This window comes from Pseudomonas sp. LAMO17WK12:I5, assembly GCF_900215165.1.
Lineage (GTDB): Bacteria > Pseudomonadota > Gammaproteobacteria > Pseudomonadales > Pseudomonadaceae > Aquipseudomonas > Aquipseudomonas putida_A.
This window is the reverse complement of the sequence record NZ_OBDS01000009.1, coordinates 56,572-171,914: the sequence shown is the minus strand read 5'-3', so window position 1 is coordinate 171,914 and position 115,343 is coordinate 56,572. Positions and strand designations below refer to the sequence as shown.

Below are 115,343 nucleotides of genomic sequence, written 5' to 3'. Positions count from 1 at the left end.
TGATGTACTGAGGTGGCAGATTTTGGGGCTGCTGCGCAGCCATCGGGGATAAATCCCCTCACTACAAAAGCCTCCACCAGACATGACACTGCCTAGTGTTCGATGTGCTCATCCGGATGTTCATCCGGGCGTTTGACCCGGCGGCCGTCCTCTTTCGACAGTTGCGAGAAGATCGTCGCTGCCAGCATCGCCATGATTCCGACCGTGACAAACGTCAGCTGGAACGCGCCCAGTACGGTCTCGACGCCATCGTTGCCGATCTCCGCCGTGAAGCCACCAAGCAACGCACCGGCACAGGCCACGCCCAGACTCAGCGACAATTGCGCCACCACCGACAGCAAACTGTTGCCGCTGCTGGCGCTGGCGTCGTCGAGGTCGATCAGCGTTACGGTGTTCATCGCGGTGAATTGCAGCGAGTTGATCGCGCCGAGAACCGCCAGCAGGCACAGCAGCAGCCAGTATGGTGTCTGCTCGCTGACCAGGCCCATGCTCGCCAGCATGATCCCCAGCGCCAGGGTGTTGCCGGTGAGCACAATGCGATAGCCAAGGCGTTCGATCAGCGGCCGCGCCATCCACTTGGCAAACATCGCCGCTGCAGCCAGCGGCAGCATGCTCATCCCCGCTTGCGATGGCGAATAACCCAGTGCCACCTGTAGCAGCAATGGCACCAGAAACGGCAGGGCGCCGCTGCCGAGGCGGGCGAACAGGTTGCCGATGATTCCGACCGCGAAGGTTCGCGTCTTGAACAACGACGGGGCGAACAGCGGATTCTCGATACGCCCGGCGCGCAGCCAGTACGCCGCCAGACAGGCCAGACCGCCGAACAGCAGCAACATCACCCGCAGGTGCGGCAAGTGCAATTCGCCCAGACCTTCCATGGCGATGGTGATCAGGATCATCGCCGCGCCAAACAGCAGGAAACCGAGGCTATCGAAGCGCGTGCGTTCAGTACCGCGCAGGTCGGGAATGAATTTCCACACCGCGTAGCAGCCGAGAACACCGACCGGCAGGTTGATCAGAAAGATCCAGTGCCACGTCAGGTATTGCACCATCCAGCCGCCCATGGTCGGGCCGATCAGCGGGCCGAGCAGGCCGGGAATGGTGATGAAGCCCATGATCCGCACCAGTTCCGAACGCGGGTAGGCGCGCAGCACCACCAGCCGTCCGACCGGCAGCATCAATGCGCCGCCCAGACCCTGGATCACCCGCGCGCCGACCAGCATGCTCAGGCTGCTCGATAACGCGCAGAGCAGCGAGCCGAAACTGAACAGCAGGATCGCGCCGAAGAAGATCTTCTTGGTGCCGAAGCGGTCGGCGATCCAGCCCGAGGCCGGAATCAGCAAGGCCACGGTGAGCATGTAGGCGATGACCACGCCTTGCATGCGCAACGGGTCTTCGGCCAGATCCCGGGCCATGGCCGGCAGGGCGGTGTTGAGGATGGTCCCGTCGAGGGACTGCATGAAGAACGCAATGGCGACGACCCACGGCAACCAGCGGGCGGTGATGGCGTCGAGAGGCGGGCGTGTGGGCATGGAACCTCTTGTGGGTGGTTAATCCAAATGGCTTGTTGTGCATGAAACTCTGTGGTGAGGGGATTTATCCCCGATGGACTGCGCAGCAGTCCCCTGCATTTGATTTTAAAAGCGGGGCCGCTACGCGACCCATCGGGGATAAATCCCCTCGCCACAGGGTTCACTCCAGTACTTGATCCCAAGGTGTGCTGGAGGTTTGCGTTTACAGGGTCAAGGTCAGTCGGCTCACCAGCGCCCCCGGCAGCAGTGCCGACGAGGTATTGCGCTGGCTATACGTGCTCGCCGACAGCAGCAACTCACGCTCGGCGGTCAACGCTTCCAGCTGCGAACCCAGCAGGCTGTAGGCGCTGTCGTCGAAGCGCATGGTGCTGACCGGCGCCTGAATCTCGCCGTTCTCGACCCAGAAAGTTGCGAAGCGAGTCATGCCGGTCAGGCGCGCCGCTGGTTGATCCGAGTAGTTCAGGTACCACAGATTGCTGATGTACAGCCCGGTGCCCAACTGCTTGAGGATCTCTGCCTGTGACAGATCACCGGCGGCCATGTTCAGTGCACTTGGCATTTCACCGCCGCCGGCGCCGTTGGCGGTCAGGCCGTATTCGGCGGCACTGCGCGAACCGACCAGTTGATCACCGGCCTTGCCTTCGACGATCAGCCGCAGATCGCTGCGCGGATAACCCTCGCCGGAAAATGCCGGGCTCAACGAACCGCTGACTTGCTCATCCAGTGAGACCAGCGGACTGAACGTCTGATCGCCAACATACAGCTTCTGCAGCGGGCTGCTTTTGCTGGCAATCGACTGTGCCGAGAAACCGCCCCAGCTGAGCATGCCCATGATTTCTTCCAGCGCGGCCGGCGCCAGGTACGCGCGGTATTGCCCCGGTGCGAGGGTGCGTAACGGTCGACCGAGGAACGCCAGTTGCTCGCGGGCCTGCTGGAAGCGGCGGGTGAAGCCTTCGCTGCTCCACTCGTGCCCGGCGTAGCTGGCTTTCACCGCTTCGCCATTGTCGTGGAACAGGCTGAAGTCGAAGTTGAAGCTGTTGGCCTGATGCCAGCCAAACGCCCCTGAGGAACTGGCGAAACCACGGCTGATCGGGCCGGCTGCATAGAAGCCGACCAGATCCAGACCTTCAGCAGCGGTGCAGATTTCCTCGACCACCTGCTCGGTGTCCGGCAGCGGATGTTCCCGCACGTTGTTGCTCTGCCAGCCGTTGTGGTTGAGCAGCAGGTACGGATCCTGTGGCAGCAGCGGCAGGGTTTCGCGCAATTGTTGCAGGCCTTCGGCGAGGCGTTGCAGATCGGCTTCCTGATCACCGGACAGGGTGATGTGCAGATCGGCGTGACGGCCGTCGTTAATCAGCTTCAGCCCGACGTCGGCTTGCTGCACCTGACCGGCCTGACGCACCTTGGCGTGATTGAAACGCACGAACGCCGAGGATTCGGCGGCATAGCTGAGGGTGAATTGTTCCGGCTCGCGCACGCTGTCGCGCAGCCAATTGACCATGACCTTGAAGGCGTCGGACTGACTCTTCGAAATGCTCATCAGGCGTCTCCCCCAAACACATCAACGTTGCTGAATACGCAGGCCGGTGAAGCGTGGCCGACGCGGATCACCTGGTTCGGCTCGCCCTTGCCGCAGTTTGGCGTGCCCAGCACCATTCGGGTGCCGGCATTGCCGACCGCGCGCAGACTCTTCCAGAAGTGCGCGGAAATGCCCCGGTAGTTCGGATTTTTCACCACACCCTTGAGTTCACCGTTCTCGATCAACTGACCCCACTCGCAACCGAACTGGAATTTGTTACGTGCATCGTCAATCGACCACGAACGGTTGGTGCTCATCAGAATGCCGTGCTCGATGCCGCTGATCAGTTGCGGCAGCGACTGATCGCCCGGCTCGATGTTGAGGTTGGCCATGCGGTCGATCGGCGGCCGGTTCCAGCCGCAGGCGCGGCTGTTGGCAACGCCGTCGAGACCGGCGCGGAACTGCGACAGCGCGCCACCCAGTGGCCGCAACAGCAAGCCTTCGCGAATCAGGAATTGTTTGCTGGCTTTGCTGCCGTCGTCATCGTGGCCGTAGCTGGCCAGCTCTTCGGGAATGTCCGGATCGAAGGTCACGTTGAGCAGCTTCGAGCCGTATTGCAGGCTGCCGAAGTCGCTGGTTTTGACGAAGCTGGTGCCGGCGTAATTGCGCTCGTCACCGAGGATGCGGTCGAGCTCCAGCGGGTGACCGATCGACTCGTGAATCTGCAGCATCATCTGGTCAGGCATCAGCAATAGATCGCGCGGGCCTTGCGGGGTGTTCGGCGCGAGCAGCAGTTGCAGGGCCTGATCGGCCACCTTCGGGCCGGCGCCGACCAGGCCGCAACGGCTGATCACGTCCGCGCCACCCTGCTGGCCGAAGTTCTCGCGGCCGAGGGAACGGGTCTGGCTGTCGTTGCCGTCATAGGCGGTGACGTCGAGGCCCGGATAGACGAAGCGCTGGGCCTGGCGCAATTCGGCGCCGGCGCTGCTCAGGTAGATCTGCTCGACGTGGGTGATGCCGATGCTCGCTTCCCAATTCACCAGGCGCTCATCCTTTGGCACCGAGGCGGATTCCGCGCCGAGCAGCTCGAAGCATTCGCTCAGGGACGGGAAGGGTTGCTCAAGATTGGGCGAAAAGTAATCAGCGCGATCGCTCGACACCGGCTGGTTGCGCAGGTCGAGCAAGGCGTGCGGCTTCAGTCGCCGGGCCTGCTGTTCGGCGCGCTCAAGGGCGGCTTGCAGGCCTTGCTGCGACAGGTCGTTGGTCGCCGCGTAAGCCTCGACGCCGTTGACGCGCACAGTGAGCATCGCGCCTTCGTCGCGGCTCAGGCTTGGCGGCTCGGCGACGTTCTTGCGCACCGACAGGTACTGGCCGGACTCGCGTACATATCGCAGGGAAAAAAACTCGGCGCCCGTGCGCAAGGCAGCGAAGCGCTGCTTGAGCTGGGGGTGAAAATCGAACATTCGGGAACCTCCTTGTTATGGAGTTGCGGGGTGAAGCGATTCGGCGGGGAGGGGTGAAACGATTGCGCGAGGTCTAGAGTAGGCCTGCGTGGGGGTAGGATCAAGTGAAGAGGGGGTGTAGGAGGATTTACTGTGCAGCAGGGGAATTTGTGCTGGAGGTGAGGGCCCCTTCGCGAGCAGGCTCGCTCCCACATTTGAAATGCATTCCAATGTGGGAGCGAGCCTGCTCGCGAAGGTAGCGCCTCGGTATTACGCCTTACTGAGCAACAGGCGTGATATCACGCATCGGCTTGCCCTTCACCGGCGCACCGCCAGCCACGTAGTAGGCAGCATTGCTACGCGGCAGCGGCTTGCGGCCACGGATCTTGTCGGCGATTTTCTCGGCGATCATGATCGTCGGCGCGTTGAGGTTACCGGTGGTGATGATCGGCATGATCGAGGCATCGACCACACGCAGGCTCTGCATGCCGTGCACGCGACCTTCGCCATCCACTACGGCCATCTCGTCGGTGCCCATCTTGCACGAGCAGGACGGGTGGAACGCGGTTTCGGCGTGCTCGCGGATGAACTTGTCCAACTGCTCATCGGTTTGCACGTCGATGCCCGGGCTGATTTCGCGGCCACGGAAAGCGTCCAGCGCAGGCTGTTGCATGATTTCGCGGGTCAGGCGGATGCCGTCACGGAATTCCTGCCAGTCCTGCTCGGTGGCCATGTAGTTGAACAGGATGCTCGGGTGCTGACGCGGATCCTTGGACTTCAACTGGATGCGGCCACGGCTCGGCGAACGCATGGAACCCATGTGTGCCTGGAAGCCGTGCTCTTTCACACCGTTGCTGCCGTTGTAGTTAATCGCTACCGGCAGGAAGTGGTACTGGATGTTCGGCCACTCGAATTCCGGACGCGAACGGATGAAACCGCCGGCTTCGAACTGGTTGCTGGCGCCGATGCCGGTGCCGTTGAACAGCCACTCGGCACCGATGGCCGGCTGGTTGTACCAGAGCAGCGACGGGTACAGCGAGACCGGTTGGGTGCAGGCGTATTGCAGGTACAGCTCAAGGTGATCCTGCAGGTTTTCACCGACGCCCGGCAGGTCGTGGACCACCGGGATGTCGAGGCTTTCCAGCAGTTTTGCCGGGCCGACACCCGAGCGCTGCAGAATCTGCGGCGAAGCGATGGCGCCGGAGCACAGCAGGACTTCTTTGCGTGCCTTGGCTTCAACGCGTTCTTCCGCCGAACCGACCAGGTAACGCACGCCGACCGCACGCTTGCCTTCGAACAGAATCTTGTCGGTCAGGGCGTGGGTGACGATGGTCAGGGTCGAGCGCTTTTTGGCGACGTCGAGGTAGCCACGGGCGGTGGAAGCACGACGGCCGTTCGGCGTTACGGTGCGGTCCATCGGGCCGAAGCCTTCCTGCTGGTAGCCGTTCAAGTCTTCGGTGCGCGGGTAACCGGCCTGCACGCCGGCTTCAACCATGGCGTGGAACAGCGGGTTGTTGCCCGCCTTCGGCGTGGTCACGCTGACCGGGCCGTCGCCACCGTGGTAGTCGTTCGGGCCGATGTCGCGGGTTTCCGCTTTACGGAAGTACGGCAGGCAGTCGAGGTACGACCAGTCTTCCAGACCTGGCAGCTTCGCCCAGCCGTCGTAGTCCATCGCGTTGCCACGGATGTAGCACATGCCGTTGATCAGCGAGGAGCCGCCGAGGCCTTTGCCGCGACCGCACTCCATCCGACGACCGTCCATGTGTGGCTCCGGATCGGTTTCGTACGCCCAGTTGTAGCGACGACCTTGCAGCGGGAATGCCAATGCAGCCGGCATTTGCGTGCGGAAGTCGAAACGGTAGTCCGGGCCGCCTGCTTCGAGCAGCAGCACGGTGACGCCTTCGTCTTCAGTCAGACGGGTCGCCAGGGTGTTACCGGCCGAGCCGGCACCGATGATGATGTAATCGAATTCTTGGGACATTGAATGCACCCTCTTTAGATGTGGTCAGGTCGGGCCTCGGCGAGTGCTGCGCACTCGATTCGCGAGCAGGCTCGCTCCCACAGGAGACATATTTCAATGTGGGAGCGAGCCTGCTCGCGAAGACGGCCTCACGAGCAATACAAGACTCGGGTCTTAGAACACCGAGACGTAATCGCCCAGCTCGACCTGTACCGATTTGATGCGTGTGTAGTTGGTCAGCGAGCTGATGCCGTTTTCACGGCCCACGCCCGACTGCTTGTATCCGCCAACCGGCATCTTCGCGTCGGACTCGCCCCAGGCGTTGATCCAGCAGATACCGGCTTCCAGTTGATGAATCACGCGGTGCGCGCGGTTCAGGTCTTTGGTGACGATACCGGCGGCCAGGCCGAAGTCGGTGTCGTTGGCGCGGCGGATCACTTCTTCTTCGGTCTCGTAGGAGAGGATCGCCATCACCGGGCCAAAGATTTCTTCACGGACGATGGTCATCTCGTCGGTGCAGTCGGTGAACACGGTCGGTGCAACGAAGGCGCCTTTGGCGAATTCGCCGTCGGTCAGACGTTCGCCGCCGCACAGCACGCGGGCACCTTCTTCTTTACCCTTGGCGATGTAGCCCAGCACGCTTTCCATGTGGGCGAAGCTGACCAGTGGGCCGAAGTTGGTGTTTTCGTCTTCCGGGTTGCCGATGCGGATGCGCGCTACGCGCTCGACGATCTTGGCTTCGAAAGCGGCTTTCAGGTGGCTCGGTACGAATACGCGAGTGCCGTTGGTGCAGACCTGACCGGAGCTGTAGAAGTTGGCCATCATCGCGGTGTCGGCGGCACGATCCAGGTCGGCGTCGTCGCAGATGATCAGCGGCGACTTGCCGCCCAGTTCCATGGTCACGTCTTTCAGCGACGAAGCCGAAGCGCTGGCCATGACTTTCTTGCCGGTGTCGGTGCCGCCGGTGAAGGAGACTTTTTCGATGCGCGGGTGCTCGGTCAGCCAGGTACCGACTTCACGGCCGCTGCCGGTCAGCACGTTGAACACGCCGTTTGGCAGGCCGGCTTCGGTGTAGATCTCGGCCAGTTTCAGGGTGGTCAGCGAGGTGACTTCGCTTGGCTTGAAGATCATTGCGTTACCGGCGGCCAGGGCCGGTGCGGATTTCCACAGCGCGATCTGGATCGGGTAGTTCCACGCGCCGATACCGGCGACCACGCCCAGTGGCTCGCGACGGGTGTAGACGAAGGAAGTGTCGCGCAGCGGAATCTGCTCGCCTTCGATCGCCGGCACCAGGCCTGCGTAGTATTCCAGCACGTCGGCGCCGGTGACGATGTCGACGTATTTGGTTTCGGAGAAGGCTTTACCGGTGTCCAGGGTTTCCAGAGCAGCCAGCTCATCGTTGCGCTCGCGCAGGATGTCGACGGCGCGACGCAGGATGCGCGAACGCTCCATGGCGGTCATCGCGGCCCAGATTTTCTGGCCCTTTTCAGCGCTGACCACAGCACGCTCGACGTCTTCCTTGGTCGCACGTTGCACTTGGGCGAGGACTTCACCGTTCGCCGGGTTGATGGCTTCGAAAGTGGCATCGCTGCCAGCGTCGGAGTACGCGCCATCGATGTAGAGTTTTTGCAGTTCGAAACGGGCCATAGTGTCCTCGCAAGTGCATTAGTGGTTGGCGTCGACCACCGCGCTGAAACTGCGGTGGCGGTTCAGGTACCGAGCGTTTTCTGTGTGCTCTGGCTCACCTGCTTGGCCAATTGGAAATCCATGTATTCGTACGCGATCTGTTGCGCCTGCGCCGTGTCGAAAGCGTCTCCCGACAGCGCGCCGCGCAACCACAAGCCGTCGATCAACGCTGCCAGTCCACGCGCGGCGCTGCGCGCATCTTCGAGCGGCAACACACGGCGGAACTCGCAGCACAGGTTGGAATACAGACGGTGATCGTTGATCCGCTGCAACCTGTGCAAAGACGGCTGGTGCATGCTGGTGGCCCAGAAGGCCAGCCAGGTTTTCATTGCCGGGCCATTGACCTGGCTGGCGTCGAAGTTGCCTTCGATAATCACCTGCAGATGCGCCCGTGGGCTGCTGTCTGCCAGCGCCTGTCGGCGCGCGGTGACGTTCTCGCTGAGGACATTCATCAGATACCGCATCGTGGCGGCAATCAGGCCGTTCTTGTCCTGAAAATAGTGACTGATGATGCCATTCGAGACACCGGCCAAACGGGCGATCAGCGCAATGCTGGCGTCCCCCATACCGACCTGATCGACCGCCTGCAACGTGGCTTCGATCAGTTGTTGGCGGCGGATGGGTTGCATACCGACCTTGGGCATCTTGCACATCTCCTTAGGCCTTCCGACGGGCGATAAACGCCTATCGGATTGAGGGCCAGTCTATTTTGTTTTGATTGAACGTTCAATCAACAAAGAATAAGATCTGCGACAAATCGTCGCTGCCTACAGATTTTTTCTGCTTGTAAATGGCGATAAAACGACATCCGAAAATGCTTGAAACCTGCGTGGGGCATGGCGCGGTTCGCTGTTCGATGGACGTGTTGAATGGGCAAGACGCTCGGGGCCAGGTTTCGGATGAACGTCCGCACAGCTTTGGCCACGAAAGCGATTCGCAACGCCATTTCGGCAGGTTCGGGCTTTTTTCGGGGTGTCTTTATATCACCCGCCGGTCGGCTGCCAACTAACCGATTGGTCGGGTTCCGTGTTGCCTTGTGTTCTTCTCTCGCACTGCCTGGAGCATTTGTGCCATGAGTTCTGCCTCTCTTATAAAGACCCCGCCCGAGAAGGTGACGGTCAACGGTTGGGTGTTTTACACCTCTACCGCGTTGATTCTGTTGTTGACCGCCATTCTGATCATCGCCCCGCAAGAGGCCGGCAGATTGTTGGGTATCGCTCAGGCCTGGTTGTCGCGCAGCTTCGGCTGGTACTACATGGTGGTGATCGCCGCGTACCTGGTGTTTGTGGTGGGCCTGGCGTTTTCCTCCTACGGCAAACTCAAACTGGGCAGCAAGGACGACACCCCGGATTTTAGTTACGGCGCCTGGGCGGGGATGCTGTTCTCGTCGGGTATCGGTATTTCGCTGCTGTACTTCGGCGCGTCCGAGCCGCTGGACCATTACTTCAATCCGCCGGAAGGCGCAGCGGCCACCAACCTGGCCGCGCGTCAGGCGGTGCAACTGACCTTCCTGCACTGGGGCCTGCACGGCTGGGCGATCTATGCGCTGGTCGGTCTGGCCGTGGCGTACTTCGCTTACCGTCATAACCAGCCATTGGCCCTGCGTTCGGCGCTGTATCCGCTGGTCGGCGAGCGTTGGGTCAAAGGCGCGGCCGGTCACGCGGTGGACGGCTTCGGCATGTTCGTGACCCTGCTGGGGCTGGTGACCAATCTGGGGATCGGCTCGTTGCAGGTGTCCTCGGGTCTGGAAAACCTGTTCGGCATGGAGCATAGCAACACCAACCTTTTGATCGTGATCATCGTGATGAGCACCGTGGCGACCATCGCTGCCGTGTCCGGCGTGGAAAACGGCATCCGTCGTCTGTCCAACCTGAACATCGTGCTGTTCAGCGGTCTGCTGATTTTCGTCCTGTTGTTCGGCCCGACTTTGCACCTGCTCAACGGCTTCGTGCAGAACATCGGCGACTACCTCAACGGCGTGGTGCTGAAGACCTTCGACCTGTACGTCTATGAAGGCGACAGCGCCAAGTCCGACCGCTGGCTGGGCCTGTGGACCCTGTTCTACTGGGCGTGGTGGATTTCCTGGGCACCATTTGTCGGCATGTTCATCGCGCGTATTTCCCGTGGTCGTACCGTGCGTGAGCTGGTCGCTGGTGTACTGCTGATCCCGCTGGGTTTCACCCTGGCGTGGCTGTCGATCTTCGGTAACTCGGCGCTGGATCTGGTGATGAACCAGGGGGCGGTGGAACTCGGCAAGACGGCGCTGGAACAACCGTCGATGGCGATCTACCAGTTGCTGGAACACTACCCGGCGTCGAAAGTCGTCATCGGTGTGTCGATCTTCGTCGGTTTCGTGCTGTTTCTGACCCCGGCCGACTCCGGCGCGGTGATGATGGCGAATCTTTCCTGCAAGGGCGGCAACGTTGATGAAGATGCGCCGCACTGGCTGCGGATCTTCTGGTCGGTGGTGATCACGCTGGTGACCATCGGTCTGCTGTTCGCCGGTAACTTCGAAGCCATGCAAACCATGGTGGTGCTGGCCGGTCTGCCGTTCTCGGTGGTGCTGGTGTTCTTCATGTTCGGGCTGCACAAGGCGATGCGCCAGGACGTGCAAATCGAACAGGAGCAGGCGCAACTGGCTGAGCGCGGTCGTCGTGGTTTCAGCGAGCGTCTGACGCAGCTGGATCTGCAACCGAGCCAATCGGTGGTGCAGCGCTTCATGGACAAACATGTGACGCCGGCGCTGGACGACGCTGCTGCACAACTGCGTGCACAGGGTCTGGAAGTGCAGACGCTGCTGGGCAAATCCAAGCGTTGCATGGGCGTGCGCGTCGAGATGGAAGAGGGCAACCCTTTCGTCTATGAAGTGAGCCTGGACGGCTACCTGGCGACCCCGACCGAATCGGCCCAGTCCGATGAAGCGCGCCAGCGTTACTACCGCGCCGAGGTGTATTTGCACAACGGCAGCCAGGACTACGACCTGATGGGCTTCACGCAGGATCAGATCACACGCGATGTGCTTGATCAGTTTGAAAGCCATCGGCAGCTCCTTGGCCGGGTGTATAGCTAAGTTGTAGGTGGTGCGGTGTTTCTGTCTGTTGCACCGCGCCGCATTCTTCGCGAGCAAGCCCGCTCCCACATTGGAATGCATTTCAAATGTGGGAGCGGGCTTGCTCGCGAAGGGGCCATCAGCTCCAACGCTGAACGCCCTGTATTCCGATAAACAAAAACGCCGCGATCCTCTCGCGGCGTTTTTGTGTCCGGGGTTCTTACCCCAGGTTCTTGCCCAGCAACGCGTGATACAGCTCGCTGTCGCCAAGAATCCCCACCACATGGTTGTTGTCGTGCAGCACCAGTTTGTTGCCGGTCTGGTAGCGAATCTGCAGCGCGTCGCGCATGCCGATGTTCGAGTCCACCAGGGTCGGCTTGCGCTCCAGCGCTTCCACCGCTTGCCCCGGTGCCCAGTTCTGCAGGTTCAGCACCGAACCGTTCTGCCGCGCACCCTTGATTGTGTTGCCTTCGGCCAGGTCCAGCCACGAATCGCCACCCGGGTCGAGGCACACCGAACCGTTGATGCGTTTGCAGTTGTCCAGCGTGCGCATCAGGCTGCGCCCGCACAGGACGTTGAGCGGGTTGGTGTGGGCCACGAAGGTGCGCACATAGTCGTCCGCCGGATTCAGCACGATCTCTTCTGGCACGCTGTACTGGATGATCCGGCCGTCCTTCATGATCGCGATGCGGCTACCCAGTTTCAGTGCTTCGTCGAGATCGTGACTGACAAACACGATGGTCTTGCTCAGCTTGCGTTGCAGTTCCAGCAGTTCGTCCTGCAGGCCCTGGCGGATCAGCGGGTCGAGGGCCGAGAACGGTTCGTCCATCAGCAGAATGTCGGCGTCCATCGCCAGTGCCCGGGCCAGGCCGACCCGCTGCTGCATGCCGCCGGAGAGTTCATCGGGCTTCTTGTTGCGCCATTGGGTCAGGCCCACCAGTTCGAGCTTGTCGTCGACCAGCTTGCGCCGTTCCTTTTCCGGTCGGCCCTGCATTTCCAGACCGAAACTGATGTTCTCGCGCACCGTCAGCCACGGCATCAGGGCGAACTTCTGGAACACCATGGCGATGCGTTTGGTGCGCATCATTTTCAGTTCGGCCGGGGTGCAGGAAGCGATGTCGATCTGCTTGCCTTCGTGCTCGACGAACAGCTTGCCGCGACTCACGGTGTTGAGGCCGTTGATGCAGCGCAGCAGGCTAGACTTGCCGGAGCCGGACAGGCCCATCAGTACGCAGATCTCGCCCTTGTTGATGTCCAGACTGGCCTTTTCCACGCCGACGATCTGCCCGGTCTTTTTCAGGATCTCGCTGCGGGTCAAACCTTGATCGAGAAGTTTCAGTGCTTCGCGCGGATCCTTGGTGAAGATCACGTCAACGTTATCGAAGCGAATTATGCTCATGCGTCACCCCCTACTTTGGCGTCGGGTTGTTTGCAGATACGGTCGAGCATGATCGCCAGCAGTACGATCGCCAGGCCCGCTTCGAAGCCCAGGGCGATATCAGCAGTGTTCAGTGCGTTGACCACCGGTTTGCCGAGTCCGTCGGCGCCTACCAGTGCCGCGATCACCACCATCGACAGCGACAGCATGATGCACTGGGTGATGCCGGCAGCGATGCTCGGCATGGCGTGAGGCAGTTCGATCCGTGAGAGCAATTGGCGACGCGAGCAGCCGAAGGCCTTGCCGGCGTCCATCAGTTCTTGCGGGACATCGCGGATGCCCAGGTAGGTCAGGCGGATCGGCGCAGCGATGGCGAACACCACCGTGGAGATCAGGCCCGGCACCACACCCAGCCCGAAGAGGGTCAGGGTAGGAATGAGGTAAACGAAGGTCGGTACGGTCTGCATCAGATCGAGTACCGGACGCATTAAAGTGTAGAACATCGGCTTGTGCGCAGCGACGATGCCCAGCGGTACGCCGATGACCACGCAGACCAGGGTCGCGAACATGACCTGGGCGAGGGTTTCCATGGTTTCCTGCCAGTACCCCAGGTTGAGGATCAGCAGGAACGAGGCAATCACAAAAACAGTCAGCCCCCATTTGCGCTGGATGAAATGCGCGAGCAGGGCGATGAGGCCGATCAAGACGAAGGGATTGAACCAGGTCAGCGCAAACGTCACGCCGTGGATCATCGTTTCCAGTGTCACGGCGATTGCGTCGAAGGTGCTGGCGCCGTGTTGCGTCAACCATTCAACGAAGCCCGCGATGTACTGGCCTAAAGGGATTTTCTGATCAATCAGCATGGTAGTGAACGTCCGCATGCAAGGAATAAACAGCCCGGGCGAGCGAACTCGCCCGGCGTAAGGCAATTACTGTGCGAGCTTGGCTTTCACGGCCTCCAGGCCTGGTTTACCGTCAATGGTGGTCACGCCAGCGAGCCAGGTATCGAGCACCTGAGGGTTCTTTTTCAGCCAGGCCTTGGCGGCCGCTTCAGGCTTCATCTTGTCGTCGAGGATGTTGCCCATCAGGGTACTTTCCATGTCGACGGTGAACTCCAGGTTCTTCAGCAACTGACCGACGTTGCTGCATTCGGTGGTGTAGCCCTTGCGGGTGTTGGTCGCCACGGTGGCAGCACCGAAATCGGGGCCGAAGAAGTCATCGCCGCCGGTCAGGTACTGAATCTTGAAGCGCTTGTTCATCGGGTGCGGCGCCCAGCCGAGGAAGACCACGGCGGTGTCGCGTTTCTGCGCGCGGTCGACCTGCGAGAGCATGCCCGCTTCGGACGATTCGACGACCTTGAAGCCGGCGGTTTTCAAACCGAAAGCGTCCTTGTCGATCATGCTCTGGATCAGGCGGTTGCCGTCGTTGCCAGGCTCGATGCCGTAAATCTTGCCATCGAGCTCTTTCTTGAATTTGGCGATGTCGGCGAAGTCATGCAGGCCCTTGTCGTACAGGGCTTGCGGTACGGCGAGGGTGTACTTGGCACCTTTGAGGTTGGTGCGCACCACTTCGACGGTGCCGGCATCGCGGTAGGCCTTGATGTCGTTTTCCATGGTCGGCATCCAGTTACCGAGGAACACGTCCATGTTCTTGCCGTCGGCCAGCGACTTGTAGGTCACGGGCACGGAGATCATGGTGGTCTTGGTCTTGTAGCCGAGGGCGTCGAGCACCACCGACGTGGTGGCGGTGGTGGCGGTGATGTCGGTCCAGCCGACATCGGAGAAGTTAACGGTACTGCACTGCGCCGGTTCTGCAGCTTGCGCCAGTAACGGCAGACTCAGCATGGCGGCCAACAACAACGACGGGGAACCTTTCATGGATGGACTCCTTGGTGTTTTTTTTGGCAGTGTTCCGACTGTGGACCACCGCACTTATAGGTTGCGGTTGGATGGCGTTCTGGAGACAGCTCTACCACGGCGCCTTGCAATCGAGTCATAACGATCATGTACCAGTGAAAATCTGACGCCTACAGGGTGGGTCGTATCCAGTACAGGGATGGTCGCATCCAGTGTCAGTGACGTCGTTTACAGCTTTTTTCCGCCCCGTTTGGCCATCTGAACCGCATAAAAACGGCGAAAACACGGGAGGAAACCGGCACGGCGTTGGTGGGCATGAGTGCGTCGGTGTCAGACGCCGAGCGACCTGACAAAAGCCTGATGATGCGGGCATTCCGGCGGATCGCAGCTTGAGCGTAGCAGCTCCGCCAGCGGGCGCTTAACGCCCCGGACCGGCATCCTCAGGAGCTCTGCAGCAATGGCTATCAGCGTTTTCGACCTGTTCAAAATCGGCATCGGCCCGTCCAGTTCCCACACCGTCGGCCCGATGCGCGCCGCCGCCCTGTTTGTCGAAGCGCTGCGCGACCGGCATCTGCTCGAGCAGGTACGGCGTATAGAAGTGCAACTGTTCGGCTCACTGTCGGCTACCGGTATCGGCCACGGCAGCGACAACGCAGTAATCATGGGCCTGATGGGCGAGTGGCCGGACGCAATCGACCCGTCGCAGATCGGCCCGCGCATTCAGGCGCTGCGTGAAACTCACACGCTGTTATTGGATGGTCGCCTGTCGGTGCCGTTTGTCTGGGCCCGCGACATGCGCCTGATCGACGAAAACCTGCCGTTCCACCCCAACGCCATGACCCTGATTGCCGAAGGCGATCATGGGGAGATTCATCGCGACACCTATTATTCGGTCGGTGGCGGCTTTGTCGTGGATCAGGCGCAGGCATCCAGCGGTGTGGTCGATCTGGATCGCACCGAATTGCCTTACGACTTTTCCAGCGCGGTGGAACTGCTGCAGCTGTGCCAAAAGAACAACCTGCGTGTCGCCGAACTGATGATGGCCAACGAAAAGGTCTGGCGCAGCGAAGAGGAAATCCGTGCCGGGCTGATGAAGCTGTGGCGGGCGATGCAGGATTGCGTCGAGCAGGGCCTCAAGCACGAAGGCATCCTTCCCGGCGGTCTCAATGTGCGCCGGCGCGCGGCCAAGTTGCATCGCAGCCTGCAGGAGTTGAACAAGCCCAACGTGATCGGCTCGACCCTCAGTGCCATGGAGTGGGTCAACCTGTATGCCCTCGCGGTCAATGAAGAAAACGCTGCCGGCGGGCGCATGGTCACGGCGCCGACCAATGGCGCGGCGGGGATCATCCCGGCGGTGTTGCACTACTTTATGAAGTTCAGCGAAGCGGTCACCGACGCCAATGTGGTCGATTACTTCCTGGGCGCGGCGGCGGTGGGGATTCTGTGCAAGAAGAACGCCTCGATCTCCGGTGCCGAAGTCGGCTGCCAGGGCGAGGTTGGTTCGGCCTGCGCGATGGCGGCGGCGGGACTGGCGGAGATCCTCGGTGCCACTCCGGAGCAATTGTGCAACGCGGCGGAAATCGGCCTGGAACATAACCTCGGCCTGACCTGCGATCCGGTGGGTGGGCTGGTGCAGGTGCCGTGCATCGAGCGCAATGCGATTGCTGCGGTGAAAGCGATCAACGCGGCGCAGATGGCCCTGCGTGGTGATGGTCAGCACTTCATCTCGCTGGACCGGGTGATCCGCACCATGCGTGATACCGGCGCCGATATGCATGACAAATATAAAGAGACCTCGCGGGGTGGTTTGGCCGTTAGCGCGGTTGAGTGCTGAGTCAGTGACACCAAGGTGAGTTCTTCGCGAGCAGGCTCGCTCCCACAGGAGCATGCATTCCAAATGTGGGAGCGAGCCTGCTCGCGAAGGGGCCAGACCAGTCAAAACTGCTCGCTAACGGAACACACATAACCGCAGGCGCCACCTTTTAGCGCGTCGTAATCAGATAAGAGCTTTTCCCACTCGCAGTGCGCCATTCGCACTCCCTGCCGTCCGTCACCCGTGCTTGCGGTGACACTCTGAAACAACTGCGCGCAAGCCCGTTCCCACAAGTGCTACCGATCTGCTCACGGGCAGCGGGGCAGGGCTCTCGGCGCCGCTGATGGCACTTCGAAACACCGTGTGTCCGACGTCTTGAATAGACACGTCGCGACGTCGTTTTCAGGAGTTATTGAACAGCCATTCAATTTTAGGCATGGCAATTGCTCTGTCATAACAAAGCCCGTCTCCCACGCGAGAACGCCGGCAATAACAAGAGCCTCCGCCTGAGGCCATCACCCGCTTTGTGTGAGGAGATACCGCGATGACGTCGTTCAACTCCGGGGCCCAACCCCAGAACCGTGCGCCTCAATCCATCGGCTTTCTGCTGCTGGACAATTTCACGCTGATTTCTCTGGCCTCCGCAGTCGAGCCCCTGCGCATGGCCAACCAATTGTCCGGTCGTGAGCTGTATCGCTGGAGCACACTGACCGTCGATGGCGGTCAGGTGTGGGCCAGTGACGGTCTGCAAATCACCCCCGATGCCTCCATGCACAAAGCTCCGCCCCTGGACACCGTGATCGTCTGCGGCGGGATCGGCATTCAACGCACCGTGACCCGTGAACACGTGTCATGGCTGCAGAGCCAGGCGCGTCAGTCCAAGCGTCTGGGCGCAGTGTGCACCGGCAGTTGGGCTTTGGCTTGCGCCGGTCTGCTCGACGGTTTCGATTGCAGTGTGCACTGGGAATGTCTGGCGGCGATGCAGGAAGCATTCCCGCGCGTGGCGATGAGCACCCGTCTGTTCACCCTCGACCGTAACCGTTTCACCAGTTCCGGCGGCACCGCGCCACTGGACATGATGTTGCACCTGATCAGCCGCGATCACGGTCGCGAACTGTCCGCCGCGATCTCGGAAATGTTCGTCTACGAACGCATCCGCAACGAGCAGGATCATCAGCGTGTGCCGCTCAAGCATATGCTCGGCACCAACCAGCCGAAGCTGCAGGAAATCGTCGCGCTGATGGAAGCCAATCTGGAAGAGCCGATCGACCTCGACGAACTGGCGGTGTACGTCGCCGTGTCGCGTCGACAGCTGGAGCGGCTGTTCCAGAAATACCTGCACTGCTCGCCGTCGCGCTACTACTTGAAGCTGCGCCTGATCCGCGCGCGGCAATTGCTCAAGCAAACGCCGATGTCGATCATCGAAGTCGCGTCGGTGTGTGGTTTCGTCTCGACGCCGCACTTCTCCAAGTGCTACCGCGAATACTTCGGCATTCCGCCGCGTGACGAACGCGTAGGCTCCAACACCACCCAGCAAGTGGCGATGCTGCCGCTGCCGCAGGCGATCGTGATGTCGCCGCTATCGGGACCGATGTCGGCGTTGAGTCAGGCGCGTAATGAGTCGACGTTTGCCAGCGTAAGGCTGTAGACCGAGTCATCGTTCTTCGCGAGCAGGCTCGCTCCCACCTGGAATGCATTTCAAATGTGGGAGCGAGCCTGCTCGCGAATGGATTTATCAGGCGCTATGGCTTTGCTGGTAATCCGCCAACGCCGGCAACAACTGTTTGTCGATCGCCTGGCGCACCGCAGGCTGGATACTGGCGCCGCTGGTGTACATGTCCTTGACCATCTTGCGCAATTCAAACGCGCGAACATTGTCCAGACCACGCACAGCACACTCACAGGCCTGCTCGGCGGTCGAACCGCTCGGCACTTGAAAACCCAATGCCTTGAGCTGGCCCAACAAGTCTTCCTGATCGATCAAATCGGCATACATCATGGCGCGCTTCCTTCTTCGGCAACGGAGGTCGTGACTCGATTCTGGTGGGCATGTGGAGGCACGGCAAGGGCGATTTGTCGCAGTGGCCGCGACGGCTATGAACAGGTCGTTTTCGGCTAACTCAGTGCCAAGGGGAGTCGGCACACTGACCTCAGCTCGCTACAGACGGTTTGGTCACCCTCGACTGGCAGCTCCTCAACAGTACCCTCTGCCCCGATCCTGTCACGGCTTGTATCGGGGCTTTTTTTGCCTGTGAATCCGGGAGAGGGGTGTGGTTGGCGCTGACGCCTTCGCGAGCAGGCTCGCGAAGAACGATGACGCGGTTTACCGTTGCAACACCAGAATCCGCGACAACAACTCATCCCGATCGATGTAGCAACCCTGGAAATGCCGCGCCCCGGTGGCCGGGTCAAACGCATTGCGCGCATGCAGCGTGCGGCGATTATCGAAGCACCACAGTTCACCCGGATTGAGTCGCTGCATCAGGCGAAAACGTGGCTCACGGGTCATGGCGATCAAGCGCCGATAGGCCCGGTACAGCAGCGGCATTTGCTCCACCGATGTATCGAATGCGCCGCGCAAAAAGTTCGCCATGCGCACCTCCGCGACCCGGCCCAGCGCATCCAGCGCAATGATCGGCGCCAGGCAACGATAGTCGCTGTGGCGGTCCTTATTGCGAAACTCCACGGGGATTTCGCACAGCGCCTGGAACAGCTCCGGTGCTTCCTGACGCAACGCGTCGGCAATCGCAAAACCGTCGACAAAAATACTCTCGCCACCCTCGGCATCATTCACCAGGCAATGCAGAAATTGCAGACCCGGTTGCAGTTCGCGAGTCGGCAAGTCGGTGTGCAACGGCAGGTTGAAAGCGGTGTAGGCGTTGCTGTCGGCATCGGCCTTGGACTGCACGTTGAACAGCACGCCGAAGTTGCTCTCGCGGATGAACGAAATGCGCTGCGCGATCAGCTTCAGTGAACCCGGCTCGGTGGGCACGCCGCGCACTTGGGTCAGGCCGATGTCGCGTATCGCGATCAACCATTGCAGCAGCGCGCCGTTGTCGTTTATCAGCGCTGAATATTCGAATACCGGTAGCTGCAAATCGCTGCGCCACAGGTAAGCCTTGGGTTTGGCGGCCAGACGTTCGGCGCGGGACTCGTCGTCATAGGCGTGCGCACGCAGCCAGCCCGGATCGAAGCGACTGCGATGGCCGTCCTGCCAGTCGATCCGCAGACAGCCGTCGCTGTCGATGTGCGCGTTGGCGGGGACGAGATCCGGCGCAGCATCGACGATCTCGAATACCTGCTCGCGGGTAACGTTGTAGACGCACTGCTCGCACGGGCAGTTATCTCGCAACCAGACGTGATGGAACGGGCTGACGCGGCCGTCGGCCCAGGCAATCGACACGCGATCCGCCAGGTTCTGCACGCCGCTCAGCGCGCTGATCAACGGATAAGTACGGAAATCGGCAACAGCGGCAGCGGTGTGCATGGCGGCTCCTTGCGTGGGAGGGATTAACGGGCGGGTGGCAGAGCGATGACACGGCCGATGTAAGCCGGGGCGGGCAGATCGACTTGCTCGGCGGCGATGGCTTGCAGGCGGCTCAAGGTGTCCGGGGTGAACGGCGCGGAACGTGGGCCGGCGAGATCGACGTGCAACAGCATCTGCTCGTTACCGGCCAGTTCCTTGTCGTCGCCGGCCAGGTGCAGGCTGTGATAGAGGTGCAGGCGTTTGCTGTCGTGGCCGATGATTTGCGTGCGCACCTCGACCTCGGCGCCGAGCTTCACTTCGTGCAGATAATTCAGATGCAGTTCGAGGGTGAACAACGAGTGGCCGCTGGCTTCGCGGTTGTTGCTGTCCATGCCGAGACGGTCCATCAGCGCGTCGGTGGCGTAGCTGAAAATCAGCAGGTAGAAGGCGTCGCGCAGATGGCCGTTGTAGTCGACCCAGTCGGGGATTATGGTGGTTTGGTAGGTGGTGAGAGTGGGCATGGTGTCAGATCCAACATTAATAGTGACTGGGCTGCCGTCTTCGCGAGCAAGCCCGCTCCCACATTGGAATGCGGTCACCTGTGGGAGCGGGCTTGCTCGCGAAGGGGCCGGAACTGCTGAGCAAGGATCACTCGCTGAAACTCATCCCGTGCTTTTCCTTGGTGGTCTTCACCGCCTCCAGCACCGCCAGCAGGCAGTCATCACGATAGCGCTCCAGTGCTGAAATGCTGTGGCGGCCAAGCTGATCGCTGGTGCCATCGACCACATCGTCGATCAGCTTGTCGGTCAGTTCCGGTGCCGGCAGATAAGTCCACGGCAACTGCAACGCGGGGCCGAACTGCGACATGAAGTGACGCATCCCCGCGTCACCGCCGGCCAGCGTATAGGTCAGGAACGTGCCCATGAACGACCAGCGCAGACCGGCGCCAAAACGGATCGCGTCGTCGATCTCGCCAGTGGTCGCCACGCCGTCGTTGACCAGGTGCAGCGCCTCGCGCCACAGCGCTTCGAGCAGACGGTCAGCGATGAATCCCGGCACTTCCTTGCGCACATGCAGCGGGCGCATGCCGAGGGATTCGTAGACTTTCATCGCCGCTTGCACGGCCTCGGGCGCGGTGTTCTTGCCGCCGACCACTTCCACCAGCGGCAGCAGGTAAACCGGGTTAAACGGGTGCCCGACCACGCAGCGTTCAGGGTGGGTCGAGCTCTCGTAGAATTCGCTCGGCAACAGGCCGGAAGTGCTCGATCCGATCAAGGCATCAGGCTTGGCCGCTGCGCTGATTTTGCTGTGCAGATCGAGTTTCAGCTCGAGGCGTTCCGGGGCACTTTCCTGAATGAAATCGGCATCGCGCACGCATTCTTCGATGGTCGCGACAAAGCGCAAACGATCCTGCGAGGCGCCGGGTGCCAGACCGTTTTTCTCCAGCGCACCCCAGGCATTCGCCACGCGTTTGCGCAGCGCAGCTTCAGCGCCGGGCGCCGGGTCCCAGGCCACCACGTCGAGGCCATGGGCGAGGGCACGCGCGACCCAGCCGCTGCCGATGACACCGCTGCCGAGGGCGGCGAAGGTTTTGATGTCGGTGATAAAGCTCATTAGAGACTCCCTGAAAAAGGTGTTTCCTGTAGGAGCTGCCGCAGGCTGCGATCTTTTGATTTTGGTTGTTTGAAGCAAGATCAAAAGATCGCAGCCTGCGGCAGCTCCTACAGGTGAAATTGGGGTGCGGTCAGAGCACCATTTTTGGAGCTGAGATTCAGCCGCGCTGGGTCAGGCCCATCTTCTTGCGCCCCTCGGCTGGGGTCAGCACGCGGGCGCCGAGGCGGCTGAGGATCTCGTTGGCGCGTTCGACCAGTTGACCGTTGGTCGCCAGCACGCCCTTGTCCAGCCACAGGTTGTCTTCCAGACCAACCCGCACGTTGCCGCCGAGCAGCACCGCTTGCGCGGCCATCGGCATCTGCATGCGGCCGATGCCGAACCCTGCCCACACCGCATCGGCAGGCAGGTTGTCGACCATGGCTTTCATGGTGGTGGTGTCGGCCGGCGCGCCCCACGGGATGCCCAGGCACAGCTGGAACAGCGGGTTGTCGAGCAAACCTTCCTTGATCATCTGCTTGGCAAACCACAGGTGGCCGGTGTCGAAAATCTCCAGTTCGGCCTTCACCCCCAGCTCGGTGATGCGCTTGGCGCCGGCGCGCAGTTGCGCCGGGGTCGAGACATAAATGGTGTCGCCGTCGCCGAAGTTCAGCGTGCCGCAATCGAGGGTGCAGATTTCCGGCAGCAACTCTTCAACGTGGGCCAGACGGGTCAGCGGGCCGACCAGGTCGGTGTTCGGGCCGAACTCCATCGGGTGCTCGCCAGCGCCGATTTCGAGGTCGCCGCCCATGCCGGCGGTGAGGTTGACGATGATGTCGACGTCGGCCTCACGGATGCGCTCCATCACTTCGCGATACAGCGCCACGTCACGGCTGAACTTGCCGGTCTGCGGGTCGCGCACATGGCAATGGACGACGGTGGCGCCGGCCTTGGCCGCTTCCACCGCAGCCGCGGCGATCTGTTTCGGGGTGACCGGCACGTGGGGGCTCTTGGCGGTCGTGTCGCCAGCACCGGTAAGTGCGCAGGTGATGATGACGTCGTGGTTCATGGTGCGGTTTCCTTCAGGCGTGTTGAGTCTGTTCGCAGCCCTTTCTCGGGCTGCGAAGCGTCGGTCAGTCCCCTCTCCCTGGGGAGAGGGTTAGGGTGAGGGCTTTTCAAACGGGGGTTATTTACTGGTCAGTTGCAGATTTTCAGCGGCCGGTTTGCCGTCGAAGGTGGTCACACCTTCCAGCCAGCGCTGCTTGTCTTCGGGGTGATCCTTGAGCCATTGCTTGGCCGACTCGAAGGCGTCCTTGTGATCGAGCAGTGGCTGCATCATCCGGCTCTCGTCTTCGGCGGTGAACGTCAGGTTGCTCAGCAGCCGACCGATGTTCGGGCACTGTTCAGCGTATTTCGGCGCGGTGACCGTCCATACCGTGGCCATGCCTTCGTTCGGGCCGAGGGCGTCCTCGCTGCCGGTGAGATAAGTCATCTGCACGTTGACGTTCATCGGGTGCGGCGCCCAGCCGAAGAACACCACGGCTTCCTTGCGGCGCACGGCGCGATCGACGGCGGCGAGCATCCCGGCTTCGCTGGACTCGACCAGCTGGAATTTGCCGAGGCCGAACTGGTTCTTGGCGATCATCGCCTTGATCTGCGTGTTGGCGCCCGAACCCGGCTCGATGCCGTAGATCTTGCCGCCCAGCTCCTTCTCGAATTTGGCGATGTCGGCGAAGGTTTTCAGGCCCTTGTCCGCCAGATAGGTCGGCACCGCGAGGGTGGCGCGGGCGTCCTTCAGGCTTGGTGCCGGCAGGACTTTGACCTGGTTGGCATCGACGAACGGGGTGATGGTCTGGGTCATCAGCGGGTTCCAGTAACCGAGGAACAGGTCCAGCCGCTGATCGCGGATCCCGGCGAAGATGATTTGCTGGGACGCGCTGGTCTGTTTGGTGTTGTAGCCGAGGCCATCGAGCAGCACTTGGGTCATGGCACTGGTGGCGATCACGTCGGTCCAGTTGACGACGCCCATGCGCACGTTCTGGCACGACGCAGGTTCGGCCGCCATGACGCTGGCGCTCAAGAAAGCGGTACCGCTGAGTGCAAGAACACAGCTGCTGATCAGTCGTTTCATGTCGGGTTCCTCGGCAGGTCGTTATTGTGAGTTCCGGCATCTGGCGTGCCGGTGATGCAAAGTTACGCAGCTGTAGGCCTTTGAAAGCGCACTGCGGCGACTGGCTCTTGCACTGTAGCGACCTGTGCGCTTGAACGCTGACGACAATCGGCGTATCAACGATCCACGCTACCCGCTAACCGAGTGCGCCCATGTCCCAGGATTTCTACTTTCTGCTGATGCCGGGGTTTTCCGCCATCGGCTTTATCTCCGCGATCGAACCGCTGCGGGTAGCCAACCGTTTTCGTGGCGAGCTGTACCGCTGGCACGTGCTCAGCGCCGATGGCGGGGCAGTGCTGGCGAGCAATGGCATGTCGGTCAACGCCGACGCGGCGCTGGAGCCGCTGAAGAAAGGTGCGACGCTGTTAGTGGTGGCCGGATTCGAACCGCTGAAGTTCGCCACGCCAACCCTTGAGCACTGGCTGCGCCGCCTGGACAACGAAGGCGTGACCCTTGGCGCTATCGACACCGGCAGCTTCGTCCTCGCGGAGGCCGGCCTGCTTGACGGCCATCGCCTGACCCTGCACTGGGAAGCCATCGATGCGTTCAAGGAATCTTATCCACAGCTCAGCGTGACTCAGGAACTGTTCGAGATTGACCGGCGGCGCATCACCTCGGCGGGCGGCACGGCGTCTATCGATCTGATGCTTGATCTGATCGCCCAGGCCCACGGCCCGCAACTGGCGATTCAGGTCAGCGAACAATTCGTGCTGGGGCGGATTCGTCCGCGCAAGGACCACCAGCGCATGGAAGTCGCCACGCGCTACGGCATCAGCAACAAGAAGTTGGTGCAAGTGATTGGCGAGATGGAGCAACACAGCGAACCACCGCTGACCACGCTGCAACTGGCGGAATCGATCAAGGTCACGCGGCGGCAGCTGGAGCGCTTGTTTCGGCTGCATCTGAACGATACGCCGAGCAATTTTTATCTGCGTCTGCGATTGGAAAAGGCCCGGCAGCTGTTGCGCCAGACCGATATGAGCGTGCTCGAAGTCAGCATCGCCTGCGGCTTTGAATCACCGTCGTATTTCACCCGCAGCTATCGAGCGAGGTTCGCTCGCTGCCCCCGCGAAGACCGGCGTACCGCCCAAGCTTGAATGGATGCACACAAAACCAATGTGGGGGCGGGCTTGCTCGCGAAAGCGGAGTGTCAGTCGAAACATGAGTTGACTGATCCACCGCATTCGCGAGCAAGCCCGCTCCCACATTTTTGATCTTCAGTGTCTGAAGAAAAGGTTACTTCTTCACCAACGCCGAACACGCCGCCTTGTAAGCCTCATGCTGATACTTGTTCAACGTCCCCGGCAGCTCAAAGTTGTGCTTCTTGGCCTGCGCATTGATCGTCTGCGGCGACAATAGCGTTACCTCGCACCCCTCCAGCAACTGAAACACACCTTCGATCTTGAACGTGGTCGGCCCACCGGCAAACTCACCCTTCTTGCTGCGCTTCTTGATCGCAATCCGGTCAATCGAATGCTCGCGCACAAACGAAGCGACCTGCGCCGCGAAGCGTTTGACGTTGGCTGCCTCGTCATCATCGTCGAGGGCGATTTTCTTGGTGTTGAGCGCCACATGGCTCAGCGTTGCCCCGTCAAGGGAGGCCACGGCGATGATCGCTTCGCTGCCTTTGATTTCGATGCCGCAGATGTTCATGGGAATTCCTTTGAATAAAGAGGGCAGCCTACAACTCAAGCTGATTGGCGGTGATGCCGAACGCTGCGGCAATTTTCTCGCGTGTGGCCTTGCGAGGCTTGGCGACTGTTTCCTGCTGAGCAAACGCCGGTTGTGAAATACCCATGCGTTTGGCGACTTCTTCCTGAGTCAAGTTGAGATATTCACGCCAGGCACGGATCGGTGTCGCCCCGTCGACCATCCGACTGACGACTTCATGGGGAATCAGGTCGGGCTGCTTTTTCTGCGCAATGTACTGCGCGTAAGGGATGACGACGAAGGCTGGGTTGCCTTCAGCGTCGTTGATGATTTGGATGTCAGTAGGTGCGTTCATCGCGTTTCTTGACCTCTTGAATATTGATCACTTTGATTGCGCCATCCCAGTCAAACATGACTCGATAATTGCCGACGCGCAGGCGGTAGGCGTAGTCATGGCCAATCAGTGCTTTGACATTGCCCACATCAGGCATGTCGGCGAGCGACGTAACGGCATCTCGAACCTTTACCTGATGAACGGTGTGCAATTTCAAGAGTTGCTTAACGGCCTTTCGCGTCCAGTGGATGCTGTTCATGGAAGAATATAAGTCTTTTATAAGATTCGCGAATCTTTGCTTATGTTTCTTCGGAGGCCAATCAACAATCGTTGACAGCATGTTGCGTGAAAGGCCCGCAGCTTCGGGCGTTCAAGAAATTTGTGTAGGCGAGGTCGGAGTACTTTGTAGGAAGAGGGGATAGTGCGGCTGAAAGCTGGAGGCAGTTCCAGCTTTCAGCGGAACATTCAGGATCACTCCTGCCCAATCGACTCCAAAAACTCCGACCGTTCGTCACTCATCCGCGCCACACAGTCATTCTGCGCAATCTTGAACGCTTTGCTGCCTTCGGTGGCCGGGAAGGCTTCCACGGCGCAATCGGCGTCGCGGGTTTTCAGCCATTGTTGCTGGGCGGTTTTGAGTTTGGCGGTGATGTCGGCCAGTTGCGCGGCGTTTTTGCCGTAGGTGGTCTGCATGCGCTCGTTTAGGCTGGCGTAGTTGTCCTTGAGCAGGTCTTCGGCGGTGCTGCGGCTGTAGGTCGAGCATTCCAGGGTCTGGACGTCGTTTTCCACCGCGTCGCACGGGTTGTTGTCGGTCTCTTCGGCGGCGTGTACGCCGGTCGCCATCAGTGCCAAAGCCAGGAAGATCGATTTCATGGTTGTCGCCGCTCTAATCCAGTGATGTATCCAAGATGCGCCAGATTCTGGCTCAAGCGTGCGGGCTTGAACAGGTAGCTGATCGGAGCGCCTGGCGACCCTTTGTCGCGGATTGACGCTTTCGGCAATTCCCCTGTCGTTTTTGCACCCGGTCGCCCCGGCACCGAGGCATATGCTGGCCCCAAAGCGCCGGCAGACGATTCGGCGCATGAATCGCCAATAAGGGGACGCCTGATGAGCCCAGCCGAATTACACGCCGACAGCATCGTTATCGACGGTCTGATCATTGCCAAATGGAACCGCGAGCTGTTCGAAGACATGCGCAAGGGCGGTCTGACGGCGGCCAACTGCACTGTGTCGGTGTGGGAAGGCTTTCAGGCGACCGTGAACAATATTGCCGCCAGCCAGAAGCTGATCCGCGAAAACAGTGACCTGGTGATGCCGGTGCGCACCACCGCCGACATCCGTCGCGCCAAGGAGCAGGGCAAGACCGGCATCCTTTTCGGCTTCCAGAATGCCCACGCCTTCGAAGACCAGATCGGCTATGTCGAGGTGTTCAAGCAGCTCGGCGTCGGCATCGTGCAGATGTGCTACAACACCCAGAACCTGGTCGGCACCGGCTGCTACGAGCGTGACGGCGGCCTGTCGGGCTTCGGTCGCGAAATCGTCGCCGAGATGAACCGCGTCGGCGTCATGTGCGACCTGTCCCACGTCGGTTCCAAGACGTCCGAAGAAGTCATCCTCGAATCGAAAAAACCGGTCTGCTATTCCCACTGCCTGCCGTCGGGTCTGAAAGAGCACCCACGCAACAAGTCCGATGCTGAACTGAAGTTCATTGCTGACCACGGCGGTTTTGTTGGCGTGACCATGTTCGCGCCATTCCTCGCCAAGGGCATCGATTCGACCATCGACGATTACGCCGAAGCCATCGAATACACCATGAACATCGTCGGCGAAGACGCCATCGGCATCGGCACCGACTTCACCCAGGGGCACGGCCAGGACTTCTTCGAATACCTGACCCACGACAAGGGCTACGCCCGTCGTCTGACCAGCTTCGGCAAGATCATCAATCCGCTGGGCATCCGCACCGTCGGCGAGTTCCCGAACCTGACCGAAACCCTGCTCAAGCGCGGCCACTCCGAGCGTGTGGTGCGCAAGATCATGGGCGAGAACTGGGTGAACGTCCTCAAAGACGTCTGGGGCGAATGAATAACTCTGGAGCCTACTCCGCTCGCCGATAGCTGCGTCAGGTCCTCGCGCCAAACTCGCCGTACGTCCCGTACTGTCTCGCTTGTCGCTCCGGTCCTTCCTTGCTCTCGACGTGCTCGCTACGGCTCCAAAGTCATTCATACGGCTTGTTTATAAGAGCAAAGCAAAAGCTTCGCTCGGCACCAACCACGAATTTTCTGGAGTTAAGTTTCCATGGCCAAGATCGCCCCGCAATTGCCAATCGAAGTCGACAGCGAGACCGGTGTCTGGACCTCCGACGCCCTGCCGATGCTCTACGTGCCGCGTCACTTCTTCGTCAACAACCACATGGGTATCGAGGAAGTGCTGGGCGCCGACGCCTATGCCGAAATCCTCTACAAGGCCGGCTACAAGTCCGCCTGGCACTGGTGTGAGAAAGAAGCCGAGTGCCACGGCCTGGAAGGCGTCGCGGTGTTCGAGCACTACATGAAGCGCCTGTCGCAACGCGGCTGGGGCCTGTTCAAGATTCAGGACATCGACCTCGACAAAGGCACCGCCAGCGTCAAGCTCGAACACTCCGCGTTCGTCTACGTCTACGGCAAGGTCGGGCGCAAGGTTGACTACATGTTCACCGGCTGGTTTGCCGGCGCCATGGACCAGATCCTCGCCGCTCGCGGCAGCAAGATTCGTACGGTTGCCGAGCAAGTCTACGGTGGCTCCGAAGAAGGCCACGACGACGGCCTGTTCACCGTCAAGCCGTTGTAAGTCGAGGAACCCGCCATGGCTTTCGAAGCAATGTTCCAGCCGATCCAGATCGGCAAACTGACCATCCGCAACCGCGTGCTCAGCACCGCGCACGCCGAGGTCTACGCGACCGACGGTGGCATGACCACCGAGCGCTACGTCAAATACTACGAAGAGAAAGCCAAGGGCGGCATTGGCCTGGCGATCTGCGGCGGTTCGTCGGTGGTCGCCATCGACAGTCCGCAGCAATGGTGGAGTTCGGTCAACCTGTCCACCGACCGGATCATTCCGCACTTCCAGAACCTGGCCGACGCCATGCACAAGCATGGCGCCAAGATCATGATCCAGATTACCCACATGGGCCGACGCTCGCGTTGGGATGGTTTCCACTGGCCGACCCTGATGTCGCCGTCGGGTATCCGTGAACCCGTGCACCGTGCGACCTGCAAGACCATCGAGCCGGAAGAGATCTGGCGGGTGATCGGCAACTACGCCCAGGCGGCGCGCCGCGCCAAGGCCGGTGGCCTGGACGGCGTCGAGCTGTCGGCCGTGCACCAGCACATGATCGACCAGTTCTGGAGCCCGCGCGTCAACAAGCGTACCGATGAATGGGGTGGCAGCTTCGAAGGTCGCATGAAATTCGGCCTGGAAGTGCTGAAAGCCGTGCGCGCCGAGGTCGGTGACGACTTCTGCGTGGGCATGCGTATCTGCGGTGACGAGTTCCACCCGGATGGTTTGTCCCACGAGGACATGAAGCAAATCGCCAAGTATTACGACGACACCGGCATGCTCGATTTCATCGGCGTCGTCGGCTCGGGTTGCGACACCCACAACACCCTGGCCAACGTGATTCCGAACATGAGCTATCCGCCGGAGCCGTTCCTGCACCTGGCGGCCGGAATCAAGGAAGTGGTCAAGGTGCCGGTGCTGCACGCGCAGAACATCAAGGACCCGAACCAGGCCACGCGCATCCTTGAAGGCGGTTACGTCGACATGGTCGGCATGACCCGCGCGCACATCGCCGACCCGCACCTGATCGCCAAGATCAAGATGGGCCAGATCGACCAGATCAAACAGTGCGTCGGCGCCAACTACTGCATCGATCGTCAGTATCAAGGTCTGGACGTGCTGTGCATCCAGAACGCCGCGACCTCTCGTGAATACATGGGCGTGCCGCACATCATCGAGAAGTCCACAGGCGTCAAACGCAAAGTGGTGATCGTTGGTGCCGGCCCGGCCGGGATGGAAGCAGCACGCGTCTCTGCCGAGCGTGGCCACGACGTGACCCTGTTCGAGAAGAAAGAATTCATCGGTGGGCAGATCACCACCGCGTCGAAAGCGCCGCAACGTGACCAGATCGCCGGCATCACCCGCTGGTTCCAGCTGGAGCTGGCGCGGCTGAAAGTCGACCTGCGTCTGGGCACTGCGGCCGATGCGGCAACCATCCTCGATCTGCGTCCGGACGTGGTGGTGCTGGCGGTCGGTGGGCATCCGTTCCTTGAGCAGAACGAACACTGGGGCGCCGCCGAAGGCTTGGTGGTCAGCAGCTGGGACGTGCTCGACGGCAAGGTCGCGCCGGGCAAGAACGTGCTGGTCTACGACACCATTTGCGAGTTCACCGGGATGTCGGTCGCCGACTTCCTCGCTGACAAGGGCAGCCAGGTCGAGATCGTCACCGACGACATCAAACCGGGCGTGGCCATCGGCGGTACATCGTTCCCGACTTACTACCGCAGCATGTACCCGAAAGAAGTGATCATGACCGGCGACATGATGCTGGAAAAGGTCTACCGCGAAGGCGACAAACTGGTGGCGGTGCTGGAGAACGAATACACCGGCGCCAAAGAGGAGCGGGTGGTCGATCAGGTGGTGGTGGAAAACGGCGTGCGTCCGGATGAGGAAATCTACTACGCGCTCAAAGAGGGTTCGCGCAACAAGGGCCAGATCGACGTCGAAGCGTTGTTCGCGATCCAGCCGCAACCTTCGCTGAGCGAAACCGGCGACGGCTACTTGCTGTTCCGCATCGGCGACTGCGTGGCGCAGCGTAATACCCATGCTGCGATCTACGACGCGTTGCGCCTTTGCAAAGACTTCTAAGACTTGCACCAAACCCTGTGGGAGCGAGCCTGCTCGCGAATGCAATCTGTCAGTTGACGATGATGTCGACTGACCCAGCGCTTTCGCGAGCAGGCTCGCTCCCACAGTAAAGCGGACCGTGTTTCTCTAGGCTGTACTGGTGGGAGCTTCACCATGTTGAACACCCTTCTTCCAATCCTGTTGTTCGCAGCCCTGGCCCTTGCGGTGCTGGGTGCGTTGCGGCGGGTGGCCATGTGGCGTCGGGGCCGGGCCTCGAAGGTCGATCTGATCGGCGGCCTGTTGGCCATGCCCAAGCGTTACATGGTCGACTTGCACCACGTGGTGGCGCGGGACAAATACATCGCCAACACCCACGTCGCCACGGCCGGTGGTGCGGTAGCGTCGATCGTGCTGGCGATTCTGGTGCACGGTTTCGGCCTGCATAACCGCATCCTCGGCTATGCGCTGCTGTTGATGACGGCGGTGATGTTCGTCGGTGCGCTCTTCGTTTATCGGCGCCGGCTCAATCCGCCGGCACGGTTGTCGAAAGGCCCGTGGATGCGCCTGCCGAAAAGCCTGCTGGCTTTCTCCGCCTCGTTCTTCCTGGTGACCCTGCCGGTGGCCGGAATTCTCCCGGAGAACTTCGGCGGCTGGCTGCTGGCGGCGATTCTCGGGCTCGGCGTTTTGTGGGGCGTGTCGGAGCTGCTCTTCGGCATGACTTGGGGCGGGCCGATGAAGCACGCCTTCGCCGGCGCCCTGCACCTGGCTTGGCACCGCCGCGCCGAGCGCTTTGGCGGCGGTCGTTCCACCGGTTTGAAACCGCTGGATCTGAATGATCCAAGCGCGCCGCTCGGCGTGGAAAAACCCAAGGATTTCACCTGGAACCAGTTGCTCGGTTTTGACGCCTGCGTGCAGTGCGGCAAGTGCGAAGCGGCGTGCCCGGCCTTCGCTGCCGGCCAGCCGCTGAACCCGAAAAAGCTGATTCAGGACATGGTCGTCGGCCTCGCTGGCGGCACTGACGCGAAGTTTGCCGGTAGCCCTTATCCGGGCAAGCCAATCGGTGAGCACAGCGGCAATCCGCATCAACCTATCGTCAATGGTCTGGTCGATGCCGAAACCCTGTGGTCGTGCACCACCTGCCGCGCCTGCGTCGAGGAGTGCCCGATGATGATCGAGCACGTCGACGCCATCGTCGACATGCGCCGCCACCTGACTCTGGAAAAAGGTTCGACCCCGAACAAGGGCGCCGAAGTCCTGGAAAACCTGATCGCTACCGATAACCCCGGCGGTTTCGCCCCGGGCGGGCGGATGAACTGGGCGGCGGATCTGAACCTCAATCTGCTCAGCGAGAAGAAATCCACCGACGTGCTGTTCTGGGTCGGCGACGGTGCCTTCGACATGCGCAACCAGCGCACCTTGCGTGCGTTCGTCAAAGTGCTGAAAGCCGCGAAGGTCGACTTTGCGGTGCTCGGCCTCGAAGAACGTGACAGCGGTGATGTGGCCCGGCGTTTAGGCGACGAAGCGACCTTCCAGCTGCTCGCCAAACGCAATATCCAGACCCTGGCCAAATACAGCTTCAACCGCATCGTCACCTGCGATCCGCATAGCTTCCATGTGCTGAAAAACGAGTACGGCGCGTTCGACGGCAACTACCTGGTGCAGCACCACAGCACCTACATGGCGGAAATCATTCAGGCCGGTGCGCTCAATCTCGGTCAGCACAAAGGCAACAGCGTGACCTACCACGATCCGTGCTACCTCGGTCGCTACAACGGCGAGTACGAGGCACCGCGCGAAGTGCTGCGCGCCCTCGGCATCGAGGTCAAAGAGATGCAACGTTCCGGCTTCCGTTCGCGCTGCTGCGGCGGCGGTGGCGGTGCGCCGATCACCGACATTCCCGGCAAGCAGCGGATCCCCGACATGCGCATGGATGATATCCGCGAGACCGGCGCCGAGCTGGTGGCAGTAGGTTGTCCACAGTGCACTGCGATGCTCGAGGGCGTGGTCGAACCGCGTCCGCTGATCAAGGACATCGCCGAGCTGGTGGCCGACGCGCTGCTCGAAGACGCCGCGCCGAACAAGCCGACTGCACCGGCCAAACGTGAACCTGCGGAGGCCCACTGATGAGCGACATTATCCGCCGCGACCCGCGCGCCGAATGGATTGCGCGTAACCGCCTGCACCCGTTGCACGCGGCGATGCAACCGGCGCAACACAGCTGGATGGGCCCCAATGGTGTCATCCGCAAGAACCTGCACGGCATCGGATTCATCGGCCCCAACGGCATCAAGCGTATCGACCGCAGCGGCGCGCAACAGGGCGGGGCGGTCAAACGCTCGGCCACGGTTGAAGTGCAGTTGCCGCTGCATCAGGTGCCAGCCCCGGCGTTCTACATCAGCGTGGTGCCGGACATGGTCGGCGGCCGCCTGAGCAGCCACGACCGCGACTTGCTGGGCCTGGCTCATCAATTGGCCGGCAACGACGGCGCGGTGCTGGCGGTGGTGTTTGGCGAACACAAAGAGAACGCCTTCGCCACGGCCGGCGTCGATCGCTTGCTGGTACTGGAGGGCGACCAATTCAGCGGTTATGCACCGGAGCAACGGGTGCAGGGCTTGCGGGCTGTGGATAACCAGTTCAACCCGCGTCACTGGCTGCTGCCGGACAGCCGCAGCGGTGGCGGTGAACTCGGTCGGCGTTTTGCCGCGGCACTGGGCGAACGGCCGGCAACGCGGGTCTGGCAAGTCAAGGATCAGGAATGCATCGGTCGCGCTGGCGCGGGCCTGCAAGATCTGGCGCGTCCGGTCGCACGCTTGATTCTGGCCGCAGCCGAATGCGCGGAACCGGTCAGCGAAACCCGTCATGAGGCACTGCCGGTGGAGTTATCCACAACGGTGGCGCGCAGCCTGTCGCGCATCGAGGATCTTGGCGCGGTCGCGGTGGACCCGGCGGCGATTCCGATGGCCGAAGCCGAGTTCATTTTCTCTGGCGGCAACGGGGTCAAGGACTGGGCGCTGTTCCACCAGACCGCTGCGGCGCTCGGCGCCACCGAAGGCGCCTCGCGGGTGGCGGTGGACGATGGCTTCATGGCCCGTGATCGGCAGGTCGGCGCGTCCGGCACTTGGGTCACCGCACGGGTTTATGTGGCTGTGGGTATCTCCGGGGCGATCCAGCACCTGCAGGGCATCGGTGCCTGTGACAAGGTGGTGGCGATCAACCTCGACCCCGGTTGCGACATGATCAAACGCGCCGACCTGTCGGTGATTGGCGAGAGCGCGGAAATTCTTCAGGCGTTGATCGCGGCGGTAGCGGCTTACCGCAACGAAGCCAAGCGCGATGCGGCTTAAGGAACGGGTTATGAGCACAAAGATCATCAGTCTGGTTTCCATCGGTGCCCATCCGACCTCGGGCCGGCCACGCCGCGCCGAACAGGACGCGCGCGCCGTAGAACTGGGCCTGCAACTGGCTGGGGATAACCTGCAAGTGCTGCATGCCGGGGATGTCGCGGAACCGGCACTGCGCGCCTATCTGGGCATGGGCCTGGAACAGCTGCATGTGCTGGAGCAACCCGCTGGCGCCGACGCCTTGCCGGCGCTGACCGCGTATCTGCGTGATGCCGGCGCCCAGGTAGTGCTGACCGGCAGTCAGGCGGAAACCGGCGAAGGCTCGGGCATGTTGCCGTTCTTGCTCGCCGAAGGGCTGGGCTGGCCGCTGGTGGTCGGGCTGGCGCAGGTCGAGTCGATCAATGATGGTTCGGCGCTGGTGCTGCAAGCCTTGCCCCGTGGGCAGCGGCGGCGGTTGAAGGTGAAGCTGCCGTTTCTGGCGACTGTGGATAACGCCGCGCCCAAACCTCGACAGAGTGCCTACGGTCCGGCGCGACGCGGAGTTTTGCAGGCTGAAGACATCGAAGTGGTGGACGATGAGTTGCTCGCGATTGCCACCTTGCAACCGGCCAAGCCACGGCCGAAACGTTTGAAGGTGATCAAGGCCAAAAGCGGTGCGGACCGTATGAAAGCGGCGACGGCCAAGGCCAGTGGGGGTGGTGGACAAGTGCTCAAGGGCGTTACAGCGCAGGCCGGGGCGGAAGCGATCCTCAAACTCCTGATCGAAGAAGGCGTCGTTCGCTAGCGACACCTTCTTCCAGACTCTGAACCCCCTGTGGGAGCGGGCTTGCTCGCGAAAGCGTCGTTTCAGCTGCATCAAAGTTGAATGACCCACCGCTTTCGCGAGCAAGCCCGCTCCCACATTGGTTAAGGGGCAGCAGATCTCAGTGTGTTTACCCACAATCCCTGTTGGCGGATCTGTGGATAACGTGTTCGCCCATCCCTGTACCCCACGCCAATCAAGCCCTCCAGGCTCCAGCTCAAAAAACAACCAGCCTAAGTCACGGTTTTTCCGGGCTTTTTCTCCTGCATAACGCCAAGAGTTGCCCCCAATCTCTGTTGGCGCTTCTGTGGACAAGATGTTCGCTGTCCGCTGCAAGCCATATAAAACGTGGCCTGTATAGGATTGATCAATAATTGATCGATTAAGCTTTTAAAGCTGATAATCCCCGTGTAGACCGCGATTTCACACAGCCCTCAGCGCTTTTCCACAGCCGCCGCGAAGTTACCCCCGAACTCTGTTGGTGCTTCTGTGGATAACGTGTTCGCCATCCTCTACAAGCCATGAAAACCGTGGCTTACAAAGACTTGATCAAAAAATAGCCAATGTGTCTGGCAAACCATCATTCTGGATAAGTCACGATTTTTATTCACAAATCAGCGAGTTATTTTTCCAGTCATCCACAGTTACCCCCAATTGCTGTGGGCGGTTATGTGGATAACTTGTTTGCCAAACCCTGCAAGGCCCGCCCGGTATAGTCCAAACCGCAATTGATCAGATTTCATACAGTTCTAAACCGTTGCCTTGACTTCGATTCCTGCGCTGTCTTCACTGCAATGGCACAAGGACAGCCGTCACTTATCCACATCAGGTTCTGGGAGAACGCATGATGGATAGCCGCCCACATCGCCATCCCCCCTCGCCACGCAAGCGCACCTTACGTCGTGCGGCCAATCAACGCGCTCGTCTGTAGCGACCTCCTGCTTTAACCGCTGTGCTGTCGCCGGGCTCGACCCGGAGGCCAGGTGCCCGTTCGCCCATAGATTGCAGGCAACCGCAGAGTTGCCCCATCTGCCTGAGAAGAGGAACACCCTCATGACACGCATCGCAACGCCCATCAGCGAGATCAAGGAACACTACGACGTGATCGTCATCGGCTCCGGCTATGGCGGCGGCATTGCTGCGTCGCGCCTGTCCCGGGCCGGCAAGCAGGTGTGCCTGCTCGAACGCGGGCGGGAAATCCAGCCCGGTGAATACCCCAACACCATGATCGCCGCGACCGAAGAGTTGCAGGTGCATGACCCGGACGGCCACATTGGCTCGCGCACCGGGCTGTTCGACCTGCATGTGAATGCCCAGCAGAACGTGGTGGTCGGCTGCGGCCTCGGCGGTACATCGCTGATCAACGCCAACGTTGCCCTGGAGCCGGAACCCGGGGTGTTCGAGGATCCACGCTGGCCGCAGGCGGTACGCGATCATCGCGATACGCTGCTCAAGGACGGTTACGCCCGTGCCCGGGAAATGCTCAAGCCTAATCCGTACCCGAACAACGCACCGAACCTGCCCAAGCTCGACGCCAACAAAAAGTCTGCGGACTACCTCAAGCAAGGCGCGCATTTCTACAAGCCACCGATCAACGTGACCTTCGACAAACTGCCGAACAACCTCAACCACGTCGGCGTCGAGCAACTGCCGTGCAACCAGTGCGGCGACTGCGTCTCGGGCTGTAACAACAAGGCCAAGAACACCACGCTGATGAACTATCTGCCGGATGCCTGGAACCATGGCGCGGAGATTTTCTGCCAGGCTGAGGTGCGGCATCTGGAGCGCGACGGCGATGGCTGGATCGTGCACTTCCAGTACCTCGACAGCGGTCGCGAGAAGTTCGACGCGCCGACGCTGTTCGTGAAGGCCGCTATCGTCGTGGTCTCCGCCGGCACCCTCGGCTCTACCGAGATCCTGCTGCGTTCGCGGGACAAGGGGCTGGTGATGTCCGGTCAGCTCGGCGAGAACATGAGCGGTAACGGTGACATCCTCGGTTTCGGCCACAACTGCGAGCAGACCATCAACGGCATCGGCTTCGGCGCGCATTCGGCCAAGGAGCTGCACCCGGTCGGCCCGTGCATCACCTCGATCATCGACCTGCGCACCGACGGTGACTGGCGCAGCCGCATGGTCATCGAGGAAGGTTCGATCCCCGGCGCCCTCGGCCGGCCGATGGTGCCGGCAATGGCCGGGTTTGCCGAGTTGATCGGCAAGGCCACGGACGACAGTTTCAGCGGCAAGCTCGGCTACAAGGAGCGCGAGGCCGAAAGCTTCCTGCGCGGCCCCTATTACGGCGCGCTGCACAATATGCAGACCTACCTGATCATGAGCCACGACAGTGGCCAGGGCCGGATGATTCTCGACAACAAGGACCAGTTGCGCATCGACTGGCCGGGTGTCGGCGAGCAGGAAAACTTCAAGCTCGGCAACGAACGTTTGTACCAGAGTACCAAGGCACTGGGCGGGGTCTGGGTCGAGAATCCGATCTGGACCCAACTGCTCAAGCACAGCATCGTCTCGGTGCATCCGCTGGGCGGTTGCGTGATGGGCGAGGACGCCGCGCAAGGCGTGGTCAATCACAAGGGCCAGGTGTTCAGCGGCGCCAACGGCACTGATGTCTACGCCAGCCTCTACGTGACTGACGGCGCGGTGATTCCGACTTCGCTGGCGGTCAATCCGCTGCTGACCATCTCCGCTGTGAGTGAACGCAACATGGGCCTGCTGGCCGCCGACCGTGGCTGGAAGATCGACTACACGCTGCCGTCGGCACCGCGCAAACAGGTGGCACCACCGACTCTCGGCGTGCAGTTCACCGAAACCATGAAAGGCTATTTCTCCCGCGCCTTCACCGCCGCGCAAAGCACCGATCTGAAAGTCTACGAAGCGGCGGCCAAACGCGGTGAGGCAGATAATTCGCCGATCGACTTTACCCTGACCATCACCGCCAACGACCTCAACCGGATGATCAAGGAACCGGAGCACGCCGCGACCATTGTCGGTACGGTCAATGCCCCGGCGCTGTCGCCGCAACCGCTGACCGCCAGCAACGGCGTGTTCAACCTGTTCGAACAATTCGAGCAGCAGGTCGACACACGGCACATGAAATACGACATGAAACTGACCGCCGAGGACGGCAGCGATTACTTCTTCAGTGCCTTCAAAACCGTGCCGGAAGACAACGGTGTGCTGAATATCTGGCACGACACCAGCACCCTGTACGTGACGCTGTATCGCGGACCGGACAAGTCGGGCGAGGTGATCGGCTCCGGGGTGATGCACATTCATCCGACCGATTTCGCCAAGCAGATGACCACCATGAAAGTGCTCAACGCGCGTAACGAGCGCGAGCGCATCGAAGGCCTGGCGCGCTTCGGCAAGTTCTTCGCCGGGATTCTCTGGGAGAGTTACGGCGGGGTCTTCGCTGGCGATATCTACTTCAACCCCGACGCGCCGCCACGCCTGAAACGGCCACTGGATGCGCCGATCCCGGCGGTGCATTTCTTCCCCACCGAGGACGGCGTCGAGCTGCGCCTGACCCGTTATCAGGCCGGTAGCAAAGGCCCGGTGATGCTGGTGCATGGCCTGGGCGTCGGCTCGAATATCTTTTCCACCGACACCATCCAGACCAACCTGCTGGAGTACCTGTGCAAGCACGACTATGACGTGTGGCTGCTGGATTTCCGGGTGAGCATTCTGCTGCCGGCGAGCAAGAAAGAGTGGAATGGCGACCAGATCGCCCAGTACGACTTCAAGGCTGCCATTGCGCAAATTCAGCAGGAGACGCAGGCCAAAGACGTGCAGTGCGTGGTGCATTGCTACGGCGCGACGACATTCTTCATGTCGTTGCTGGCAGGGCTGCAGGGTGTGCGCTCGGTGGTCTGCTCGCAGATTGCCGCTGACACTGTGGTTGCCACGGCTACCGGGTTGAAGGCTGGTCTGCACTTGCCGGGCATGCTCGATGCCATCGGTATCAAATCGATGACGGCTTACGCCGACAGCAAGGAGAACTGGTTCAACCGCCTCTACGACAAGGCCCTCAACGGCTACGCGCGGATCGAGGCGCAGGGTTATTGCACCAACCCGGTGTGCCACCGCATCACCTTTATGTACGCCTCGCTGTATCGCCACGACACGCTCAATGAAACCCTGCACGACAACCTGCACGAGCTGTTCGGCGAGTCGAACATCGAGACCTTCGAGCACCTGGCGCTGATCGTGCGCAAAGGGCATCTGGTGGATTTCAAAGGCAACGATGTGTACATGCCGCACTTCGAGCGGCTGACAATGCCGATCTGCTTTATCAGCGGCGCGGAGAACCAGTGTTACCTGCCGGAAAGCACGCTCAAGACCTACCAGCGAGTCTGCGAAGTCCACGGGCCGGAGCGCTACAGCCGGCACGTAGTGCCGGGTTACGGCCACATCGACTGCATGTTCGGCAAGAACGCGGTGGTGGATGTGTATCCGCTCATCCTTGAGCACCTGGAGAAAACGGCCCTCGGCTGAGATCGATTACTGATTTCTGTGTTGAGGAGATTCTCTGTGGCGAGGGGATTCATCCCCGATCGGCTGCGCAGCAGTCGTAAAACCTGAGCGCGCGGTGATCCTGACATACCGCGCTGGCAGGGTTTGGGGCCGCTTCGCGACCCGTCGGGGATAAATCCCCTCACCACAGGGGACATCGCTGGTTGGTGGTCAGAAGGAAATGGATGACATGGATACCTACATCCGCTGGTTTCAACGCTTCATCTGGATCGGCATTGCAATGAACATGGTGTTCGCGATCCCGGCGCTGTTCGCGCCGGGGTTGCTGACATCGGTGGTCGGTCTGCCGCCGCAACTCTCCGACCCGTGGCTGGAGAACGCCGGGATGCTGCTGGTGGGCATCAGCGTGTTTTACATGCCGTCGGGCTTCAATGCGCCGCGCTATGTGGTGCATTCCTGGCTGTGCGTGCTGACGCGGCTGATCGCCGTGATGTTCTGGATTTACCTGATCAATACGAGCATTCAGGGTTCGGTGTTCGTGCCGATGCTGATGGGCGATCTGAGCTTCTTCCTGATCCTCGGTATTCTGCTGTACCTCGGCACCACGCCCGCGAACCGGCCATGGGCGCTGCTGTGCGACGGCTGGCGCGAGTGGCGCGCGGCCTGGGCGCGGCAATGGCAGAGCCATGCCTTCAAGATCGGTACCTTGGTCGTACTGGCGCTGCTCGGTTTCATCGGTTACCAGACCTGGTACCAGATGCTGCGCGTGGTGCCGGAGCAGGAATACGCCTCCGACGAAGATCACTACAAATACGCCGCCATCGGCCTGGGCATCGAAGCGCGGATCCCGTATTACCTGTTCGCCGTGCTGCCGCAGATGTGCCCGGAAAAACTGCCCAAACCCGGCGGCTGGGAAGTCCTCGGCTTTCTCTATGAGAACGGCAAGGACCTGCCGATCGGCATGGCCAAGCGGCAGATCGGTTACCCGACCGTGGAACCGAACTGCGCGCTGTGCCACACCGGTTCCTACCGGGCCAATGCCAGCGACGTCGCGGTCAACGTGGCGAGCGCGCCGGCCAACACCCTGCAACTGCAGGCCTTCCAGTGGTTCGCCTACGATTGCGCCAGCGACCCGAAATTCACCACCGACGCGGTGATGGCGGCGATCAACGGCAAATTCCAACTGGGCTTTTTCGAGAAGCTCTACAACCGATATCTGATTATTCCGATGGCGAAGAGCGCTTTGCTCAAGCAGAAACAGGCCTACGCCTGGCAGAAGCTGCGTCCGCAACAGGGCCCGGGCCGCACCGACACCTTCAACCCGACGAAAATGGTGGTGTTCGGCTTCCCGGATGACTCGACCATCGGCACCGTCGATCTGCCGCAAGTGTGGAACCAGAAGCCGCGGGAATCGATGTACCTGCACTGGGACGGCAATAACAACAAGATCCACGAGCGCAACTACGCCGCCGCGATGGCCGTGGGCGCAACGCCGGAGTCGGTGCTGCCGCCGAGCTTCAACCGAGTGACCAACTGGCTGCTCGGGCACAAGGCGCCGGCGTGGCCATGGGCGCTGGATCAGGCGAAAGTCGCGCAAGGCAAGCCGATCTGGGATGCCAATTGCGCCGCGTGCCACGACTTCGGTCGCGCCGACACCGGGCAAGTCACCACCAATATCGATCAACTCGGCACCGATCCACATCGGCTGGACTCGTTCACCACCGGTCTGGTGACCGCGTTCCACACTTTCAAGAAGCCGCCGTTCGACTTCGGTGCCTATCGCAAGACCCAGAGCTACAGCAACACGCCGACTGACGGCATCTGGCTGCGCGCGCCGTACCTGCACAACGGTTCGGTGCCGACCCTGTGGGACCTGCTGCAACCGCCGGAAAAACGTCCGGTGGTGTTCATCACCGGCTCCGACGTCTACGACCCGGTCAACGTCGGTTTCGTCACCACGGGCGCTCAGGCCAAAGCCTCGGCGGATTTCAAATACGACACCCGACTGGAGGGCAACCACAACAGCGGTCACCTGTATGGCACCACGCTGTCGGACGACGACAAACGTGCGTTGATCGAATTCATGAAAACCCTGTGAGCCCTTACGGATAGAGGATTACGCCATGTCATTGGTCAGTCATTGGGAACACGAGTACGACAAGGTCAAACTGCGCATTCACGGCTTGTTCACGCGCATGGAAATGGCCTGGATGAAGCTCATCAGCGAGCTGGAACCGCAGGAGTTTCAGGCGATCATCAAGCTGCTGCAGCGCGGTCACGATCAGGCGCAGTACGTGCTGAAAAACGGTGAGTTGCCGGGCGATGAACCGGCGGTGCCGTGGGAGTTGTCCCACGGGTTGTCGATCCTGCGCATCGGCAATGCGACGCCATTGCCGCAGTCCCCCGATCAACTGCAAACCAAAGTGCTCAAGGACGGCACGCTGCTCGGCTGCCGCAAGTGGGAACTGCTGGATCTGCTGTGGAGCGAGGCGCTGCTCAAATGGATCGAAAACCTGCGTCACCACGCGACCTTCGGCACCGACCCGGCGCTGGTGACCATGGATCGCGAAGTGACGTTGGCGATTGCCGGCGACTGGGGCACCGGGCCGTTCAACAGCCATGCGCCGGCGGTGTCGGTGGCCAACCAGATGCAACTGGCCAATGCCGACTTCACCATTCACCTGGGGGATGTCTATTACGCGGGCACCCACTCCCAGGAGGACACCGACATGTCGGGCTGGCCGATGGGCACCCACGGCTCGTTCACCCTCAATTCCAACCACGAGATGTACAGCGGCGCCCACGGTTACTTCAAGGAACTGGCCGCGCGTTTTCCGGGGCAGCAGGGCACCAGCTACTTTGCCTTGATCAATGACGACTGGCTGATTGTCGGGCTGGACACGGCCTATGCCTCGGACGTGATGAACCTGTACATGGACGGCACGCTGAACGAACCGCAAATCGCCTGGATGAAGGGCTTGCCCAAACGCAAGAAGCTCATGGTGCTCAGTCATCATCAGGGTTTTGATATCACCGGACACAACAAGACCGCGCTGTATCAACCGGTGTGCGATGCACTGGGGCGCGAGCCGGATTACTGGTATTGGGGGCATCTGCACAATGGCATCGTCTACGCCACCCAGGGCAGCCTGCATGCGCGCTGTGCCGGGCACGGAGCGATTCCCTATGGCACCACCAGCGAGCTGAACGGGCATCCACGGATACTGTTTTCCGAGACCCAGGATGCGAAGGATCCGGACTATCCGCTGCGGGTGTTGAACGGGTACGCGAAAATCAGGTTGGTGGGGAAGGAGATTTTCGAGGAGTTTATTGGCGAGGATGGCAGTGTGAGGTGGTCATCCACATGACCGGGCGCCTGCGGTATCTGTACCGCACGCCTTTTCATGCATTGAAAATATAAAAACCTTAACTCCTCTTGTGCTGGCTAGTTAAAGGGTTTGGTTGTCGGTATATGCCGAATCAAAATAGAAACAGTTTCCGATAGTTCTATTGGCAAGTTTGACAGGTATGGTGGCTGCGACTTTACTTGGCTGCACGTGAGGAATTGAACAAAATTGTTCAGCAATAAATTCCGCCGGGTTCAATGCAGGAGTTTTTTTGTAATGGAGTACTTTTAGTCAATTTATTGGCTTTTTATCAAGAAACCCTACTTTGTGATTAATCCATTTCGGGATGGCGCTGCGAAAGCTGTTTAATTCGCGCGTATTTCATGTGGGATGCTGTTTGATAATTGCCGGAATTAAAAAGACAACGAGCAGTTGCATGGGCGGAGTATGAGTTTTTTGACGAGTGCTGTCTGCCGGTTTCATCAGCAGCATTTGTCTGCCGGGGCACAACACCAAGTGCGATAAATACAACACTACAAGGAGTTCCAAAATGTCTGAAGCAGCCAAGTCAAAAGTCAAGTCGGTCGCCGAAGCGGCCGTTCCTCCGTCGAAAGAGGCTTATGTCGAACTGCTGAACGAAATGCGCGTTCATGCCAAGAAACGCTCGTCGGGTGCGGCACGAGGCGTACTGATGGCTTCGCCACGCCTGCAACAGATTCACCTGCGCAGCCTTTATCTGAGTAATGGCGCCAATGATCCAGGTGTGAAAAGGCTGGAAAAAGAAGCCAGGGAAGCAGGAGAAGGACAGTCGAATCAATCGGAAAAAGGGCTGGTGAAAGCCACCGAAGCGTTCCAGAATTCCGGGTCGACCGATACCAAGTCCTACAAGGAAAAACTTGAGGAGCTGCGTAAACGTGACCAGAAGGCTGCCGAAGAGCGAATCGACAAAATCTACGACGCGGCCATCAATGAAGTTGACAAATTTCCGGCCAGTGCCGATGCGGTTATTGGTTTTATGGAAAACTTTGGCAATCTCTTTAATGGCGTACTCAACAAGATCGGTGACTTCTTTATCGAGATTGGCCAGAAGATCCTCAGTTGGCTGAAGAATGTCTGGGAGAAAATTACCAATACTTTCAATTCGGTCGTCAGTTGGATTGGAGGCTGGTTCTCCTGAAGCCATTTTATGGTCTGTGAGGTGTTTAATGATCAAACCATTTAAACCCATCGGGCCACCGCCGTTTATCGATCCTATTGAAGGCGAGTGGTGTCGCGCAATCAATCTTGAAGAAAATCGGGCGCTTGATGCAAATAAAGCAAAGCTCGATGCTCTTCGACTTCGCGACAAGAAACGAACCGAAGAAAAGATCGATGGTTTGTACGATGCGCTGCAAAGAAAAATCGACCCGGACTATAAACGTCCGCCGAGTGCCGCTGATGTGAACAATATCTTCGAGGCGGCGCAGAGCATCATCAGATCCTGGAACTGGTAACGGTGCCACGGCTGCAATAAAAAAACCGCGAGCGTGCTCGCGGTTTTTTATTGTCGGCACTGGCGATTTTCAACCCTGAACAGGCACGCCTTTGAGGTACGGCGCAGGCTCGGCCCCAAGGTTGTTCAGCATCCGCTCGCTGTACCAATCCACGAAGTTGACCACGCCAAACTCATAGGTCTTGGAGTACGGCCCTGGCTGATAAGCCGTGGAGTTGATCCCGCGCTGGTTCTCTTCGGCCAGACGCCGGTCTTGATCGTTGGTCGCGTCCCACACCTGGCGCATGCGCTCGACGTCGTAATCCACGCCTTCGACCGCATCCTTGTGCACCAGCCATTTGGTGGTGACCATGGTTTCCTGGGCGCTGATCGGCCACACGGTGAAGACGATGATGTGGTCGCCCATGCAGTGGTTCCACGAGTGCGGCAGGTGCAGGATGCGCATCGAGCCGAGGTCGGGGTTCTTGATCCGGCCCATCAGTTTGGCGCAGCCCTGTTTGCCGTCCAGGGTCATCGACACGGTGCCCTTGAGCAGCGGCATGCGCACGATGCGGTTGCGCAGGCCGAAACTGGCGTGGGCGTAAGGGATTTTCTCGGCTTCCCACGCAGCGGCGGACGCGGCGACGTGATCCTTGAACGCCTGATCGGCGCGCGGGTCGGTGACGTCGTCCCATTCCAGCAGGGTTTTCAGCAGTTCCGGGTGCGACGCGTTGCAGTGGTAGCACTCGCGGTTGTTTTCCAGCACCAGTTTCCAGTTGGCCTTTTCCATCAAGGTGGTGGTGATCGCCACCTTGGTGTTCTCCATGTCGTACGGTTCCATGTAGTGGTTCAGTGTCGACAGGAAGTCATCAATGGCCGGCGGATTCTCCGCCAGGCTGATGAAGATGTAGCCGCCGGCAGTCTTCACGTTCACCGGTTTGAGGCCGTACTGCTTCATGTCGAAGTCGGCGCCCATCTCGGTGCCGGCGAACAGCAGGCGCCCGTCCAGTTCGTAGGTCCACTGGTGGTAGTGGCAGACCAGTTTGGCAACCTTGCCCTTTTCACTGGTGCACAGACGCGAACCACGGTGGCGGCAGACGTTATGGAAGGCGTGGACTACGCCGTCGGCGCCACGAATGACGATGATCGGGTTCTTGCCGACCTGCAGGGTCAGGTAGTTGCCCTTGGCCGGGATCTCGCAGGTCATGCCGGCGATCAACCACTCTTTCTGGAAGATCTCCTGCATGTCGATATCGAACAGGCGTTCGTCGCTGTAGAACGGCTGCGGCAGCGAGAAAGTGCGCTCGCGCTCCTGCAGCATCTGTGCGGTGGCCTTGCGTGCGGGTTCCAGCGGATCGCCCAGGCTGATTTTTGCGGTGACGTCCATCGATGTATTCCTCAAGGCCATCTGCGTGGCCGCGAAAGTGGCTGATCAGGGTTGCTACGCAAGGTGTAAAGAATTCGTCTTGGTGTGGGGCGAGTGTGGGGCCGACGCTGCCCGGAACCTTATCCATGGGCGACATGGTGCAATCTGTTCCCGACGCGCAACCCCCGGCGGTTGGGGGCTGGTCGCGATAAGTATGCCGATGTCGCGGATAGGTAAACGGACGGTTCACGCTATACGCAGAATCGCCACATGAAGGCCGACAGTCGGCCGTGGAGAACAGCATGTCCAACAGCTTCCTGAATCCGGTCACCACCCAGACCTGGGCCAATGGCCGACACATCGTCCGTTGCGTCAAAGTCATCCAGGAAACCTGGGACGTGCGCACCTTCTGTTTCATGGCCGACCAGCCGATCCTGTTCTTCTTCAAGCCCGGGCAGTTCGTGACCCTGGAGCTGGAAATCGACGGCCAGCCGATCATGCGTTCGTACACCATTTCCAGTTCGCCGTCGGTGCCGTACAGCTTCTCGGTGACCATCAAGCGTGTGCCGGGGGGCAAGGTCTCCAACTGGCTGCACGACACCCTGCATGAAGGCCAGGAGCTGGCGGTGCACGGGCCGGTCGGGCTGTTCAACGCCATCGACTTCCCGAGCCCGAAAGTGCTGTATCTCAGCGGCGGCGTGGGGATCACTCCGTGCATGTCGATGGCGCGCTGGTTCTACGACACCAACGCCAACGTCGACATGACCTTTATCCACAGCGCGCGCTCGCCGAAAGACATCATTTATCACCGCGAGCTGGAGCACATGGCGTCGCGGATCGACAACTTCAGCCTGCACCTGATCTGCGAGAAACACGGGCTGGGCGAGCCGTGGGCCGGTTATCGCGGCTACCTCAATCACAAGATGCTCGAACTGATGGTGCCGGACTTCCTTGAGCGCGAAGTGTTCTGCTGCGGCCCGACGCCGTACATGAACGCGGTCAAGCGCCTGCTGGAAGTGGCCGGTTACGACATGTCGCGTTATCACGAGGAATCCTTCGGCGCCACGCCACCGGAAGCTCGTGCCGATGCGGTGGAGCAAGCCGAGCAGGCAGCCGATGCGCCGGAAATCGATGCGGCGGATCTGCATCAGGTCGAGTTCACCGCCTCCGGTAAGAGCATCCGCGTGGCCCCGGGCGAAACCGTGCACGCGGCGGCGGCCAAGCTTGGCCTGATGATCCCGAAAGCTTGCGGCATGGGGATCTGCGGCACGTGCAAGGTGATGAAGCTGGGGGGCGAGGTGGAGATGGAGCACAACGGCGGGATTACCGAGGACGACGAGGCCGAGGGTTACATTCTGTCGTGCTGCAGCGTGCCAAAGGGCGACGTGCGTATCGAATTCTAGACCACTGCACAAATCCAATGTGGGAGCGAGCCTGCTCGCGAAGGCGGTGTGTCATTCAACATCTGTGCTGTCTGACACGGCCTCTTCGCGAGCAGGCTCGCTCCCACAGGGTTATGCGCTTCAATCGATAAACAGATCGGGCATCAGTGCGGCGTCGCTGTCCGGCTCGAACCGGTAATGCTTGAACTCAGTCACGCCGTGCTCACGCAAAATTTCTTCGTCGATAAGCAGCCGTCCAGTGATCTGTCGTGCGCTGCTTCCCAGAATCACATGCGCCGCATCCGCCATGATCGCCGGCGTGCGCGCATGCTTGAACGACTCGCGATTTCCCAGCTGAAACTCGATCGCCGCCGTGGCAATCATCGTCTGCGGCCACAGTGAATTGACGCTGATGCCGTAACTGGAGAACTCCTCGCTCATCCCGATCGTCAGCATGCTCATGCCGTATTTGGTCACGGTGTAGGGGCTGAACTGGGCAAACCACTTGTTCGCCATGTTCAGCGGTGGCGACAAGTTGAGGATGTGTCCGGCGGATTTCTTCAGATAGGGCAGGGCGGCCTGGCTGCACAGCAGTACCGCGCGGGTGTTGATCTGGTGCATCAGGTCGAAACGCTTGAGTTCGATGTGCTGCACGCCAGTCAACTTGATCGCCCCGGCGTTATTGACCAGCGCATCGATGCCGCCGAAATGCTCGTTGGCCTGGGCCAGCGCATTGCGCACCGCGTCTTCATCACGCACATCGACTTGCAGGGCCAATGCCTTGCCGCCAGCGGCTTCGACTTCCTTGGCTACGCTGTGGATGGTGCCGGGCAGTTTGGGATGGGTTTCGGCGCTTTTGGCCGCAATCACGATATTGGCCCCGTCTTTCGCGGCACGCAGCGCAATCTCACGCCCGATGCCACGGCTGGCGCCGGTGATGAACAGGGTTTTGCCTTGTAGCGACATGCCGATGCTCCTGCTTATTGTTATGTGAGCGGAGGGCTCGACAGACAATGTAGACGATGTCTTCAGGTGCGAACGAGGAGGGGCGATTGGATTGGGTGAGCTTTTGTGGGAGCGAGCCTGCTCGCGAAAGCGGTCTGTCAGCCGACTTCTACGTCGGATGTGCCGGCCTCTTCGCGAGCAGGCTCGCTCCCACAGGGCAGGGGAGCTATCAGGCGGACATCACTTCGCGAATGTCGCGGGCCAGTTCGCGTACGCGTTCTTCTTCGGTGTCCCACGAGCACATGAAGCGTGCGCCGCCCTTGCCGATGAAGGTGTAGAAGCGCCAGTTTTTCGCGGTCAGCGCGGCGATGGCCGGTTCCGAGAGTTGCAGGAATACGCCGTTGGCCTGCACCGGGAACATCAGTTCCACGCCCGGAATGTCGCTGACCAGCTCGGCCAGCAGTTGCGCGCAGTGGTTGGCGTGGCGAGCGTATTTGAGCCAGGCGTCGTTTTCGAGGATGCCGACCCACGGTGCCGAGAGGAAGCGCATTTTCGACGCCAGTTGCCCGGCCTGCTTGCAGCGGTAATCGAAGTCTTCGGCCAGTTTGTGGTTGAAGAACAGGATCGCTTCACCCACCGCCATGCCATTCTTGGTGCCGCCGAAGCACAGCACATCGACGCCGGCCTTCCAGGTCAGGTCGGCCGGCGAGCAGCCGAGGAACGCACAGGCGTTGGAGAAACGCGCGCCGTCCATGTGCAGGTGCAGGCCCAGCTCTTTGCAGGTGGCGCTGATGGCGCGGACTTCTTCCGGGGTGTACACGCTGCCGACCTCAGTGGCCTGGGTCAGGGTCACAACGCGCGGTTTCGGGTAGTGGATGTCCTGGCGCTTGAGCGCAACTTCGCGGATCGACTGCGGGGTGATCTTGCCGTTTTCGGTGCCGGCGATCAGCAGTTTCGAGCCGTTGGAGAAGAATTCCGGCGCGCCGCATTCGTCGGTTTCGACGTGGGCGGTTTCCGAGCAGATCACGCTGTGGTAACTCTGGCACAGCGACGACAGCGCCAGCGAGTTGGCGGCGGTGCCGTTGAAGGCGAAAAACACTTCGCAGTCGGTTTCGAACAGCTTGCGGAAATGGTCGGCCGCACGTGCGGTCCATTCATCGTCGCCATAAGCGCGCTGGTGGCCGTGGTTGGCCTGTTCCATGGCGGCCCAGGCTTCAGGGCAGATACCGGAGTAGTTGTCGCTGGCGAATTGTTGGCTCTTGTCGGTCATGGCCGGCTTCCGTGGTCGAGACTCTTGTGAAGGCTCGTGGTCAATGAGGGTGCGCACTTTACCGAAGATCTTCCGGGGAGCACACGGGATGTCGCTGTCAGAAAATTACCAGTTTGTTACCCGATTATGCACGTGACTAAACGCGACGGCGCGCTGGATCTGCTCAAGTGGCTGGCGTTGCTGAGCATGCTGCTCGATCACCTGCGATATGTCGGGATCAGCGCCGATTGGCTGTATGTGCCGGGGCGTCTGGCGTTCCCGTGGTTCTGCCTGGCGATGGCGGCGAACCTGTCCCGGGCCGGTGCGCAGAAGACCGAGTGGCGCTATCTGGGCTGGCTGCTGCTGTTCAGTGCGGTCAGCGAAATTCCCTACCGCTTGTACATTCCTGATCCCGACACCTTGAACGTGATGCCTACGCTGGCGCTGGGGTTGCTGGTGGCGCGGGGCTGGCAGGATCGCACGTTGTTGTCGCGGCTTTTGGGCGTGAGCGCCTTGCTGCTGGCGGCGCTGTTTTCGCAATGGCTGATGTTTGGTCTATTTGGCGTGTTGTTGCCGCTGACGCTGCTGTGGGTGATCCGTCGTCCCTGGTATTTCGGCCTCCTGCCGGGGCTAGTGTGTCTGGCGGGCAATCAGTGGCGGGTGCTGTATGAGGCGGCGGAGTTCGGTAACTACGTGGCGGTGTTTGGCATCGCGGCGTGTCTGATTGCGCCACTGCTCGGGATAGTCTTGTTGCGACATGCCGGATCCCTTCATCCATTGCCCATGCGCCGCTGGGCGTATGCGCTCTATCCCCTGCATTTCCTCCTGCTGCTCGCCATCCGTGCGGCATACACCTGACCCCTGTGGGAGCGAGCCTGCTCGCGAAGGCGGTCTGTCAGCCAACTTCCATGTCGGATGTGCCGGCCTCTTCGCGAGCAGGCTCGCTCCCACAGGGGATCTCCACGAATTCAATCGGTCATTTCAGGCCATGTCGTAAACGCACCTTTGCGTGGCGTCCGCAGGCATTTGAGCTGTCTGCGCCGGTCATACCATCGGCATCAAAGGGCACTGCCTTGATTGCCAGTGCCTTACCGAGACGAATGGCGCACAGATGCCGCTGGGAGAGACGCGATGTTCAGCAAGCAAGACCAGATCCAGGGTTACGACGATGCACTGCTGGCGGCGATGAATGCCGAGGAGCAACGTCAGGAAGATCACATCGAACTGATCGCGTCGGAGAACTACACCAGCAAGCGCGTCATGCAAGCGCAAGGCAGCGGCCTGACCAACAAATACGCCGAAGGTTATCCGGGCAAGCGCTACTACGGTGGCTGCGAGCATGTGGATAAAGTCGAAGCGCTGGCCATCGAGCGCGCCAAGCAACTGTTCGGCGCCGATTATGCCAACGTCCAGCCGCACTCCGGTTCCTCGGCCAACAGCGCGGTGTACCTGGCGCTGATCCAGCCAGGCGACACCATCCTCGGCATGAGCCTGGCCCACGGCGGTCACCTGACCCACGGTGCCAAAGTGTCGTCCTCGGGCAAGCTGTACAACGCGGTGCAGTACGGCATCAACACCGACACCGGGCTGATCGATTACGACGAAGTCGAGCGTCTGGCCGTCGAGTGCAAGCCGAAGATGATCGTCGCCGGGTTCTCTGCTTATTCGAAGACCCTGGACTTCCCGCGCTTCCGCCAGATCGCCGACAAGGTTGGCGCGTTGCTGTTCGTCGACATGGCCCACGTTGCCGGTCTTGTCGCTGCTGGCCTGTACCCGAACCCGCTGCCGTACGCCGACGTGGTCACCACCACCACCCACAAGACCCTGCGCGGTCCGCGTGGCGGGCTGATCCTGGCCAAGTCCAACGAAGAGATCGAGAAGAAGCTCAACGCCGCGGTATTCCCCGGTGCCCAGGGCGGCCCGTTGATGCACGTCATCGCCGGTAAAGCGGTGTGCTTCAAGGAAGCACTGGAGCCCGGCTTCAAGGCCTATCAGCAGCAAGTGATCGACAACGCCCAGGCGATGGCCAGCGTGTTTATCAAACGTGGCTACGATGTAGTGTCCGGCGGTACCGACAACCACCTGTTCCTGGTCAGCCTGATCCGTCAGGGCCTGACCGGCAAAGATGCTGACGCTGCCCTTGGCCGCGCGCACATCACCGTCAACAAGAACGCCGTGCCGAACGACCCGCAGTCGCCGTTCGTGACGTCGGGCCTGCGCATTGGCACCCCGGCCGTCACCACGCGTGGCTTCAAGGTCGCCCAGTGCGAAGTGCTGGCCGGCTGGATCTGCGACATCCTCGACAACCTCGGTGATGCCGACGTTGAAGCGAATGTGGCCAAGAACGTCGCGGCACTGTGCGCCGACTACCCGGTTTATCGCTGAGCGGTTTGGAGTAAATGACTATGCAACGCTATTCGGGCTTCGGCCTCTTCAAACACTCCCTCAGCCACCACGAGAACTGGCAGCGCATGTGGCGCACGCCGACGCCGAAGAAGGTCTACGACGTGGTCATCGTTGGCGGCGGCGGGCACGGTCTGGCGACCGCCTACTATCTGGCGAAAGAGCACGGCATCACCAACGTGGCCGTGGTCGAAAAGGGCTGGCTGGGTGGCGGCAACACCGCGCGCAACACCACCATCGTGCGTTCCAACTACCTGTGGGACGAGTCGGCGCACCTGTACGAACACGCGATGAAATTGTGGGAAGGCCTGTCGCAGGATCTGAACTACAACGTGATGTTCTCCCAGCGTGGCGTCTACAACCTCTGCCACACGTTGCAGGACATCCGTGATTCCGAGCGTCGGGTCAGCGCCAACCGCCTCAACGGCGTCGATGGCGAACTGCTCAACGCCCAGCAAGTCGCCGACGAGATTCCGTACCTCGACTGCTCGAAGAACACCCGTTACCCGGTGCTGGGCGCGACCGTTCAGCGTCGCGGCGGCGTCGCTCGTCACGATGCCGTGGCCTGGGGCTTTGCCCGTGCCGCCGATGCCTTGGGCGTGGACTTGATCCAGCAGACCGAAGTGATCGGTTTCCGCAAGGAAAACGGCGTGTGCATCGGCGTCGAAACCAACAAGGGTTTCATCGGTGCCAAGCGTGTCGGTGTGGTCACCGCCGGTAACTCCGGGCACATGGCCAAGCTCGCCGGTTTCCGTCTGCCGATCGAATCCCACCCGCTGCAAGCGCTGGTGTCCGAGCCGATCAAACCGATTATCGACAGCGTGATCATGTCCAACGCCGTGCACGGATACATCAGCCAGTCGGACAAGGGCGACCTGGTGATCGGCGCCGGTATCGACGGCTACAACGGCTACGGCCAGCGCGGTTCGTACCCGGTGATCGAGCACACCATCCAGGCCATCGTCGAGATGTTCCCGGTGCTGTCGCGGGTGCGCATGAACCGCCAGTGGGGCGGCATCGTCGACACCACCCCGGACGCTTGCCCGATCATTTCGAAAACCCCGGTACCGAACATGTTCTTCAACTGCGGTTGGGGCACCGGTGGCTTCAAGGCGACTCCTGGCTCGGGCAACGTGTTTGCCGCGAGTCTGGCCAAGGGTGAAATGCACCCGTTGGCCGCACCTTTCTCCATCGACCGTTTCCACAACGGTGCGTTGATCGATGAACACGGCGCTGCTGCGGTTGCCCACTAACAGGAGAAATCCCCATGTTGCATATCTTCTGTCCTCACTGCGGCGAACTGCGCTCCGAAGAGGAATTCCATGCATCCGGTCAGGCGCACATTCCGCGTCCGCTGGATCCGAACGCCTGCACCGATGAAGAGTGGGGCGACTACATGTTCTTCCGCGACAACCCGCGTGGTCTGCACCACGAGCTGTGGGATCACGTCGCCGGTTGCCGCCAGTACTTCAACGTCACCCGCGACACCGTGACCTACGAGATTCTCGAAACCTACAAGATCGGCACCAAGCCGCAATTCACCGACAAGGCTGATACGGCGAAAACAGCCACGACGGCGCTGGGAGAGAAGGTATGAGCCAGACCAATCGCCTGTCCAACGGTGGACGGATCGACCGCAACAAAGTGCTGAGCTTCACCTTCAACGGTCAGAGCTACAAAGGCTTCGAGGGCGACTCGCTGGCCTCGGCACTGATCGCCAACGGCGTCGACATCATCGGCCGCAGCTTCAAGTATTCGCGTCCACGCGGGATTTTCGCCGCCGGTGCCGAAGAGCCGAACGCCGTGCTGCAGATCGGTGCCACCGAAGCCACGCAGATTCCCAACGTGCGCGCCACGCAACAGGCGCTGTACCAAGGCCTGGTCGCCACCAGCACCAACGGCTGGCCGAGCGTCAACAACGACATGATGGGGATTCTCGGCAAGGTCGGCGGCAAGCTGATGCCGCCGGGTTTCTACTACAAAACCTTCATGTACCCGCAATCGTTCTGGATGACCTACGAGAAGTACATTCGCAAGGCTGCAGGGCTTGGCCGTTCGCCGACCGAAGTCGATCCGGACACCTACGACTACATGAACCAGCACTGCGACGTGCTGATCGTCGGCGCCGGCCCTGCCGGTCTCGCCGCTGCCCTGGCGGCTGCGCGCAGTGGTGCGCGGGTGATCCTCGCTGATGAGCAGGAAGAGTTCGGCGGCAGCCTGCTCGATTCCCGCGAAAGCCTCGACGGCAAACCGGCGATCGAGTGGGTGGCCTGCGTTATCGCTGAATTGAAAAACACTCCGGACGTGCTGCTGTTGCCGCGCGCCACGGTCAACGGTTACCACGACCACAATTTCCTGACCATTCACGAACGCCTCACCGATCACCTCGGTGACCGTGCGCCTATCGGCCAGGTGCGTCAGCGCATCCACCGGGTTCGCGCCAAGCGTGTAGTGCTGGCGACCGGCGCCCACGAGCGTCCGCTGGTCTACGGCAACAACGACGTGCCGGGCAACATGCTCGCCGGTGCGGTCTCGACTTACGTGCGCCGTTACGGTGTGGCACCGGGCAAGAAGCTGGTGCTGACCACCAACAACGATCACGCCTATCGCGTGGCGCTGGATTGGCTCGACGCCAGCCTGCAAGTGGTGGCCATCGCCGATGCACGGAGCAATCCGCGTGGTGCGCTGGTGGAAGAAGCCCGCGCCAAAGGCATTCGCATCCTCACCGGCAGCGCCGTGATCGAGGCCCGTGGCAGTAAGCGCGTCACCGCTGCCCGCATCGCCGCAATTGACGTCAAAGCGCACACCGTGACCAGCCCGGGCGAATGGCTCGACTGCGACGTGATCGCCAGTTCCGGCGGTTACAGCCCGGTGGTGCACCTGGCTTCGCACCTCGGTGGCAAACCGATCTGGCGTGAGGACATCCTCGGTTTCGTACCGGGCGAAGCACCGCAGAAGCGTGTGTGCGTCGGCGGCATCAACGGCGTTTACGGCCTCGGAGATTCGCTGGCCGATGGTTTCGAAGGTGGCGCACGCGCTGCCAGTGAAGCCGGTTTCGCGGTGGTCGAAGGCACGCTGCCAAAAGCGCTGAGCCGTCTCGAAGAAGCGACCCTGGCGCTGTTCCAGGTGCCGCACGAGAAGGGCACCTCGCGTGCGCCGAAACAATTCGTCGACCTGCAGAACGACGTCACCGCCGCCGCCATCGAACTGGCGACCCGCGAAGGTTTCGAGTCGGTCGAGCACGTCAAACGCTACACCGCGCTGGGCTTCGGCACCGATCAGGGCAAGCTCGGCAACGTCAACGGCCTGGCCATTGCCGCGCGTTCGCTGAACGTGACCATCCCGCAGATGGGCACCACGATGTTCCGCCCCAACTACACGCCGGTAACGTTCGGCGCCGTGGCCGGCCGTCACTGTGGGCACATCTTCGAGCCGGTGCGCTACACCGCGCTGCATCAATGGCACCTGAAAAACGGCGCCGAGTTTGAAGACGTCGGCCAGTGGAAACGTCCGTGGTACTTCCCGAAAAACGGTGAAGACATGCACGCCGCAGTGAAGCGCGAATGCAAAGCCGTGCGCGACAGCGTCGGCCTGCTCGACGCCTCGACCCTGGGCAAGATCGACATTCAAGGCCCGGATGCCCGCGAGTTCCTCAACCGCGTGTACACCAACGCCTGGACCAAGCTCGACGTGGGCAAGGCGCGTTACGGCCTGATGTGCAAAGAAGACGGCATGGTTTTCGATGACGGGGTGACGGCGTGTCTGGCCGACAACCATTTCGTCATGACCACCACCACGGGCGGCGCGGCGCGCGTGCTGCAATGGCTGGAGTTGTACCACCAGACCGAATGGCCGGAGATGAAGGTGTACTTCACTTCAGTCACCGATCACTGGGCGACGATGACCCTGTCCGGACCGAACAGCCGCAAGCTGCTCAGCGCCGTGACCGACATTGATCTGAGCAACGAAGCGTTCCCGTTCATGACCTGGAAAGAAGGTCTGGTCGGCGGTGTGCCGGCGCGGGTGTTCCGTATCTCGTTCACCGGTGAGCTGTCGTACGAAGTCAACGTGCAGGCCGACTACGCGATGGGCGTGCTGGAGAAAATCGTCGAGGCTGGCAAGCAGTACAACCTGACGCCGTACGGCACGGAAACCATGCACGTCCTGCGGGCCGAGAAAGGTTTCATCATCGTCGGCCAGGACACCGACGGCTCGATGACCCCGGACGACCTGAACATGGGCTGGTGCGTCGGTCGCACCAAACCGTTCTCGTGGATCGGCCAGCGCGGCATGAACCGAGAAGACTGCGTGAAGGATCAGCGCAAGCAACTGGTGGGCCTGAAGCCGATCGATCCGAACGTCTGGCTGCCGGAAGGCGCGCAACTGGTGTTCAACACCAAGCAGGCGATCCCGATGACCATGGTCGGCCACGTGACCTCCAGCTACGCGCACAACTCCCTCGGCTATTCGTTTGCCATGGGCGTGGTCAAGGGCGGTCTGAAGCGCATGGGTGAGCGGGTGTTCGCGCCGCTGGCCGATGGCAGCGTGATCGAGGCGGAGATTGTGTCTTCGGTGTTCTTCGATCCGAAGGGGGATCGGCAGAACATCTGATGGCCTCAGGAATTGTGGGCGGGCGGCTATTCGCGAGCAGGCTCGCTCCCACATTCGACCGCGTTCCCCTGTGGGAGCGAGCCTGCTCGCGAAAGCGGCAGATCAGCCACCGCAGGAACCAACAGAATTCAGGAAGGTGCTTTATGACCACAGCCAATGTTTACCAACAACGCCCGACTACCGGGGCCCGTGCCGAGTCGTCGCTGCACCATGCCGACCTCGCCAGCCTGGTCGGCAAGGGTCGCAAGAACGCCGGCGTGATCGTGCGTGAAAAGAAACTCCTCGGTCACCTGACCATTCGTGGCGATGGCCACGATGCAGCCTTCGCCGCTGGCGTGCACAAGGCCCTCGGCATTGAGTTACCGGGCGCCCTGAGCGTCATCGTCAAAGGCGAAACCAGCCTGCAATGGATGGGCCCGGACGAGTGGCTGCTGATCGTGCCAAGCGGTGAAGAATTCGCCGCCGAGCAGAAACTGCGCGAAGCGCTGGGCGACCTGCACATCGCGATCGTCAACGTCAGCGGCGGCCAGCAAGTGCTCGAACTGAGCGGGCCGAACGTGCGTCAGGTGCTGATGAAATCCACCAGCTACGACGTGCACCCGAACAACTTCCCGGTCGGCAAAGCGGTGGGCACGGTGTTCGCCAAGTCGCAGCTGATGATCCGCCATACCGCCGAAGACACCTGGGAACTGCTGATCCGCCGCAGCTTCTCGGACTACTGGTGGTTGTGGCTGCAGGATGCTTCGGCTGAATACGGGTTGAGCGTACAAGCCTAAAAGCTTACCCCCTCACCCCAGCCCTCTCCCCCAGGGGGGAGAGGGGGAAAGGGAGCAGATTTGTGTAGTTTTCGAGCCCGAGTTCGACCCGATATTTCAGGTCGGCGTAGCTCGAAAGAACACCTCGGTCAGTCCCCTCTACCTCCGGGAGAGGGCTAGGGTGAGGGGCAAAAATCCCCCAGACACCGCGCACAAAAGAACAGGAGTCACCGCACCATGAGCCGCGCCCCAGACACATGGATTCTGACCGCCGACTGCCCCAGCGTGCTCGGCACGGTGGACGCGGTGACGCGTTTTCTGTTCGAGCAGGGTTGCTACGTCACCGAGCACCATTCGTTCGATGACCGGCTCTCGGGTCGTTTCTTCATTCGCGTGGAATTCCGTCAGCCCGACGGTTTCGACGAGCAGTCCTTCCGCGCCGGCCTCGCCGAGCGCGGAGAGGCATTCGGCATGGTCTTCGAGCTGACCGCGCCGAACTACCGGCCAAAAGTGGTGATCATGGTCTCCAAGGCCGATCACTGCCTCAACGATTTGCTCTACCGCCAGCGCATCGGCCAGTTGTCGATGGACGTGGCGGCGGTGGTGTCCAACCACCCGGACCTCAAGCCGCTGGCCGACTGGCACCAGATTCCCTACTACCATTTCCCCCTCGACCCCAACGACAAGCCGTCGCAGGAGCGTCAGGTGTGGCAGGTGATCGAAGAGTCCGGCGCCGAACTGGTGATCCTCGCCCGCTACATGCAGGTGCTGTCACCGGAGCTGTGCCGCAAGCTCGATGGCAAGGCGATCAACATTCACCACTCGCTGCTGCCGGGGTTCAAGGGCGCCAAGCCGTATCACCAGGCCTACAACAAGGGCGTGAAGCTGGTCGGCGCGACGGCGCATTACATCAACAACGACCTCGATGAAGGGCCGATCATTGCCCAGGGCGTCGAGGCGGTGGATCACAGTCATTACCCGGAGGATCTGATTGCCAAGGGGCGGGATATCGAGGGCCTGACCCTGGCCCGGGCCGTGGGTTATCACATTGAGCGCAGGGTGTTTCTCAACGCCAATCGCACGGTCGTTCTCTAGATCGCTTTCGCGAGCAGGCTCGCTCCCACAGGGATTTGTGTCGAAACACAGGTCTCTGTCACACCAAAGATCAACTGTGGGAGCGAGCCTGCTCGCGAAGAGGCCATAACAGGCAACACAACAATCAGCATCTGTACCCGAGCACTTAACGCGCTGCCTGCCTGGGCAACGCAGTTCCATAAAAACAACAGCGAGGTGAAAGCATGTCTGGCAATCGTGGTGTGGTGTATCTCGGCGCTGGCAAGGTCGAAGTACAGAAAATCGACTATCCGAAAATGCAGGATCCGCGTGGCAGGAAGATCGAGCACGGGGTGATTCTGCGTGTGGTGTCCACCAACATTTGTGGCTCCGACCAGCACATGGTGCGCGGCCGGACCACGGCGCAGACCGGTCTGGTGCTGGGCCATGAAATCACCGGCGAAGTGATCGAAAAAGGTTCCGACGTCGAGAACCTGAAGATCGGCGATCTGGTCTCCGTACCGTTCAACGTGGCTTGCGGGCGCTGCCGTTCCTGCAAGGAGCAACACACCGGCGTCTGTCTGACCGTCAACCCGGCCCGTGCCGGCGGTGCCTACGGTTATGTCGACATGGGCGACTGGACCGGCGGCCAGGCCGAATACGTGCTGGTACCGTATGCCGACTTCAACCTGCTGAAACTGCCGGATCGCGACAAGGCCATGGAGAAAATCCGCGACCTGACCTGCCTCTCCGATATCCTCCCGACCGGTTATCACGGTGCGGTTACGGCGGGCGTTGGCCCGGGCAGCACCGTTTACATCGCCGGCGCCGGCCCGGTCGGTCTGGCCGCTGCAGCCTCGGCGCGTCTGCTGGGGGCGGCGGTGGTGATCATTGGCGACGTCAACACCATCCGTTTGGCGCACGCCAAGGCTCAGGGTTTTGAAGTGGTCGACCTGTCCAAGGACACGCCGCTGCACGAACAGATCGCCGCGCTGCTGGGCGAACCGGAAGTCGATTGCGCGGTGGACTGCGTGGGCTTCGAAGCACGCGGCCACGGTCACGACGGGGTGAAAGCCGAAGCCCCGGCTACCGTGCTCAACTCGCTGATGGGCGTGGTGCGTGTGGCCGGCAAGATCGGTATTCCGGGCCTGTACGTGACCGAGGATCCAGGTGCCGTGGACGCCGCCGCGAAAATGGGCAGCCTGAGCATCCGCTTCGGCCTGGGCTGGGCCAAATCCCACAGCTTCCACACCGGCCAGACCCCGGTGATGAAATACAACCGCCAACTGATGCAGGCGATCATGTGGGATCGCATCAACATCGCCGAAGTGGTCGGCGTGCAAGTCATCAGCCTTGACCAGGCGCCCGAAGGTTACGGCGAGTTCGATGCGGGTGTGCCGAAGAAGTTTGTGATCGATCCGCATCGGTTGTTCAGTGCGGCGTAAGTAAAAAGGGCGACCCACGGGTCGCCTTTTTTTAGATCAAAAGATCGCAGCCTTCGGCAGCTCCTACAGGGATCGATGTGGGAGCTGCCGAAGGCTGCGATCTTTTGATTTTTGCAATCAGAGGGCTGCCAAAGCGCCTTGGTACAGCACCGGCCCCGTCGGCTGCCCGGTCGGCGAGCCGCCCTTTGGCTCCAGACTGACCGCCAGCGCAATCGGCTGGCCGATCAAGGCTTTCTGCGCCTCGCTCAGTTCAACCTTGCCTTTGCCGCCTGCAGGAATCACCCCCAGCGAAATCGGCTTGCCGTCCGCCGGTATCGCCCACAATTCCAGACTGCGATCTGGCCCTATTGCTGCCAATGTCAGCGGTTCGACCTGCAGATAATCCGCATGCGCCTCGACCTTCAGTGCCGGTTGCGCGTCGGCGCTCAGCAGGGTGGCGTGGTAGCGGGCGTCGTCGCGATTGTACAGCGAGCCGAGGAACACCAGCACCACGATCGAACAGGCAGCGACGCTGACGCGCAGCCAGTTCCAGAACGGACGTTTTTCCGGGACGTGCAGCACTTGCGGCTCTATGCGTGCGGTGATGCCATGCCACACCCGATCCGGCACCGGTTGCTCTGGTACTGCGTCGGTCAGGCTGGCAAGGCTTTCCTGCCAGTGAGCGAGTTCTGTGCGCAGTGCTGCATCGTCCAGCAGCAATTGTTCAAAACGCCGACGCGCCGCCGCCGACATCAGGCCAATGGCGTAATCGGCAGCGAGGGCGCGGCGCAAGGCGGGGGTCTGGTAGTTCATGATTCAAGGCACCTGCGCAGACGTTCCATGCCGCGACGAATCCACGATTTCACCGAACCCAGCGGTGCCGCCACTTGTTCGGCGAGTTCCGCGCAGGACAGGCCCTGGAAGTAGGCGACGCTGATCGACTGGCGCTGCATGCCGTCGAGGGTGTCGAGGCATCGGTGCAGCGCGCTGGCTTCGCGGCTGCTGTTCAACAGGTCGTGGGCCGAAGGGCCTTCGTCCGGCAGGGTGTCCTGTTCGAAGTCGGTCATCGGCCGTTCGCGCTGTTTGCGCAGTTGGTCGATGGCCTGATGGCGGGTGATGTTGATCATCCAGGTCAGCGGCGCCGACAAATGGGCTTCGTAGCGCGAGGCGTTGTTCCAGATGCGCACGAAGCTTTCCTGCAGCACTTCCTCGGCCAGATCCGCCCGGCCCATGAAGCGCAGGGCCACGCCGTGCAGGCGTGGGCCAACGCTGCGATAGAGCGTTTCGAATGCACCGCGGTCGCCCAGTGAGCACTGGGCCAACAGCTGGCGCAACTGATCGGGGTCGGCGGTGGAAATGACGGTTCTCCAGGCAATGGGCGGACGACGAGGGCACTGCTCGGGCTGTTCACAGGCTAGTTCAGCGACAGCGCTTGTGCCATTCATCTGCGGTTATCCACGGTTTCACGTTTTATATACGTGGCTATCCTGAAAATGGATGCGCCGGCGAGGAACATGCAGGCTGAAACCCGGTCAAACCGGCAGTTTTGCCGCTCATTGAAGGGCGGTTACCACAGCGCAAGAGGATGTCTGAATGAAGATTTCACGCGGTATTGCCTTGGCTTCACTGATGACCCTTGCAGCGAGCCCGGTGTTTGCCGGCTTCAGTCTGGACGATGTGACCAAAGCGGCTGCAAGCATGCAGGGCGGTAACGCCGCGACCGCCGCCGCGCCGACCTCGGAAACCGCCGGTTTGCTGCAAGCCGTGACCGGTCTCGGTGTGACGCCGCAGCAAGCCGTCGGTGGCACCAGCGCCATGCTCGGCCTGGCCAAGAACCAGTTGAGCAGCACCGATTATTCGCAGTTGGCCAAGGAAGTGCCGGGCATCGACAAGCTGTCGGGCGGCGCTGGCAACCTGGCGGCGCTGAGTGGTTTGCTGGGCTCGTCGGGCAAGTCGGCCGGGCTGGAAAACGCGCTGGGCAACGTCAAGGACACCAACGATCTGAACAATGCCTTCGGTGCGTTGGGCATGGACAGCGGCATGGTCGGCCAGTTTGCCCCGGTGCTGCTCAAGTACCTGGGTGACCAAGGCGTCGGCGGCCCGCTGCTGCAGAGCCTGGGCAGCATCTGGGGCGCCGGCACCGGCAGCTGATTCAGCCGCGCTCGCCGCGCAGTTCGCTGATGCGCTGATCCTTCTCGGTCCAGAGCTGGTTGACCCAGTTCTGGACCTGCTGGCGAAACAGCGGATCGTTTTCGTAATCGCCCTGCGACAGTGCCGGGTCGAGTTCGCGGGTCTGGATGTCGACAATCACCCGCGGCACGCTGCCGCTGATCAGGTCCCAGAACCCCGGAATCTTTTCCTGTGGATAAACCACAGTCACGTCGAGCAGCGCATCGAGTTGTTCGCCCATCGCCGCCAGAACAAACGCCACACCTCCCGCCTTGGGTTTGAGCAGATGCTTGAACGGTGACTGCTGCTGCGCGCTTTTCGCCGCGGTGTAGCGGGTGCCTTCCAGATAATTCACCACCGTCACCGGCTGGCGTTTGAACAGCTCGCAGGCCTGCTTGGTGATTTCCAGATCCTTGCCCGCCAACTCCGGGTGCTTGGCGAGGAACGCCTTGCTGTAGCGCTTCATGAACGGGTAATCCAGCGCCCACCACGCCAGACCGAGGAACGGTACCCAGATCAGCTCTTTCTTGAGGAAGAACTTGAAGAACGGCGTGCGCCGGTTGAGGGTCTGGATCAGCGCCGGAATGTCGACCCACGACTGGTGGTTGCTGACCACCAGGTACGAGGTGTCACCACGCAGGTCTGCGCCGCCGCGAATATCCCATTGGGTGGGGATGCACAGGCGAAAGATCAGTTTGTCGATCTCGGCCCAGGTCTCGGCAATCCACATCACCGCCCACGAGGCGTAATCGCGCCAGCGCCCGGGCGCAATCAGTTTGAGCAGGGCAAAGACCAGCAACGGCCCGATCAGGATCAGGGTATTGAGCAACAGCAGCAGGGTGACGAAACAGCCGGTGAGCAGGCGGCGCATAAGCAACTCTATGAAGGCGGATGGGCGCGCCATGATAAGTGGCTTCGGGTGACAGGCCAAATCGATGGTGACGAATGTTTCACCTTTGGCTGGCTATGCTGGAGCTGATTACCGTGTTGGCAGGGCTGGCCTCTTCGCGAGCAAGCCCGCTCCCACAGTGGATCTTCAGTGTGCATGCCATCTCCAACAGATCCCGGATCCCCTGTGGGAGCGAGCCTGCTCGCGAAGGCGGACTTGAGGCGAACCAATTGCCCGTCCGCTGTCTAAAATCTCGCGTCTGACGCCCTCATTTTCCAAGGAAGCCCCTTACGTGAAATCCCTCCTTGCACTGTTTGCCCTCGTCGCCCTGCCGGTCATGGCCGCCGAGCCGACCCTGTACGGGCGTTACGAATACATCGCGCTGCCGGAAATCGGTGGTGAGGTGCTCAAGGCCAAGATGGACACCGGCGCGCTGACCGCCTCGCTGTCGGCCAAGGACATCGAGACTTTCACCCGCGACGGCGAGAACTGGGTGCGTTTCCGCCTCGGCACCAAGGATGCCAGCAACAAGGTCTACGAACACAAGGTCGCGCGGATCAGCAAGATCAAGAGCCGCTCGGATGAAGAGGACGAGGGCGACAGCACCGAAGTCGCCAAGCGCCCGGTGGTTGATCTGGAACTGTGCCTGGGCAACGTCAAGCGTACGGTTGAGGTCAACCTGACCGACCGCAGCAACTTCAACTACCCGCTGCTGATCGGTGCCAAGGCCTTGCGCGAGTTTGGCGCAGCGGTGAACCCGGCGCGGCGTTTCACCGCCGACAAGCCAGACTGCTAAGTGGTCTCATTGACGTAACGTCAGGCTTGGGGCACCGTTCGCGCACTTAACCCATGGGCTCGGACGCCATGCCTCATATCCTGATTGTCGAAGACGAAGCGGCGATTGCCGACACGCTGATTTTTGCCCTGCAGGGCGAGGGGTTCGCCACCACGTGGCTGAGCCTCGGCGCGGCGGCGCTGGAGTTTCAACGGCAGACCCCGGCTGACTTGATCATTCTCGATATCGGCCTGCCGGACATCAGCGGTTTCGAAACCTGCAAACAGCTGCGGCGCTTCAGTGAAGTGCCGGTGCTGTTTCTCAGTGCCCGGGACGCCGAGATCGATCGGGTGGTGGGGCTGGAGATCGGCGCCGACGATTACGTGGTCAAGCCGTTCAGCCCACGGGAAGTCGCCGCGCGGGTACGGGCGATTCTCAAGCGCATGGCGCCGCGTCCTGCGGTTGAAGCGTCCTCGACGCTGTTTCGCATCGATGCCGAGCGTGTGCAGATCGTCTATCGGGGACAGCCGTTGAGCCTGACCCGTCATGAGTTTCGCCTGTTGCAATGCCTGCTCGAACAACCGCAGCGGGTGTTCAGCCGCGAGCAATTGCTCGATGCGCTGGGCGTGGCGGCGGACGCCGGTTACGAGCGCAGCATCGACAGCCACATCAAAAGCGTGCGCGCCAAATTGCGCCTGGTGCGGGCCGATGCCGAGCCGATCCAGACCCATCGCGGCCTCGGTTACAGCTACAGCCCGGGGCACAGCTGATGTCGTTGGGGCTGCGGATTTTTCTGGTGTATGTGCTGTTTATCGGCCTGACCGGTTACTTCGTGCTCAACACGGTGATGGAAGAAATCCGCCCGGGCGTGCGCCAGTCCACCGAAGAAACCCTGGTCGACACCGCCAACCTGATGGCGGAGATATTGCGTGATGATTTCAAGGCCGGCACGCTCAGCGAGAACCGCTGGCCCGAATTGTTGCGGGCCTACGGCGAGCGTCAACCGCAGGCGACGATCTGGGGCTTGCCGAAAAACCAGGTCAACCACCGCATCTACGTCACCGACGCCAAAGGCATCGTGGTGCTGGATTCCAGCGGCGTGGCGGTCGGGCAGGATTACTCGCGCTGGAACGATGTCTACCTGACTTTGCGTGGTGAGTACGGCGCTCGTTCGAGCCGCAGCGATCCGAATGATGCGAACTCCTCGGTGATGCACGTCGGTGCGCCGATCCGCGACAACGGCCGGATCATCGGCGTGGTTACCGTGGCCAAACCCAACAGCTCATTGCAGCCTTATGTTGATCGTACCGAGCGGCGCTTGCTGTTTTACGGTGCCGGGCTGATCGGCCTCGGTCTGCTGTTCGGCGCTTTGCTGTCGTGGTGGCTGAGCCGCGCGCTGCACCGTTTGACCGGGTATGCGCAGGCGGTGAGCGAAGGCCGGCGAGTGGAAGTACCGCATTACCGTGGCGGCGAACTGAAGCAACTGGCCACAGCGGTGGAGCAGATGCGCACCCAGCTCGAAGGCAAGGCTTACGTCGAACGCTACGTGCACACCCTGACCCATGAATTGAAAAGCCCGCTGGCGGCGATACGCGGTGCGGCGGAATTGCTGCAGGACGAGATGCCAGCGATTCAGCGCCTGCGTTTTGTCGGCAACATCGACAGCGAAAGCGCACGGATGCAGCAGTTGATCGAGCGGCTGTTGAATCTGGCGCAAGTCGAGCAGCGTCAGGGACTGGACGAGCGCGTGGCGGTACCGCTGGCGGCATTGGTTGATGATTTGCTGCGGGCGCAGGCAGCGCGCATCGAAGGCCGGCGGCTCAAGGTCGAGCAGACGATTGCGCCAGATCTGCTGCTGATCGGCGAGCCGTTTCTGTTGCGTCAGGCGTTGGGCAATCTGCTGGAGAATGCGCTGGATTTCACCCCGGTCGCCGGGCTGCTGCGCTTCAGTGCCGAGCGCGTGGGGGAGCAGGTCGAGTTGCGCTTGTTCAACGAAGCAGCGGCGATTCCCGAGTATGCCTTGCCGCGCTTGAGTGAACGGTTTTACTCGCTGCCGCGCCCGGACACTGGGCGCAAGAGCACTGGACTGGGGCTGAACTTTGTTGAGGAAGTGGTGAAGTTGCATGGTGGGTCGATGCATATCCGCAACGTCGAGAGCGGTGTGGAAGTGACATTGCGCTTGTCCTGAAACCGAGTCGCTGCCTTCGCGAGCAAGCCCGCTCCCACAGGGGGGGGTGTTGAAACACAGGTCTCTGTCACACCAAAGATCAACTGTGGGAGCGGGCTTGCTCGCGAAGGGGCCGGTGCAGTCTCCACACAATCTCCATATTCCCCCCACATTCCCCTCATACATCAACAGCAGACTCTGCCCATCCAAACAGGGAGAGTCCCATGAACAAGAATCTGACCATAAAGCTCGGGGCGATTGCCCTGCTGATCCTGCTGTTGCTGATACCGCTGCTGATGATCGACGGCATCATCGATGATCGCCAGCAACTGCGCGACGGCGTGCTCGAAGACATCGCTCGCAGCTCCAGCTACAGCCAGCAACTGAGCGGGCCGGTGATGGTAGTGCCGTATCGCAAAGTGATTCACAACTGGAAGCTCAACGACAAAACCAACCAGCGCTACGACGAGCCAAGTGAAGAACGCGGTCGGCTGTACTTTCTCCCGGAGCGCTTCGAGCTCGACGGCCAGGTGCAGACCGAGCTGCGCAATCGCGGTATCTACGAAGCGCGACTGTTCCATGCCGACAATCGCATCAATGGGCATTTCTCGTTGCCGGCGCAATTGGGGATCAAGGAAGACTTTGCCGATTACCAGTTCGATGCGCCGTTTCTGGCGGTGGGCATCAGTGACATTCGCGGTATTGAAAACGCCCTGAAACTGGAACTCGACGGTCAACGCCTGGACTTCGTACCCGGCACCCAGGTCGGCTGGCTCGGCGAAGGCGTGCGGGTGACGTTGCCGGCGCTGGATACCCGCAACGCCACGGAACTGACTTTCGGTTTCGACCTGCGCCTGCAAGGCACCGGTTCGCTGCAGGTGTTGCCGGTGGGCAAAAGCAGTCACGTCAGCCTTGCCGCCAACTGGCCGCACCCCAGTTTTGTTGGCAACTTCCTGCCGGGCAAACGCGAGATCAGCGATCAGGGTTTCAGCGCCGATTGGCAGACCACATTTTTCTCCACCAACCTGCAAGAAGCCATGAGCCGGTGCGTGATGGGCAATGACTGCGAGGCGTTCAACGGGCGCAGTTTTGGTGTGAGTTTCATCGATCCGGTGGATCAGTACCTGAAGAGTGATCGGGCGATCAAATATGCGCTGTTGTTCATCGTCCTGACGTTCGCCGGTTTCTTCCTGTTTGAAGTGCTCAAGAGTCTGGCAGTACACCCGGTGCAATATGCGTTGGTCGGGGTGGCGCTGGCGTTCTTCTATCTGTTACTGCTGTCGTTGTCGGAGCACATCGGCTTTGCCCTGGCGTATCTGCTGTCGGCCAGTGGCTGTGTGCTGTTGATCGGGTTTTATGTTTGCCACGTGCTGCACAGCGTGCGTCACGGTCTGAGTTTCTCCGCGGGATTGGCGGCGTTGTATGGCCTGCTGTATGGCCTGCTGAGCGCCGAGGATTACGCGCTGCTGATGGGCTCGCTGCTGTTGTTCGGCCTGCTCGGGGTGTTCATGGTGCTGACGCGCAAACTCGACTGGTACGGGATCGGGCAGAAACCGGCCAAGCCGCTGGCGTTTGATGTGGGGGCGATGCAATGAGCGGGTTGCGGGAGGATCAGCGCTGGAAGGAAGAGTTGGTGACGCGGATTGTCGGGTTTCTGCCTGTGGATGCGAGTTGGTGCCTTCGCGAGCAGGGTCGCTCCCACAGGAGTACGCATTCCAATGTGGGAGCGAGCCTGCTCGCGAAGGGGCCGGGTCAGGCGCCGCAGCCTTAAGGCTTGGGCATGGTGGCGACCATGGACGGTCGCTGGCTCACCTCGAAATACCAGTTGGCCAGTTGCGGATTGGCGCTGCGCCAGTCCAGATCCGGATGACGCAGATCGATGTAGCCCAGTGCGCAAGCGACGCTGATGGCGGCCACGTCGAAGTGGCTGGTCAGCTCGGCGATGGCGTCACTTTCCAGATAGGCCAGGGCGCGGCGGATTTTCTCGCGCTGGGCGTCGAGCCATTCGTCCCAGTGCTTTTCCGGGGCACGCAACACCAGTTCGTAACGCACCATCACCGAGGCATCCATGATCCCGTCGGCCAGCGAGGCCAGGGTCAGGCGCCGCCAACGGACCGCGCCTTCGCGGGGGATCAGCGGATTGCCGACGTGTTGCTGGTCGAGGTATTCGAGGATCACGCGGCTGTCATGGATCACGTTACCGTCCGCCAGACGCAGCGCCGGGATCTTGCCCAGCGGGTTGTCGGCGTTGAGCGCGGTGTCCGGGCTGACCGGCGTGAGGACGCAGTCTTGCAGGGCGACGCGATCCTGCTGACCGGTCTCGTGCAACAGCACCATCACTTTGCGCACGAACGGGGAAAGCGTGTTGTGGAACAGGGTCATGCTGGGGGCGGACATTGGCAAACCTCGGTGGTCATCGAAGAGCAGGAGATTAGCCTAGTCAGATACAGAGCGGCTGGCGAGGGATTTGGTGGTGTTCATCAGGCCGCCTTCGCGAGCAAGCCCGCTCCCACATTGGATCTGTTTCGTTCACAAATCCCCTGTGGGAGCGGGCTTGCTCGCGAAGAGGCCTTGTCAGGCGACACGGAAATCACCCGCGTCGCAGCAATCCCTTGATCGCCAGAAATGCCGGAACACCCAACCCGACCCAGCTCAACGCATCCCAGATCCCGTCCCCCAACAGCGCCGAAAACAATCCCGCCGCACTCAGCAGCGCAATCACCAGCGGGGTGCTGAAGACCTTCCAGAAATTGCTCTGACGCGGCTTCATGCAACAGCCTCCGCTGGCAGTGGTTTCGCCGCTTTACGCCGTACCACCCACAGGTACACGCCGCTGCCGAGGACAATGATGGTCAGCACGTCGAGGGTCGCCCAGAGGATCTTCATCGGCATGCCGCCGTAGTCGCCGAAGTGCAGCGGCTGCGACATGCCCATGGCGTCCATGTACCACGGGCGCTCGGCCACAGCGGTGACTTGCAGGGTGCTGGCGTCGATCAGCACCGGCGTCAGCAGGTGCGAGGTCAGATGCGTGCCGCCCTTCATGAACACTGCGTAGTGATGCTCACTGGAAAACCGCGTGCCAGGGAAGGCGATGAAGTCCGGGTTCATCCCCGGCGCCACGTCGCGGGCGATGTCGAGCAGGCGGGTGGCCGGGGCCAGGCGGGTCAGCGGCGGGACATCGCGATAGGGCGCGACCATGGCGGTCAGCGTGTCATTGCGCCACGCGGCGATGAGCAGGTCGGCGCAGGCGCTGATCACTCCAGTGACGCCGACCACCAAGGCCCAGGTCAGGGTAACGACGCCAATCAGGTTGTGCAGGTCGAGCCAGCGCAGGCGGGTGGACTTGTCCTGACGCACGGTGCCGAACTGCAAGCGGCGCATGAACGGCAGGTACAGCACCGTACCCGAGATGATCGCGACCACGAACAGCAGCCCCATGAACGCCAGCAGCAACTTGCCCGGCAGCCCGGCAAACATGTCGACGTGCAGGCGCAGGATGAACAACATCAGGCCACCGTTGGCCGATGGGGTTTCCAGCGCTTCACCGGTGCGCGCATCGAGCATGAAGGTGTGCGACGAGTTCGGTTCGGTGCCGGCGGTTTTCGCCATGATCGTCAGCACGGCGTTCGGTTCGTCGTCTTCGAAACCGAAGTACTGCACCACTTCACCTGGGCGATGTTTTTCTGCGGCCTCGACCAGTTGCGCCAGGTTCAGGCGCGGCGTGTCGGCGGGCATTTCGCGCACTTGCGGGGCATCGCCGAGCAGGTGCTCGATTTCGTGATGAAAGATCAGCGGCAGACCGGTCAATGCCAACAGCAGCAGAAACACGGTGCAGATCAGGCTGGTCCAGGTGTGGATGAACGACCAGCGGCGAATTGTTTTACTTTTCATTTCATGACCTTCAAAAACACCGAAGCCGTCCACGGGGGACGGCCTGGTGACAGAACCTGGTTCAGCTCACGCGCTTACCACTTGTAAGTGGCGCTGGCGATGACGCTGCGCTGGTCACCGTAGTAGCAGTAGTAGCCGTCGCAGGTGGAGATGTAGTCCTTGTCGAACAGGTTGGTGGCGTTAATTGCCAGCGACGCACCTTTGAGGCTGTTGTCCAGGCGACCGAGGTCGTAATGCACCGAGGCGTCGAACACGGTGTAGGCGTCCGCCTTGCCCAGCCAGGTGTTGGCCTTGTCGCCGTAAGTGTTGCCGGTGTAACGCACGCCACCGCCGATGCCGAAACCGTCGAGTACGCCGCTGTGCCAGGTGTAGTCGGTCCACAGCGAAGCTTGCTGGTTAGGCATCAGTTGCAGGCGATTGCCCTTGTCCACGCCTTTCTGCACTTCGGACTTGGCCAGGGTGTAGGCGGCGATGACTTTCAGGTTATCGGTGACGTCGGAAACCGCTTCCAGCTCCAGGCCTTTGACCTTCACTTCACCGGTCTGGCTGGTGATGGTCACGTTGTTGACGATGCTGTTGACCGCGACGTTCTTCTGGGTCAGGTCATACACCGCAGCGCTCAGCAGAGTCTTGCTGCCCGGCGGCTGGTACTTGATGCCCAGTTCCCATTGCTTGCCTTCGGTCGGCTTGAGCGAACCGGTGGAGGTGGCATCGGCGCCGCTGGTTGGCTGGAAGGATTCGGCGTACGACAGGTACGGCACGAAGCCCGAGTCGAACACGTAGCTGAGCGCCGCGTTGCCACTGAACGCCTTGTCGCGCTGGGTGTTGGTGGCGTCGCCCTTGTTGATGAATTGCGTGCCGGTGTGCACCCAGTCTTCACGCCCGCCGAGGGTCAGGCGCCACTGGTCGAGGGCCATCTGGTCCTGTACGTACAGGCCGGTCTGGTAGGTCTTCTGGTCATAGTCATAGAACGCCGAAGAACGTGCTGGACGGGTGATCGGCTGACCGTAGACCGGGTTGTTGACGTTAATGTCCGGCGCGGTGCCGAAGATCGACGTGTAGTTGGTGTTGCTGCGCTGGTGATCCAGACCGAGCAACAGCGTATGGCGGATGTCGCCAGTGGCGAAGTCGGCCTGGAAGTTGTTGTCCACGGCGAACTGGCTGATGTCTTCATCAACGTTGGTGGTGCCGCGACCGACATTGCCCTGAGCATCCACGGTGAAGCCGGCGAACGATGGGTTGTAACTGTTGACGGTCACGGTCTGGAACGACAGATCCGACTTGGTGTAGCGCAGGTTCTGCTTGAACTGCCACACATCGTTGAGGCGATGCTCGAAGGCATAACCGAGCGCGTAGTAGGTGCGGTCGTAGAAGTCGTAGTCCGGATCACCGAGGTTCTTGTGATGGGAAATCTTGCCGAACGGCATGTCGATCTTGGTGCCCTGAATCGGGTAGAACTGGCTGGTGACACCGGTATCGTCGCGGGTGAACTGGGTCAGCAGGGTGAATTTGGTGTCGTCATCGATGTTCCAGGTCAGGCTCGGCGCGATGTTGTAGCGCTTGTTCTCGATGTGATCGATCTGCGTGTCGCTGTCGCGCACTACACCGCTGATGCCGTAGAGAAACTGCCCGGCGTCGTCGATCTTGCCGGTGCTGGCGAAGTTGATCTGACGATGGTTGTCGCTGCCGTACTGCAACTGGATTTCGCTGCTGGCTTCCGCGCTCGGGCGCCGGCTGACCATGTCCAGCAGACCGCCCGGCGGCGTCTGGCCGTAGACGGAAGAGGCCGGGCCGCGCAGCAGCGCGAGGCGGTCGAGGTTCCAGGTTTCAGGTTTTGGGTTGGCGTATACACCCTTGGGCAGCGGCAGGCCGTCGAGGAACTGAGTCGGCTCGAAACCGCGCACCCGCAGCCAGTCGATACGGGTGTCGCTGCCGTAGCTGCTGGCGGTGATGCCCGGCATGTAGCGCACGGCGTCATCGAGGCTGTGCACGCTGCGGTCGTCCATTTGCTGACGGGTGGCGACCGAGATCGAGCGCGGTGCTTCGACCAGCGCAGTGTCGGTCTTGGTGCCGGCGGCGGTGCGGGTGGCGGTGTAGCCTTCGACCGGGCCCCAGGCGGTTTCCAGATTTTCCACGCCGATCACTGCGGTTTCCGGCAGCGCCAATGTCCCTTCCGGCACGGCAACCAGGGTGTAGGTGCCGGCGCTGCTTTGTTCCAGTTGCAGACCGGTGCCTTGCAGCGCCGCGCGCAGAGCACCGGCGGCGTCGTACTGACCGTTGACCGGAGCTGAGGTCTTGCCGGCGGCCAGCGACGGATTCAGCGACAGCGCGAGGCCGCCCTGGCTGGCGATCTGGTTCAGCGTGGTCGACAGCGGCGCCGCTGGCAGGTTGTAGGCACGCACGCTGGAGGCCTGTTCAGCAGCGAGCAACGGGCTGCTGAGCAGCGGCGCGCTGAGGGCAATGGCGATGGCCAACAGACTGGGGCGCAACAAGGTGTCTAGCGAACGGGACATGCGAAGGCTCCTGAATGGAAATATTTCTCAATTGCCTGTGTGCCGGACGAGAATTGAAAAGTGATAGGGCTGGATGAAAATAATTTCGATTAACTTGGAAAGGGGCGGCCGCTTCGGGATTTTCGAGTGTGGCGGATGGCCCTATCGCGAGCAGGCTCACTCCTACAGGGGGAACGCATTCCTACTGTAGGAGTGAGCCTGCTCGCGATAGCTATTTCCCTGACAACGAATTTTTTAAGGCTTGGTATCAGCCTTCGCCACCGTGACCCAATACGGTGTATGCCGCTCGATCTGCACCGGCAGGGTCGGCAGCAGCGCACTCAAGGCCTTGTCGGTGTCGTGCAGCGGGAAACTGCCGGTGATGCGCAGGTCAGCGACTTCCGGCGCGACGCCCAGATGCCCTCGGCGATAACGACCCAGTTCATGCACCAGGTCTTCCAGTCGCGCGTCGTCCACCACCAGCATGCCGCGGGTCCAGGCATCGGCGCCGGGCGTGAGCGCGGCGACCGTGTCGAGGCCGTCATTGCGGATCAGCACTTGCTGGCCTTCGCGCAGGATCTGCTCTTCAGGATGACTTTGCGGATGCGCCGCCACCGCCGATTGCAGGACGCTGAGACGCGTGCCTTGGTCTTCACGCTTGACCAGAAACCTTGTGCCCAACGCGCGCATGCTGCCTTCGCGGGTCTCGACGATGAACGGCCGCGCATCGCCGTGACCGGTCTCGACCATGATCTCGCCTGCCTGCAACACGATCAGCCGCTGCCTGGCATCGAAACGCACATCCACCGCGCTGTGGGTGTTGAGGTTGAGCACGGTGCCATCGGCCAGGCGCACCGTACGCTGCTCGCCGGTGGCGGTGCGTTGATCGGCGAGCCAGTAATCCAGCGGCAAGTAGCGATCACCGGCAAACAACGCCAGACCGACGAGCGCCACCACGCTGGCCAATCCGCTGCCGAGCTTGCGCACACGGCGTCGAATGCCTTCGCGCGATTGCAGCAAGGCCGCGCGGGCCGGGCCGTTGGCGACGCTGAAGCGCTGATCGAGCATGCCCAGCTGGCGCCAGGCGCGGGCGTGTTCTTCATGGGCCGCGTGCCACTTGGCGAACTCTTCGCGCTCCAGCGGACTGCCGGAATCCAGCGACAACTGCCAGGCAATCGCCGCGTCCAGCACCTGAGCCGAGACCGGTTTGGAACTGGCCGGGTTCATGTCGGCTCACCGTACAGGGCGATGTAGCACTGGCGAATGCCTTGCGCGAGGTACTGCCGCACACGCGGCACCGAGACGCCAAGCTTCTCGGCGATTTCGGCGTGGCCGAGGCCGTCGAGGCGGTTATACAGGAAAGCGGCGCGGGCCTTGGTCGACAGTTTGCCGAGCAGGCGGTCGATGGCCTTGAGGTCTTCGAGGATCAGTTGCTGTTCTTCCACCGAAGGTTGTTCGCCTTCGGGGATCAGCATCAATTCAGTGAGGTATGCCTGTTCCAGCGCGGCGCGGCGGAAGTAGTCGAACAGCAGGCCCTTGGCGATCGCCACCAGAAACGCCCGCGGTTCGCGCGGCGTCAGCAATTCATCGCGACCGAGCAGCCGTACGAAGGTGTCCTGGCTCAGGTCTTCGGCCCGCTGCGGGCACGCCACGTTGCGCCGCAACCAGCTCAGCAGCCAACCGCGATGGTCGCGATACAACGCACCGACGAGTTCACTGTGAGGGCTTGGGACTGACGACACCAGACGCACCGATTGGGAAGTGTTAACCAACGAGAATTGTTCGCGATTCTCGCAGAGGTGGGAATGGTTAGCAATTGGCCACTGGTCGGGTGGTATCAGTAAGACCGCATCATCGTTCTTCGCGAGCAAGCCCGCTCCCACAGGGGGAATGCATGCCAGTGTGGGAGCGGGCTTGCTCGCGAAGAGGCCAGTACCGGCACCGAAGATCTAGAAGGAAGGCGCCTGCTGACGGCGTTTCCACTGACTCAAGCGCTGTTGCAGGTTCAACGGACTATGAATCTGCTGCTGCCGCGCCCGGCTGAACAGGATCAACGCCAGTTCCGCCGTGGCCAGCGCATCGGCACTCGCGTTGTGCCGCTCGAACACCTCAAGCTTGAACCAGTCGATCCATTCATCCAGGCCGGCCTCGCGAATGTTCGCCTGTGGGCACAACAATGGCGCCATGTGCGCGACATCCAGAAACACATTCTGCAGCCTGTAACCCAGGTGTTCCTTCAATGCGCGTCCGAGCATGTGTTGATCGAAGGGCGCATGAAACGCCAGCACCGGGCTGTCGCCGATGAACTCCATGAACTCCAGCAACGCCTCGGCCGGGTCGCTGCCGGCGGCAATCGCGTTCGGCCCCAGGCCATGGATCAACACGCTCGGGCTGAGCTTCAGCTCCCGACATTGCAGGGTGCGCTCGAACTGCTGGCTGAAGTCGATCGCGCCGTCTTCGATCACCACCGCGCCGATCGACAGCACCCGATCCTTGTTCAGGTTCAGCCCGGTGGTTTCCAGATCGAGCACCACCCAGCGCTGTTCACGCAGGCTGCATTCTTTCAGTTCGCTGATCGCCGGCAGTTTTGCCAGACGTTGTTGCAGGTCTGCCGACAGCAGAGGGCTGGCCGGCCGCAGCCACGAGAACAGGCTCATAGCTGATACCGCAAGGCCAGGCTGCTTTGCAGGCGCTGGGCCTGGCGCAGGGATTCACGCAGGATGCGCCGATCCAGATGATTGAGGCTGTCGGGATCGACCCGGTTCGACCAGGGCAGATTCTCACGGGTCTGGATCTGGTGTTGCTGCATGCGCGTCTGCTGGATGAAGTGGTAAGCCTCTTCATATGCCGCGCCATCGAGCCGTTCGATGACTTCTTTTTCGACCAGCTGACGCAAGCGCTCCAGAGTGTTGTTGGTTTCGATGCCATGCGCCAGCGCCAACAGGCGTGCGCCGTCGACGAAGGGCGTCAGGCCCTGGACTTTGAGATCAAGGGTGGCTTTCTCGCCGTTCTTGCGTGCCAGCACAAATTCGCGGAAACGCCCCACGGGCGGACGATTGCGCAGCGCGTTCTCGGCCAGCATGCGCTGGAACAAACGGTTGTCGCCGACCTGATCGAGAATCCCTCGGCGTAGTTGCGCGCAGCCTTTTTCGTCGCCCCAGACCACCCGCAGGTCGAAATAGATACTCGAACCGAGCAGGTTCTCCGGCGTCGCCTCGCGGATAAATGCTGCAAAGCGCCGCGCCCATTCTGCTCGGGACAGGCACAGCTCAGGGTTGCCGGCCATGATGTTGCCCTTGCACAGGCTGAAGCCGCACTGCGCCAGGCTCTGGTTGATCTGCTGGGCGATCGGCAGCAGCTTGCCGCGAATCTCCGCCGCGTGCGCCGCGTCCCGCGCTTCGAACAGAATGCCGTTGTCCTGATCGGTGTGCAGCGTCTGTTCGCGCCGGCCCTCGCTGCCGAAACACAGCCAACTGAACGGTACGCCGGGGTCGCCTTTTTCGGCGAGGGTCAGCTCGATCACCCGGCACACGGTGTGGTCGTTGAGCAGGGTGATGATGTGGGTGATCTGCGTCGAAGACGCACCGTGGGCAAGCATGCGTTCGACCAGTTGGCCGATCTCGCCGCGCAGGCTCACCAGTTGTTCGAGGCGCTGGGCACTGCGGATGGTTCGGGCCAGGTGCACCAGGTCGACCCGTTGCAGCGAGAACAGATCACGCTCGGAGACCACGCCGCAAAGACGCTGATCCTTGACCAGACAAACGTGGGCGATGTGCCGTTCGGTCATGGCAATCGCCGCGTCGAAAGCGCTGTGATCCGGCGACAGAAAAAACGGCGAACAGGTCATGTGGCGCTCGATGGTTTCGCTGAAATCACCGCTGCCATTGGCGACCACTTCGCGCAGGTCACGCAGGGTGAAAATCCCCAGCGGCGCCTTGTGTTCATCCACCGCGACGATGCTGCCGACCTGTTGCTCGTGCATCAGCTTCACCGCTTCGCGCAACGGCGTGTCGGGGCTGCAAGTCACCGGATGGCGCATCGCCAATTCGCCGAGGCGGGTGTTCAGCGAGTACTGGGTGCCGAGGGTTTCCACGGCTTTCTGCTGGACTTGCTGGTTGACCTGATCGAGCAGGCTGCTGACCCCGCGCAAAGCGAAATCGCGGAAGCTGTTGGACAGGGCGAACAGCTTGATGAACGCCGGTTTGTTCAGCTGCAGGCAGAAGGTGTCTTCGCTGGCCAGATGTTCGGTGCGGGTCGCCCGTTCGCCAATCAGCGCGGCCAGCGGGAAGCATTCGCCGGTGGTGATCTCGAAGGTGGTTTCGGTGCCGGGCCGGGTGATGTGCTGGCGTTCGCCGACCACTCGGCCCTGTTTGACGATGTAGAAATATTCGACCGGCCCGTCGGCGGGCTTGATGATGCTTTCGCCCTGGCCATAGAAGCGCAGCTGACATTGTTCCACCAGAAAAGCCAGGTGGGCGTGTTCCATCTGATTGAAGGGCGGGAAGCGCTGGAGGAATTGCAGAGTGCCCTGAATGTTCTGCAACACCGCGGTTTTCCCTGCCTGGGTGAAGGCGTCCGCTTTACTCATAACCATTACCGCAGTCTTTTTCGAATTGTTGTTGTCGGATCGTTGCAGCCATGGTCGGCCCCTGCGCGCGGGGTGCCCATTGGACGTAAGTCTAGGTTTGGGCTGCCGCTCGGCACATTTAGGAAGTGCCCTACAAAAACAGTCGGAAATTCCTCCGCCAGCCACTTGGAAAAAAATCCGACGAAGTGCACATTGAAGCTCTGCTTAGCGATGTCTGACGACTGTGCCAGGTGACTGAATTGAAAACGTAGAGAATGCCATGTCCGACCACGATATTTTGAGCGACGCCGAGCGTGAAGCGCTCAGCGCTGTAATGCTCGAACCCGACTTGCCGCCGCAACGTGTACTGATCGTCGATGACGACAAGGACGCCCGGGAGCTGTTGTCGGAGATTCTCGCGTTGGACGGTATTCGTTGCATGACTGCGGCCAGCGGTGAAGCCGCACTGAAGATGCTCGCGGAAAAACCCTCGATTGGCCTGGTGATCACGGATCTGCGCATGGGCAACGTCGATGGCCTGGACTTGATCCGCCAGGTACGCGAATCGGTGCGGGCGGCGTTGCCGATCATCATTGTTTCCGGCGATGCCGATGTGAAGGACGCCATCGCGGCGATGCATTTGAGCGTGGTGGATTTTCTGCTCAAGCCGATTGATACGGTGAAGCTGCTGGGCCTGGTCAAACACGAATTGGGCATAGAACCCTAAGAGCCCTCACCCTAACCCTCTCCTAAGGGGAGAAGGGACTGACCGAGTTGAATATTCGAGGTACACCGACTTGAAATTCCTCAGTCGAACTCCGGTTTTGAAATGCAAAAAGATCGACTCCCTTTCCCCCTCTACCCCTTGGGGGAGAGGGCTGGGGTGAGGGGGACCGGTCTAAAGTCCTCCACAAATCACCTCCCAAACCGCACAAACAAAAAAGCCCTGATCTCTCGATCAGGGCTTTTTCACATCAGCGCAAACTTACAGGCCGTTGGCCTTCTTGAACTCGCGACGACGACGGTGCAGAACCGGCTCGGTGTAGCCGTTCGGCTGTTTGGTGCCTTCGATCACCAGTTCGACCGCCGCCTGGAAGGCGATGTTGCTGTCGAAGTTCGGTGCCAGCGGACGGTACAGCGGGTCGTTGGCGTTCTGCCGGTCAACCACTGGCGCCATGCGCTTGAGGCTTTCCATCACTTGCGCTTCGGTGACGATACCGTGGCGCAGCCAGTTGGCGATGTGCTGGCTGGAGATGCGCAGCGTCGCACGGTCTTCCATCAGGCCGACGTCATTGATGTCCGGCACTTTCGAACAACCCACGCCCTGGTCGATCCAGCGCACCACGTAACCGAGAATGCCCTGGGCGTTATTGTCCAGTTCGTTCTTGATCTGCTCCGGGGTCCAGCTCGGGTTGACTGCCAGCGGGATGGTCAGGATGTCGTCTACCGAAGCACGGGCACGCTGGGCCAGTTCGGCCTGACGGGCGAACACGTCTACCTTGTGGTAGTGCAGCGCGTGCAGCGCAGCAGCGGTCGGCGACGGTACCCAGGCGGTGTTGGCGCCGGCCAGCGGGTGCGCGATTTTCTGTTCGAGCATCGCTGCCATCAGGTCGGGCATCGCCCACATGCCTTTACCGATTTGCGCACGACCTTGCAGGCCGGTGCTCAGACCGATATCGACGTTCCAGTTTTCGTAGGCGCCGATCCACTTTTCGGCCTTCATGTCGGCCTTGCGCACCATCGGGCCGGCTTCCATGGAGGTGTGGATTTCGTCGCCGGTACGGTCGAGGAAACCGGTGTTGATGAACACCACGCGCTCGCTGGCAGCCTTGATGCAGGCCTTGAGGTTGACCGTCGTGCGGCGCTCCTCGTCCATGATCCCGACTTTCAGGGTGTTGCGCTTGAGGCCCAGCACATCTTCGATGCGACCGAACAACTCGTTGGTGAACGCCGCTTCTTCCGGGCCGTGCATCTTCGGTTTGACGATGTAGACCGAGCCGGTGCGAGTGTTCTTGCGCGAGGTGTTGCCGTTGAGGTTGTGCATCGCCGCCAGACAGGTCACCAAACCGTCGAGTATGCCTTCCGGCACTTCGTTGCCGTCCTTGTCCAGGATCGCGTCGATGGTCATCAGGTGACCGACGTTACGCACGAACAGCAGCGAGCGACCGTGCAGGGTCAGTTCACTGCCATCGACCTTGGTGTAGGTGCGATCCGGATTCATGGTGCGGGTGAAGGTCTGGCCGCCCTTGGCGACTTCTTCGGACAGGTCGCCCTTCATCAGGCCGAGCCAGTTGCGGTAGATCACCACTTTGTCGTCGGCATCGACGGCAGCCACGGAGTCTTCGCAGTCCATGATGGTGGTCAGTGCCGCTTCCATCAGGATGTCTTTGACGCCGGCGGCATCGGTCTGGCCGACCGGGGTGCTGGCGTCGATCTGGATTTCGAAATGCAGGCCGTGGTTCTTCAGCAGTATCGCGATCGGCGCTTCTGCCGAACCCTGGAAGCCGATCAGTTGAGCATCGTCACGCAGGCCGGTGTTGCTGCCGCCCTTGAGGGTGACCAGCAGTTTGCCGTCAACGATCTTGTAACCGGTGGAATCGACGTGGGAGCCGGCAGCCAATGGCGCCGCTTCGTCGAGGAACGCACGGGCGAAGGCGATGACTTTGTCGCCACGCACCTTGTTGTAGCCTTTGCCTTTTTCCGCGCCACCGTCTTCGCTGATCGCGTCGGTGCCGTAGAGGGCGTCGTACAGCGAACCCCAGCGGGCGTTCGAGGCATTGAGGGCGAAGCGGGCGTTCATCACCGGAACCACGAGTTGCGGGCCGGCGGTACGGGCGATTTCATCATCGACATTTTGCGTCGTTGCCTGGAAATCAGCCGCTTCTGGCAGCAGATAACCGATTTCTTGCAGGAAGGCTTTGTAAGCCACGGCGTCGTGCGCCTGGCCGGCATGTTCCTGGTGCCAGGCATCAAGGCGAGCCTGGAAGTCATCGCGTTTGGCGAGTAGGGCTTTGTTCTTCGGCGCCAGGTCATGAATGACCTTGTCGGCACCTTCCCAGAATTTTTCGGCGGTGAGGCCGGTACCGGGAATGGCTTCGTTGTTCACGAAGTCGAACAGGACTTTGGCGACCTGCAGGCCACCGACTTGAACGTGTTCAGTCATTGCTTGCCTCACTCTGCTCAGCTATTTCGCTTTTCAGCTCTTCAATTTTGACAATGAAGCCTCTGGCCATTTAAACCACAAACCTTCCGACCAGTACATGCCATTGCTGGCGGCTGGGCTGGGACCAATCAACGGCTTGGGGGCCTTGCTGACGGGGCTTTCAGGGTTGCGAACGTGCCTTGGGCAGACATCGATCCAGCGTTATGTAGTGCGCGCCGAGGCATACTACATGATGCGTTGCGCTTGTGAAAATCAGACTAATAACGTCGTTCTGCGACCTCATGACGCATTGCGGTCACGTCGCGGAACGGGATGTTCTCAAAAAACCATCGGATTGTTCCAGCTAAATATAAAAAGTTGTACACATAAATACTGTGTGGCTTCCATTCAGCTTCGATGAGCCCGCGTTTGTGGCGAGGGAGCTTGCTCCCGCTCGGGTGCGAAGCATCCGCGAAAGATATTACTGACTGAAGAGGGCGTCCTGCGGCCGCCAGCGGGAGCAAGCTCCCTCGCCACAAGTGTTGTTCACTTGAGCATGGCGGCTGAATGTCGGTGCTTGCCTATACTTGCCTTTCTATAACAAAAGTCATGACAAGAGGGCGGCGCCATGGACCATCTCGTACTCACTGTGTTTGCTCCGGACAAGCCGGGGCAGGTCGAGCGCATCGCCCAATGCATCGCCGAGCACGGCGGCAACTGGCTGGAAAGCCGCATGTCACGGATGGCCGGGCAGTTCGCCGGGATTCTGCGGGTGGGCGTACCGGCGGAGGCTTACGACGAATTAGTCGATTCCTTACAAGCACTGTCGGCCCAAGGCATTCGCGTACTGATTGCCGAAAGCAGTATCGAGCAGTCCTGCACCTGGAAACCGATCGCCATGGAGTTGGTCGGCAATGACCGACCGGGCATCGTGCGCGACATCACCCGGTTGCTCAGCGAGCAGGGGGTGAACCTCGAACGGCTGGTGACCGAAGTGCGCCCGGCACCGATGAGCAGCGAGCCGTTGTTTCACGCCGAAGCGATTCTGGCGGTGCCGCTGACCCTGTCGCTGGATGTGCTGCAATCGCGCCTGGAAACTCTGGCCGATGATCTGATGGTCGAACTGGTGTTACGCACAGACGTTTAACCGGCGCCGGGTTATCCAGTTTTAACGTGCACCTGCCTGTGGATAACCTGTAGAGACCGGGCGCAGCGCCACGTCGGCCGTGGCCTGTAGCGAGCTGATCAAAAAATCGCCAACATTCAGTGACTTGCGCACAAACGGCGGGGATCACGCTGTGGATAACCTTGGGAAGGAACGTTGCAGGCCACGAGAACCGTGGCCTGCGAAGCTTTGTGCGTTTTTTGATCAGCTGCGCCGGCGCAAACTGATCACTGCATCGACGCTGTAAACGGCCAGACCGGCCCAGATGAAGATGAACGCGATCAGCGTGCTCGACGACAGGTGTTCACCAAACAGCAACACAGCCTGCAACAGGACCAGGGTTGGCGCGGTGTACTGGAGGAAACCGATGGTGGTGTAGGGCAGATGACGGGTGGCAGCGTTGAAACACACCAGCGGGATGAGCGTCACAGGACCCGCCGCCACCAGCCACCAGGCTTGGGAGGTGGTCCAGAACTCGGGTTGTGCGCTGGTGGCGGTCTGGTTGAACAGCAGCCAGGCCACGGCGATCGGCACCAGCATCCAGGTTTCCACCACCAGCCCCGGCAAGGCCTTGACCGGCGCCTGTTTGCGGATCAAGCCGTAAAAACCGAAGGTCAGCGCCAGCACCAGCGACACCCACGGCAGACTGCCGACCTGCCACACCTGCTGTGCCACGCCAACGGCGGCCAGCCCCACCGCAATCCACTGCATGCGCCGCAGGCGTTCGCCGAGAATCAGCATCCCCAACAGCACGTTCACCAGCGGGTTGATGTAGTAACCGAGGCTCGCTTCGAGCATGCGCCCGTTGTTCACCGACCACACGTAGGTCAGCCAGTTGGCCGCGATCAGGGTGCCGCTCAGGGCCAGAATCGCCAGGCGCTTGGGGTTGTCGAGCAACTCGCGCAACCAGCCCGGATGCTTCCACACCATCAGCAACAGTGCGCCGAACAGTGCCGACCACAACACGCGGTGAATGATGATCTCGACAGCGGGGACTTCGGCGATGGCTTTGAAGTAGATCGGGAACAGGCCCCAGATGATGTAGGCACTCAGGCCCAGAATGTACCCGCGACGCGGGTTGGCGGCTTGCATGCAGAATCCTTGCTTAGGCAGCTGACAAAGCAGGGATTGTAAGGAGATTTGGTGGCGAATGAGTTTTGAATTTGTGAACACTGGCCAAATGTGGGAGGGGGCTTGCTCGCGAATGAGGTGTATCAGTAGCAGAATAATTGCCTGACGCACCGCTTTCGGGAGCAAGCCCCCTCCCACAATGGTTTGTGGTGAATCAGAAAAGTTTCAGTGGTTCTTCGTTCAGTGCCGACAGCTGCTCACGCAACGCCAGCACCTGATCGCCCCAATACCGTTCGGTACCAAACCAAGGAAAGCTGTGCGGGAACGCCGGGTCGTCCCAGCGTCGTGCCAGCCAGGCGCTGTAGTGCATCAGGCGCAGGGCGCGCAGCGGTTCGATCAGCGCCAGTTCGCGGGGATCGAAGTCATGGAATTCGTTGTAGCCGTCCATCAGCTCCGACAGTTGGCCGAGGCATTCCTGACGGTCGCCGGCGAGCATCATCCAGATGTCCTGCACGGCCGGGCCCATGCGGCAGTCGTCGAGGTCGACAATGTGGAACATTTCATCGCGGCACATCATGTTGCCGGGGTGACAGTCTCCATGCATGCGGATGTTCTGGTGCGGCGTGGCGGCGTAGACGTCTTCGACCCGCTTGAGCAGGTCGCGGGCCACTGACTCGTAGGCCGGCAGCAGGCTCTTGGGGATGAAATTGCCTTCAAGCAACGTCGCCAGCGAGGCGTGGCCGAAGTTCTGTACGCCCAGTGCTTCACGGTGTTCGAACGGCTTGGTCGCGCCGACCGCATGAATCCGCCCGAGCAACTGGCCGAGACGATACAACTGATCGAGATTGCCCGGCTCCGGCGCACGGCCGCCGCGACGCGGAAACAGGGTGAAACGGAAACCGGCGTGTTCGTGCAGGGTCTGGCCGTTGTGGATCAGCGGCGCCACCACCGGGATTTCGACGTCGGCCAGTTCGAAGGTGAACTGGTGTTCTTCGAGAATGGCTTCGTTGGTCCAGCGTTGCGGACGGTAGAACTTGGCGATCAGCGGTTCGGAGTCTTCGATGCCGACCTGATAGACGCGGTTCTCGTAGCTGTTGAGCGCCAGAATGCGCGCATCACTGAGAAACCCGATGCTTTCGACGGCATCGAGTACGAGATCGGGTGTGAGGGTTTCAAACGGGTGGGCCATGCTGACTCCTGCGCGCAGCAGGCTGCCGCGTCCGGCCCAGCATGGTAGCGCAGATGGCAGCGGGAGAGTTGGTTGGTGTCTGTGCTGACGCCATCGCGAGCAGGCTCACTCCTACAGTTGGAACGCATTTCCTTGTAGGAGTGAGCCTGCTCGCGAAAGCGATTTATCAGGCGCCGACTATTCCGCCATCCTCACGGGTAATCGCCATCACCGATGAACGCGGCTTGCCATTCGGCAGATGCTCGGGGAAGGTCGAACCGCCGTTCTCGCCAGGATGCTGAATCCCGACAAACAGGGTTTTCTGATCCGGCGAGAAGCTGATCCCGGTGACTTCACAACCAATCGGCCCGACCATGAACCGGCGAATCTCGCCGGTCTTCGGGTCGGCACAGAGCATCTGGTTGTTGCCCATCCCGGCAAAGTCCCCGGCGTTGCTCGAATCGCCATCGGTGAGAATCCACAAACGCCCGGCCTTGTCGAAGCCCAGTCCATCCGGGCTGTTGAACATGTTCTGCGGGGTGATGTTCGACGAACCACCCTTCGGCGTGCCGGCGTGCACGCCCGGGTTGCCGGCAACCACGAACAGGTCCCAGGCGAAGGTTTTCGAAGCGTGATCATCGCGGTCGGTGCGCCAGCGGAGGATCTGCCCGTAGACGTTCTTCTCGCGCGGGTTCGGCCCACCCACCGGCTGCCCGTCTTCGCCGCGCTTGGCGTTGTTGGTCAGGGTGCAATAAACCTGGCCGTCCTTCGGACTGACGACGATCCACTCCGGGCGGTCCATGCGCGTGGCGCCGACCACACTGGCGGCGAGGCGGGCGTGGATCAGCACTTCGGCCTGATCGGCGAAACCGCTGCTGGCGTCGATGCCGTTCTTGCCGTGGGTCAGTTCGATCCACTGGCCCTGGCCTTTCGGGTGATCGGGGTTGCCGTCACCGGCGTCGAACTTGGCCACATACAGCGTGCCGTGGTCGAGGATGTCGCGGTTGGCTTTCGCATTGCGATGGTTGATGCGGTCGCGACTGACAAACTTGTAGATGAACTCGCCACGCTCGTCGTCGCCCATGTACACCACGGCGCGACCGTCATCGGTCTCGGCCAGTGCGGCGTTTTCGTGCTTGAAGCGGCCGAGGGCGGTGCGCTTGACCGGGGTCGATTGCGGATCGAACGGATCGATCTCGACCACCCAGCCGTGACGGTTGAGTTCGTTGGGATTTTTGGCCATGTCGAAGCGCGGGTCGAACGGGTGCCAGTTGATCTCGCGGCTGGCGGCAGAGACACCGTAGCGCTTTTGCGCCGGATCGAACTGCTGCTGGGCGTTGCTGCTGCCAAAGCAATCGGTGAAGTTTTCTTCGCAGGTCAGATAGGTGCCCCACGGTGTCTTGCCGTTGGCGCAGTTCTGGAAGGTGCCGAGGACTCTCTTGCCGTGCTTGTCGGCGGCCGTCTTCATCAGCTCGTGACCAGCCGCCGGGCCGCTGATGCGCAGCGGCGAGTTGCCGTGAATCCGGCGGTTGTAACGCGAGCCCTGGACGAACTGCCACTGGCCGTTCCTGCGCTGCACTTCAATCACTGACACACCTTCGCAGGCCAGCGCCTTGCGCACGTCTTCGGCCGATTGCGGCATGCCGCCGTGCGGGTAGAGGTAGCGATAATTGGTGTATTCGTTGTTGATCGCCATCAACGCACGGTTTCGGTCGTCGGGGAATTCGAACAGGCTCATGCCGTCGTTGTTGTCGCCGAACTGCACTTCCTGGGCGGCGGCGGTGCCATTGCCGCTCGGGTCGAACGCCGGGCCGTTCTTGTGCAGCGGCTGACCCCAACTGATCAGCACCGAGGACTTGTAGCCCTTGGGCAGGCTGATGACATCGGTGGTCGCGGCGGGAATGCTCTCGAAACCGAGCAGGCGGCTGTTGCCGGCGCTGATGCCGGTGGCCAGCGCGCTGCGGCTGAGCAGGTTGCCGCCGAGGAACATGGCGGCACCGCACAGCGCCCCGGCGCTGATGAAGCCGCGACGGCTGAGGCCGACCATCTTTTCCAGATCAGTCGATTGGTTTTCTTCTAATAGGCTCACATCAGGCTCCCTGCTTGGTTTTGGCAGCCACCTTAATGAGCGTCGATTACGCTTTCGTTGCAGCGCCTGATTACAGCGGCGTGCCGATCAGCACATTGGACGGCGAGAACTGCACCTGCACCGGTTGCTCGACACTCAGCCCGCGGGTACGAAGCTGCAGCGGCTCCGCCAGAGCGCAGAGCGTCTGGCCGTTGGGCAGGGCGATGCGAACTTCGCTGGGGCCGTCTTCGGCATCGAGAATGGCTTCGATAGTGCCGCTCAGAAGATTGTGTCCAGATGTTGCAACTTGCTCCGGGGGCAGTAGTTCAAGCCAGCCAGCCTTGATCAAGGCCACCACTTCGGTGCCCGGTTGCAGTTCCAGGTGCACGGTGCTGTCGTGGGTGATCTGCGCGTTGATCCACAGGCCTTCGGCCAGTTCGAGGCGAATTAGGTCGTTGCGGCCCTGACCCTCGATAGCCACGACTTTGCCGTGCAACTGGTTGCGCGCGCTGGTTCTGAGCATCAATCGCCCAAGCAGATCCAGATCGCTGGCGTCCTCAGCGGCCTCCAGCACCTGCGCCTGTAAAGCTTGCAGCTTTTGGTACAGACGCAACACCCGTTCGCCTTCGCTGGACAATCTGGCACCGCCGCCGCCCTTGCCGCCGACCGCACGTTCCACCAGCGGTTTCTGCGCCAGGTTGTTCAGCTCATCGATCGCATCCCATGCCGCTTTGTAACTCAAACCGGCGCTTTTCGCGGCGCGGGTGATCGAGCCCTGTTCGGCAATGTGTTGCAGCAGGGCGATGCGCTGCGGACGGCGAACGATGTGCTGGGAGAGCAGGGTGGGCAGGGACATTGGTGGGTGCTTTTTCACAGTGGCGGTGGAGAGTGAAGTTGGCGGCTTGCGACGCATCAGTCAAGCCAAACACAGTGCCCTTGTAGGAGTGAGCCTGCTCGCGATGGCGGTGGAACAGTCAGCATCAATGTTGGCCGTGATTGCGTTATCGCGAGCAGGCTCACTCCTACAAAGTTCAGCTTCCGGGCTTTGGCGTGCGGGCCAGACAATAGACGTCGACTCTTGCAGCGCCCGCATCCCTCAACAATCGCGCCAGTGCCTGGGCCGTGGCGCCGGTGGTCAGCACATCATCAATCAACGCGAAGTGCCGACCTTTCACCTCGGCGTCAGGGGCCACAGCGAAGGCGTGACGCAAATTGCGCTTGCGCGCCTTGGCGTCGAGATCCTGTTGGGCGCTGGTGTCGTGGACCCGCCGTAGAGCATGTTCCTCAAAAGGCAGATCCAGCTGTTGGCTCAACCATCGCCCGAGCATTGCCGCTTGATTGAACCCACGTTGACGCAGGCGTTTCCCCGCCAGTGGCACCGGCAACAACGCATCAGGCCTTGGCAATCCTTCATCGAAGCGATGTTGCAGGTATTGTCCGGCAACATCGGCGAGCAAGTGACCAAACGGCCATTTCGCGTTGTGTTTAAAACGCGTAATCAAACTGTCCACCGGGAAGTCATAGCGCCACGGCACGACCACCTGTTCGAACGCCGGCGGCTCTAGCAGGCACCCGCCGCAAGTCGGTCCAGCGCCGGGCAGCGGTAGGGCGCAGGTCTGGCAATGGTCGCCGAGCCAGGGCAGATCGGTTTCACAGGCGACGCAGATTGGCACTTCTGCTTCTGCGGGTTCATCGCACAACAAACAGCTTTGTACGTTTTTTAAACAGATGTAAACCTGTGCTTCGTATCGTGGTTGACAGCGCATGACTCTTCCTTAAATATGCCGAACATCCGTGTCGCGCCTGTGGGTATTCCGTTCCCGCAGCCGCCAGCCAAGCATAACCAAGGAACTGCCCATGAGCGCCAGCACCTCTGCCACCCTGCGTCACGACTGGTCTTTAGCCGAAGTCAAAGCGCTCTTCGTACAGCCATTCAACGACTTGCTGTTCCAGGCGCAGACGGTGCACCGCGCACATTTCAACGCCAATCGCGTGCAGGTTTCCACGCTGCTGTCGATCAAGACCGGTGCCTGCCCGGAAGACTGCAAGTACTGCCCACAGTCCGGTCACTACAACACCGGCCTGGAAAAAGAAAAGCTGATGGAAGTGCAGAAAGTCCTCGAAGAGGCTGCCCGCGCCAAAGCCATCGGCTCGACCCGTTTCTGCATGGGCGCGGCGTGGAAGCACCCGTCGGCCAAAGACATGCCGTATGTGCTGAAGATGGTTGAAGGCGTGAAAGCCATGGGTCTGGAAACCTGCATGACTCTCGGTCGTCTCGATCAGGAACAGACCGAGGCGCTGGCCAAGGCTGGTCTCGATTACTACAACCACAACCTCGACACCTCGCCGGAGTTCTACGGCAGCATCATCACCACCCGTACTTACAGCGAGCGCCTGCAAACCCTGGCTTATGTGCGTGAGTCGGGGATGAAGATCTGCTCCGGCGGCATTCTCGGCATGGGCGAGTCGCTGGACGACCGCGCCAACCTGCTGATCCAGTTGGCCAACCTGCCGGAGCATCCGGAGTCGGTGCCGATCAACATGCTGGTGAAGGTCGCCGGCACGCCGCTGGAAAACGCCGATGACGTCGATCCGTTCGACTTCATCCGCATGCTCGCTGTCGCGCGCATCCTCATGCCGCAGTCCCATGTGCGTCTGTCCGCCGGCCGCGAAGCGATGAACGAGCAGATGCAGGCGTTGGCGTTCTTCGCCGGTGCCAACTCGATTTTCTACGGCGACAAACTGCTGACCACCGCCAACCCGCAGGCCGACAAGGACATGCAACTGTTCGCGCGCCTGGGCATTCAGCCTGAAGCGCGCGAAGAGCATGCCGATGAAGTGCATCAGGCCGCGATCGAGCAGGCGCTGGTGGAGCAGAAGAGCAGCGAGCAGTTCTATAACGCGGCGGTCTAAACCTGCGCGGATTTCTCTGAAGGAATGCAAAACCCCTGTGGGAGCGGGCTTGCTCGCGAAAGCGTCAGTGCAGTCGACATTACCGTTGAATGTCAGACCGCCTTCGCGAGCAAGCCCGCTCCCACAGGGAATCTGTGTCACTTGAAAGTCGAGGCCTGCATGTCTTTCGATCTCGCCGCACGCCTTGCTGCCCGCCGTGCCGAAAATCTCTACCGCCAGCGTCCGTTGCTCGAGTCCCCGCAAGGGCCTGAAGTGGTGGTCGATGGCCAGCCGTTGCTGGCGTTCTGTAACAACGACTACCTCGGACTGGCCAATCACCCGCAGGTGATCGAAGCCTGGCGCGTCGGTGCCGAGCGCTGGGGCGTCGGTGGCGGAGCGTCGCATCTGGTGATCGGCCACAGCGGCCCGCATCACGCACTGGAAGAAGCCCTCGCCGATTTCACCGGCCGGCCGCGTGCGTTGCTGTTCACCACCGGCTACATGGCCAATCTCGGCGCGGTCACGGCGCTGGTCGGGCAGGGCGATACGGTGCTGGAAGATCGCCTCAATCACGCCTCGTTGCTGGATGCCGGTCTGTTGTCCGGCGCGCGTTTCAATCGTTATCTGCACAACGACGCCGACAGCCTGGCCAAGCGCCTGGAGAAAGCCACCGGCAACACGCTGGTGGTCACCGACGGCGTGTTCAGCATGGACGGCGATCTTGCCGATCTGCCGGCGCTGGCGCGTGAGGCCAAGGCCAAAGGCGCGTGGCTGATGGTTGATGATGCCCATGGCTTCGGCCCGCTCGGTGCCAATGGCGGCGGGATCGTCGAGCATTTCGGCTTGAGTCAGGACGATGTGCCGGTGCTGGTTGGCACCCTCGGCAAGGCGTTCGGCACCGCCGGTGCGTTTGTCGCCGGCAGTGAAGAGCTGATCGAAAGCCTGATCCAGTTCGCCCGGCCCTACATCTACACCACCAGCCAGCCACCGGCGTTGGCCTGTGCGACGCTGAAAAGTCTGGAATTACTGCGCACCGAGCATTGGCGGCGTGAGCACCTTAACCTGCTGATCCGCCAATTTCGTCGAGGGGCCGAGCAGATCGGTCTGCAACTGATGGACAGTTTCACCCCGATCCAGCCGATCCTGATCGGCGATGCCGGTCGCGCCGTGCGCCTGTCGCAGCTGCTGCGCGAACGCGGTTTGATGGTCACGGCAATCCGTCCGCCTACCGTCCCGGCAGGAAGTGCACGCCTGCGCGTGACCCTGACCGCCGCTCACAGCGAGGCGCAGGTGCAGCTATTGTTAGAAGGACTGGCAGATTGCTTTGCCCAACTGCCGCCGGAGCCAAGCCATGCGTGATCGCCTGATTCTGCTGCCCGGCTGGGGCCTCGGCGTTTCGCCGCTGGAGCCCTTGGCCGCCGCTTTGCAAGGGCTTGACGAGCATCTGCATGTCGAGATCGAGCCGTTGCCGGAGCTCGACTTCAGCGACTTGCAGGACTGGCTCGACGAACTCGATGAATGTATTCCTCAAGACGTGTGGCTGGGCGGTTGGTCGCTTGGCGGCATGCTTGCCTCCGAGTTGGCAGCGCGGCGCGGCGAGCGTTGCTGCGGCCTGCTGACGCTGGCGAGCAATCCTTCGTTTGTCGCCCATGAGCATTGGCCGAGTGCGATGCCGGGCGAAACGTTCGATGCATTTCTCGCCGGCTGCCAGGCCGATCCGCGACTAACCCTCAAACGGTTCTCGTTGTTGTGTGCTCAGGGCGCGCAGGACCCGCGCGGCATGTCGCGGCTGCTGCTGGGTGGCGCGCCGGCCACTTCGCCGCAAGCGTTGATGGTCGGGCTTGAACTGCTGGCGCAGATCGACACGCGCGAAGCGTTGCAGGCGTTTCGCGGCCCGCAGTTGCACTTGTTCGCCGGTCAGGACGGCCTGGTGCCGGCAGAAGCGGCAGGGGCGTTGTTCGCCCTGTTGCCGGATATCGAAATTGGTCTGATCGAACAGGCCAGTCATGCATTTCTTCTGGAAGACCCCCATGGCGTGGCGGGAGCGATCCAGGCTTTTCTACACGAGTGCGGTGATGACTGATTTGTCTCTTGTTGCGCTGCCCGGCGGCTTGCCCGACAAGCGCCAGGTCGCGGCCTCTTTCTCCCGTGCGGCGGCCAGCTACGACAGCGTTGCCGAGTTGCAGCGCGACGTCGGTTCACAGTTGCTGCAGCGTTTGCCGGCAAGTTTACTGCCGTCAACCTGGCTGGATCTGGGTTGCGGCACCGGTTGCTTCACTCGTGCACTGGCCGAGCGATATGTCGAGGGTCAGGGGCTGGCACTGGATATCGCCGAGGGCATGCTCAATCACGCACGACCATTGGGTGGCGCGCAGCATTTCATCGCTGGCGATGCGGAGCGTCTGCCGTTGCAGGATTCGACGTGCGAGCTGATTTTTTCCAGCCTCGCGGTGCAGTGGTGTGCGGACTTCGGATCGGTGCTCAGTGAGGCTTTTCGCGTACTGAAACCCGGTGGGATTTTTGCGTTTGCTAGTCTTTGTGAAGGGACGTTGTACGAGTTACGGGACAGTTGGCGGCAGGTCGATGGTCTGGTGCACGTCAACCGCTTCCGCGAATTCGCCCGGTATGAGCAGTTGTGTGCCGAAAGTGGCTTGCGTACGGTGAGTCTGCAGAATCAGGCGCATGTGTTGCACTACCCGGATGTGCGCAGCTTGACTCACGAACTCAAGGCACTCGGCGCGCACAATCTGAACCCCGGTCGGCCGGGTGGCTTGACCGGACGCGCGCGGATTCTCGGTCTGGTCGAGGCTTACGAGCAGTTTCGTCAGGCACAGGGATTGCCGGCGACTTACCAGGTGGTCTACGCCGTGTTGGAGAAACCCTTATGAGCGCAGCCTATTTCATCACCGGGACTGACACCGATGTCGGCAAGACCACCGTGGCTGCCGGGTTGCTGTATGCTGCGCGCTCGGCAGGGCTGAGTACGGCGGCGGGGAAACCGGTGGCTTCGGGTTGCGAGGTAACGCCCAAGGGTTTCCGCAATGCCGATGCGCTGGCGTTGCTCGCCGAGTGTTCGGTGCCGCTGACTTATCAACAGGTCAATCCGGTGGCATTCGAGCCGGCCATCGCGCCGCATCTGGCAGCGCGTGAGGCCGGCGTCGCGCTGACCGTGCAATCGTTGCTGGCGCCGATGCGCGAAATTCTGGCGCTGAATGCCGATTTCACCTTGATCGAAGGGGCGGGTGGCTGGCGGGTGCCGTTGGCCGATCAGGACAATCTGTCGGATCTGGCCATCGCGTTGAAGCTGCCGGTGATTCTGGTGGTGGGTGTGCGCCTGGGCTGCATCAGTCATGCCTTGCTGACGGCCGAGGCGATTGCCCGCGATGGCCTGCAGCTGGCCGGTTGGGTGGCCAATATCATCGATCCGAAAACCTCGCGTCTGGAAGAGAATCTGGCGACGCTGGCCGAGCGGCTTCCAGCGCCGTGTCTGGGGCGGGTACCGAAACTGAAGTCGCTTAGCGCCGAGGCGGTGGCTGATCATCTGCAACTCGATCTGCTCGATTAATGTTTTTGGCTATGACAAGGCACTGTGCCATCAGTATTTTTGACGGGTGTTTTTCTGGCGCCTCTGCTTCAATGGCAACCATTGATCCTTCCCAAGGATGAGAACTCCCATGGAAATCTCCGGTAACACAGCTTTTTATGCGGGTTTGAGCACCATTCAGACCGGTCAGAACCGTGTCGATCAGGCGGCCAGCCAGATCGCCAACAACACCATCGAGCGCTCGGTCACCAGCCAGTCTTCCGAGGCGCAGGTCGATCGTCTGCGCGGTATCGACCGCAGTCAGCAAATGGATCCGGGCAGCGCCATGGCCGAAATGGCCCAGGGCAAGTTTCAGGTAGAGCTGGGCACCAAGGTCGCCAAGGCTTCCGATGAAATGCTCGGTACGATCATCGATACGTTTGCCTGACTTTTCGCGCCTCCTGCCTGTTGAACGCCGCGTCTTGTCGCGGCGTTTTTCGTTGTAAGTCCTTCTCCCTCAACTAATCTTTTTTCATTGCCCGTGGCGCTTTGCAGTTCATGGCGGTTTGCCGTGTCCGGCATTTGAAAAAAGTCATGACGAACGGCAAAAGATCGACGCTTGACAAGATTTCGGCGTAAACGTATGTTTCAAACAACTGTTTGACCGTCACAACAAATCAACGCGGTCGTTCATTCCCGGTTACATCAGCAGAGGTTTATCGCTATGCCTGACTACAAGGCCCCCTTGCGTGATATTCGCTTCGTTCGTGACGAACTGCTCGGCTACGAAGCGCACTATCAGAGCCTTCCAGCTTGCTCCGAAGCAACGCCGGACATGGTTGACGCCATTCTTGAAGAAGGCGCCAAGTTTTGTGAGCAGGTACTGGCACCGCTGAACCGTGTGGGCGACCTCGAAGGCTGCACCTGGAGCGAGTCCGGCGTGAAGACCCCGACTGGCTTCAAAGAAGCCTACAAGCAATTCGTCGAAGGCGGCTGGCCAAGCCTGGCGCACGACGTCGAGCACGGCGGTCAAGGCCTGCCGGAGTCGTTGGGTCTGGCTGTGAGCGAAATGGTCGGTGAAGCCAACTGGTCGTGGGGCATGTACCCAGGCCTGTCGCACGGCGCGATGAACACCATCTCCGAGCACGGTACCCCTGAGCAGCAAGAAGCCTATTTGACCAAACTGGTTTCCGGCGAATGGACCGGCACCATGTGCCTGACCGAACCGCACTGCGGCACCGACCTGGGCATGCTGCGCACCAAGGCCGAACCTCAGGCCGATGGTTCCTACAAGGTTTCCGGGACCAAGATCTTCATCTCGGCCGGTGAACACGACATGGCCGACAACATCGTCCACATCGTACTGGCCCGCCTGCCGGACGCTCCGGCTGGCACCAAAGGCATTTCCCTGTTCATCGTTCCAAAATTCCTGCCGAACGCCGATGGCACCATCGGTGCGCGCAACGCAGTGAGCTGCGGTTCGCTGGAACACAAGATGGGCATCCACGGCAACGCCACTTGCGTGATGAACTTCGACGGCGCCACCGGTTTCCTGATCGGCCCGGCGAACAAAGGCCTGAACTGCATGTTCACCTTCATGAACACCGCACGTCTGGGTACCGCGCTGCAAGGTCTGGCCCACGCCGAGATCGGCTTCCAGGGTGGCCTGAAATACGCTCGCGATCGTCTGCAAATGCGCTCCCTGACTGGCCCGAAAGCGCCGGACAAGGCCGCTGACCCAATCATCGTGCACCCTGACGTACGTCGCATGCTGCTGACCATGAAGGCCTTCGCCGAAGGCAACCGTGCGATGGTGTACTTCACCGCCAAACAGGTCGACATCGTCAAATACGGCGTCGACGAAGAAGAGAAGAAGAAGGCCGACGCACTGCTGGCGTTCATGACGCCGATCGCCAAGGCGTTCATGACCGAAGTCGGTTTCGAAGCCGCCAACCACGGCGTGCAGATCTACGGTGGCCACGGCTTCATCGCCGAGTGGGGCATGGAGCAGAACGTTCGCGACAGCCGCATTTCGATGCTGTACGAAGGCACCACCGGCATCCAGGCACTCGACCTGCTGGGCCGTAAAGTGCTGATGACTCAAGGCGAGGCCCTGAAGGGCTTCACCAAGATCGTCCACAAGTTCTGCCAGAACAACGAAGGCAACGAAGCCGTCAAAGAATTCGTTGCACCGCTGGCTGCACTGAACAAGGAATGGGGCGAGCTGACCATGAAGGTCGGTATGGCCGCCATGAAAGATCGCGAGGAAGTCGGCGCGGCCTCCGTGGACTACCTGATGTACTCCGGTTACGCCTGCCTGGCCTACTTCTGGGCCGACATGGCACGTCTGGCAGCCGAGAAGCTGGCAGAAGGCACCGGCGACGCTGCGTTCTACACCGCCAAGCTGCAAACCGCGCGCTTCTACTTCCAGCGCATCCTGCCACGTACCCGTACCCACGTGGCCACCATGCTGTCGGGCGCCAACAACCTGATGGACATGAAAGAAGAAGACTTCGCACTGGGCTACTAAGCCTCAACGCGGTCTGACGAAAACCGTTGCTCCCTCGGGGGGCAGCGGTTTTTTTGTTGCTGAATCGCTCAGAAACCCGGGTTTTCTGCCGTTAAAGAGACTGCGTGTGATCTGGATCACATTGTGTGTGCTTAACTGGCCACATTGCAGGCACAATGCCATCTCTTTGATATGACGGGTCGGAGCTTTACCCTTGCCGCGTTCTTCCGCTGTACGTTTCAGCCATTTCCTACCTTCACTGCTGTTGTTGCTCGCGGGGTTGGCGGCTGCGTACGTCAAAGACCTCAACGTGTTCTTCACTTCGCTGTTCAACGTGTTGCCGACCCTGGTTCTGCTGTTGGGCGGCGCTTACTGTGCGGTTTACCGACGTCAGCGCGAGCTGTTTCTGATGCTCACGGTGTACATCGCCTACTTTTTGCTCGACACCCAGACCGACTATTACCGCGACAATGGCAAGGTGCGCGAAGACGCCGCCGTGGTGTTTCACCTGGTCTGTCTGCTGTTGCCGTTGCTGTTCGGGCTGTTCGCCGCGTGGCAGGAACGTACGCATTTGTTCCAGGACATGGTCGCGCGCTTCGCCGTGTTGCTGGCCTTTGGCAGTGTTGCTTTGGGGCTTGAACAAAGTTATCCGCAGGCGCTGCTGATGTGGCTCTCGGAAATCCGCTGGCCGGCGCTGCACGGCGCCTGGATGAGCCTGATTCAGATGTCCTATCCGGTATTCCTCTCGGCATTCCTGTTGCTGGCCTGGCAATACTGGCGCAATCCGCGTCCACTGCACGCGGCGCAGCTGGTCGGGTTGCTCGGGGTGTTCTGGATGCTGCCGAAAACTTTCATCCTGCCGTTCACCCTGAACATCATGTGCAGTCAGGTGATGCTGATGATTGCCGCTGCCGTGGCGCATGAGGCCTATCAAATGGCCTTCCGCGATGAACTCACCGGTCTGCCGGGGCGGCGCGCGCTCAATGAGCGAATGCAGCGTCTGGGCCGCAACTATGTGCTTGCGATGAGCGACGTCGATCACTTCAAGAAATTCAACGACACCCACGGTCACGATGTCGGTGATCAAGTGTTGCGACTGGTCGCCAGCAAGCTGTCGAAAATCAGCGGTGGCGGTAGGGCATATCGCTATGGTGGTGAGGAATTCGCCTTGGTGTTTGCGGGCAAAACCCTCGAGGAGTGCATGCCGCATCTGGAGGTGATTCGCGAGTCGATTGCCTCCTATAACATCCAGTTGCGCAATCAGGAGAACCGTCCGCAGGACGATCAGCAAGGTCGTCAGCGTCGTAGCGGCAGCGGTGCTTCCAGTGTGTCGGTCACGGTCAGTATCGGCGTCGCCGAGCGCGTCGAGCAACGGACGCCGGAAGAAGTCCTCAAGTCCGCCGACCAGGCGTTATACAGTGCCAAGGGCGCCGGGCGTAACTGCGTCATGGCGTTCGGACAGAACCGTCGCGGCGCGGTGCGGATGGACAGCGCTGCTGGCTGACTCAAGCCGCACGTTATCACTCAAAAGCCCGCTGATTGCGGGCTTTCTTTTATCTCTGAATGCTGGTGACCAAAAATAACAAATCAGTCACCGGTTGACCCTATGTGTCGCAAAAGTTGTTGAGGTACACTCGGCCTCAACGAAAACACTCTTCCACGAATCACCTGTTTAGATCTTGCGAGGTTTGCCATGGCTGACTACAAAGCGCCGCTGCGCGATATGCGCTTCGTCCTCAATGAAGTATTCGAAGTCGCCAAACTCTGGGCCGAACTGCCGGCCTTGGCCGAGACTGTCGATGCAGAAACCGTAGAAGCCATTCTCGAAGAAGCCGGCAAGGTCACCAGCAAAAGCATCGCGCCACTGAGCCGTGCGGCCGACGAAGAAGGCTGCCACTGGAAGGACGGTGCCGTCAGCACCCCGGCCGGTTTCCCACAGGCCTATCAGACTTACGCTGAAGGCGGCTGGGTCGGTGTCGGTGGCGATCCGGCCTACGGCGGCATGGGCATGCCCAAGGCTGTCTCGGCGCAGGTCGAAGAGATGGTCAACTCCGCCAGTCTGTCGTTCGGCCTGTACCCGATGCTGACCGCCGGCGCCTGCCTGTCGATCAACGCCCACGCCAGCGAAGAGCTGAAGGCCGCCTACCTGCCGAACATGTACGCCGGCATCTGGGCCGGTTCCATGTGCTTGACCGAGCCGCACGCCGGCACCGACCTGGGCATCATCCGCACCAAGGCCGAACCGCAGGCCGACGGTTCCTACAAGGTCAGCGGCACCAAGATCTTCATCACCGGCGGTGAGCACGACCTGACCGAGAACATCATCCACCTGGTGCTGGCGAAACTGCCGGACGCACCTGCTGGCCCGAAAGGCATTTCGCTGTTCCTGGTGCCGAAGTTCATGGTCAATGCCGATGGCAGCCTGGGCGCGCGCAACCCGGCGAACTGTGGTTCGATCGAACACAAGATGGGCATCCAGGCGTCCGCGACCTGCGTGATGAACTTCGATGAAGCTGTGGGCTATCTGGTCGGCGAGCCGAACAAGGGCCTGGCGGCGATGTTCACCATGATGAACTACGAGCGTCTGGGCGTCGGTATTCAAGGTCTGGCCAGCGGTGAGCGTTCCTATCAGAACGCCGTCGAATACGCTCGTGATCGTCTGCAGAGCCGTTCGCCGACCGGCGCGCAAAACAAGGACAAGGTTGCCGACCCGATCATCGTCCACCCGGACGTGCGTCGCATGCTGCTGACCATGAAAGCCTCGAACGAGGGCGGTCGCGCCTTCTCCACTTATGTGGCGATGCAACTCGACACCGCCAAGTTCAGCGAAGACGCGACCACCCGCAAGCGCGCAGAAGATCTGGTCGCGCTGCTGACCCCGGTGGCCAAGGCGTTCCTCACCGACCTGGGTCTGGAAACCACCGTCCACGGCCAGCAGATTTTCGGCGGCCACGGCTACATTCGCGAGTGGGGTCAGGAGCAACTGGTGCGTGACGTGCGCATCACCCAGATCTACGAAGGTACCAACGGCATTCAGGCGCTGGACCTGGTCGGGCGCAAGATCGTCGGTAGCGGTGGCGCGTTCTACAAGCTGTTCGCCGACGAGATCCGCCACTTCACCGCGACCGCCAGCGCTGACCTCGGCGAATTCACCAAGCCGCTGAACGATGCCGTCAGCACCCTCGACGAGCTGACGGCGTGGCTGCTGGATCGGGCGAAAACCAATCCGAACGAAATCGGCGCGGCCTCGGTCGAATATTTGCAAGCGTTCGGCTACACCGCCTATGCCTACATGTGGGCACTGATGGCGAAAGCTGCGCTGGGCAAAGAGGCGCAGGACGATTTCTACGCCAGCAAGCTGGGCACCGCGCGCTTCTATTTCGCCCGTCTGCTGCCGCGTATCCACTCGTTGAGCGCGTCGGTGAAGGCGGGTAGCGAGTCGCTGTTCCTGCTGAATGCTGAGCAGTTCTGATGATGTAACGTCATGTAAGCATTCTCTTACATGACGTGCTGCTGTTCTCCCATAGGCGTAGATTGGATCCACAGCTAATCTACAACTCATGGACGTCGCGCAGGAAGCGCAAAGCAACAACACGGACACGTAGGATTCTGCCAGGGTGGCGGAGTGAAATGGATGTCAGGGAAACAGTCTGCAAAGCCCCGCTTCGGCGGGGTTTTCTTTTGCCTGCAGAAAAGTATCAGGCCAGCGGATCCAGTGGCGGTGCGGCTTTCAACGGTTTGTCTTCACGCTGAATCACTTCTTCCAGCAATGTGCGCAGTAAGGCCAAAGACGCCTGCTGGCGTTGCACATCGCGGCACACCAGCCCAACCTTCAGCGGCACCCGTGGTTCGCTCAACGGCTTCCACAACAGATCCTCATCGTCGTATTCCTTCTGTGAACGCCCGGGCAGCACCGTCGCCAGTTTGGTGTGCGGCAGACTGTCGAGAATCCCCAGCATATTGTTCAGCTCGGCCTGTACTTGCGGGCGCCTACCCAGGCTGGTCAACTGAGCCTGCCAGATCTGCCGGATCTGAAACTCCTCGCCCAGCAGCAACATCGGCAATTCCGCAGCCTGCCGCATTGAGACCTTCTTGAATTCACGCAGCGGGTGATCCGCCGGGATGACCAGCGTCAGCTCATCTTCATACAACATCACGCCATGCAGCCCCGGTTGGCGCGGCGGCAGGTAGCTGATGCCGATGTCCAGCGAGCCGTTGAGCAGGCGTCGCTCAATCTCCAGCCCCGTCAGTTCATAGATCTGCACCACAAGATGCGGCTGCGCCTTGCGTACCCGTTCGAGCATTTGCGGCACAAGGCTGGTGTGCACGGTTTGCAGTACGCCGATCGCCAGCGTACGCAAGGCCTGCCCCTTGAAGTTGCCCAGCGCTTCCCGCGCCCGCTGCAAACCGTCGAGCAGCGGCACGGCGTGGTTGTACAGCGTGTGCGCGGCAAGGGTCGGCAACAGGCGTTTGCTGCTGCGTTCGAACAGCGTGACGTCGAGGTTCTGTTCGAGCTGACGAATCTGCTGCGACAGCGCCGGTTGCGAAATCGACAGGCGTTCGGCCGCGCGGCCGACATGGCCCTCTTCGTAGACCGCGACGAAATAACGCAGTTGTTTGAAATCCATAAGTAATGCTTATCGAAAATGCTGGTAAATCGAAATGGCCCGAAGCCGTCAGTGAGCCTAGTCTAACCGCAATCACAAGGCTTACAGGGCCAGAGAGCGCGATGAATAGCGTTTGCTTCGACAGTGTTTGCATAGGTGGTTCAAAAAACCTCAAGCCAGGTTTTTTGCAATGAATCTGTTCAGTTTGCGGCGCCAGGCGCCGAGTCTTGATGACCTCGCATTCGAGGCCAATCCCACTGGTGCGGGCGAAAGCCTGAATGCCGAGCGGCTGATGCCCAGCATCGAGCGCCCGCAGCAGGTGTTCGTTCGCGGTCAGGGCTCCTGGCTGTGGGACAGCAACGACCGCGCTTATCTCGACTTCTCTCAGGCCGGCGGCGCCAACAGCCTCGGCCACAGCCCTTCGGCGCTGGTCAAAGCCATCGCCAGTCAGGCCCAGGCGCTGATCAATCCCGGTTTCAATCTGCACAACCGCGGCATGCTCAGCCTTGCCGAACGCCTGTGCGCCAGCACCTCCAGCGATCAGGCTTACCTGCTCAACAGCGGCAGCGAGGCCTGTGAGGCAGCGATCAAACTGGCGCGCAAATGGGGCCAACTGCATCGTGGCGGCGCCTCGCGGATCATTGTTGCGAAGCAGGGTTGCCATGGCCGCAGCCTGGCAACGATTTCCGCGTCGGACAGTTGCAACCTGCACAACCGCTTCGCACCGTTGCTGCCGGGTTTCGATCTGGTGCCGTTCAACGATTTGCCGGCGCTGCATGCGGCTGTCGATGCGCAAACCGTGGCGATCATGCTCGAACCGATCCAGAGCGATGCCGGGGTGATTCCGGCCACCGAGCATTACCTCAAAGGCGTCGAGCGTCTGTGCCGAGAATTGGGCATTTTGCTGATCCTCGACGAAGTGCAGACCGGCATCGGGCGCTGTGGCACTTTGCTCGCCGAACAGTCCTACGGCGTGCGCGCCGATATCGTTGTGCTCGGCAAAGGCCTCGGCGGCGGTGTTCCTCTGGCGGCGTTATTGGCCCGTGGCAAGGCCTGCTGTTTTGACGCCGGTGAACTGGGCGGCACTCATCACGGCAACGCGCTGATGACCGCGGCCGGCCTGGTGGTGCTTGATAGCGTGCAGGACCGGGCATTTCTTGAACAGGTCAAAGACCTCGGCCAGCACCTGCGCGAAGGTCTAGCTCGATTGGCACACCGCTACGGGCATGGCGAACTGCGTGGTCAAGGCCTGTTCTGGGGACTGAGCCTGTCAGAGGATTCCGCCGATGCCGTAGTCAAAGCCGCCTTGCACGAAGGCCTGCTGCTCAACGCGCCGCAAGCCAACTGCCTGCGTTTCACCCCGGCACTCACCGTCAGCAAGGCCAACATCGACGAAATGCTCCTGCGCCTGGCCCGCGCCTTCTCGCGAGTGCGTACCGCGCAACTGCAATGCCGCAAAGGGATTGCCGTCTGAGCTGAAGTTTCCTGCCCGATTTGAAGAACCGTCTCGCGGTATAACGCACGCCCCACGCCTGATTCTTTTGGCGTGGGGCGTTTTTTTGTGCCCGATGGTGGCGATCAAATGGCGTTTGCACTGAACCCTGACGAACGGCGCAGGTCGATTAGCTTGTATGGCTCATGTGAGCCAACCCCCATTCAGGAGCTGACCCATGGACTTCATTCGTATCATCATCGCTATTCTGTTGCCGCCACTGGGTGTGTTTCTGCAGGTCGGGTTCGGCGGGGCGTTTTGGCTGAACATTCTGCTGACGCTGTGCGGCTACATTCCCGGGATCGTGCATGCGGTGTACATCATCGCCAAGCGCTGAGTTCAGCGGCACCTGATAGATAGCTTTCGCGAGCAGGCTCGCTCCCACAGGGGATTTTGTGCACAACACAGATCCAATGTGGGAGCGAGCCTGCTTGCGAATGGGACGACGCTATTTTGAATTGGGGCGGTGATCAGTCCGCCAACCCCATCACCCGCCGATAAAACCGCCACTCCTGCTCCAGCGCATGCGCCTGATTGGCGGCGCGACGGAAACCATGGCGTTCGTCGGCGTAGTAATGCGCCTCGACCGGGATGCCGTTTTGCTCCAGCGCCGCGACCATGTCGCGGGTCTGTTGCGGCACCACCACCGCATCCAGCTCACCCTGAAAGAAAATCACCGGCACACGGATGTTGCTCGCATGCAGTAGCGGCGTGCGGGCGGCGTAGCGCTCGGCGTCCTGCTCAGGATCACCGATCAGCCAGTCCAGATAATCACCTTCAAACTTGTGGGTTGCCCGGGCCAATGCCACCGGGTCGCTGACGCCATAGAGGCTGGCGCCCGCGCGGAACACCTGCTGAAACGCCAACGCGCATAACGTGGTGTAACCCCCGGCGCTGCCGCCGCGGATAAACGCGCGCTCGCCGTCGATCAGACCTTGCTCGGCCAGATATGCCACCACTGCGCAGGCGTCCTCGACATCCACCTCACCCCAACTCAGATGCAACGCCTGACGATATTCGCGACCGTAACCGCTGCTGCCGCGATAGTTGAGGTCGGCGACGGCGAAACCACGCTGCGTCCAGTACTGAATGCGCGGGTCAAGCATCGGGTAGCAGGCCGACGTCGGGCCGCCGTGGATGAATACCACCAGTGGCGGCTGGGCTTCGTCGTTCATCGCCGGATAGAAGAACCCGTGAGCCTCACCGCTGCCGCTCGGGTAGCGCAAGGTCTGCGGACGGCTGATGCACTCCGCCGGCAAAGGCGCCACACCGCCAGCCAGCACATTCACTTCGAGGGTAGCGCGATCAATGGCGATCACCGCAGAAGGGCTGATCGGCGAAGCGGCGATGCAATAGATAAATTGCTGATCCAGCGCCAGATGGCGGAAGCGGCTGTAGTCGCCGGTGAAGTCTTCGCCGTCGAGCGCCAGGCGACCAAAACCGCCTTCGCTCCAGCTCGCCAGAAACGAATCGCCCACCGGCAACCAGGTGCTGCCACCCATTTGCCACGGGGCGGGCGCATGATCGGCCTCGGCGCAGGGCAGTCGCTGCAAACCGTCGGACGTTGCGCGCCACGGCTGCCAGAAACCGCCGCGATCAGTCAGGCACAACAAGCGTCCTTTCGCGTCGAACCGCGGTTGCTGGATCGACTCTTCAAGGTCAGCCCCCGCCACGCAACGCGGTGCGCCAAAGCCACCCTCAGCCAGACGCTCGGCCACCATCAATCGCGTGGATGTCCAAGGCTGATGCGGCCGACTCCACTCGATCCAGGCCAATCGCGAACCGTCCGGGCTGATCACCGGTGCTGCATAAAAATCCGCACCTTCAGCCAGCAAATGCCGGGTGCCGTCGGCCAGATCAATCGCTACCAGCCGATGCTGGTCGCGCAGTTCCTCAACCGCCAGCACCTGGCCGAAAGCACAATGCAGATCGCCATAACGACACTCGCCAGAAGTCAGCACCTCGGGCGCGCCATCCAACGCCTGCCGATACAACTGCTGATCCGCCTCATTGACGAAAACCACTCCACTTGGCGTCAGACAAAACGCACCACCGCCATATTCGTACACCCGGCTACGCACACTGAAGCCATCCGGCGTCAGACATTTCGCCACGCCGTCTCGCCAGTGCCAGATCCGGCAGGCGGCATCTTCCGGGCGATATTCATTCCAGAACAAACCGTGGGCACCGAGTTGCAGTTCGGCGAAATCCATTCCGGCGGCGACAGCCTGGGCGGCGCTGAAAGGCTCAGCCCTTGGCGATGAGGCGTGAGTTTCGTTCATTACGGAAGGCCAGTTGTTCGATGGTCTGGGTGGCGGTCTCGGCTTCTTCTCGGGCCTTGAGAATCACGCCGTGATGGTCGGACTTGCTGCACACCGGGTCGGCATTGCTCGCGTCCCCCGTGAGCATGAACGCCTGACAGCGGCAGCCGCCGAAATCCTGTTCCTTCTCGTCGCAGGAGCGGCATGGCTCAGGCATCCAGTCGTAACCGCGAAAGCGGTTGAAGCCGAACGAGTCGTACCAGATGTGCTGCATGCTGTGGTCGCGCACGTTGGGAAATTGTACCGGCAGCTGTCGGGCGCCATGACAGGGCAGGGCAGTGCCGTCCGGAGTCACCGTCAGAAAAATACTGCCCCAGCCGTTCATGCAGGCTTTCGGGCGTTCTTCGTAGTAGTCCGGGGTGACGAAAATCAGCTTGCACGGATGCCCTTCGGCTTCCAGTTTGGCGCGGTATTCATTGGTGATGCGTTCGGCGCGCACCAGTTGCTCTTTGGTCGGCAACAGGCCGACACGGTTGAGCTGCGCCCAGCCGTAGAACTGGCAGGTGGCGAGTTCGACGAAGTCCGCTTCGAGCGCGATACACAGCTCGATGATGCGGTCGATCTTGTCGATGTTGTGCCGGTGGGTGACGAAGTTCAGCACCATCGGATAGCCGTGGGCCTTCACCGCGCGAGCCATTTCCAGTTTCTGCGCGAAGGCTTTTTTCGAGCCGGCGAGCAGGTTGTTCACTTGCTCGTCGCTGGCCTGGAAACTGATCTGGATGTGATCGAGGCCGGCCTTCTTGAAGTCACTGATCTTCTGCTCGGTCAGACCGATGCCGGAAGTGATCAGGTTGGTGTAGAAACCCAACTGTCGCGCTTCACGGATCAGTTCGGCGAGGTCCTGACGCACCAGCGGTTCGCCACCGGAAAAGCCCAGTTGCGCCGCGCCCATCTCCCGCGCTTCGCGGAAGACCTTGATCCACTGCTCGGTGCTCAGCTCTTTGCCCTGCTCGGCGAAATCCAGCGGATTGGAGCAGTACGGGCATTGCAGCGGGCAGCGGTAGGTCAGCTCGGCGAGCAGCCACAGCGGCAGGCCGACTTCAGGTTTTGGCGGTACTTGCACCGATGCCTCAGGCAAGTTCGATCCAGTGCTGCGCACGGGCAACCTCCATGAATTGCTCGATGTCTTCACCGAGCTCGGGCACGCCGGGGAACTGCTCGTCGAGTTTGGCGATGATCGCCGCGACATCGCGTTCACCGTCGATCAAGCCGCCGATCAGCGCGGCGCTGTCGTTGAGCTTGATCATGCCCTCGGGGTAGAGCAGCACGTGGCCTTTTTGCGCCGGTTCATACTGAAAACGGTAACCGGGACGCCAGGTCGGGATCTTGCTGCGATCAAAACTCATAGGGTGATTCCTTTGTGCCAGACCCGCTGCTCGGTGACGCTGTGATACGGCGGGCGGTTCAGTTCGTAAGCCATGCTCATGGCATCGAGCATGCTCCAAAGAATGTCCAGTTTGAACTGGAGAATTTCCAGCATGCGCTCCTGACCCTCGCGGGTCTTGTAGTGCTCGAGCGTGATCGCCAGACCATGCTCGACATCGCGCCGCGCCTGACCGAGGCGAGTGCGGAAATATTCGTAACCGGCCGGGTCGATCCACGGGTAATGCTGCGGCCAGCTGTCGAGACGCGACTGGTGGATCTGCGGCGCAAACAGTTCGGTAAGCGAGCTGCTGGCGGCTTCCTGCCAACTGGCGCGGCGAGCGAAATTGACGTAGGCATCGACGGCGAAACGCACGCCGGGCAGCACCAGTTCCTGGGAGCGCAGTTGATCCGGGTCGAGGCCGACCGCCTGACCGAGACGCAGCCAGGCTTCAATCCCGCCGTCTTCACCGGGTGCGCCGTCGTGGTCGAGCAGGCGTTGAATCCACTCGCGACGGATCTCGCGATCCGGGCAATTGGCGAGGATCGCCGCGTCTTTCAGAGGAATGTTCACCTGATAGTAGAAGCGGTTGGCGACCCAGCCCTGAATCTGCTCGCGGGTGGCACGGCCTTCGTACATCGCCACGTGGTAGGGGTGGTAGATGTGGTAGTAGGCGCCTTTGGCGCGCAGGGCGGCTTCGAATTCGGTGGGGGACAGCGGGGTGTCGGTCATTGCGGTTCTCCGGGGAACAACCGTTGGAATACTGGGTGTCTGTTCGGACGTCTTCGCGAGCAAGCTCGCTCCCACAGGGTTTGTGAACGCCACAGAATCCTGTGGGAGCTGGCTTGCCAGCGATGGGGCCATTCGCTACAGCACAATACTCATGCCGTCATAAGCCACTTCAACATTACGCCGCGCCAGCTCCGCGCGCTCAGCCGAATCTTCATCGAGAATCGGGTTGGTGTTGTTGATGTGGATAAGCACCTTGCGCTGCTCGGGCAACTGCTCCAGCACTTCGAGCATGCCGCCGGGGCCGTTCTGCGCCAGATGGCCCATCTCGCGACCGGTGCGGGTGCCGACGCCACGGCGCTGCATTTCATCGTCATCCCACAGCGTTCCGTCCACCAGCAGGCAATCACTGGCGGCCATGATCTCCAGCAATGGCGCATCAACCTTGCCCAGCCCCGGTGCATAGAACAGTTTGCCGCCGGTGTTCATGTCTTCGACGATCAGGCCGATGTTGTCGCCCGGGTGCGGGTCGAAACGGTGCGGCGAATACGGTGGCGCGGCGCTGCGCAACGGCAGCGGGGTGAAGCGCAGGTTCGGGCAGGCAGCGACAGTGAAGCTCTGGTCGAGCTCGATGCGATTCCAGCTCAAACCGCCGTTCCAGTGGGTCAGCATCTTGAACAGCGGGAAACCGGTGCTCAAATCTTCGTGAACCATGTCCGTGCACCAGACCTGATGCGGGCAGCCTTCGCGCAGGCTGAGCAGGCCGGTGGTGTGGTCGATCTGGCTGTCCATCAGGATGATCGAGCTGATGCCGGTGTCGCGCAGGGCTCGGCCCGGTTGCATCGGAGCGAAGCTCTGCAGTTGCGCGCGGATGTCCGGCGAAGCGTTGCACAGCACCCAGTTCACGCCGTCATCGGAAATCGCGATGGACGATTGGGTGCGGGCCTTGGCATTCAGGCTGCCGTCGCGAAAGCCTGCGCAATTGACGCAGTTGCAGTTCCACTGCGGAAATCCGCCACCGGCGGCCGAACCCAGAATCTGGACGAACATGAACGCTCCCATCTTTCAACGCTGAAAATAAAACGCCCCGGCGAGCCGAGGCGTTGCACTGCAAGTCTGCGTAGGCAGAACTCAGCGGCTGGCGAAGTACATGGTGACTTCGAAGCCGATACGCAGGTCGGTGTAAGCCGGTTTTGTCCAGGACATAGGGTGACTCCTCATTGGGTGGGTGGGATAGCGCTGTCCATAGTTATAGTCCACGGCAGCGCAGGGATGTTCCAAATAGTTAGGCTGCTATGTTACTCAAAATTTCAACGGTATTGCCCGTGAATCTTTGAGAAAGCTCCTTGCAGCCTTGGTAATGATCATTTTGTCGCTTGCCACGGCGCGCCGGGTGACGATTCGCTGGCCAGGCAGCGCCAGCCGCCCTTGGGGTTGAGCAAGCGCTGCGCTGCGTCCAGCAATGTTGAGCGTTTCAGTTGACCCATGGCTGTGTGCAGTTGCGCCAGATAATCCGACGAGTGGCCGGCGAGCTTGGCCTGCCACAGCAACTCGGCGGCGTCTTTGCCGGACAGATGACTCTCATCGAACTGATCCGCGAGTGACTGGCGTTGCTGGTTGAAGTCCTCTTCATCGAGGTTTTCGATCAGCGCAGGAATGCCCTCGAGGAACTGCTGGACATGCCCAAGCAGCTCAACGGGCGCAGTATTCGGCGACTGCACACCGAACAGCAATCCACTCTGGCCATGCATCTGTCGCAAGGCGCTGAATACCGCGTAGCCCAATTGCAATTCGACCCGCAGGCGCTGGTAGAACGGTGTCTGACACAGCTGCGCGAGCAAGCGCCAGGCGGCTTCGTCGGCGATCTCGCGGCTGGCGCTCGGGCAGAACAGCAGCAACGCATGCTCGCTGGACGCGGTGTCGATGTGGCTCCACAGACGTTGCGGGTTGATCGCCGTCGCTGCCGGCAATTGATTGTCCGGTATGCCGGGGATGCGGCTCAGGGCCAGGCCCATGGCCGATTGCGTCTGTGCGTTGAGACCAAGGGCCAGTCCGTCCCAGCGCGAAGTTGTCCACAACTGTTTGACGTCGTTCGACTCGACGGCCGATGACAGACAATATTCAGGCAACGCCTTGAGTAACTGGCGGATCGGTATCAACGGTGTTTCTGCCTCTGCGCTCGCTGAATCGGCGTCAATTTGCGTCAGACATTTCAGCGCGTGTTCGAGGACACTGGGCATCGGCTCCTGCAAGCCCGTCAGTTTCAGCAGCCACTGCGTGCCGGTGGCGCTGAACGCCAACTCGACGCCGGCCTGCCGCGCATCTTCCTGAGTTTCCCGCAGACTGCGTCGCAGCTTGCCTTGCAGATCTGTGCCGGCCGCCGCCTCCGTTTGCCAACGCAGGTAAATCGCGCCGTGATCGCTATGCTCCGGCAGCGCCTGGCTGAATTGCATCGGTGAACGCTCACGCCGACCGCGCGAGCGATCCTGAGCGAAAGTCCGCAACCCACGATGGGCGCTGGTCTGGCCGCGAATCAGGCCGGCATTGGCCAGCGGTTCGTTGCAACCCAGGAAAGGGTTGGCGGCAGGCAGATGCCAATGGTCGCTGAAGTTATCCACAACGCCGATGTCGCGCAGGATCTGTTTGAGCGCAACAACGCCGTTTTCCGACAGACCGTGTTCGCGTTGTTCACTGTCGAGCCGCGCCAGTTGCAGGGCGCTGCTGATTTGCTGCTGACGCTCAAGCAGCCTGGTGTACTCCTCGCGCAGCGCTGCCCAGTCCTGTTGCGCGGCAAAGAAGCTCAACCAGTCCAGCAGTTGTTCACCAATGACGCTCAGAGATTCGGCGGGGGCGGTGAATTGCAGATGCAGCAGCGCTTGCCCGGCGAACTGATACAGCGGCACGGCTTTCAAACTATCCGCGAGGCGGTGTTGCTGCAAATGGGCGAGCAGCCCGCCGGGCTTGGCGCTGTTCAGCCAATGGCAGAGAAACGCCAGCGCTTCGGCGGACGAGTCGGGCAGCGCTTCGAAAGCGAACAACAGATTGCCGCTTCGCTCGCCGACCTGTTGATAACTTTTTACCGCCAATGGCAGCGGCGCTGCTTGCTCGACCTTATCCCCAACCGGCAGCACGGCGGCGAACTGCTGCGCCAGTACGCGCAATTCCTCGATGCTCTGCGGCCCGACCAGGCTCAGCGTCATTTGTCCGGTGCGATAAAACTGCCGGTGGAAATCTTTCAGCGCCTGTTGAAACGCTGGTAACTCAACTTTCAGGCTGTCGCGATTTCCCGCATGAAACCCGCGCAGCGGATGTGTGGCCGGCAATCCCTCGTACAGCGCCAGTTCCTGCTGAGCCGTCGGATCTTGCGACCACGCGACGAATTCCGCGTCCAGCACTTCTCGTTCGCGCAACTGATCGTGCGGATTCATACGCGGCTGGGCGAGCATGTCTGACAGACGCTCAAGCCCGGTACTGAAGGCCGAGGTCGGCAGTTCGAAGAAGAAGTCTGTGGTGCGTTCACGGGTGCTTGCATTCACTTGGCCACCGTGACTTTGCACGTAGGCCATCAGCGCCTGACTCGCAGGAAAACGCTCAGTGCCGAGAAACAGCAAATGCTCAAGAAAATGCGCCAGTCCCGGCCACTTGAGTGGCACGTCATGGCTACCGGCTGCCACCCGCAACGCAGCGGCACTGCGCTTCAAGCCGGGCACCTGACGCAGGGTCACGCGCAAGCCGTTTGGCAGGGTTTCAGTGTGGGGGCGGGGGTGAGTCGGCGCAGGCATGGGCACTTCCAGAACAGTGAAGTGCCAATGCTAGCGGATTGGGTGGGGTCAGCGCTTGTTCAACGCGTGGTAAAGCTCGGGACGACGGTCGTTGAGGTAGCGATTGGCGGCGCGGGAATCTGCCATCAACTGTCGATCCAGCTCACCGACGATCAATGCTTCATCGAGTCCGGCCTGGGCGATACGGCTGCCGTCCGGCGCGGCGATGCTGCTTTGTCCGCAATAGTGGATCTCGCCTTCCTGCCCGCAATAATTGGCGTACGCCACGTAACACTGGTTTTCGAAGGCACGGGAACGCACGGTAACGTCAGCGACGAAATCGAACGGAATCATGTTTGCCGTCGGCACCAGAATCAGCTCGGCACCGGCCAGCGCCAGACGCCGCGCGTTCTCGGGAAACTCCAGGTCGTAGCAGATCAGGAAACCGAGCTTCCAGCCGTTGAGCTCGACCACCGGAAAATCATCTTCGCCGGGGCTGAACATCGAACGATCCAGGTCGCCGAACAGATGGGTCTTGCGGTAGTTGCACAGGCGCTCGCCGTGCGCGTCAATCAACTGCACGGCGTTGTAGATCTGCCCATCGGCCGTGCGCTCGGGGTACCCGTAAGCAATTGCCAGCCCGGCGGCTTTGGCGATTCGACCGATCTGTTGCGCCCATTCGCCGTTGTAGACCTCGGCCAAGGTGCTGACCGCTTCCTTGCCGATGTTGTAGCCGGTCAGAAACATTTCCGGCAGCACCAGCAGGTCGGCACCCTTGGCCTCCATCGCCAGTTGCTGCAGGCGATGCAGGTTGGCGGCGGGGTCCAGGGGCAGCGGTGGGCATTGGTAAAGGGCTACACGCATCGGGGAATCCTCTTACTCGGGCAGGGCGATAGGGCCGATGTCTTTGAACACATCACCCGGGCCCGGGTTCTCTTTATGTGTCGAACCGCCGAAATGCTTCATGATCCCCCACACGGCGTTGAGCGACGTCTGCACCGCGCCTTCGACCCACGCCGGGGTCCACGATACGTCGTCACCGGCGATGAAAATCCCCCGTTGCTCGGCTGGCATCTCGTCCTGCATGAAGTGCGCGTACATGCGCTGGTTGTAGCGATAGTGGCCGGGCAGGGCGCCTTTGAATGCGCCGAGGAAGTACGGGTCGGCTTCCCACGACACGGTGATCGGATCGCCGATGATCCGCGCGGCGATATCGACTTTCGGGTAGATCTTCTTCAGCGCGTTCAACGCCAGCTCTACGCGTTTTTCCACCGGGTGCGGCAGCATCTTCAGCGCGTCGCTCATCCACGAGTAGGACAGGCAGATCACTCCCGGCTTGTCGTCACCGTTGTCGAACAGATAGGTGCCGCGGGTCAGGCGATCGGTGAGGGTCATGCTCATCAGATCGCGACCGGTTTCCGGGTCCTTGTCCTTCCAGAATGGCCGGTCGACCATGACGAAGGTCTTCGACGACTGCATGTAGCGCGTGCGATCCAGCGCCATCCACATCTTCTGCGAGAACAGGGTTTCGTCGCATTCGATCTGCGTGGTCAGCAGCCAGCTCTGGCAGGTGGTCAGCACGGCGGCGTATTCGCGGGTGTCGCCGTTGTTGTCGGTGACGGCGAAACGGCCGTCCGGCGCGTGAGCGATTTTCTTCACGCCGGAACGCGGCGCGCCACGGTGCAGGGATTTCAGGCTGGTGCCTTCCGGCCAGTGCACGCAGCGCTCCGGCACATGCCGCCAGATGCCTTGCGGCACTTGTTCCACACCGCCAACCACCAGATGCTGGTGATCGTCGCAGTTGGTCATCACCACGCGGAAGATTTCCAGCATCGAATTGGGGAAGTCCGAGTCCCAGCCGCCAGTGCCGAAACCGACCTGACCGAACACTTCGCGGTGATGAAACGAGAGTTTGGCGAAGGCTTTGGAAGTGGCAACGAAATCGTAGAACGTGCGGTCGTCCCACAGCGGAACGAGTTTGTTCCAGAGTTCTTTGAGGCGTGGTACGTCGCGCTCACGGATCGCTTGCTGGATATCAGCGAACTGCGAGCCAGCCTCCAGCGCATCCGCCCAGGCGTCAGCCACTTCCTGGAACAGTGCAGGAAGATCCTTCAGGCTTTGTGCGTAATGGGTTTTGCCTTCCAGATCGATCACGGTGCTGCCGGAGGCCGGTGTCAGCGGGTTCGGGAAAGGTTTGGTCTCGAGACCGAGCTTGTCGACGTAGTGATAAAACGCAGTTGAGGACACCGGGAAACGCATGCCACCCAGTTCCGCGACGATGCCGTCGGTGCCGTTGAACGCTTGCGAACGCAGGCGGCCACCCAGTTTCGAGGCCTCGTACACCACTGGTTTCAAGCCGAGCTTCATCAGTTCGTAGGCGGCCACCAGACCCGCGATACCCGCGCCGACAATCGCCACTTCAGCGCCGTGATGGTGTTCAGGAATGCTGCCGAGACCGGCCGGGTGTTCGATCCAGTCGTCGAAGGCGAACGGAAAGTCCGGGCCGAAAATGGTGACGGGTTTCTTACCGTCTGCAGGATGGCGATTGTTCTTGTTCATGGCTGACCTTGCTGGCGACCCGACGCAGGATGCGCGTCTGAGTATAGGAAAAGATGCCAGCCATTCTAGGGAGCGTAGAACACGTTAATAAGACGCAAAGTATCGTCGTTTTGCCAGTTAACTGATCAATATGACGATTACTGACTTCACTCCGACCAAATGTAGGAGTGAGCCTGCTCGCGATGAGGCAATCAAGCTCACCAGCGCTCAAACCGGCTGCCCCCGATCAATCTTGCTGCTCAAAATGATCGAGGTCGTGGTCTTCTCCACCCCATCCACACTGCCAATCTGATCCAGCAACTGATCGAGCTGCTCCGGCGAATCTGTGCGCAGCCACGCCACATAATCAAATTCGCCACTCACCGCACACAACTGCTGCACCTGCGCCATCGCGCTCAACCGGCGCAATACCTCTTTGCCGGAACGCGGCTGCACCTTTATCCCGACATACGCCTGCAACCCGCCATCGACCACGCGCTGCCCCAAACGTACGCCATAACCGGTGATCACCTTGGCCCTCTCCAGCCGCGCCAACCGCGAAGTCACGGTGGTGCGCGCAATTCCCAACTGCCGGGCAAGCATGGCCACGCTTTCGCGGGCGTTGATTTGCAGGGCGGCGATCAGCTGGCGGTCGATTTCGTCGAGGGCGTGTGGGCGGGTGTCGGGCAACGGTGTGGCTCCATGACTGTCGAGGGCGGATGAGTTTGCATGTTACAGGCACTATCTGCGACACGCTGCTGGCGATGACTGGGCACGTCACTTATGCGTGGAGGCAATTGTTGCGCCAAAACAAACATCAACCGATCGCCCAAGAAAAAGCCGCGCATGTAGCGCGGCTTTCAAATGTGGTGGGCCCACACGGACTTGAACCGTGGACCAAAGGATTATGAGTCCTCTGCTCTAACCAACTGAGCTATAGGCCCTCAGTAGGCCGCGGATTATAGCGACGGTTTGGCGGCTGTGCTATCCGAATAATCCGATACGGTTACACGAAGAAACGTTGCGGCGAATTCTTCCGGGGGCAGCGGCAGGCTGACGATGTAGCCCTGGATCTGTTCGCAACCTTCGGCGGCGAGGAATTGTTGCTGGGCCTGGGTCTCGACGCCTTCGGCGATCACGGTGAATTGCATGCTCCGGCCCAGAGCGATGATCGCGCGAACAATCGCCGCGTCGTGCGGGTCATCGGGCAGTCCGCGAACAAAGGACTGGTCGATCTTGAGGATGTCCAGCGGCAGGCGTTTGAGGTAGCTGAGCGAAGAATAACCGGTGCCGAAGTCGTCGATCGCCAGTTGTACGCCCAAGTGTTTGAGCTGGTGCAGCACCGCCAAGGCCTCCTCGGCCTGGCTCATGATGAAGTTTTCGGTAATTTCCAGTTGCAGTAAATCCGGCTGCAGACGGTTGTCCCTGAGCAGTTGTTCGATGCGTCCGAGCAGATTCGGCTGGCGTAGTTGCGCACCGGCGAGGTTGACTGACAGCGGGCCGAGGCTGTCGTAGATCTGGCTCCACTCGAACATCTGCCGGCAGGCGGTCTCGAGCACCCAATCGCCGATCTGCAGGATCATGCCGTTCTCTTCGGCCAGTGGAATGAAGTGCTCCGGCGGCACTTCGCCGAAGGTCGGGTGACGCCAGCGGATCAGTGCTTCGGCACCGACCAGGCGATGGTCGTCGAGGCTGATTTTCGGTTGGTAGTAGAGGAACAACTCTTCGCGCTCGATGGCCCGGCGCAGTTCGTGCTCCAGTGCCACGCGCTCGCTGGCCTGGGCAGTGAGGTCGCGAGTGTAGCTTTCGACGCGGTTGCGGCCCTTGGCCTTGGAGCGGTACATCGCCGCGTCGGCGTTTTTCACCAAGGTGGCGACATCGCAGCCATCCCGTGGATAGAGGCTGGTGCCGATGCTGGCGCTGATGAAGAACTCGTGCTCACCGGCCTGAAACGGTGCGCCAAAGCAGTTGAGCAGTTTGAATGCGATGTTGTCGGCATCGCTGGCTTGTTGCAGACCCGGCAGCAGAATGATGAATTCATCACCGCCCAGTCGTGCGACGGTGTCGATATCACGCAGTTGTTCTTTCAAACGCACGGCAATGCCTTTGAGCAGCAGATCGCCAACCGGGTGGCCGAGGCTGTCGTTGATGTGTTTGAAGCGGTCGAGATCGAGGAACAGCACCGCGCCCTGACCACCGTTTTCCTGCTGACTGTTCAGCGCGGTGAGCAGGCGACTTTCGAACAGGGTGCGATTCGGCAGGCCGGTGAGCGGGTCGTGGTGCGCCTGATAATCGAGCTTGGCTTGTGCGTGTTTGAGGCTGGAGATATCGGCGAACACCGCGACGAAGTGGGTGATGAACTTGTCGCGGTTGCGTACGGCGCTGATGGTCAGCCAGCTCGGATACAACTCGCCGTTCTTGCGCCGGTTGGAAATCTCGCCCTGCCAGTGTCCCTCAGCAGTCAACTGGTGCCACATTGCCGCATAAAACGCACTGTCGTGCAGCCCCGAGGCGAGCAGACGCGGGGTGTGGCCGAGGGCTTCGCTTTCGCTGTAGCCGGTGATTTCGGTGAACGCACGGTTCACCGCGCTGATGTGCTGCTGGGTGTCGGTGATCAACACGCCTTCGGCGGTGCTCTCGAATACGGTGGCCGCCTGCTGCAGTTTTTCCTGCATCAAATGGCGCTCGGTGATGTCCCGGGCGATGGTCAACATGCAATCTTCTTCGCCGATCGGCAGCGGACGGCTGGAGACTTCGCACAGTCGGATCTGCCCGTCGCTGCGGCGGATATGGCAGGTGAAATCGCGTACGAAGCCGTCGCGGTGCAGCAGGTCGAGCATCTGCTTGCGTTCGTTGAGATTGACCCAGATCCCCAGGTCCAGCGCCGAGCGATCCACCGACATCGCGCTGTTGAACCCGGTGATGCGGCTGAAGCCCTCGTTGACCTCCAGCAGCAAGCCATCGCTCTGACGCGACAGCAGCAAGCCGTCCGGCGAGGCGTGAAAGGCTTTGGCGAACTTCTCTTCGGAGGTTTGCAGTTGCTGCTGGGTTTCCTTGAGCTGGGTGATGTCGCGCACGACCACCACCAGCGCCGGAGTGGTGTCGAGGTCGAAGGGCTCGGCGGAGATCAGACCGGTGAACACCTGGCCATTGTTGCGGCGAAAGGGCATCTCCAGGTTGCGGATACTGCCGGCCTGCAAGCGCTGTAACAGCCCGGGCCCGACCCCGGGGATGCCCCAGATGTTGAGTTCGGTGGCGGTCTGGCCGACGACGTCCTTGGCCTTGAGGCCGATCTGCTCTTCAAAGGCTTCGTTGACCTCCAGCAGACAGCCGTCGGACAACCGCGCGATCACGAGGATATCCGGGCATTGCTGGAACACCGACGCGAACTTCTGCTCCGAAAGCCGCAGCGCCTCCTCAGTGCGCTTGGTTTCGCTGATGTCGATCATCAGCCCGCGCATCACAGGCTCGTGGCCATGTTCAATCAGACTGACAATGTCACGCACCCACAGGCAGCGCCCGTCAGCGGTGATCACCCGATAGTCGAGGGTGTGATCGCGTCCGTCGCGTACCGCCTCATCGCAAATGGCCTGGGCGCGGGTCAGGTCGGCGGGGTGAATGATGTTGCGCCAGAAGCCCGGAATCAGCCAGTGCGCCTGTGGATAACCGAGCAGATCTTCGGCATGGGGCGACACATAGCTGTAGGTGAAGTCGCTCATGCGCGCTTCCCAGGCGATGGCCGAAAGGCTCTCGACCAATCCGCGGTAATGATATTCGCTGCTGCGCAATTCCTGTTCTAGGTCGACGCGGCGGGCGATTTCCGAACTCAAGCGGCGATTGATGCGAATGACCACCGCCAGAATGCTGACCAGCAGCAACAGGCCCGGAAGGCCATAGATCAGAAGATCCGACCAGAATGTCCGATGGTCCAGAACATTACCGACCCAATGTTCCTGAATGCTGCTGATTTCCTCGGGGCTCATGTCCGCCAGGACTTTGTCCAGAATACCCACCAGCATTTTGTTGTCGCGGGGTACGCCCATTGCCAGCTGATAGCGATACGGGGTTTCGCCGCTGACGTATAAACCGTCGAGCTTGAGCTGGCGCAGACTCCAGACGCTGGAGGCAAGGTCGCCGACCACGGCGTCTACCTCATCGGTAGCCAGAGCCTGCAAGGCCGAGCTGACATTGGGCATGGCCACCAGATTCAGGTCGGGATGGTGGGTGCGCAGAAGTTCGTGGGGGGCGTAGTTCTCCACCACGGCGATCTTCAGACCGTACAGGTCCTCGATTTTGCGCGGCTGAGCGCCGCCGATGTGGGCGAGGATCACGATCGGGAAATCGAGGTAGGGGCGGGTAAACGACAGATAGTTCTGGCGCTCCGGCGTGGACATGATCCCTGGCAGCAGGTCGATCTTGCCGGTTTTCACCTGCGCCAGCACTTCGGTCCAGCTTGATGGCTCGACCGGATTGAGTTTGATCGACAGGCGCTGGCGGATCACGTCGATATAGTCGGCGGCCAGGCCTTGATAGCGATTTTGTTCATCGCGGAACTCGAACGGCGGCCACGATGCATCGACACCCAGGCGCAAGTCCGGGTGAGCCGCCAGCCAGCTACGTTCTTCATCGGTCAGAGTCAGCGCGTCAGCCGTTGCGGTCCAGATCATCAGTGACAGCAAGAAAAGCACGGGCGCCAGTCTGGGCATAACCGTCTCGTTATGGCACGGGATTCATTGTTTCGAGTGTAGACGGGGTATGCCGGGGAGGGGCGGTGCGAGGGATTTAATCTGCCGCATAAACAAAACCCCCGGCCTGGGCCGGGGGTTCTGGTATCACTCGTCGAGGAAGGAGCGCAGATGCTCGCTTCGCGTCGGGTGGCGCAGCTTGCGCAGCGCCTTGGCTTCGATCTGACGGATCCGCTCACGCGTTACGTCAAACTGTTTGCCCACTTCTTCGAGTGTGTGGTCGGTGTTCATGTCGATACCGAAGCGCATGCGCAGAACCTTGGCTTCACGGGCAGTGAGGCCGGACAGCACTTCGCGAGTCGCTTCTTTCAGGCTTTCAACGGTTGCAACATCGAT

General features: G+C 60.9%; 94 protein-coding genes and 1 tRNA gene (1 of these 95 running past the window's edge). 42 read left to right on the top strand and 53 right to left on the bottom strand.

The features are described 5' to 3' along the window. Window positions 1-92: 92 nt before the first annotated feature. The 6 genes from mdtD to betI all read right to left on the bottom strand — a co-directional run bounded on the left by mdtD (window position 93) and on the right by betI (window position 8,783). The gene (gene mdtD, locus CRO59_RS17515) at window positions 93-1,532 is read right to left on the bottom strand and encodes a multidrug transporter subunit MdtD (RefSeq protein WP_095137487.1); all 1,440 of its coding nucleotides are present in this window, start codon (window positions 1,530-1,532) and stop codon (window positions 93-95) included. Between the two features lie 202 nt (window positions 1,533-1,734). After that, window positions 1,735-3,072, bottom strand: a complete 1,338-nt coding sequence (locus CRO59_RS17510; protein WP_097089034.1) for a TldD/PmbA family protein — start codon at window positions 3,070-3,072, stop codon at window positions 1,735-1,737. Further along, entirely contained in the window at window positions 3,072-4,514 is a 1,443-nt protein-coding gene (locus CRO59_RS17505; RefSeq protein ID WP_097089036.1) for a TldD/PmbA family protein, read from the bottom strand. Before CRO59_RS17505 ends, CRO59_RS17510 begins: the two co-directional genes overlap by 1 nt. 256 nt (window positions 4,515-4,770) lie before the next feature. Then, window positions 4,771-6,474: a choline dehydrogenase gene (betA, locus tag CRO59_RS17500; RefSeq protein ID WP_047596517.1), complete on the bottom strand. Its 1,704-nt coding sequence runs from the start codon at window positions 6,472-6,474 to the stop codon at window positions 4,771-4,773. A gap of 153 nt (window positions 6,475-6,627) precedes the next feature. Next, window positions 6,628-8,100, bottom strand: a complete 1,473-nt coding sequence (gene betB, locus CRO59_RS17495; protein ID WP_027610639.1) for a betaine-aldehyde dehydrogenase — start codon at window positions 8,098-8,100, stop codon at window positions 6,628-6,630. A gap of 62 nt (window positions 8,101-8,162) precedes the next feature. Continuing rightward, window positions 8,163-8,783, bottom strand: a complete 621-nt coding sequence (betI, locus tag CRO59_RS17490; RefSeq protein ID WP_041063389.1) for a transcriptional regulator BetI — start codon at window positions 8,781-8,783, stop codon at window positions 8,163-8,165. Between the two features lie 428 nt (window positions 8,784-9,211). On the opposite strand from betI, the gene betT reads away from it, so the two are divergent. Continuing rightward, window positions 9,212-11,209, top strand: a complete 1,998-nt coding sequence (gene betT, locus CRO59_RS17485) for a choline BCCT transporter BetT (RefSeq protein WP_097089039.1) — start codon at window positions 9,212-9,214, stop codon at window positions 11,207-11,209. Between the two features lie 199 nt (window positions 11,210-11,408). On the opposite strand, the gene choV is transcribed toward betT, so the two are convergent. The 3 genes from choV to CRO59_RS17470 form a co-directional block, all read right to left on the bottom strand. Then, window positions 11,409-12,587 (bottom strand): choline ABC transporter ATP-binding protein, encoded by a 1,179-nt coding sequence (gene choV, locus CRO59_RS17480; protein WP_007962646.1) that lies wholly within the window; start codon window positions 12,585-12,587, stop codon window positions 11,409-11,411. Beyond that, window positions 12,584-13,429, bottom strand: a complete 846-nt coding sequence (gene choW, locus CRO59_RS17475) for a choline ABC transporter permease subunit (RefSeq protein WP_007962645.1) — start codon at window positions 13,427-13,429, stop codon at window positions 12,584-12,586. Before choW ends, choV begins: the two co-directional genes overlap by 4 nt. Before the next feature lie 66 nt (window positions 13,430-13,495). Next, window positions 13,496-14,443 carry a choline ABC transporter substrate-binding protein gene (locus CRO59_RS17470; protein WP_027610641.1) on the bottom strand — a complete coding sequence of 316 codons (948 nt, stop codon included), beginning with the start codon at window positions 14,441-14,443 and terminating at the stop codon, window positions 13,496-13,498. 436 nt (window positions 14,444-14,879) lie between these two features. On the opposite strand from CRO59_RS17470, the gene CRO59_RS17465 reads away from it, so the two are divergent. Both CRO59_RS17465 and CRO59_RS17460 read left to right on the top strand, forming a co-directional pair. Continuing rightward, window positions 14,880-16,256, top strand: a complete 1,377-nt coding sequence (locus tag CRO59_RS17465) for an L-serine ammonia-lyase (RefSeq protein WP_097089041.1) — start codon at window positions 14,880-14,882, stop codon at window positions 16,254-16,256. 523 nt (window positions 16,257-16,779) lie between these two features. Then, on the top strand, window positions 16,780-17,883 hold the full coding sequence (locus tag CRO59_RS17460) for a GlxA family transcriptional regulator (protein ID WP_007949927.1): 1,104 nt from the start codon (window positions 16,780-16,782) through the stop codon (window positions 17,881-17,883). A gap of 87 nt (window positions 17,884-17,970) precedes the next feature. Here the strand turns inward: CRO59_RS17460 and CRO59_RS17455 are convergent, their stop codons facing one another. The 6 genes from CRO59_RS17455 to CRO59_RS17430 form a co-directional block, all read right to left on the bottom strand. Further along, complete coding sequence (locus tag CRO59_RS17455) at window positions 17,971-18,234, bottom strand: hypothetical protein (protein ID WP_007962640.1); 264 nt, start codon at window positions 18,232-18,234, stop codon at window positions 17,971-17,973. Between the two features lie 324 nt (window positions 18,235-18,558). Beyond that, window positions 18,559-19,722, bottom strand: coding sequence for a gamma-butyrobetaine dioxygenase (locus tag CRO59_RS17450; protein WP_097089042.1), 1,164 nt, complete (start codon window positions 19,720-19,722; stop codon window positions 18,559-18,561). Between the two features lie 23 nt (window positions 19,723-19,745). Then, a complete protein-coding gene (locus tag CRO59_RS17445; protein ID WP_097089043.1) occupies window positions 19,746-20,222 on the bottom strand; it encodes a thioesterase family protein in 477 nt (158 codons plus the stop codon). Window positions 20,223-20,349: 127 nt separating this feature from the next. Beyond that, window positions 20,350-21,315, bottom strand: a complete 966-nt coding sequence (locus CRO59_RS17440) for an L-carnitine dehydrogenase (RefSeq protein ID WP_096795714.1) — start codon at window positions 21,313-21,315, stop codon at window positions 20,350-20,352. 157 nt (window positions 21,316-21,472) lie between these two features. After that, the gene (locus CRO59_RS17435; protein WP_027610645.1) at window positions 21,473-22,360 is read right to left on the bottom strand and encodes a 3-keto-5-aminohexanoate cleavage protein; all 888 of its coding nucleotides are present in this window, start codon (window positions 22,358-22,360) and stop codon (window positions 21,473-21,475) included. Window positions 22,361-22,477: 117 nt separating this feature from the next. After that, entirely contained in the window at window positions 22,478-23,422 is a 945-nt protein-coding gene (locus tag CRO59_RS17430; protein ID WP_096795713.1) for a choline ABC transporter substrate-binding protein, read from the bottom strand. A 191-nt stretch (window positions 23,423-23,613) separates the two neighbouring features. On the opposite strand from CRO59_RS17430, the gene CRO59_RS17425 reads away from it, so the two are divergent. Beyond that, window positions 23,614-24,558: a GlxA family transcriptional regulator gene (locus CRO59_RS17425; protein ID WP_095121415.1), complete on the top strand. Its 945-nt coding sequence runs from the start codon at window positions 23,614-23,616 to the stop codon at window positions 24,556-24,558. A 139-nt stretch (window positions 24,559-24,697) separates the two neighbouring features. Here CRO59_RS17425 and CRO59_RS17420 read toward each other — a convergent pair whose 3' ends face one another. The 4 genes from CRO59_RS17420 to CRO59_RS17405 form a co-directional block, all read right to left on the bottom strand. Continuing rightward, complete coding sequence (locus CRO59_RS17420; protein WP_027610648.1) at window positions 24,698-25,114, bottom strand: DUF3010 family protein; 417 nt, start codon at window positions 25,112-25,114, stop codon at window positions 24,698-24,700. Window positions 25,115-25,142: 28 nt separating this feature from the next. Further along, window positions 25,143-25,466 (bottom strand): helix-turn-helix domain-containing protein, encoded by a 324-nt coding sequence (locus CRO59_RS17415; RefSeq protein WP_096795712.1) that lies wholly within the window; start codon window positions 25,464-25,466, stop codon window positions 25,143-25,145. Further along, a complete protein-coding gene (locus CRO59_RS17410) occupies window positions 25,450-25,704 on the bottom strand; it encodes a type II toxin-antitoxin system RelE/ParE family toxin (protein WP_097089045.1) in 255 nt (84 codons plus the stop codon). Before CRO59_RS17410 ends, CRO59_RS17415 begins: the two co-directional genes overlap by 17 nt. A 212-nt stretch (window positions 25,705-25,916) precedes the next feature. Next, window positions 25,917-26,318 carry a lysozyme inhibitor LprI family protein gene (locus CRO59_RS17405; RefSeq protein ID WP_097089169.1) on the bottom strand — a complete coding sequence of 134 codons (402 nt, stop codon included), beginning with the start codon at window positions 26,316-26,318 and terminating at the stop codon, window positions 25,917-25,919. 234 nt (window positions 26,319-26,552) lie between these two features. On the opposite strand from CRO59_RS17405, the gene CRO59_RS17400 reads away from it, so the two are divergent. From CRO59_RS17400 to CRO59_RS17350, 11 genes are all read left to right on the top strand, one after another. Beyond that, window positions 26,553-27,530: a dipeptidase gene (locus tag CRO59_RS17400; RefSeq protein WP_007962626.1), complete on the top strand. Its 978-nt coding sequence runs from the start codon at window positions 26,553-26,555 to the stop codon at window positions 27,528-27,530. A 213-nt stretch (window positions 27,531-27,743) separates the two neighbouring features. After that, window positions 27,744-28,274, top strand: coding sequence for a DUF5943 domain-containing protein (locus CRO59_RS17395; RefSeq protein ID WP_007926354.1), 531 nt, complete (start codon window positions 27,744-27,746; stop codon window positions 28,272-28,274). Window positions 28,275-28,289: 15 nt separating this feature from the next. Next, on the top strand, window positions 28,290-30,350 hold the full coding sequence (gene dgcA / locus CRO59_RS17390; RefSeq protein WP_097089047.1) for a dimethylglycine demethylation protein DgcA: 2,061 nt from the start codon (window positions 28,290-28,292) through the stop codon (window positions 30,348-30,350). A gap of 153 nt (window positions 30,351-30,503) precedes the next feature. Further along, window positions 30,504-32,453 (top strand): dimethylglycine demethylation protein DgcB, encoded by a 1,950-nt coding sequence (gene dgcB, locus CRO59_RS17385; RefSeq protein ID WP_097089049.1) that lies wholly within the window; start codon window positions 30,504-30,506, stop codon window positions 32,451-32,453. Further along, window positions 32,453-33,673: an electron transfer flavoprotein subunit alpha/FixB family protein gene (locus CRO59_RS17380; RefSeq protein ID WP_097089050.1), complete on the top strand. Its 1,221-nt coding sequence runs from the start codon at window positions 32,453-32,455 to the stop codon at window positions 33,671-33,673. The genes dgcB and CRO59_RS17380 overlap by 1 nt, the downstream gene beginning before the upstream one ends. Window positions 33,674-33,683: 10 nt before the next feature. After that, a complete protein-coding gene (locus tag CRO59_RS17375) occupies window positions 33,684-34,454 on the top strand; it encodes an electron transfer flavoprotein subunit beta (protein WP_097089053.1) in 771 nt (256 codons plus the stop codon). A gap of 1,071 nt (window positions 34,455-35,525) precedes the next feature. Then, complete coding sequence (locus CRO59_RS17370) at window positions 35,526-38,978, top strand: GMC oxidoreductase (protein WP_097089055.1); 3,453 nt, start codon at window positions 35,526-35,528, stop codon at window positions 38,976-38,978. A 208-nt stretch (window positions 38,979-39,186) separates the two neighbouring features. Further along, entirely contained in the window at window positions 39,187-41,055 is a 1,869-nt protein-coding gene (locus tag CRO59_RS17365) for a hypothetical protein (RefSeq protein ID WP_097089058.1), read from the top strand. Window positions 41,056-41,080: 25 nt separating this feature from the next. Then, on the top strand, window positions 41,081-42,325 hold the full coding sequence (locus CRO59_RS17360; RefSeq protein ID WP_097089060.1) for a metallophosphoesterase: 1,245 nt from the start codon (window positions 41,081-41,083) through the stop codon (window positions 42,323-42,325). A 529-nt stretch (window positions 42,326-42,854) separates the two neighbouring features. Then, window positions 42,855-43,481: a hypothetical protein gene (locus CRO59_RS17355; protein ID WP_064589562.1), complete on the top strand. Its 627-nt coding sequence runs from the start codon at window positions 42,855-42,857 to the stop codon at window positions 43,479-43,481. 28 nt (window positions 43,482-43,509) lie between these two features. Then, window positions 43,510-43,797 carry a hypothetical protein gene (locus tag CRO59_RS17350; protein WP_064589561.1) on the top strand — a complete coding sequence of 96 codons (288 nt, stop codon included), beginning with the start codon at window positions 43,510-43,512 and terminating at the stop codon, window positions 43,795-43,797. A 69-nt stretch (window positions 43,798-43,866) separates the two neighbouring features. Here the strand turns inward: CRO59_RS17350 and gbcA are convergent, their stop codons facing one another. Further along, the gene (gene gbcA, locus CRO59_RS17345) at window positions 43,867-45,162 is read right to left on the bottom strand and encodes a glycine-betaine demethylase subunit GbcA (RefSeq protein ID WP_027610658.1); all 1,296 of its coding nucleotides are present in this window, start codon (window positions 45,160-45,162) and stop codon (window positions 43,867-43,869) included. A gap of 281 nt (window positions 45,163-45,443) precedes the next feature. On the opposite strand from gbcA, the gene gbcB reads away from it, so the two are divergent. Continuing rightward, window positions 45,444-46,544 (top strand): glycine-betaine demethylase subunit GbcB, encoded by a 1,101-nt coding sequence (gene gbcB / locus CRO59_RS17335; protein WP_027610659.1) that lies wholly within the window; start codon window positions 45,444-45,446, stop codon window positions 46,542-46,544. A gap of 120 nt (window positions 46,545-46,664) precedes the next feature. Here the strand turns inward: gbcB and CRO59_RS17330 are convergent, their stop codons facing one another. Then, a complete protein-coding gene (locus tag CRO59_RS17330) occupies window positions 46,665-47,489 on the bottom strand; it encodes an NAD(P)-dependent oxidoreductase (RefSeq protein ID WP_097089062.1) in 825 nt (274 codons plus the stop codon). Window positions 47,490-47,697: 208 nt separating this feature from the next. Continuing rightward, window positions 47,698-48,738, bottom strand: coding sequence for a low specificity L-threonine aldolase (locus tag CRO59_RS17325; protein ID WP_016772826.1), 1,041 nt, complete (start codon window positions 48,736-48,738; stop codon window positions 47,698-47,700). Window positions 48,739-48,864: 126 nt separating this feature from the next. Between CRO59_RS17325 and CRO59_RS17320 the strand changes: the two genes are divergently transcribed. The 8 genes from CRO59_RS17320 to fdhA all read left to right on the top strand — a co-directional run bounded on the left by CRO59_RS17320 (window position 48,865) and on the right by fdhA (window position 58,984). Next, window positions 48,865-49,575 (top strand): TraX family protein, encoded by a 711-nt coding sequence (locus CRO59_RS17320; RefSeq protein WP_097089064.1) that lies wholly within the window; start codon window positions 48,865-48,867, stop codon window positions 49,573-49,575. Window positions 49,576-49,848: 273 nt separating this feature from the next. Further along, window positions 49,849-51,102 carry a serine hydroxymethyltransferase gene (glyA, locus tag CRO59_RS17315; RefSeq protein ID WP_007962601.1) on the top strand — a complete coding sequence of 418 codons (1,254 nt, stop codon included), beginning with the start codon at window positions 49,849-49,851 and terminating at the stop codon, window positions 51,100-51,102. A 20-nt stretch (window positions 51,103-51,122) separates the two neighbouring features. Continuing rightward, window positions 51,123-52,373, top strand: a complete 1,251-nt coding sequence (locus CRO59_RS17310; protein WP_095187127.1) for a sarcosine oxidase subunit beta — start codon at window positions 51,123-51,125, stop codon at window positions 52,371-52,373. A gap of 14 nt (window positions 52,374-52,387) precedes the next feature. After that, window positions 52,388-52,717, top strand: a complete 330-nt coding sequence (locus tag CRO59_RS17305; RefSeq protein ID WP_003228964.1) for a sarcosine oxidase subunit delta — start codon at window positions 52,388-52,390, stop codon at window positions 52,715-52,717. Beyond that, window positions 52,714-55,731 (top strand): sarcosine oxidase subunit alpha, encoded by a 3,018-nt coding sequence (locus CRO59_RS17300; protein ID WP_097089067.1) that lies wholly within the window; start codon window positions 52,714-52,716, stop codon window positions 55,729-55,731. The genes CRO59_RS17305 and CRO59_RS17300 overlap by 4 nt, the downstream gene beginning before the upstream one ends. Before the next feature lie 143 nt (window positions 55,732-55,874). After that, entirely contained in the window at window positions 55,875-56,507 is a 633-nt protein-coding gene (locus CRO59_RS17295) for a sarcosine oxidase subunit gamma (RefSeq protein ID WP_034155013.1), read from the top strand. Window positions 56,508-56,723: 216 nt separating this feature from the next. Beyond that, window positions 56,724-57,581 carry a formyltetrahydrofolate deformylase gene (gene purU, locus CRO59_RS17290; RefSeq protein WP_097089069.1) on the top strand — a complete coding sequence of 286 codons (858 nt, stop codon included), beginning with the start codon at window positions 56,724-56,726 and terminating at the stop codon, window positions 57,579-57,581. A 203-nt stretch (window positions 57,582-57,784) separates the two neighbouring features. Beyond that, entirely contained in the window at window positions 57,785-58,984 is a 1,200-nt protein-coding gene (gene fdhA, locus CRO59_RS17285) for a formaldehyde dehydrogenase, glutathione-independent (RefSeq protein WP_027610665.1), read from the top strand. A 117-nt stretch (window positions 58,985-59,101) separates the two neighbouring features. Here fdhA and CRO59_RS17280 read toward each other — a convergent pair whose 3' ends face one another. Both CRO59_RS17280 and CRO59_RS17275 read right to left on the bottom strand, forming a co-directional pair. Further along, on the bottom strand, window positions 59,102-59,776 hold the full coding sequence (locus CRO59_RS17280) for an anti-sigma factor domain-containing protein (protein WP_097089071.1): 675 nt from the start codon (window positions 59,774-59,776) through the stop codon (window positions 59,102-59,104). Further along, a complete protein-coding gene (locus tag CRO59_RS17275; protein WP_097089073.1) occupies window positions 59,773-60,408 on the bottom strand; it encodes an RNA polymerase sigma factor in 636 nt (211 codons plus the stop codon). Before CRO59_RS17275 ends, CRO59_RS17280 begins: the two co-directional genes overlap by 4 nt. A 148-nt stretch (window positions 60,409-60,556) precedes the next feature. Here CRO59_RS17275 and CRO59_RS17270 point away from each other — a divergent pair, with 148 nt between their 5' ends. Further along, window positions 60,557-61,114 (top strand): DUF2780 domain-containing protein, encoded by a 558-nt coding sequence (locus tag CRO59_RS17270; RefSeq protein WP_047596480.1) that lies wholly within the window; start codon window positions 60,557-60,559, stop codon window positions 61,112-61,114. A gap of 1 nt (window position 61,115) precedes the next feature. On the opposite strand, the gene CRO59_RS17265 is transcribed toward CRO59_RS17270, so the two are convergent. Continuing rightward, window positions 61,116-62,003: an acyltransferase gene (locus CRO59_RS17265; RefSeq protein WP_097089075.1), complete on the bottom strand. Its 888-nt coding sequence runs from the start codon at window positions 62,001-62,003 to the stop codon at window positions 61,116-61,118. Between the two features lie 310 nt (window positions 62,004-62,313). Between CRO59_RS17265 and CRO59_RS17260 the strand changes: the two genes are divergently transcribed. The 4 genes from CRO59_RS17260 (at window position 62,314) to creD (ending at window position 66,558) form a co-directional block, all read left to right on the top strand. Beyond that, the gene (locus CRO59_RS17260) at window positions 62,314-62,817 is read left to right on the top strand and encodes an ATP-dependent zinc protease (RefSeq protein WP_007962587.1); all 504 of its coding nucleotides are present in this window, start codon (window positions 62,314-62,316) and stop codon (window positions 62,815-62,817) included. A 68-nt stretch (window positions 62,818-62,885) separates the two neighbouring features. Further along, entirely contained in the window at window positions 62,886-63,566 is a 681-nt protein-coding gene (gene creB, locus CRO59_RS17255; protein WP_027610670.1) for a two-component system response regulator CreB, read from the top strand. Then, on the top strand, window positions 63,566-64,984 hold the full coding sequence (creC, locus tag CRO59_RS17250) for a two-component system sensor histidine kinase CreC (protein WP_097089077.1): 1,419 nt from the start codon (window positions 63,566-63,568) through the stop codon (window positions 64,982-64,984). The genes creB and creC overlap by 1 nt, the downstream gene beginning before the upstream one ends. A 203-nt stretch (window positions 64,985-65,187) precedes the next feature. Continuing rightward, window positions 65,188-66,558 (top strand): cell envelope integrity protein CreD, encoded by a 1,371-nt coding sequence (gene creD, locus CRO59_RS17245; RefSeq protein WP_097089078.1) that lies wholly within the window; start codon window positions 65,188-65,190, stop codon window positions 66,556-66,558. 172 nt (window positions 66,559-66,730) lie between these two features. On the opposite strand, the gene CRO59_RS17235 is transcribed toward creD, so the two are convergent. The 8 genes from CRO59_RS17235 to CRO59_RS17200 form a co-directional block, all read right to left on the bottom strand. After that, window positions 66,731-67,360: a glutathione S-transferase gene (locus CRO59_RS17235; protein WP_097089082.1), complete on the bottom strand. Its 630-nt coding sequence runs from the start codon at window positions 67,358-67,360 to the stop codon at window positions 66,731-66,733. Window positions 67,361-67,553: 193 nt separating this feature from the next. After that, window positions 67,554-67,733: a hypothetical protein gene (locus CRO59_RS17230; protein ID WP_027610674.1), complete on the bottom strand. Its 180-nt coding sequence runs from the start codon at window positions 67,731-67,733 to the stop codon at window positions 67,554-67,556. After that, window positions 67,730-68,854 carry a PepSY domain-containing protein gene (locus CRO59_RS17225; protein ID WP_097089171.1) on the bottom strand — a complete coding sequence of 375 codons (1,125 nt, stop codon included), beginning with the start codon at window positions 68,852-68,854 and terminating at the stop codon, window positions 67,730-67,732. Before CRO59_RS17225 ends, CRO59_RS17230 begins: the two co-directional genes overlap by 4 nt. A gap of 74 nt (window positions 68,855-68,928) precedes the next feature. Beyond that, window positions 68,929-71,367 (bottom strand): TonB-dependent siderophore receptor, encoded by a 2,439-nt coding sequence (locus CRO59_RS17220; RefSeq protein WP_097089084.1) that lies wholly within the window; start codon window positions 71,365-71,367, stop codon window positions 68,929-68,931. A 234-nt stretch (window positions 71,368-71,601) separates the two neighbouring features. Next, a complete protein-coding gene (locus CRO59_RS17215) occupies window positions 71,602-72,573 on the bottom strand; it encodes a FecR domain-containing protein (RefSeq protein WP_097089086.1) in 972 nt (323 codons plus the stop codon). Further along, window positions 72,570-73,088, bottom strand: a complete 519-nt coding sequence (locus CRO59_RS17210; RefSeq protein WP_083369393.1) for an RNA polymerase sigma factor — start codon at window positions 73,086-73,088, stop codon at window positions 72,570-72,572. Before CRO59_RS17210 ends, CRO59_RS17215 begins: the two co-directional genes overlap by 4 nt. A 207-nt stretch (window positions 73,089-73,295) precedes the next feature. Further along, entirely contained in the window at window positions 73,296-74,003 is a 708-nt protein-coding gene (locus CRO59_RS17205) for a PolC-type DNA polymerase III (protein ID WP_097089088.1), read from the bottom strand. Beyond that, window positions 74,000-75,934, bottom strand: coding sequence for a putative nucleotidyltransferase substrate binding domain-containing protein (locus tag CRO59_RS17200; protein ID WP_305883207.1), 1,935 nt, complete (start codon window positions 75,932-75,934; stop codon window positions 74,000-74,002). The genes CRO59_RS17205 and CRO59_RS17200 overlap by 4 nt, the downstream gene beginning before the upstream one ends. A 259-nt stretch (window positions 75,935-76,193) precedes the next feature. Here CRO59_RS17200 and CRO59_RS17195 point away from each other — a divergent pair, with 259 nt between their 5' ends. Further along, window positions 76,194-76,640 (top strand): response regulator, encoded by a 447-nt coding sequence (locus tag CRO59_RS17195; protein WP_027610681.1) that lies wholly within the window; start codon window positions 76,194-76,196, stop codon window positions 76,638-76,640. 258 nt (window positions 76,641-76,898) lie between these two features. On the opposite strand, the gene CRO59_RS17190 is transcribed toward CRO59_RS17195, so the two are convergent. Further along, window positions 76,899-79,076: a malate synthase G gene (locus CRO59_RS17190; protein ID WP_097089091.1), complete on the bottom strand. Its 2,178-nt coding sequence runs from the start codon at window positions 79,074-79,076 to the stop codon at window positions 76,899-76,901. A gap of 607 nt (window positions 79,077-79,683) precedes the next feature. Here CRO59_RS17190 and CRO59_RS17185 point away from each other — a divergent pair. Next, window positions 79,684-80,202 carry a glycine cleavage system protein R gene (locus CRO59_RS17185; protein ID WP_027610683.1) on the top strand — a complete coding sequence of 173 codons (519 nt, stop codon included), beginning with the start codon at window positions 79,684-79,686 and terminating at the stop codon, window positions 80,200-80,202. A gap of 222 nt (window positions 80,203-80,424) precedes the next feature. Here the strand turns inward: CRO59_RS17185 and rarD are convergent, their stop codons facing one another. The 5 genes from rarD to CRO59_RS17160 all read right to left on the bottom strand — a co-directional run bounded on the left by rarD (window position 80,425) and on the right by CRO59_RS17160 (window position 86,293). Then, window positions 80,425-81,312, bottom strand: a complete 888-nt coding sequence (gene rarD, locus CRO59_RS17180; RefSeq protein ID WP_095137447.1) for an EamA family transporter RarD — start codon at window positions 81,310-81,312, stop codon at window positions 80,425-80,427. Between the two features lie 193 nt (window positions 81,313-81,505). Continuing rightward, window positions 81,506-82,480 (bottom strand): serine/threonine protein kinase, encoded by a 975-nt coding sequence (locus CRO59_RS17175; RefSeq protein WP_027610685.1) that lies wholly within the window; start codon window positions 82,478-82,480, stop codon window positions 81,506-81,508. A 166-nt stretch (window positions 82,481-82,646) separates the two neighbouring features. Beyond that, complete coding sequence (locus CRO59_RS17170; protein ID WP_097089093.1) at window positions 82,647-84,548, bottom strand: PhoX family phosphatase; 1,902 nt, start codon at window positions 84,546-84,548, stop codon at window positions 82,647-82,649. Window positions 84,549-84,618: 70 nt separating this feature from the next. Further along, the gene (locus CRO59_RS17165; RefSeq protein ID WP_097089095.1) at window positions 84,619-85,383 is read right to left on the bottom strand and encodes a TOBE domain-containing protein; all 765 of its coding nucleotides are present in this window, start codon (window positions 85,381-85,383) and stop codon (window positions 84,619-84,621) included. Window positions 85,384-85,558: 175 nt separating this feature from the next. Beyond that, window positions 85,559-86,293: a ComF family protein gene (locus tag CRO59_RS17160; RefSeq protein WP_097089097.1), complete on the bottom strand. Its 735-nt coding sequence runs from the start codon at window positions 86,291-86,293 to the stop codon at window positions 85,559-85,561. Window positions 86,294-86,384: 91 nt separating this feature from the next. Here CRO59_RS17160 and bioB point away from each other — a divergent pair, with 91 nt between their 5' ends. The 9 genes from bioB to CRO59_RS17115 all read left to right on the top strand — a co-directional run bounded on the left by bioB (window position 86,385) and on the right by CRO59_RS17115 (window position 96,923). Then, window positions 86,385-87,440: a biotin synthase BioB gene (gene bioB / locus CRO59_RS17155; RefSeq protein WP_027610689.1), complete on the top strand. Its 1,056-nt coding sequence runs from the start codon at window positions 86,385-86,387 to the stop codon at window positions 87,438-87,440. Between the two features lie 159 nt (window positions 87,441-87,599). Continuing rightward, entirely contained in the window at window positions 87,600-88,778 is a 1,179-nt protein-coding gene (bioF, locus tag CRO59_RS17150) for an 8-amino-7-oxononanoate synthase (protein WP_097089173.1), read from the top strand. After that, window positions 88,771-89,502: an alpha/beta fold hydrolase gene (locus CRO59_RS17145; protein ID WP_097089099.1), complete on the top strand. Its 732-nt coding sequence runs from the start codon at window positions 88,771-88,773 to the stop codon at window positions 89,500-89,502. Before bioF ends, CRO59_RS17145 begins: the two co-directional genes overlap by 8 nt. Continuing rightward, window positions 89,495-90,307 carry a malonyl-ACP O-methyltransferase BioC gene (gene bioC / locus CRO59_RS17140; RefSeq protein WP_097089101.1) on the top strand — a complete coding sequence of 271 codons (813 nt, stop codon included), beginning with the start codon at window positions 89,495-89,497 and terminating at the stop codon, window positions 90,305-90,307. Before CRO59_RS17145 ends, bioC begins: the two co-directional genes overlap by 8 nt. Then, complete coding sequence (gene bioD / locus CRO59_RS17135) at window positions 90,304-90,984, top strand: dethiobiotin synthase (protein WP_097089103.1); 681 nt, start codon at window positions 90,304-90,306, stop codon at window positions 90,982-90,984. The genes bioC and bioD overlap by 4 nt, the downstream gene beginning before the upstream one ends. 109 nt (window positions 90,985-91,093) lie before the next feature. Continuing rightward, window positions 91,094-91,390: a hypothetical protein gene (locus tag CRO59_RS17130; RefSeq protein ID WP_003228898.1), complete on the top strand. Its 297-nt coding sequence runs from the start codon at window positions 91,094-91,096 to the stop codon at window positions 91,388-91,390. Window positions 91,391-91,666: 276 nt separating this feature from the next. Next, on the top strand, window positions 91,667-93,472 hold the full coding sequence (locus tag CRO59_RS17125; RefSeq protein WP_095137437.1) for a phenylacyl-CoA dehydrogenase: 1,806 nt from the start codon (window positions 91,667-91,669) through the stop codon (window positions 93,470-93,472). A 193-nt stretch (window positions 93,473-93,665) separates the two neighbouring features. Then, window positions 93,666-94,955 (top strand): GGDEF domain-containing protein, encoded by a 1,290-nt coding sequence (locus CRO59_RS17120; RefSeq protein WP_027610695.1) that lies wholly within the window; start codon window positions 93,666-93,668, stop codon window positions 94,953-94,955. A 189-nt stretch (window positions 94,956-95,144) separates the two neighbouring features. After that, window positions 95,145-96,923 carry an acyl-CoA dehydrogenase C-terminal domain-containing protein gene (locus CRO59_RS17115; RefSeq protein WP_027610696.1) on the top strand — a complete coding sequence of 593 codons (1,779 nt, stop codon included), beginning with the start codon at window positions 95,145-95,147 and terminating at the stop codon, window positions 96,921-96,923. A 226-nt stretch (window positions 96,924-97,149) separates the two neighbouring features. Here CRO59_RS17115 and CRO59_RS17110 read toward each other — a convergent pair whose 3' ends face one another. Further along, window positions 97,150-98,079, bottom strand: coding sequence for a LysR family transcriptional regulator (locus CRO59_RS17110; protein ID WP_096796669.1), 930 nt, complete (start codon window positions 98,077-98,079; stop codon window positions 97,150-97,152). Between the two features lie 169 nt (window positions 98,080-98,248). Here CRO59_RS17110 and CRO59_RS17105 point away from each other — a divergent pair, with 169 nt between their 5' ends. Next, window positions 98,249-99,532: an aspartate aminotransferase family protein gene (locus CRO59_RS17105; RefSeq protein WP_097089105.1), complete on the top strand. Its 1,284-nt coding sequence runs from the start codon at window positions 98,249-98,251 to the stop codon at window positions 99,530-99,532. Between the two features lie 196 nt (window positions 99,533-99,728). Beyond that, window positions 99,729-99,887 (top strand): YqaE/Pmp3 family membrane protein, encoded by a 159-nt coding sequence (locus CRO59_RS17100; RefSeq protein ID WP_003228885.1) that lies wholly within the window; start codon window positions 99,729-99,731, stop codon window positions 99,885-99,887. A 133-nt stretch (window positions 99,888-100,020) separates the two neighbouring features. On the opposite strand, the gene CRO59_RS17095 is transcribed toward CRO59_RS17100, so the two are convergent. From CRO59_RS17095 to rpoD, 13 genes are all read right to left on the bottom strand, one after another. Further along, window positions 100,021-101,832 (bottom strand): S9 family peptidase, encoded by a 1,812-nt coding sequence (locus CRO59_RS17095; protein WP_097089107.1) that lies wholly within the window; start codon window positions 101,830-101,832, stop codon window positions 100,021-100,023. Then, on the bottom strand, window positions 101,798-102,970 hold the full coding sequence (gene pqqE, locus CRO59_RS17090; RefSeq protein ID WP_097089108.1) for a pyrroloquinoline quinone biosynthesis protein PqqE: 1,173 nt from the start codon (window positions 102,968-102,970) through the stop codon (window positions 101,798-101,800). Before pqqE ends, CRO59_RS17095 begins: the two co-directional genes overlap by 35 nt. After that, window positions 102,942-103,217, bottom strand: coding sequence for a pyrroloquinoline quinone biosynthesis peptide chaperone PqqD (gene pqqD, locus CRO59_RS17085; RefSeq protein WP_003228880.1), 276 nt, complete (start codon window positions 103,215-103,217; stop codon window positions 102,942-102,944). The genes pqqE and pqqD overlap by 29 nt, the downstream gene beginning before the upstream one ends. After that, window positions 103,214-103,966 carry a pyrroloquinoline-quinone synthase PqqC gene (pqqC, locus tag CRO59_RS17080; protein ID WP_003228879.1) on the bottom strand — a complete coding sequence of 251 codons (753 nt, stop codon included), beginning with the start codon at window positions 103,964-103,966 and terminating at the stop codon, window positions 103,214-103,216. Before pqqC ends, pqqD begins: the two co-directional genes overlap by 4 nt. A 135-nt stretch (window positions 103,967-104,101) precedes the next feature. After that, entirely contained in the window at window positions 104,102-105,013 is a 912-nt protein-coding gene (gene pqqB, locus CRO59_RS17075) for a pyrroloquinoline quinone biosynthesis protein PqqB (RefSeq protein WP_097089110.1), read from the bottom strand. A gap of 81 nt (window positions 105,014-105,094) precedes the next feature. Further along, window positions 105,095-105,169, bottom strand: coding sequence for a pyrroloquinoline quinone precursor peptide PqqA (gene pqqA / locus CRO59_RS17070; RefSeq protein ID WP_003422658.1), 75 nt, complete (start codon window positions 105,167-105,169; stop codon window positions 105,095-105,097). A gap of 158 nt (window positions 105,170-105,327) precedes the next feature. Beyond that, window positions 105,328-107,745, bottom strand: a complete 2,418-nt coding sequence (gene pqqF / locus CRO59_RS17065) for a pyrroloquinoline quinone biosynthesis protein PqqF (RefSeq protein WP_097089113.1) — start codon at window positions 107,743-107,745, stop codon at window positions 105,328-105,330. A 48-nt stretch (window positions 107,746-107,793) separates the two neighbouring features. Next, window positions 107,794-108,588 carry a carbon-nitrogen hydrolase family protein gene (locus CRO59_RS17060; protein ID WP_097089115.1) on the bottom strand — a complete coding sequence of 265 codons (795 nt, stop codon included), beginning with the start codon at window positions 108,586-108,588 and terminating at the stop codon, window positions 107,794-107,796. A 12-nt stretch (window positions 108,589-108,600) separates the two neighbouring features. Further along, window positions 108,601-110,283 (bottom strand): NAD(P)/FAD-dependent oxidoreductase, encoded by a 1,683-nt coding sequence (locus CRO59_RS17055; RefSeq protein WP_097089118.1) that lies wholly within the window; start codon window positions 110,281-110,283, stop codon window positions 108,601-108,603. A 207-nt stretch (window positions 110,284-110,490) separates the two neighbouring features. Further along, a complete protein-coding gene (locus CRO59_RS17050; RefSeq protein ID WP_097089120.1) occupies window positions 110,491-110,952 on the bottom strand; it encodes an Lrp/AsnC family transcriptional regulator in 462 nt (153 codons plus the stop codon). 177 nt (window positions 110,953-111,129) lie between these two features. Next, window positions 111,130-111,206, bottom strand: a tRNA-Ile gene (locus CRO59_RS17045). A 15-nt stretch (window positions 111,207-111,221) separates the two neighbouring features. Next, the gene (locus tag CRO59_RS17040) at window positions 111,222-114,968 is read right to left on the bottom strand and encodes a bifunctional diguanylate cyclase/phosphodiesterase (protein ID WP_027610708.1); all 3,747 of its coding nucleotides are present in this window, start codon (window positions 114,966-114,968) and stop codon (window positions 111,222-111,224) included. Between the two features lie 126 nt (window positions 114,969-115,094). Further along, a protein-coding gene (rpoD, locus tag CRO59_RS17035; RefSeq protein ID WP_027610709.1) for an RNA polymerase sigma factor RpoD crosses the window boundary here: on the bottom strand, window positions 115,095-115,343 show its 3' end. 1,599 nt of this gene lie beyond the right edge of the window; 249 of the gene's 1,848 nt are visible here — the last part of the coding sequence; the start codon falls outside the window, past its right edge; it ends in the stop codon at window positions 115,095-115,097.

Coding starts and splice junctions, on each gene's coding strand:
- betT (WP_097089039.1), top strand. CDS start 9,212: ATGAGTTCTGCCTCTCTTATAAAGACCCCGCCCGAGAAGGTGACGGTC.
- pqqB (WP_097089110.1), bottom strand. CDS start 105,013: ATGTTCGTCCAGATTCTGGGTTCGGCCGCCGGTGGCGGATTTCCGCAG.
- CRO59_RS17360 (WP_097089060.1), top strand. CDS start 41,081: ATGTCATTGGTCAGTCATTGGGAACACGAGTACGACAAGGTCAAACTG.
- CRO59_RS17105 (WP_097089105.1), top strand. CDS start 98,249: ATGAATCTGTTCAGTTTGCGGCGCCAGGCGCCGAGTCTTGATGACCTC.
- choV (WP_007962646.1), bottom strand. CDS start 12,587: ATGAGCATAATTCGCTTCGATAACGTTGACGTGATCTTCACCAAGGAT.
- pqqF (WP_097089113.1), bottom strand. CDS start 107,745: ATGCCTGCGCCGACTCACCCCCGCCCCCACACTGAAACCCTGCCAAAC.
- CRO59_RS17040 (WP_027610708.1), bottom strand. CDS start 114,968: ATGCCCAGACTGGCGCCCGTGCTTTTCTTGCTGTCACTGATGATCTGG.
- CRO59_RS17145 (WP_097089099.1), top strand. CDS start 88,771: ATGCGTGATCGCCTGATTCTGCTGCCCGGCTGGGGCCTCGGCGTTTCG.
- bioC (WP_097089101.1), top strand. CDS start 89,495: ATGACTGATTTGTCTCTTGTTGCGCTGCCCGGCGGCTTGCCCGACAAG.
- CRO59_RS17270 (WP_047596480.1), top strand. CDS start 60,557: ATGAAGATTTCACGCGGTATTGCCTTGGCTTCACTGATGACCCTTGCA.
- betB (WP_027610639.1), bottom strand. CDS start 8,100: ATGGCCCGTTTCGAACTGCAAAAACTCTACATCGATGGCGCGTACTCC.
- gbcB (WP_027610659.1), top strand. CDS start 45,444: ATGTCCAACAGCTTCCTGAATCCGGTCACCACCCAGACCTGGGCCAAT.
- CRO59_RS17165 (WP_097089095.1), bottom strand. CDS start 85,383: ATGTCCCTGCCCACCCTGCTCTCCCAGCACATCGTTCGCCGTCCGCAG.
- CRO59_RS17460 (WP_007949927.1), top strand. CDS start 16,780: ATGACGTCGTTCAACTCCGGGGCCCAACCCCAGAACCGTGCGCCTCAA.
- dgcB (WP_097089049.1), top strand. CDS start 30,504: ATGTTGAACACCCTTCTTCCAATCCTGTTGTTCGCAGCCCTGGCCCTT.
- creC (WP_097089077.1), top strand. CDS start 63,566: ATGTCGTTGGGGCTGCGGATTTTTCTGGTGTATGTGCTGTTTATCGGC.
- CRO59_RS17060 (WP_097089115.1), bottom strand. CDS start 108,588: ATGCGTGTAGCCCTTTACCAATGCCCACCGCTGCCCCTGGACCCCGCC.
- CRO59_RS17225 (WP_097089171.1), bottom strand. CDS start 68,854: ATGAAAAGTAAAACAATTCGCCGCTGGTCGTTCATCCACACCTGGACC.
- CRO59_RS17370 (WP_097089055.1), top strand. CDS start 35,526: ATGACACGCATCGCAACGCCCATCAGCGAGATCAAGGAACACTACGAC.
- bioD (WP_097089103.1), top strand. CDS start 90,304: ATGAGCGCAGCCTATTTCATCACCGGGACTGACACCGATGTCGGCAAG.
- CRO59_RS17125 (WP_095137437.1), top strand. CDS start 91,667: ATGCCTGACTACAAGGCCCCCTTGCGTGATATTCGCTTCGTTCGTGAC.
- CRO59_RS17420 (WP_027610648.1), bottom strand. CDS start 25,114: ATGAACATCTGCGGCATCGAAATCAAAGGCAGCGAAGCGATCATCGCC.
- CRO59_RS17295 (WP_034155013.1), top strand. CDS start 55,875: ATGACCACAGCCAATGTTTACCAACAACGCCCGACTACCGGGGCCCGT.
- CRO59_RS17195 (WP_027610681.1), top strand. CDS start 76,194: ATGTCCGACCACGATATTTTGAGCGACGCCGAGCGTGAAGCGCTCAGC.
- CRO59_RS17220 (WP_097089084.1), bottom strand. CDS start 71,367: ATGTCCCGTTCGCTAGACACCTTGTTGCGCCCCAGTCTGTTGGCCATC.
- betA (WP_047596517.1), bottom strand. CDS start 6,474: ATGTCCCAAGAATTCGATTACATCATCATCGGTGCCGGCTCGGCCGGT.
- CRO59_RS17505 (WP_097089036.1), bottom strand. CDS start 4,514: ATGTTCGATTTTCACCCCCAGCTCAAGCAGCGCTTCGCTGCCTTGCGC.
- CRO59_RS17235 (WP_097089082.1), bottom strand. CDS start 67,360: ATGTCCGCCCCCAGCATGACCCTGTTCCACAACACGCTTTCCCCGTTC.
- creB (WP_027610670.1), top strand. CDS start 62,886: ATGCCTCATATCCTGATTGTCGAAGACGAAGCGGCGATTGCCGACACG.
- bioB (WP_027610689.1), top strand. CDS start 86,385: ATGAGCGCCAGCACCTCTGCCACCCTGCGTCACGACTGGTCTTTAGCC.
- CRO59_RS17405 (WP_097089169.1), bottom strand. CDS start 26,318: ATGAAATCGATCTTCCTGGCTTTGGCACTGATGGCGACCGGCGTACAC.
- CRO59_RS17410 (WP_097089045.1), bottom strand. CDS start 25,704: ATGAACAGCATCCACTGGACGCGAAAGGCCGTTAAGCAACTCTTGAAA.
- dgcA (WP_097089047.1), top strand. CDS start 28,290: ATGGCTTTCGAAGCAATGTTCCAGCCGATCCAGATCGGCAAACTGACC.
- CRO59_RS17375 (WP_097089053.1), top strand. CDS start 33,684: ATGAGCACAAAGATCATCAGTCTGGTTTCCATCGGTGCCCATCCGACC.
- CRO59_RS17400 (WP_007962626.1), top strand. CDS start 26,553: ATGAGCCCAGCCGAATTACACGCCGACAGCATCGTTATCGACGGTCTG.
- CRO59_RS17190 (WP_097089091.1), bottom strand. CDS start 79,076: ATGACTGAACACGTTCAAGTCGGTGGCCTGCAGGTCGCCAAAGTCCTG.
- CRO59_RS17095 (WP_097089107.1), bottom strand. CDS start 101,832: ATGAACGAAACTCACGCCTCATCGCCAAGGGCTGAGCCTTTCAGCGCC.
- CRO59_RS17320 (WP_097089064.1), top strand. CDS start 48,865: ATGCACGTGACTAAACGCGACGGCGCGCTGGATCTGCTCAAGTGGCTG.
- CRO59_RS17265 (WP_097089075.1), bottom strand. CDS start 62,003: ATGCGCCGCCTGCTCACCGGCTGTTTCGTCACCCTGCTGCTGTTGCTC.
- fdhA (WP_027610665.1), top strand. CDS start 57,785: ATGTCTGGCAATCGTGGTGTGGTGTATCTCGGCGCTGGCAAGGTCGAA.
- CRO59_RS17205 (WP_097089088.1), bottom strand. CDS start 74,003: ATGAGCCTGTTCTCGTGGCTGCGGCCGGCCAGCCCTCTGCTGTCGGCA.
- CRO59_RS17465 (WP_097089041.1), top strand. CDS start 14,880: ATGGCTATCAGCGTTTTCGACCTGTTCAAAATCGGCATCGGCCCGTCC.
- CRO59_RS17445 (WP_097089043.1), bottom strand. CDS start 20,222: ATGCCCACTCTCACCACCTACCAAACCACCATAATCCCCGACTGGGTC.
- CRO59_RS17100 (WP_003228885.1), top strand. CDS start 99,729: ATGGACTTCATTCGTATCATCATCGCTATTCTGTTGCCGCCACTGGGT.
- CRO59_RS17365 (WP_097089058.1), top strand. CDS start 39,187: ATGGATACCTACATCCGCTGGTTTCAACGCTTCATCTGGATCGGCATT.
- CRO59_RS17310 (WP_095187127.1), top strand. CDS start 51,123: ATGCAACGCTATTCGGGCTTCGGCCTCTTCAAACACTCCCTCAGCCAC.
- CRO59_RS17435 (WP_027610645.1), bottom strand. CDS start 22,360: ATGAACCACGACGTCATCATCACCTGCGCACTTACCGGTGCTGGCGAC.
- gbcA (WP_027610658.1), bottom strand. CDS start 45,162: ATGGACGTCACCGCAAAAATCAGCCTGGGCGATCCGCTGGAACCCGCA.
- CRO59_RS17160 (WP_097089097.1), bottom strand. CDS start 86,293: ATGCGCTGTCAACCACGATACGAAGCACAGGTTTACATCTGTTTAAAA.
- CRO59_RS17470 (WP_027610641.1), bottom strand. CDS start 14,443: ATGAAAGGTTCCCCGTCGTTGTTGTTGGCCGCCATGCTGAGTCTGCCG.
- CRO59_RS17415 (WP_096795712.1), bottom strand. CDS start 25,466: ATGAACGCACCTACTGACATCCAAATCATCAACGACGCTGAAGGCAAC.
- CRO59_RS17055 (WP_097089118.1), bottom strand. CDS start 110,283: ATGAACAAGAACAATCGCCATCCTGCAGACGGTAAGAAACCCGTCACC.
- CRO59_RS17110 (WP_096796669.1), bottom strand. CDS start 98,079: ATGGATTTCAAACAACTGCGTTATTTCGTCGCGGTCTACGAAGAGGGC.
- purU (WP_097089069.1), top strand. CDS start 56,724: ATGAGCCGCGCCCCAGACACATGGATTCTGACCGCCGACTGCCCCAGC.
- CRO59_RS17510 (WP_097089034.1), bottom strand. CDS start 3,072: ATGAGCATTTCGAAGAGTCAGTCCGACGCCTTCAAGGTCATGGTCAAT.
- glyA (WP_007962601.1), top strand. CDS start 49,849: ATGTTCAGCAAGCAAGACCAGATCCAGGGTTACGACGATGCACTGCTG.
- CRO59_RS17280 (WP_097089071.1), bottom strand. CDS start 59,776: ATGAACTACCAGACCCCCGCCTTGCGCCGCGCCCTCGCTGCCGATTAC.
- CRO59_RS17305 (WP_003228964.1), top strand. CDS start 52,388: ATGTTGCATATCTTCTGTCCTCACTGCGGCGAACTGCGCTCCGAAGAG.
- pqqC (WP_003228879.1), bottom strand. CDS start 103,966: ATGACCGACACCCCGCTGTCCCCCACCGAATTCGAAGCCGCCCTGCGC.
- creD (WP_097089078.1), top strand. CDS start 65,188: ATGAACAAGAATCTGACCATAAAGCTCGGGGCGATTGCCCTGCTGATC.
- CRO59_RS17350 (WP_064589561.1), top strand. CDS start 43,510: ATGATCAAACCATTTAAACCCATCGGGCCACCGCCGTTTATCGATCCT.
- CRO59_RS17130 (WP_003228898.1), top strand. CDS start 91,094: ATGGAAATCTCCGGTAACACAGCTTTTTATGCGGGTTTGAGCACCATT.
- CRO59_RS17175 (WP_027610685.1), bottom strand. CDS start 82,480: ATGGCCCACCCGTTTGAAACCCTCACACCCGATCTCGTACTCGATGCC.
- CRO59_RS17355 (WP_064589562.1), top strand. CDS start 42,855: ATGTCTGAAGCAGCCAAGTCAAAAGTCAAGTCGGTCGCCGAAGCGGCC.
- CRO59_RS17440 (WP_096795714.1), bottom strand. CDS start 21,315: ATGAGCTTTATCACCGACATCAAAACCTTCGCCGCCCTCGGCAGCGGT.
- pqqD (WP_003228880.1), bottom strand. CDS start 103,217: ATGAGTTTTGATCGCAGCAAGATCCCGACCTGGCGTCCCGGTTACCGT.
- CRO59_RS17230 (WP_027610674.1), bottom strand. CDS start 67,733: ATGAAGCCGCGTCAGAGCAATTTCTGGAAGGTCTTCAGCACCCCGCTG.
- CRO59_RS17430 (WP_096795713.1), bottom strand. CDS start 23,422: ATGAAACGACTGATCAGCAGCTGTGTTCTTGCACTCAGCGGTACCGCT.
- CRO59_RS17425 (WP_095121415.1), top strand. CDS start 23,614: ATGTCCCAGGATTTCTACTTTCTGCTGATGCCGGGGTTTTCCGCCATC.
- betI (WP_041063389.1), bottom strand. CDS start 8,783: ATGCCCAAGGTCGGTATGCAACCCATCCGCCGCCAACAACTGATCGAA.
- CRO59_RS17300 (WP_097089067.1), top strand. CDS start 52,714: ATGAGCCAGACCAATCGCCTGTCCAACGGTGGACGGATCGACCGCAAC.
- CRO59_RS17115 (WP_027610696.1), top strand. CDS start 95,145: ATGGCTGACTACAAAGCGCCGCTGCGCGATATGCGCTTCGTCCTCAAT.
- CRO59_RS17275 (WP_097089073.1), bottom strand. CDS start 60,408: ATGAATGGCACAAGCGCTGTCGCTGAACTAGCCTGTGAACAGCCCGAG.
- CRO59_RS17215 (WP_097089086.1), bottom strand. CDS start 72,573: ATGAACCCGGCCAGTTCCAAACCGGTCTCGGCTCAGGTGCTGGACGCG.
- CRO59_RS17450 (WP_097089042.1), bottom strand. CDS start 19,722: ATGCACACCGCTGCCGCTGTTGCCGATTTCCGTACTTATCCGTTGATC.
- mdtD (WP_095137487.1), bottom strand. CDS start 1,532: ATGCCCACACGCCCGCCTCTCGACGCCATCACCGCCCGCTGGTTGCCG.
- choW (WP_007962645.1), bottom strand. CDS start 13,429: ATGCTGATTGATCAGAAAATCCCTTTAGGCCAGTACATCGCGGGCTTC.
- rarD (WP_095137447.1), bottom strand. CDS start 81,312: ATGCAAGCCGCCAACCCGCGTCGCGGGTACATTCTGGGCCTGAGTGCC.
- CRO59_RS17395 (WP_007926354.1), top strand. CDS start 27,744: ATGGCCAAGATCGCCCCGCAATTGCCAATCGAAGTCGACAGCGAGACC.
- bioF (WP_097089173.1), top strand. CDS start 87,600: ATGTCTTTCGATCTCGCCGCACGCCTTGCTGCCCGCCGTGCCGAAAAT.
- CRO59_RS17325 (WP_016772826.1), bottom strand. CDS start 48,738: ATGACCGACAAGAGCCAACAATTCGCCAGCGACAACTACTCCGGTATC.
- CRO59_RS17185 (WP_027610683.1), top strand. CDS start 79,684: ATGGACCATCTCGTACTCACTGTGTTTGCTCCGGACAAGCCGGGGCAG.
- CRO59_RS17200 (WP_305883207.1), bottom strand. CDS start 75,934: ATGAGTAAAGCGGACGCCTTCACCCAGGCAGGGAAAACCGCGGTGTTG.
- CRO59_RS17455 (WP_007962640.1), bottom strand. CDS start 18,234: ATGATGTATGCCGATTTGATCGATCAGGAAGACTTGTTGGGCCAGCTC.
- CRO59_RS17380 (WP_097089050.1), top strand. CDS start 32,453: ATGAGCGACATTATCCGCCGCGACCCGCGCGCCGAATGGATTGCGCGT.
- CRO59_RS17330 (WP_097089062.1), bottom strand. CDS start 47,489: ATGTCGCTACAAGGCAAAACCCTGTTCATCACCGGCGCCAGCCGTGGC.